This window comes from Ornithinibacillus bavariensis (assembly GCF_018333235.1).
In the GTDB taxonomy this organism is placed as follows: domain Bacteria; phylum Bacillota; class Bacilli; order Bacillales; family Amphibacillaceae; genus Ornithinibacillus; species Ornithinibacillus bavariensis.
The window spans coordinates 57,672-151,477 of record NZ_BORP01000008.1; the positions used below are offsets into that span (position 1 = coordinate 57,672).

At 36.0% G+C, this 93,806-nt stretch carries 87 protein-coding genes, 3 riboswitches and 1 other annotated feature (1 of these 91 only partly in view); of the genes, 25 read left to right on the forward strand and 62 right to left on the reverse strand.

Annotation, left to right across the window (positions count from 1 at the left end; genetic code table 11):
• The 4 genes from KI338_RS16370 to KI338_RS16385 form a co-directional block, all read right to left on the reverse strand.
• A protein-coding gene (locus KI338_RS16370; protein ID WP_212922099.1) for a bifunctional metallophosphatase/5'-nucleotidase crosses the window boundary here: on the reverse strand, nucleotides 1-801 show its 5' portion. 597 nt of this gene lie to the left of the window's left edge; the window shows 801 of its 1,398 coding nt (coding positions 1-801); it begins with the start codon at nucleotides 799-801; its stop codon lies beyond the left edge, outside the window.
• Nucleotides 802-813: 12 nt separating this feature from the next.
• The gene (locus KI338_RS16375) at nucleotides 814-1,632 is read right to left on the reverse strand and encodes a sulfite exporter TauE/SafE family protein (protein WP_212922100.1); all 819 of its coding nucleotides are present in this window, start codon (nucleotides 1,630-1,632) and stop codon (nucleotides 814-816) included.
• Nucleotides 1,633-2,069: 437 nt separating this feature from the next.
• Nucleotides 2,070-8,021, reverse strand: a complete 5,952-nt coding sequence (locus tag KI338_RS16380) for an isopeptide-forming domain-containing fimbrial protein (protein WP_212922101.1) — start codon at nucleotides 8,019-8,021, stop codon at nucleotides 2,070-2,072.
• A 338-nt stretch (nucleotides 8,022-8,359) separates the two neighbouring features.
• Entirely contained in the window at nucleotides 8,360-8,575 is a 216-nt protein-coding gene (locus tag KI338_RS16385; RefSeq protein WP_212922102.1) for a hypothetical protein, read from the reverse strand.
• A gap of 522 nt (nucleotides 8,576-9,097) precedes the next feature.
• Between KI338_RS16385 and KI338_RS16390 the strand changes: the two genes are divergently transcribed.
• Entirely contained in the window at nucleotides 9,098-9,964 is an 867-nt protein-coding gene (locus tag KI338_RS16390) for an ABC transporter ATP-binding protein (protein ID WP_212922103.1), read from the forward strand.
• A gap of 155 nt (nucleotides 9,965-10,119) precedes the next feature.
• A complete protein-coding gene (locus KI338_RS16395) occupies nucleotides 10,120-10,827 on the forward strand; it encodes a hypothetical protein (protein ID WP_212922104.1) in 708 nt (235 codons plus the stop codon).
• A 297-nt stretch (nucleotides 10,828-11,124) separates the two neighbouring features.
• Here KI338_RS16395 and sufB read toward each other — a convergent pair whose 3' ends face one another.
• From sufB to KI338_RS16430, 7 genes are all read right to left on the reverse strand, one after another.
• The gene (sufB, locus tag KI338_RS16400; protein WP_212922105.1) at nucleotides 11,125-12,522 is read right to left on the reverse strand and encodes a Fe-S cluster assembly protein SufB; all 1,398 of its coding nucleotides are present in this window, start codon (nucleotides 12,520-12,522) and stop codon (nucleotides 11,125-11,127) included.
• A gap of 37 nt (nucleotides 12,523-12,559) precedes the next feature.
• Nucleotides 12,560-12,991: a Fe-S cluster assembly sulfur transfer protein SufU gene (sufU, locus tag KI338_RS16405; RefSeq protein ID WP_212922106.1), complete on the reverse strand. Its 432-nt coding sequence runs from the start codon at nucleotides 12,989-12,991 to the stop codon at nucleotides 12,560-12,562.
• Nucleotides 12,981-14,201 carry a cysteine desulfurase gene (locus KI338_RS16410; RefSeq protein ID WP_212922107.1) on the reverse strand — a complete coding sequence of 407 codons (1,221 nt, stop codon included), beginning with the start codon at nucleotides 14,199-14,201 and terminating at the stop codon, nucleotides 12,981-12,983. Before KI338_RS16410 ends, sufU begins: the two co-directional genes overlap by 11 nt.
• On the reverse strand, nucleotides 14,201-15,508 hold the full coding sequence (sufD, locus tag KI338_RS16415; RefSeq protein ID WP_212922108.1) for a Fe-S cluster assembly protein SufD: 1,308 nt from the start codon (nucleotides 15,506-15,508) through the stop codon (nucleotides 14,201-14,203). Before sufD ends, KI338_RS16410 begins: the two co-directional genes overlap by 1 nt.
• An 18-nt stretch (nucleotides 15,509-15,526) precedes the next feature.
• Nucleotides 15,527-16,312: a Fe-S cluster assembly ATPase SufC gene (sufC, locus tag KI338_RS16420; protein ID WP_212922109.1), complete on the reverse strand. Its 786-nt coding sequence runs from the start codon at nucleotides 16,310-16,312 to the stop codon at nucleotides 15,527-15,529.
• Between the two features lie 270 nt (nucleotides 16,313-16,582).
• Nucleotides 16,583-16,753 carry a YuzK family famiily protein gene (locus tag KI338_RS16425; protein ID WP_212922110.1) on the reverse strand — a complete coding sequence of 57 codons (171 nt, stop codon included), beginning with the start codon at nucleotides 16,751-16,753 and terminating at the stop codon, nucleotides 16,583-16,585.
• A gap of 248 nt (nucleotides 16,754-17,001) precedes the next feature.
• On the reverse strand, nucleotides 17,002-19,014 hold the full coding sequence (locus KI338_RS16430) for a penicillin-binding transpeptidase domain-containing protein (RefSeq protein ID WP_212922111.1): 2,013 nt from the start codon (nucleotides 19,012-19,014) through the stop codon (nucleotides 17,002-17,004).
• Nucleotides 19,015-19,213: 199 nt separating this feature from the next.
• Here KI338_RS16430 and KI338_RS16435 point away from each other — a divergent pair, with 199 nt between their 5' ends.
• Together KI338_RS16435 and blaI are read left to right on the forward strand one after the other, a co-directional pair.
• Nucleotides 19,214-20,992 (forward strand): BlaR1 family beta-lactam sensor/signal transducer, encoded by a 1,779-nt coding sequence (locus tag KI338_RS16435; protein ID WP_212922112.1) that lies wholly within the window; start codon nucleotides 19,214-19,216, stop codon nucleotides 20,990-20,992.
• A gap of 34 nt (nucleotides 20,993-21,026) precedes the next feature.
• Nucleotides 21,027-21,431: a penicillinase repressor BlaI gene (blaI, locus tag KI338_RS16440; protein WP_212922113.1), complete on the forward strand. Its 405-nt coding sequence runs from the start codon at nucleotides 21,027-21,029 to the stop codon at nucleotides 21,429-21,431.
• A gap of 67 nt (nucleotides 21,432-21,498) precedes the next feature.
• On the opposite strand, the gene KI338_RS16445 is transcribed toward blaI, so the two are convergent.
• From KI338_RS16445 to KI338_RS16475, 7 genes are all read right to left on the reverse strand, one after another.
• On the reverse strand, nucleotides 21,499-22,344 hold the full coding sequence (locus KI338_RS16445; protein WP_212922114.1) for a MetQ/NlpA family ABC transporter substrate-binding protein: 846 nt from the start codon (nucleotides 22,342-22,344) through the stop codon (nucleotides 21,499-21,501).
• 59 nt (nucleotides 22,345-22,403) lie between these two features.
• Nucleotides 22,404-23,072 (reverse strand): methionine ABC transporter permease, encoded by a 669-nt coding sequence (locus KI338_RS16450; RefSeq protein WP_212922115.1) that lies wholly within the window; start codon nucleotides 23,070-23,072, stop codon nucleotides 22,404-22,406.
• Nucleotides 23,062-24,090, reverse strand: a complete 1,029-nt coding sequence (locus KI338_RS16455) for a methionine ABC transporter ATP-binding protein (RefSeq protein ID WP_212922116.1) — start codon at nucleotides 24,088-24,090, stop codon at nucleotides 23,062-23,064. The genes KI338_RS16450 and KI338_RS16455 overlap by 11 nt, the downstream gene beginning before the upstream one ends.
• A gap of 150 nt (nucleotides 24,091-24,240) precedes the next feature.
• Nucleotides 24,241-24,355: riboswitch (SAM riboswitch) on the reverse strand.
• Nucleotides 24,356-24,438: 83 nt separating this feature from the next.
• Nucleotides 24,439-24,756, reverse strand: coding sequence for a thioredoxin family protein (locus KI338_RS16460; RefSeq protein WP_212922117.1), 318 nt, complete (start codon nucleotides 24,754-24,756; stop codon nucleotides 24,439-24,441).
• 20 nt (nucleotides 24,757-24,776) lie between these two features.
• Nucleotides 24,777-25,127 (reverse strand): toprim domain-containing protein, encoded by a 351-nt coding sequence (locus KI338_RS16465; RefSeq protein WP_212922118.1) that lies wholly within the window; start codon nucleotides 25,125-25,127, stop codon nucleotides 24,777-24,779.
• A gap of 100 nt (nucleotides 25,128-25,227) precedes the next feature.
• On the reverse strand, nucleotides 25,228-25,611 hold the full coding sequence (gcvH, locus tag KI338_RS16470; RefSeq protein WP_212922119.1) for a glycine cleavage system protein GcvH: 384 nt from the start codon (nucleotides 25,609-25,611) through the stop codon (nucleotides 25,228-25,230).
• Between the two features lie 75 nt (nucleotides 25,612-25,686).
• Nucleotides 25,687-26,049, reverse strand: a complete 363-nt coding sequence (locus KI338_RS16475; protein WP_212922120.1) for an arsenate reductase family protein — start codon at nucleotides 26,047-26,049, stop codon at nucleotides 25,687-25,689.
• Between the two features lie 420 nt (nucleotides 26,050-26,469).
• Between KI338_RS16475 and KI338_RS16480 the strand changes: the two genes are divergently transcribed.
• Complete coding sequence (locus KI338_RS16480; protein ID WP_212922121.1) at nucleotides 26,470-27,024, forward strand: VanZ family protein; 555 nt, start codon at nucleotides 26,470-26,472, stop codon at nucleotides 27,022-27,024.
• A gap of 107 nt (nucleotides 27,025-27,131) precedes the next feature.
• Here the strand turns inward: KI338_RS16480 and KI338_RS16485 are convergent, their stop codons facing one another.
• Nucleotides 27,132-27,350, reverse strand: coding sequence for a hypothetical protein (locus KI338_RS16485; RefSeq protein WP_212922122.1), 219 nt, complete (start codon nucleotides 27,348-27,350; stop codon nucleotides 27,132-27,134).
• Between the two features lie 336 nt (nucleotides 27,351-27,686).
• On the opposite strand from KI338_RS16485, the gene KI338_RS16490 reads away from it, so the two are divergent.
• From KI338_RS16490 to KI338_RS16505, 4 genes are all read left to right on the forward strand, one after another.
• Nucleotides 27,687-27,905 carry a helix-turn-helix transcriptional regulator gene (locus KI338_RS16490; RefSeq protein ID WP_212922123.1) on the forward strand — a complete coding sequence of 73 codons (219 nt, stop codon included), beginning with the start codon at nucleotides 27,687-27,689 and terminating at the stop codon, nucleotides 27,903-27,905.
• Nucleotides 27,902-28,306 (forward strand): hypothetical protein, encoded by a 405-nt coding sequence (locus KI338_RS16495; protein WP_212922124.1) that lies wholly within the window; start codon nucleotides 27,902-27,904, stop codon nucleotides 28,304-28,306. Before KI338_RS16490 ends, KI338_RS16495 begins: the two co-directional genes overlap by 4 nt.
• A gap of 272 nt (nucleotides 28,307-28,578) precedes the next feature.
• Nucleotides 28,579-28,782 carry a hypothetical protein gene (locus KI338_RS16500; RefSeq protein WP_212922125.1) on the forward strand — a complete coding sequence of 68 codons (204 nt, stop codon included), beginning with the start codon at nucleotides 28,579-28,581 and terminating at the stop codon, nucleotides 28,780-28,782.
• A gap of 11 nt (nucleotides 28,783-28,793) precedes the next feature.
• Nucleotides 28,794-29,324 carry a halocin C8-like domain-containing protein gene (locus tag KI338_RS16505; protein WP_505804918.1) on the forward strand — a complete coding sequence of 177 codons (531 nt, stop codon included), beginning with the start codon at nucleotides 28,794-28,796 and terminating at the stop codon, nucleotides 29,322-29,324.
• 169 nt (nucleotides 29,325-29,493) lie between these two features.
• Here KI338_RS16505 and KI338_RS16510 read toward each other — a convergent pair whose 3' ends face one another.
• The 3 genes from KI338_RS16510 to KI338_RS16520 form a co-directional block, all read right to left on the reverse strand.
• Nucleotides 29,494-31,278 (reverse strand): acyl-CoA dehydrogenase FadE, encoded by a 1,785-nt coding sequence (locus KI338_RS16510; RefSeq protein ID WP_212922127.1) that lies wholly within the window; start codon nucleotides 31,276-31,278, stop codon nucleotides 29,494-29,496.
• A gap of 82 nt (nucleotides 31,279-31,360) precedes the next feature.
• Nucleotides 31,361-32,536 carry an acetyl-CoA C-acetyltransferase gene (locus KI338_RS16515; protein WP_212922191.1) on the reverse strand — a complete coding sequence of 392 codons (1,176 nt, stop codon included), beginning with the start codon at nucleotides 32,534-32,536 and terminating at the stop codon, nucleotides 31,361-31,363.
• Between the two features lie 19 nt (nucleotides 32,537-32,555).
• Complete coding sequence (locus tag KI338_RS16520) at nucleotides 32,556-34,955, reverse strand: 3-hydroxyacyl-CoA dehydrogenase/enoyl-CoA hydratase family protein (protein WP_212922128.1); 2,400 nt, start codon at nucleotides 34,953-34,955, stop codon at nucleotides 32,556-32,558.
• A 338-nt stretch (nucleotides 34,956-35,293) separates the two neighbouring features.
• Here KI338_RS16520 and KI338_RS16525 point away from each other — a divergent pair, with 338 nt between their 5' ends.
• From KI338_RS16525 to crcB, 6 genes are all read left to right on the forward strand, one after another.
• Entirely contained in the window at nucleotides 35,294-36,232 is a 939-nt protein-coding gene (locus KI338_RS16525; RefSeq protein ID WP_212922129.1) for a metal ABC transporter solute-binding protein, Zn/Mn family, read from the forward strand.
• Between the two features lie 16 nt (nucleotides 36,233-36,248).
• The gene (locus KI338_RS16530) at nucleotides 36,249-37,007 is read left to right on the forward strand and encodes a metal ABC transporter ATP-binding protein (RefSeq protein ID WP_212922130.1); all 759 of its coding nucleotides are present in this window, start codon (nucleotides 36,249-36,251) and stop codon (nucleotides 37,005-37,007) included.
• A 15-nt stretch (nucleotides 37,008-37,022) separates the two neighbouring features.
• A complete protein-coding gene (locus KI338_RS16535) occupies nucleotides 37,023-37,859 on the forward strand; it encodes a metal ABC transporter permease (RefSeq protein WP_212922131.1) in 837 nt (278 codons plus the stop codon).
• A gap of 80 nt (nucleotides 37,860-37,939) precedes the next feature.
• Nucleotides 37,940-38,353, forward strand: coding sequence for a Fur family transcriptional regulator (locus KI338_RS16540; protein ID WP_212922132.1), 414 nt, complete (start codon nucleotides 37,940-37,942; stop codon nucleotides 38,351-38,353).
• Nucleotides 38,338-38,736: a fluoride efflux transporter FluC gene (locus KI338_RS16545; protein ID WP_212922133.1), complete on the forward strand. Its 399-nt coding sequence runs from the start codon at nucleotides 38,338-38,340 to the stop codon at nucleotides 38,734-38,736. The genes KI338_RS16540 and KI338_RS16545 overlap by 16 nt, the downstream gene beginning before the upstream one ends.
• A complete protein-coding gene (gene crcB / locus KI338_RS16550; RefSeq protein ID WP_212922134.1) occupies nucleotides 38,733-39,089 on the forward strand; it encodes a fluoride efflux transporter CrcB in 357 nt (118 codons plus the stop codon). Before KI338_RS16545 ends, crcB begins: the two co-directional genes overlap by 4 nt.
• On the opposite strand, the gene KI338_RS16555 is transcribed toward crcB, so the two are convergent.
• The 12 genes from KI338_RS16555 to KI338_RS16610 form a co-directional block, all read right to left on the reverse strand.
• Nucleotides 39,072-39,386: a DMT family transporter gene (locus KI338_RS16555; RefSeq protein WP_212922135.1), complete on the reverse strand. Its 315-nt coding sequence runs from the start codon at nucleotides 39,384-39,386 to the stop codon at nucleotides 39,072-39,074. The genes crcB and KI338_RS16555 overlap by 18 nt on opposite strands.
• Complete coding sequence (locus KI338_RS16560; RefSeq protein ID WP_212922192.1) at nucleotides 39,387-39,728, reverse strand: DMT family transporter; 342 nt, start codon at nucleotides 39,726-39,728, stop codon at nucleotides 39,387-39,389.
• A gap of 104 nt (nucleotides 39,729-39,832) precedes the next feature.
• Nucleotides 39,833-39,922, reverse strand: a riboswitch (guanidine-I (ykkC/yxkD leader).
• 42 nt (nucleotides 39,923-39,964) lie between these two features.
• Nucleotides 39,965-41,161, reverse strand: a complete 1,197-nt coding sequence (locus tag KI338_RS16565) for a hypothetical protein (protein ID WP_212922136.1) — start codon at nucleotides 41,159-41,161, stop codon at nucleotides 39,965-39,967.
• Between the two features lie 23 nt (nucleotides 41,162-41,184).
• Nucleotides 41,185-42,375 (reverse strand): hypothetical protein, encoded by a 1,191-nt coding sequence (locus KI338_RS16570; RefSeq protein ID WP_212922137.1) that lies wholly within the window; start codon nucleotides 42,373-42,375, stop codon nucleotides 41,185-41,187.
• Nucleotides 42,365-43,582: a DUF58 domain-containing protein gene (locus KI338_RS16575; protein ID WP_212922138.1), complete on the reverse strand. Its 1,218-nt coding sequence runs from the start codon at nucleotides 43,580-43,582 to the stop codon at nucleotides 42,365-42,367. The genes KI338_RS16570 and KI338_RS16575 overlap by 11 nt, the downstream gene beginning before the upstream one ends.
• Complete coding sequence (locus KI338_RS16580; protein WP_212922139.1) at nucleotides 43,582-44,523, reverse strand: AAA family ATPase; 942 nt, start codon at nucleotides 44,521-44,523, stop codon at nucleotides 43,582-43,584. The genes KI338_RS16575 and KI338_RS16580 overlap by 1 nt, the downstream gene beginning before the upstream one ends.
• 165 nt (nucleotides 44,524-44,688) lie before the next feature.
• Nucleotides 44,689-45,972, reverse strand: coding sequence for a hemolysin family protein (locus tag KI338_RS16585; protein WP_212922140.1), 1,284 nt, complete (start codon nucleotides 45,970-45,972; stop codon nucleotides 44,689-44,691).
• A gap of 387 nt (nucleotides 45,973-46,359) precedes the next feature.
• Nucleotides 46,360-47,562 carry a C40 family peptidase gene (locus KI338_RS16590; RefSeq protein ID WP_212922141.1) on the reverse strand — a complete coding sequence of 401 codons (1,203 nt, stop codon included), beginning with the start codon at nucleotides 47,560-47,562 and terminating at the stop codon, nucleotides 46,360-46,362.
• A gap of 362 nt (nucleotides 47,563-47,924) precedes the next feature.
• On the reverse strand, nucleotides 47,925-48,758 hold the full coding sequence (locus KI338_RS16595) for an undecaprenyl-diphosphate phosphatase (protein WP_212922142.1): 834 nt from the start codon (nucleotides 48,756-48,758) through the stop codon (nucleotides 47,925-47,927).
• 14 nt (nucleotides 48,759-48,772) lie between these two features.
• A complete protein-coding gene (locus tag KI338_RS16600; RefSeq protein ID WP_212922143.1) occupies nucleotides 48,773-49,381 on the reverse strand; it encodes a DedA family protein in 609 nt (202 codons plus the stop codon).
• 221 nt (nucleotides 49,382-49,602) lie between these two features.
• Complete coding sequence (locus tag KI338_RS16605) at nucleotides 49,603-49,980, reverse strand: PilZ domain-containing protein (RefSeq protein WP_212922144.1); 378 nt, start codon at nucleotides 49,978-49,980, stop codon at nucleotides 49,603-49,605.
• 159 nt (nucleotides 49,981-50,139) lie between these two features.
• A complete protein-coding gene (locus KI338_RS16610) occupies nucleotides 50,140-50,745 on the reverse strand; it encodes a DUF1836 domain-containing protein (RefSeq protein ID WP_212922145.1) in 606 nt (201 codons plus the stop codon).
• Nucleotides 50,746-50,873: 128 nt separating this feature from the next.
• Here KI338_RS16610 and trhA point away from each other — a divergent pair, with 128 nt between their 5' ends.
• Nucleotides 50,874-51,521, forward strand: coding sequence for a PAQR family membrane homeostasis protein TrhA (gene trhA, locus KI338_RS16615; protein WP_212922146.1), 648 nt, complete (start codon nucleotides 50,874-50,876; stop codon nucleotides 51,519-51,521).
• A 70-nt stretch (nucleotides 51,522-51,591) separates the two neighbouring features.
• Here the strand turns inward: trhA and KI338_RS16620 are convergent, their stop codons facing one another.
• Complete coding sequence (locus tag KI338_RS16620; RefSeq protein ID WP_244853711.1) at nucleotides 51,592-52,341, reverse strand: AraC family transcriptional regulator; 750 nt, start codon at nucleotides 52,339-52,341, stop codon at nucleotides 51,592-51,594.
• 124 nt (nucleotides 52,342-52,465) lie between these two features.
• Between KI338_RS16620 and KI338_RS16625 the strand changes: the two genes are divergently transcribed.
• From KI338_RS16625 to pgmB, 5 genes are all read left to right on the forward strand, one after another.
• Nucleotides 52,466-53,728: an extracellular solute-binding protein gene (locus KI338_RS16625; RefSeq protein ID WP_212922147.1), complete on the forward strand. Its 1,263-nt coding sequence runs from the start codon at nucleotides 52,466-52,468 to the stop codon at nucleotides 53,726-53,728.
• 142 nt (nucleotides 53,729-53,870) lie between these two features.
• Nucleotides 53,871-55,088 (forward strand): carbohydrate ABC transporter permease, encoded by a 1,218-nt coding sequence (locus KI338_RS16630; protein WP_212922148.1) that lies wholly within the window; start codon nucleotides 53,871-53,873, stop codon nucleotides 55,086-55,088.
• An 11-nt stretch (nucleotides 55,089-55,099) separates the two neighbouring features.
• Nucleotides 55,100-55,933, forward strand: a complete 834-nt coding sequence (locus tag KI338_RS16635) for a carbohydrate ABC transporter permease (RefSeq protein WP_212922149.1) — start codon at nucleotides 55,100-55,102, stop codon at nucleotides 55,931-55,933.
• Nucleotides 55,934-55,980: 47 nt separating this feature from the next.
• Entirely contained in the window at nucleotides 55,981-58,290 is a 2,310-nt protein-coding gene (locus KI338_RS16640; RefSeq protein WP_212922150.1) for a glycoside hydrolase family 65 protein, read from the forward strand.
• Nucleotides 58,287-58,955, forward strand: a complete 669-nt coding sequence (gene pgmB / locus KI338_RS16645) for a beta-phosphoglucomutase (protein ID WP_244853713.1) — start codon at nucleotides 58,287-58,289, stop codon at nucleotides 58,953-58,955. Before KI338_RS16640 ends, pgmB begins: the two co-directional genes overlap by 4 nt.
• 31 nt (nucleotides 58,956-58,986) lie before the next feature.
• On the opposite strand, the gene KI338_RS16650 is transcribed toward pgmB, so the two are convergent.
• A complete protein-coding gene (locus tag KI338_RS16650) occupies nucleotides 58,987-60,042 on the reverse strand; it encodes a M42 family metallopeptidase (RefSeq protein ID WP_212922151.1) in 1,056 nt (351 codons plus the stop codon).
• An 886-nt stretch (nucleotides 60,043-60,928) separates the two neighbouring features.
• On the opposite strand from KI338_RS16650, the gene nhaC reads away from it, so the two are divergent.
• Nucleotides 60,929-62,317 (forward strand): Na+/H+ antiporter NhaC, encoded by a 1,389-nt coding sequence (nhaC, locus tag KI338_RS16655; protein WP_212922152.1) that lies wholly within the window; start codon nucleotides 60,929-60,931, stop codon nucleotides 62,315-62,317.
• Nucleotides 62,318-62,730: 413 nt separating this feature from the next.
• On the opposite strand, the gene KI338_RS16660 is transcribed toward nhaC, so the two are convergent.
• The 15 genes from KI338_RS16660 to KI338_RS16730 all read right to left on the reverse strand — a co-directional run bounded on the left by KI338_RS16660 (nucleotide 62,731) and on the right by KI338_RS16730 (nucleotide 80,104).
• Nucleotides 62,731-63,111, reverse strand: coding sequence for a rhodanese-like domain-containing protein (locus tag KI338_RS16660; RefSeq protein WP_212922153.1), 381 nt, complete (start codon nucleotides 63,109-63,111; stop codon nucleotides 62,731-62,733).
• Nucleotides 63,112-63,141: 30 nt separating this feature from the next.
• Complete coding sequence (locus KI338_RS16665) at nucleotides 63,142-63,441, reverse strand: rhodanese-like domain-containing protein (RefSeq protein ID WP_212922154.1); 300 nt, start codon at nucleotides 63,439-63,441, stop codon at nucleotides 63,142-63,144.
• A 138-nt stretch (nucleotides 63,442-63,579) separates the two neighbouring features.
• The gene (locus KI338_RS16670; RefSeq protein ID WP_212922155.1) at nucleotides 63,580-63,927 is read right to left on the reverse strand and encodes a hypothetical protein; all 348 of its coding nucleotides are present in this window, start codon (nucleotides 63,925-63,927) and stop codon (nucleotides 63,580-63,582) included.
• A 90-nt stretch (nucleotides 63,928-64,017) separates the two neighbouring features.
• Nucleotides 64,018-66,279 (reverse strand): hypothetical protein, encoded by a 2,262-nt coding sequence (locus KI338_RS16675; RefSeq protein WP_212922156.1) that lies wholly within the window; start codon nucleotides 66,277-66,279, stop codon nucleotides 64,018-64,020.
• Nucleotides 66,269-66,595 (reverse strand): G protein-coupled receptor family protein, encoded by a 327-nt coding sequence (locus tag KI338_RS16680; protein ID WP_212922157.1) that lies wholly within the window; start codon nucleotides 66,593-66,595, stop codon nucleotides 66,269-66,271. The genes KI338_RS16675 and KI338_RS16680 overlap by 11 nt, the downstream gene beginning before the upstream one ends.
• Complete coding sequence (locus KI338_RS16685) at nucleotides 66,555-67,133, reverse strand: RNA polymerase sigma factor (RefSeq protein ID WP_212922158.1); 579 nt, start codon at nucleotides 67,131-67,133, stop codon at nucleotides 66,555-66,557. The genes KI338_RS16680 and KI338_RS16685 overlap by 41 nt, the downstream gene beginning before the upstream one ends.
• Nucleotides 67,134-67,499: 366 nt before the next feature.
• Complete coding sequence (gene aroD / locus KI338_RS16690; RefSeq protein WP_212922159.1) at nucleotides 67,500-68,264, reverse strand: type I 3-dehydroquinate dehydratase; 765 nt, start codon at nucleotides 68,262-68,264, stop codon at nucleotides 67,500-67,502.
• 260 nt (nucleotides 68,265-68,524) lie between these two features.
• Nucleotides 68,525-69,562 (reverse strand): YkvI family membrane protein, encoded by a 1,038-nt coding sequence (locus tag KI338_RS16695; RefSeq protein WP_212922160.1) that lies wholly within the window; start codon nucleotides 69,560-69,562, stop codon nucleotides 68,525-68,527.
• Between the two features lie 76 nt (nucleotides 69,563-69,638).
• The gene (gene metG, locus KI338_RS16700) at nucleotides 69,639-71,279 is read right to left on the reverse strand and encodes a methionine--tRNA ligase (protein ID WP_212922161.1); all 1,641 of its coding nucleotides are present in this window, start codon (nucleotides 71,277-71,279) and stop codon (nucleotides 69,639-69,641) included.
• 300 nt (nucleotides 71,280-71,579) lie between these two features.
• Nucleotides 71,580-71,846, reverse strand: a binding site (T-box leader).
• A 79-nt stretch (nucleotides 71,847-71,925) separates the two neighbouring features.
• Nucleotides 71,926-73,203: an MFS transporter gene (locus KI338_RS16705; protein ID WP_212922162.1), complete on the reverse strand. Its 1,278-nt coding sequence runs from the start codon at nucleotides 73,201-73,203 to the stop codon at nucleotides 71,926-71,928.
• Nucleotides 73,204-73,465: 262 nt separating this feature from the next.
• A complete protein-coding gene (locus KI338_RS16710) occupies nucleotides 73,466-74,665 on the reverse strand; it encodes a M20 metallopeptidase family protein (RefSeq protein WP_212922163.1) in 1,200 nt (399 codons plus the stop codon).
• A 65-nt stretch (nucleotides 74,666-74,730) separates the two neighbouring features.
• A complete protein-coding gene (locus KI338_RS16715; protein ID WP_212922164.1) occupies nucleotides 74,731-76,140 on the reverse strand; it encodes a YfcC family protein in 1,410 nt (469 codons plus the stop codon).
• Between the two features lie 185 nt (nucleotides 76,141-76,325).
• Nucleotides 76,326-76,504: riboswitch (Lysine riboswitch) on the reverse strand.
• A 143-nt stretch (nucleotides 76,505-76,647) separates the two neighbouring features.
• Nucleotides 76,648-77,157, reverse strand: coding sequence for an RNA polymerase sigma factor (locus KI338_RS16720; protein ID WP_212922165.1), 510 nt, complete (start codon nucleotides 77,155-77,157; stop codon nucleotides 76,648-76,650).
• Between the two features lie 24 nt (nucleotides 77,158-77,181).
• Nucleotides 77,182-79,434 carry a sensor histidine kinase gene (locus tag KI338_RS16725; RefSeq protein WP_212922166.1) on the reverse strand — a complete coding sequence of 751 codons (2,253 nt, stop codon included), beginning with the start codon at nucleotides 79,432-79,434 and terminating at the stop codon, nucleotides 77,182-77,184.
• Nucleotides 79,412-80,104 (reverse strand): response regulator transcription factor, encoded by a 693-nt coding sequence (locus KI338_RS16730; protein WP_212922167.1) that lies wholly within the window; start codon nucleotides 80,102-80,104, stop codon nucleotides 79,412-79,414. The genes KI338_RS16725 and KI338_RS16730 overlap by 23 nt, the downstream gene beginning before the upstream one ends.
• Before the next feature lie 248 nt (nucleotides 80,105-80,352).
• Between KI338_RS16730 and KI338_RS16735 the strand changes: the two genes are divergently transcribed.
• Nucleotides 80,353-80,499, forward strand: a complete 147-nt coding sequence (locus KI338_RS16735; RefSeq protein ID WP_212922168.1) for a hypothetical protein — start codon at nucleotides 80,353-80,355, stop codon at nucleotides 80,497-80,499.
• A gap of 512 nt (nucleotides 80,500-81,011) precedes the next feature.
• Here KI338_RS16735 and KI338_RS16740 read toward each other — a convergent pair.
• From KI338_RS16740 to KI338_RS16785, 10 genes are all read right to left on the reverse strand, one after another.
• Nucleotides 81,012-81,353, reverse strand: coding sequence for an SCP2 sterol-binding domain-containing protein (locus KI338_RS16740; RefSeq protein WP_212922169.1), 342 nt, complete (start codon nucleotides 81,351-81,353; stop codon nucleotides 81,012-81,014).
• 24 nt (nucleotides 81,354-81,377) lie between these two features.
• Entirely contained in the window at nucleotides 81,378-82,121 is a 744-nt protein-coding gene (fabG, locus tag KI338_RS16745; protein WP_212922170.1) for a 3-oxoacyl-ACP reductase FabG, read from the reverse strand.
• Nucleotides 82,122-82,301: 180 nt separating this feature from the next.
• A complete protein-coding gene (locus tag KI338_RS16750; RefSeq protein WP_212922171.1) occupies nucleotides 82,302-83,027 on the reverse strand; it encodes a GTP pyrophosphokinase in 726 nt (241 codons plus the stop codon).
• Between the two features lie 406 nt (nucleotides 83,028-83,433).
• Nucleotides 83,434-84,036 (reverse strand): alpha/beta hydrolase, encoded by a 603-nt coding sequence (locus tag KI338_RS16755; RefSeq protein ID WP_212922172.1) that lies wholly within the window; start codon nucleotides 84,034-84,036, stop codon nucleotides 83,434-83,436.
• A 15-nt stretch (nucleotides 84,037-84,051) separates the two neighbouring features.
• Nucleotides 84,052-85,038 (reverse strand): ring-cleaving dioxygenase, encoded by a 987-nt coding sequence (locus KI338_RS16760; protein ID WP_212922173.1) that lies wholly within the window; start codon nucleotides 85,036-85,038, stop codon nucleotides 84,052-84,054.
• Nucleotides 85,039-85,056: 18 nt separating this feature from the next.
• Nucleotides 85,057-85,980: a ring-cleaving dioxygenase gene (locus KI338_RS16765; protein WP_212922174.1), complete on the reverse strand. Its 924-nt coding sequence runs from the start codon at nucleotides 85,978-85,980 to the stop codon at nucleotides 85,057-85,059.
• 10 nt (nucleotides 85,981-85,990) lie between these two features.
• Nucleotides 85,991-86,599, reverse strand: a complete 609-nt coding sequence (locus KI338_RS16770; protein WP_212922175.1) for a flavin reductase family protein — start codon at nucleotides 86,597-86,599, stop codon at nucleotides 85,991-85,993.
• A gap of 12 nt (nucleotides 86,600-86,611) precedes the next feature.
• Nucleotides 86,612-87,547: a ring-cleaving dioxygenase gene (locus KI338_RS16775; RefSeq protein ID WP_212922176.1), complete on the reverse strand. Its 936-nt coding sequence runs from the start codon at nucleotides 87,545-87,547 to the stop codon at nucleotides 86,612-86,614.
• Nucleotides 87,548-87,956: 409 nt separating this feature from the next.
• Entirely contained in the window at nucleotides 87,957-88,508 is a 552-nt protein-coding gene (locus KI338_RS16780; protein ID WP_306345325.1) for an NADPH-dependent FMN reductase, read from the reverse strand.
• A 606-nt stretch (nucleotides 88,509-89,114) separates the two neighbouring features.
• A complete protein-coding gene (locus tag KI338_RS16785) occupies nucleotides 89,115-89,555 on the reverse strand; it encodes a cell wall hydrolase (RefSeq protein ID WP_212922178.1) in 441 nt (146 codons plus the stop codon).
• Between the two features lie 218 nt (nucleotides 89,556-89,773).
• Here KI338_RS16785 and adh point away from each other — a divergent pair, with 218 nt between their 5' ends.
• Together adh and KI338_RS16795 are read left to right on the forward strand one after the other, a co-directional pair.
• Nucleotides 89,774-91,294, forward strand: a complete 1,521-nt coding sequence (gene adh, locus KI338_RS16790; RefSeq protein ID WP_212922179.1) for an aldehyde dehydrogenase — start codon at nucleotides 89,774-89,776, stop codon at nucleotides 91,292-91,294.
• Between the two features lie 70 nt (nucleotides 91,295-91,364).
• Entirely contained in the window at nucleotides 91,365-91,721 is a 357-nt protein-coding gene (locus KI338_RS16795) for a DUF779 domain-containing protein (RefSeq protein WP_212922180.1), read from the forward strand.
• Nucleotides 91,722-92,309: 588 nt separating this feature from the next.
• Here the strand turns inward: KI338_RS16795 and KI338_RS16800 are convergent.
• On the reverse strand, nucleotides 92,310-93,503 hold the full coding sequence (locus KI338_RS16800; RefSeq protein WP_212922181.1) for a hypothetical protein: 1,194 nt from the start codon (nucleotides 93,501-93,503) through the stop codon (nucleotides 92,310-92,312).
• Nucleotides 93,504-93,806: the final 303 nt, after the last annotated feature.

Genomic DNA, 93,806 nt, shown 5'->3' on the forward strand with positions numbered 1-93,806 from the left:
ATTCTTCAATAATGCCTTCGTCTCATGGTTTTCTGGATAATTAGAAATGTCTGTCGCAAATGCCTCCATGTTGATTAACTTATTTCCCTGGTGATCCCAGGTTAAAATAACCTCACCAGCAAAATAACAATGCTTGCCAGCTGCAGTTATAATAGCTTGATTTACTTGTTCCCCATTACGCAATAAATGATGAGTATGCCCTCCAATGATGACATCAATTTCAGGAAATCTCCTTGCAATTTCCTCATCCTCGTTTATCCCCAAATGGGACATAAGCACAATAATATCAACAGACCCTGTTAATGTCTTAATTTGCTTTTCCAATACCTCATAAGGATCAGCCACATGCCAGCCCAATAATTCATAGTAATCATTAAATGGGGCTGTTAATCCAATAACTCCTATTTTTACCCCTTGTTTTGTCTGAACCTGAATGGTAGATTTTAGCCATGGTGGTAACACATTGTCCAAGCTTTGCAAATTTGCACAAACAACCTGAAAATTAGCTTCGTCATATAAATGGAATAAATCCTCATGGGCAAACGTTATTCCTTCGTTATTACCAATGGTCACCGCATCATAGCCTATTTCATTTAGTAGATCTATATTCCCTTTTCCCATTAGACCTTCAGCGATTGGATGAACTCTGTCTACATGGTCCCCAATGTCAAATAACCAATATGAATCATCGTTTCGTTGTCTCTTTTCCTTAGACGTTTTCATAAATTCAGCAACCTTTGGCCACTGTGCAAAATTACTGTGTAAATCGTTCGTATAATATAAGTAAATTTTCTCCTGCATGTAAAAAGCTCCTTACGCCGTTAATCCATTAACAATCATCCGTAGACCAATTAAAATTAGCATCACTCTTAACACCCACTCTAGAGTTTTCCCATTTAATCGTTCATTCAATCTAGCACCCAGCTTACCACCAATCCATGCACCGGGAAGAAATAGTAATACATACTCCCATATGATATGACCAAGCGCTATGTGCGTAATAGACCCTACAAGACTAACAAAAAGTATCATAAACATGGAGGTTGCTGTAGCAATATGAACAGGGAATCCAAACAATAGAATCATCGCTGGCACCATAATCGAGCCTCCACCAATACCGAATAACCCAGATAAAGTACCTACTAAAAGCGAAAGAAAGAATGCAATCCCTATCGAGATAGAGTAGTGGTATGTCTCTCCATCAACCTTAAATGTTCGCACATTTTTCGCCGTTAAATCGATTGGCTTCTGTGGAGCTCGTTTTAGAAAAAATAACAAAGAGATTAAAATAACGAGAAATCCAAAATAAAGTAAAAATGCTTCTGTTTCGATAAACTGGTTTAGCCAAGAACCAAACATCCCACCTGGAATGCTTCCTGTTAGAAATAATAGCCCCGTTTTATAATCAACCCTACCTCTTTTAAAATAGGTAATTGATGAGGAGATAGAGGTGAAAATCATCGTAAATAAGGAAATACCAACAATTGCTTGTGGTGTAGCCCATCCAAAACCCGGAACAAACTGATTTAACACGAGTAAGCTTGGGGTGAGGATTACACCACCGCCAAGCCCTACTAAGCTACCTAGAAGAGCTGTTAATATTCCAATGAGGATGCAAATAATAAAAGTCATGTCTATACTCCAGTTCAATTCAATTCATTTCTATCAACTATTTTAGCATTCTTTCAGGTAGATTCCTAACGAGTAACTGTGAACAATTTTTACCTTTTAAATTTTTAAACCTTGTACAGTGAAAAAATTTACTCTTAAACCATTTCATTCATGTGCATTTTGTTCCGACAAATATGCCCTTTTAGCTATTTCCACCTTCCTTTTCCATCTCATTTTCACTATGCTATATGTTCCATTTCTTTCAAATTTCTATTTCTCATAATTTATTTTTGACTTGTTTCAATTAAATTTGGATAGCTTTTCATTTGACCTACTTACTATCATTTATCCTGTTTGTTCTAGCATTTATTTACTTTCAAAGATAGGAGAGGAAACCCTAAATAATTCAGTAAAAAAATAGCCCCCAATAATTGGGGAGCTATCTTTTATTATCTCTACTATGCTTTTCTTCTTCTTACAAATAGAATGGTTATTCCTGCAAGTAAGAGTAATGCACCGATTAAAAGGAAATTATAGTTATTGGTTGCTGTGACTGGTAGTTTCTTTCCATCATCTGGTTCTTTATCGGTGTTATTATCTTGGTCTTTCGGACCTTCAGGTTGCTCTGGGGTAACCGTAACTTCCTTATCCACCGTTATTTCTTCCTTCGGTCGATCTGGTGTTTCGATGTTACTTCCAGTGACTGTTGCGATATTTTCAATCGTCTTTCCAAATTGATCCGAATTAATTTGTGCTTGGAAGGTTACCGTTCTCCATGCGGTATCTGTTACATCACCAAAGGTTGCAGTAATGGTACCGTCTTCGTAAGAGTAGGTTCCTTCATGACTAACTTCAATACTTCCTTCCACAAAGGTAAGCCCTTCAGGCAATGCATCGGAAATGACAAGGTCTTTGACCACACTATCTTTTACCGTATTTCTTGCTTGAATCGTATACAGAATCGTGTCGCCTACTTCATAGTTTTCCTTGCCTTCTTCGGCATTCACTGCTGTCTTCTCTGATTCTAGTACCGGATTACGCGGGTAAATATTCACTTCGTTCTCTGGCTTATCTGGAACGGTAATATTATCTCCACCTATCGTTGCGATGTTGACAATATCATTTCCTGCTTGTCCTTCCGTTACCGTTACTTGGAAGGTGACTTTATGCCAATACGTATCGCTCACATCACCATATCTAGCTTCTATCTCGCCATTGACACTGTGACCAGCATCATCGCCCGCTGCATCTGTAACAGCTACTCCATCAATGATCAGTGTACCTGGAACATATGCTAATCCTTCTGGAATCGTATCCGAGATTACTAGATTTGCGATTAGACTATCAACCTTCGTATTTCTTGTTTCGATCGTGTACGTAAGAATATCTCCTACTTCTGCATGTGCTGTGTCTTTGTTTCCTTCTGCTTTTTCTGTCAGTGTAGCTGTTTTTCTAGATTGCAATTTAGGATCTCGTGGATCGACGATAAACTCATTTTCTGGATGATCCGGCTCATCCGTATTGTCTCCAGTAACTGTCGCTACATTTCGCAATGTGTTTCCGACTTGACCAGAATCGATTGTCGCTTGGAAAGTTACCGTACGCCATTCGGTATCCGAAACATCACCAAAATTAGCGGTAATCGTTCCGTTCGCATAGTTTATTGTTCCATCATGACTAGCTTCTAGGCTTCCATCTACGAAGGTAACCCCTTCTGGTAATACGTCGGAAATGACAAAGTTTTTGACTACACTTTCTCTTACCGTATTACGGGATTGGATCGTGTATTCAATCGTATCACCCACTTGATATTTTTCCGTAACGGTACTTCCTTCTCCTTTTTCTGCAATACGAGAAGTTTTTTCTGAATCAAGATCTGGAAATCGTGGATAAACTAAAACTTCTTCACTTGGCTCATCCGGCACATCGATATTGTCTCCATCTACGGTTGCGATGTTTTCAATATCTTTACTTGCTTGTCCTGCTCCAATAACCACTTGGAAGGTTACGGTATGCGTTTCAGTATCCGTAATATCGCCAAATTCTCCGAAGATCTCTCCATCTACGCTATGCCCAGCATCATCACCTGCTGCATCTGTGACAGCTACTCCATCTACGGTTAGCGTTCCTGCCACATATTCCAATCCTTCTGGCAGTATGTCGCGTATCGTTAGATTAGTAACGAGACTATCTTCGATCGTATTTTGCGTTTGAATCGTATACGTTAGGATATCGCCAACTTCTGGGTGCTCTGCATCTGTATTACTTGTTGCCTTTGTATGGATGACAGAAGTTTTTTCCGATTTAAGCTTCGGATCTCTTGGTTCAACCGTAATTTCGTTTTCTGGTTCATCCGGAACTACGATATTATCCCCATCTACGGCTGCCGTATTTTTAATCGTCGTATTCGATTGACCAGAGTCGATTGTTGCTTGGAATGTTACCGTACGCCATTCGTTATCTGATACATTACCAAAATTAGCAGTAATCGTTCCATTTTCATAATTTACGGTTCCATCATGACTAGCTTCTAAGCTTCCTTCTACGAAGGTAAGCCCTTCTGGTAGTACATCGGAAATCACAAAGTTTTCAACAACACTTTCTTTCACCGTATTATGTGCGCGAATCGTGTAAAGAATAGTATCCCCTACTTGGTAGGTATCCGTAAGCGTATTTCCTTCTCCCTTTTCTGCGATGCTTGAAGTTTTTTCAGATTTAAGTACAGGAACACGTGGATAAACTAAGACTACTTCCGTTGGCTTGTCTGGCTCATCAATATTGTCGCCATCTACGGTTGCAGTGTTTTCAATATCTTTACTTGCTTGTCCTGCTCCAATGACCACTTGGAAGGTAACCGTGTGCCATTCGGTATCAGCTATATCGCCAAATTGTGCGAGAATACTGCCATTCACAACCTGTCCTCGGTCATCGCCCTCGATATCGGTAACAGCTTGTCCATCAACTTGTAATGTTCCTGGAACATATTCCAAGCCTTCTGGAATCGCATCACTGATGGTAAGATTCTTAATCAAGCTATCTTCAATCGTGTTGCGTGTTTCAATGGTATAGGTTAGGATGTCGCCTACTTCTGGATGTTCTGTATCTTCATTCCCATCCAATTTCTTAGATAGTTCCGATGATTTTTTTGATTCTAATACAGGTTTCTTATACGTAAGCCCTGTCGTTGTCTCATTAGATTCTGTTGTTTTACTTTCATTGGTTAATAGATTGTCATAGTTAATTTGTGCTTTATTCGTGATTTCACTGATGTTTTCATCTAATAACGCTCTTACTTTAAATTGTACGGTGACTCCATTTGGTAAGTCGTTACTATTTGGCAGGTCGCCTAACTTCACGACTACTTTTGTACCGTCAAAATGACCGGCATCATTGTCCTCGGCATCAGTTAAATCTCCTGTACCAGGACCATCAATAATTTTCAAGGAACCAGGAACATATTCCGTACCTGCAGGAATGGCGTCTTCAAAGATCGTATTTGCCGCAATGTCGCCACCACCGTTTTTCACAGTGACTTCGTAGGTTAATTCATCACCAGCAAATACATCTCCACCTGGAGAAACAGTTTTCTCAGCTGTGACGCATGGTTCTGTACCTAGAAAAATATTATCAAGGTAGTTACCGAAAGCCAAAGCTCCGGTAGATGTACTAATTGCTTTAAATCCAAAACGAGTCACTGTTTGGCCTGCTGGAACTGTATAACTTCCTGAATACGTTTTCCATGTAGTCCCAGTTGAAATTCTCTCTATTTCTGGCGTGGTATTGAATGGATCAGCCGTAACTGCTCCTATATTAACACTCATTGTATCAACACCACTATAACCCCTGTGATCTAAGCGCCAATAAATCGTCTGCCCTGGTACGGTTGGTAATTCTTGATATAACATACTATTTGTATCAGCATTCAATTCTGCGAATCTACTCGTAAGATTTTCCCGATTCGGAGTATTTGAAGGTATCGTGCTCGGTCGAGCAGGATCCATTATTTGAATAATCCCTCTTGGTGTACGGTTTAAATCAGTCGTTTTCCACCCTGGAACAGTATCAGCATAGTAATAACCGCCTCCTGCTACCGAGTTATCATAGGTACCTGGTCCCGCTGGCTCATCAAAATCACCATTAATCAATGCAACTGGTACCGCACAAGCATCAATTTCTTCTCTAGGTACGACAGTAGTCGTTGTTTCATTTGTTTCGGTTGATTCAGGTTCATTGGTTAGTAAATTGTCATAGTTGACCAATGCCTTGTTGGAAACCACTCTTTCGGTATCCGTATCTATTGCCCTTACTTTAAACTGAACGGTAATTCCGTCCGGTAGATTCGTTGTATTTGGTAAATCTCCTAAATCAATGATGACTTTCTCACCATTGAATTGACCTGCATCATTGTCTTCTTCATCAGTTAGGTCGCTAGCCCCAGGACCAGCAATAATTTTCAATGAACCTGGTACATATTCCGTACCTGCAGGAATTGCGTCTTCAAAGATGGCATTTGCCGCAATATCTCCACCTTGGTTCTTTATCGTTACTTCATAGGTTAACACTTGTCCAGCATAGACTTCTCCCTCTGGGGAAACGGATTTCTCTGCAACGACACAAGGCTCTGTACCTAGAAAGATGTCGTCTAAGAAGTTACCATTACCAATGATACCTGAGGCAGTATTTAAAGCCTCAAAACCAAATCTTGTAGTAGTTTGTCCTGCAGGAACAGTATAAGATCCTGAATATGTTTCCCATGCAGTATTTCCGGTAGACATCTGCGTTTGCGGCGTTGTATCATACGGATCGTTTGTCGCTGGCCCGATACGAACCTGCATAGTATCAACCCCTGAACGTCCCATATGCGACAACCGCCAATAGATTGTTTGACCAGGGGTGGTCTTTACATCTTGATACAACATACCATTTTCATATGCGTTTAATTCTGCCCATCTGTCACCGTCAGCAGGTGGTGGAAAACTAGTTACACCACTAGGGAGACCTAATTTATAATTCCAAATTTCTATTAGTTTTACTCCCTGAGCATCATCTGTTGTTAACCACCCTGGAACCTCAGATTCATAAAAATAGATTCCAGAAGGATGATAGGAACCTCTTTCTGGTCCTTGTTCAAAACTTCCATTAATCAACGCCACTGGAACTGGACAGGTCCCAACTGGTGGTTCCTCAATATCTGGTGGCTGTTCAGAAGCCGGAATCGTTTCAGAAACTTCAATACAATTGATATTTGCTGAAACCGTAACATCTGCAGAATGATCCGCATTAACTAATACTGCATGGATCTTTCCTTCTGCATCTGAAACTAAATCCGCTAAAGGTTCTCCATTTGGCCCGGTTAGCTCTCCACTAGTAGTTGTAAAAGAATCCGGAACCGCACCAGAAACCGGGTTACCTAATGGGTCTGTTAAGGTTAACGTAATATTATATACGCCTGGATCACTAGTAGGCTCAGTAGTTAACTCCACACTCGTTGCTGCCTGCTTATAGTCATTTTGCGGATTAAGTGTTTCTATAGGCGCATAGTCATTTACAAAGTACCAGCTATGAATATCATGATTCTCATAATTAGGATATCCTGTAGAACCAGTAAAACCAGCATAGAATGGCTGACCACCGAAAATTGCGTTAAGATCTATGCCATTTACATCCAATACTTTGTTGGCATTAGCTCTGTCTGGACTAGTACCTAGATGAACCTGAACATTTTGAGCTGTACTATCATAGTCAATCCAGGTATAGTACATCGTTCCATTAGATAAAACATAGTTGGTGCCATTATCAGCATTATACTGATTTAAGTCTGTATACCAACCATCCTGATTGCTTAGTCCCCCATTTTGTGCGAGTCCAATGTAATTTGAAGAAGGATCACCATAGCCTACATTTTGAAAGGTATCATATTTAATCGTAAAGCTAGGTGAAAGACCGTAATAACCCAAGCTACCTCCAGTTGCAGGTTGACTAGTTGTCCCTGTCTGAAGCGTAAATGTTAATCCATCACTAGGTCCTTCTGTACTTGGATTACTCATCATAAATGAAAAGGCTGTACTAAATGAGTAATTGTTAATAGGACAAAGCTTAGTATTATTAAAAACCGCTCCACTTTGCTCTGTTAACGTTGGTGTTAGCCGTATATAATCCGCCCCTTGAGGAACTTCAGCTGCACCGTTTGCTGTAAATAATTGATTAAAATTAGCATTGGAAAATTCATCAAACTTATACGTTAACCACTTAGTATCAGTAGCAGCCACATTCACATTCTCTACAGATCCTTCCTGTGCTTCAGCTAAGGTAACTATAGATGGAAAAACACTACTAAAGATCACTAGTAATACTAATAAGTACATAGAAAAAAGATGAATTCTATTCCTCACTTTTCTTTTTATTCTCACACTTTTCCTCCTCTCATTTCTACAATCTACCAAAATTGGACATTGGTGTTAATTCCTAGAGGATTAATCATATTATACAATTCATTTCTATACAATATATCGACAAAATGTAACATTTTATATAGTAGTAAATACCTAAATTAATGAAATAAACTCATAATTACGATATTTACTGTATTGAAAAAGTCTTTACGAATGGGAGGAAAATAGGTGATAATTAGCAAAAACAGTCACCAAATTATGAATAAGAAAGGGAGGACAAGTAGTTTGGATTAGACTCAAAGAACCACAGAAAACAATATTATCGAAGTATACTTCCACGATTAATTACGTTCAAATTATGCACCTACTTTTTTCCTGATTGGTCCCGCAGATAAGATATTCTCAAGTTTAAAAGTTCTTACCTTCTTGCGCCAAAAACAAAAAGCGATAAGAGATTGTGTATTCATGCTGATAACCTGGATATACCTTTGTGTTACCTGGTTCTTATTATCGATATAAAAGATAATAATTTTCTCTCTGTTTTCGATGGAACGTTGAAACAAGCCTATCATATTTAGCCACCTCACAGAACATTTGTTTGTATTTATTATATAGGAACATTAGTTCGTTTTCAAGTCATGAATTTTTATTTCGCAACATTTTTATTCAGATGAGTTACGGGTTTTACTAATAAGGCCGAAATAAATAAAAAATAGTAGATTATGTCGAAATCAACTTTTTATTGAGCTGAACTTCTTCACAATTAAAGAGTACGGTTATAAATCCAGTGTGAAATAAAATGATATATAAGGATTAAGAATGATACATATTGTATTTCTTCTGGAAGAAGGAGCAAATAACAAACCACATATCAAAAAGATTCGGTCCAATTGCAATTAAGATAACTACAGATACTGACATGGATATTACTGAAAAAATGAAACCAACAAGCTTAATTAAATCGCCATGATTAAAACATATGGCTTTCTACTTTAATATCATTATTCCTCATGGTAAAATTAAATAGGAATTTTCTGACAGTGGTGGTAAATAAAAATAAAATAATAACTCTTTCGTATAGGAGCCGAAGTTATATGAAGTTAATTTCTCTAGAAAATATCAATAAAACATATAGCGGAAAAACAGTTATTCAGGATATCTCCCTAGATATATTGAAACACCAAAGTATGGTGTTCATGGGTACTAATGGGGCAGGGAAAAGTACTTTGCTTAAGATTATCACAGGGCTGTTATTACCTAGTTCGGGACGTGTTATTAAACATTCTAAACCACTACATATCGGTTACGTACCTGAAAGATTTCCTAATCTATTACGCTTTACTCCTTTAGAATACTTAAACTATATGGGTAGAATCCAAGGTATACCCGTTATGGAACTAGAAAAAAGGATTCCAATTTTATTAGATCGATTGGCACTGAGTCATGTAAAGAATAAGAGAATAGATACCTTCTCAAAGGGAATGGTTCAAAAAATAGGAATTATCCAATCAATCCTTAGAAAACCCGATTTGTTGATACTAGATGAACCCCTTTCAGGTCTCGATATACATACTCAAAACGAATTAGTCCATATCATGGCAGAATTTAAAGATGAAGGAATAACGATAATTCTTACATACCATGAATCCGATATACTATTAAAAATTGCGGAGCGTATCGTTATCCTCGGTGAAGGTCAAATTAAAGGGGATTATCATGTAAAGGACATAGACAAGCCTCAAATGGTTATAGAAACTTCTGGTATCGATGAACAGATAATCCATACTTTTAATGGCATATTACGTGTATCCAAAAATGGAGAAACTTTACAAGCACATGCTCTTCAAGAAAAAAGCGACAATATCCTATTAGAAATTCTTAATAAAGGTGGAAAAATTCATTCCGTTGGGGTACATGATCCTTTAAATCAGCTCATCATGGAAAACTATGTAAACAAATAAAGGGAGTAGAAATAGCATCACGATATTCAAGTAATGAAACAGCTATTCTGAACCTTTATTCGGCACATCATCATGATTGTGACCAGGACCACTTTAGGTGACAACCAATTCTATCACATTCTAATGAGTAGGAAAAAACTAGGAGGAACTTTTCAGTGAGAAATCTTGTTAAGTACATTTTGCATAACTATTTTCGTTCTAATCGATATTTCCCACTTCTTGCAATTTTTATCATGATGATTTTTATTTCTTATTCTTATAAACCAAATCCAATAGTTGATAGCTATTCCATTACTGCATTATATTTGTTCTTCATCTCAGCATTATTGTGTGTAAGTGTCTTTTCGACCGAATCATCTGTTCAAAAGGACGTTACACTTATCCATACTGGGAGTGTACCTGTATATTACCTTTCCAAACTCTTGAGTGTATGGTTAATTTCTTTTGTTCTAGTATTATTTGCATTCTTTTATCCTATCATTTTTGGCATGTTTGGTGAGTCCGTCACTCTGCAAGTAGGCTTTTTTACATTTATGAATCACCTTTTATTAGCTAGTCTTGGAATTTGTGTAGGTAGCTTTTTTACGAAAGATTTCATGAAATCCACGATCAATGCAATTGGTGGTTTATGGTTTGTATTATTGTTATCGATTCCCTTTGATTCTCTTGCTGAAATGCTGCCAGTTCTAGTTAGACCTATTCTGTGGATATTACCTCCTTCGATCCATACCATAAAGTCTCTGGAAAGTTGGAATCAAACAACAGTAGATATCAATTTCCTGTTGCCTTTTATTTGGATTATCGTGTATTGTTCCATTTTACTATTTCTGTTCTTTACACTATTAAAAAAGATAGAAAGATAGATTTAGTGATTGTTCTGTTGTCCGTTTCAACTATTCACCAATTCCATGGATTCCGAAATACACAGCTGTACCTCTTTTAGAATCAGGTGCAACTATTAAATTTGTATCTGATAGAATGGGACATAAATCCAATAAAACAACTTCAAACACCTATTTAGATATTACTGAAAAAAATAGAAGAAGGCGAACTAAGCAAGTTCGCCTCCTAAACTCAAAGATAGATACAAATCCGCACGATCAATTCATTTAAATTTCTGTATCCACCTAAAACGTTGTTGCATCAACGTTTCAAAGGTATTAACCAATAGAACCTTCCATTTCGAACTTAATCAAACGGTTCATTTCAACCGCATATTCCATTGGAAGCTCTTTGGTAAATGGTTCAATGAAGCCCATTACAATCATTTCAGTAGCTTCTTCTTCTGTTAAACCTCTACTCATTAAGTAGAATAACTGTTCTTCAGAAACCTTAGATACCTTTGCCTCATGCTCTAATGAGATATTATCATTCAATATTTCATTATAAGGAATCGTATCAGACATGGATTCATTATCTAAAATTAATGTATCGCATTCGATGTTAGCACGTGCACCATCTGCTTTTCGTCCAAAGTGAACTAATCCACGATATGTTACGTTACCACCTTGTTTTGAGAATGACTTCGAAACAATCGTCGAAGAAGTATTTGGTGCAAGGTGATGCATTTTTGCACCAGCATCCTGTACCTGACCCTTACCAGCAATAGCAATAGAAATTGTATTACCACGAGCACCTTCACCTTTTAAAATGATAGCAGGATATTTCATGGTTAATTTGGAACCGATGTTTCCATCAATCCATTCCATTGTAGCGTTAGCATCACATACTGCACGCTTTGTAACTAAGTTATATACGTTGTTTGCCCAGTTTTGAATTGTAGTGTAACGGCAATAGCCATCTTTCTTTACAATAATTTCTACAACCGCACTATGAAGTGAGTTCGTTGTATAAACTGGAGCTGTACAGCCTTCAACATAGTGTACAGACGCACCCTCATCGACTATAATTAACGTTCTTTCAAACTGTCCCATATTCTCAGAATTAATACGGAAATAAGCTTGAAGTGGTGTATTTGTTTTCACACCTTTTGGAACATAAATAAATGATCCACCTGACCAAACAGCAGAGTTTAGTGCTGAGAATTTATTATCGGAGTATGGAATAACTGTTCCAAAGTACTCTTTAAATAGTTCTTCATGTTCCTTTAGAGCTGAGTCTGTATCCTTGAAAATAATTCCTAAATTCTCTAAATCCTCTTTTAAACTGTGATATACAACCTCAGATTCATACTGAGCAGAAACACCTGCTAAGTATTTTTGTTCCGCTTCAGGGATACCAAGTTTATCGAAGGTTTGTTTAATTTCTGCAGGAACCTCATCCCATGTTCTACCTTGCTTTTCAGAAGGCTTTACATAGTAAACAATTTCATCAAAATCAAGGCCAGATAAATCTCCACCCCACTGTGGCATTGGACGCTCATAGAAATGTTCCAATGCTTTAAGACGATAGTCTAACATCCACTGAGGCTCTTCCTTCATTTTGGATATTTCTTCTACGACTCTCCGTGTTAAACCACGTTCTGTACGGAAAATAGATACGTCCTTATCACGGAAGCCATATTTATATTCTTCTATTTCTGGCGCTTTTTTTGCCATAATATTTTGCCCTCCTGTCAAGATTGATACTCACACACTACTTATGATTAATGCCTTTTTCCATTGCTTTCCAGGCAAGGGTTGCGCATTTAATTCGTGCTGGAAATTGTGAAACCCCACTTAATGCTTGTGCATCACCAAGGTCTAAATCTGAATCCAATTCTTCCCCTAACATCATCTCGGAAAAATGCTTTGACATTTCCAATGCCTCGGTTACGGTTTTTCCTTTGATTGCTTGGGTCATCATCGATGCAGAAGACATGCTGATGGAGCAGCCTTCACCTTGAAATTTAGCGTCTTTCACTTTACCTTCTTCTACTTGTAAATGAAGTTGAATACGGTCGCCACATGTCGGATTATTCATATCCACTGTTAACGCGTCACCTTCAATCACACCGCGATTTCGAGGGTTTTTATAATGATCCATAATAACTTGTCTGTAAAGTGTTTCCAAGTTGTTAAAAGACATGACCGAAAAACTCCTTCGTCTTTAAGAGTCCGTCCATTAATTTTTCTACATCATCTTCTGTATTATACAAATAAAAACTTGCCCTTGCAGTTGCAGTCACATTTAACCATTTCATCAATGGTTGAGCGCAATGATGACCTGCGCGAACAGCAATACCAAATGAATCAAGTGCAGTTGCTACATCATGTGGATGGACATCCCCAAGATTAAAGGTCACGAGTGCTGCACGATGTTCAGGACCATAAATTTTAATATCCTCAACGGTGCTCAAGCGATCCATGACGTAATCAGCTAACTTTTGCTCATGATCTAGGATGTTTTCCATTCCAACATCCTCTAAGAAATCAATTGCAGCGGCAAGACCAATTGCACCAGCAATGATTGGTGTACCACCTTCAAACTTCCATGGGAGCTCCTTCCAGGTTGAATCTTGGAGTGAAACGAAATCTATCATCTCCCCACCAAATTCAACTGGCTCCATTTCCTCGAGAAGCTCTCGTTTTCCATACAGGACACCAATACCCGTCGGTGCACACATTTTATGACCAGAAAAAGCATAAAAATCACAGTCAAGATCTTGCACATCAACCTTCATATGTGGAGCACCTTGTGCCCCATCGATTAATAAAACCGCACCTTTTGCATGGGCTATTTGTGCAATCTCCTTAATCGGATTTATTGTTCCCAATACATTGGAAACATGTGCAATCGCGACAATTTTAGTCTGGTCTGTAACAAGGCTTTTAACATCCTCTAGTGCAACTGTACCATCATCTTGTAATGGTATATATTTTAAAGTAGCTCCTGTTGCCTTAGCTGCTTGCTGCCATGGAATAATATTACTATGATGCTCCATTGGTGTGATCAAAATCTCATCTTCCGGCTTTAGATTTGCCCGTGCATAACTATAAGCAACTGTATTAATAGAAGTGGTTGTACCACGAGTAAAAATTACTTCTGCTGTACTACCTGCATTAATGAACCTGCGAACTTTCTCGCGTGCACCTTCATATTGATCCGTTGCACGAGAACCAAGTGTATGAACACCACGATGAACGTTAGCATTATCAAAACGATAATAATTTTCAACAGCTTCAATAACCGATATCGGTTTCTGTGAAGTTGCTGAGGAGTCTAGATAAACTAATGGATGTCCGTTTACTTCCTGATCCAGAATCGGAAACATCTGCCTAATGGCTCTAACATCCATTAATTTACTTTCCTTTCAATGACTTGCTTTAACTGTTTTTTAACAGCAGCAATAGGTAATTGTCTTACTACAGGATCTAGGAATCCGTGAATTACTAATCGTTCCGCTTCTTCCTTCGTGATACCGCGACTCATTAAATAGTACAATTGCATTGGATCAACACGACCAACAGAAGCTGCGTGTCCCGCAGTAACATCGTCTTCTTCAATTAACAAAATAGGATTTGCATCCCCACGAGACTTTTCACTTAACATTAGAACTCGTGATGTTTGTTCACTATTTGCACCGGACGCACCATGTTCAATTTTTCCGATAGCATTAAATATAGATGATGCACTATCTTTCATAACCCCACGTTGTAAAATTTGTCCATCGGTGTTTTTTCCGAATTGAACAATTTTAGCTGTGAAGTTTTGTGTTTGTTGTCCACGTCCAACTGTAACAGCATTCGCATTGGAAACAGCTCCATCACCAATTAGGTGTGTTACATTCTCAGAGACCGTATTGCCATCATTCATTTGCCCTAAAGCCCAATCAATTGTTGCATTGCGATACCCCACGCCGCGACGGTTAACATAAGTTGTTGTACCAGCTGCAAAGTTATCTACCGCACCAAATGAAATTCTAGCATTATCCTGTGCAATTACTTCTGTTACGATATTTGCTACAGTTGCTTCATCTTGATTATTAGATATATAGTTTTCCACATAAGTTAATTCACTATTTTCTTCTGCAACAACTAATACGTGATTGATAAGAGCTACTTCTGCGTCCTCTTGCCAAAATATAGATTGAAGTGGTTCTTCAATTTTTACGTTTTTAGGAACATAAACGAATACTCCACCATTCATTAAAGCAGCGTGAAGGGCAGTTAATTTATGCTCATCTACAGAAACCGCATCTTTCATAAAGTAGCGCTTCACTAATTCCTCGTGATCACGTAATGCTGTGAATATATCAGTGAAAATAACACCTTTATCAGCTAAGTCTTTGTTTAATTGTTGAAATGCTACGGTATGATTACGCTGAATAACAATGTTTTCTGGAAGGTTTTCTTCATCAAAGAAATCATGAATTTCAGAAGGTAATTCCTTCAATGATGCAATTTTTCCACCTGTAGCAACATGCTTAAAACGTGTGAAATTCCATTTGCCTATTTTCGTTTTATCTGGTTTAGGCAATTCTAGTAGTTCTGCTTTTTCCAGTGCGTTAAGACGTAACTCTTTCATCCATACTGGTTCATTACGCTCACTGGAAAACTGCTCGATATAACTTCTATCATAAGGTAGCTTTGTGTCCACAGTCATATTACCCCTCCTAACTTCTTAAGCGTTTTGCTCTACTGTTTCGTCTTCAATACCTAATTCCTCTTTAATCCAGTCATATCCCTCTGCCTCAAGACGTTGAGCTAACTCAGGACCACCAGATTTAACAACACGACCTTGCATCATTACGTGAACAAAGTCTGGAGTAATATAATTTAATAGACGTTGATAGTGTGTAATGATTAAGCAACCGAAGTCCTCACTGCGCATTTTATTAATACCTTTTGAAACTACTTTCAGTGCATCAATATCAAGCCCAGAGTCAATTTCATCAAGAATTGCAATTTCAGGCTTTAACTGCATTAATTGAAGAATTTCGTTACGCTTCTTCTCTCCACCGGAGAAGCCTTCATTTAGATATCTTGTAGCCATGCTTTTATCGATTTCTAAAAAGTCTAAATCACTATCTAATCCTTTGATAAACTTCATTAATGGAATTTCATCGCCTTCCTCACGACGAGCGTTGATAGCTGAACGTAGGAAATCAGATGTAGTAACACCACTAATTTCACTTGGATATTGCATTGCTAGAAATAGACCTGCACGAGCACGTTCATCTACTTCCATTTCAAGTACATCTTCTCCGTCTAAGAGAATGCTTCCTTCAGTAACTTCATACTTTGGATGCCCCATAATTGCAGAAGCTAATGTTGATTTACCAGTTCCGTTTGGTCCCATAATCGCATGGAATTCCCCACCCTTTACGGTTAAGTCAACACCCTTTAATATCTCTTTACCTTCAATTGAAACATGAAGATTTTTAATTTCTAATGTAGATCCTGCCATATTGATACCTCCATATATTGTATGTTTTTGGATATGTAACTTAATGATATCCATTCTCAATTTATTCTCATTACAATCTTATAGCATTTCGAATTTATAATCAACTGTTTTAGGTCGTGGAAATAGACCACTATTATAATAGGAAAAGACTGGTTTTTTCCGCTTTATTATTAGAAAAACTTTGGATTTTAAAAAGCTTTCGGAACAGTGTAATCCTGACTAAAAAATTACTGAGGATTTCCCTATAAGGGCCATCCTCAGTTTTACTAATTATCTATGAATATTACTATCAAGATCAGCTACAATATGCTTACATTTATTGTACTCTTCCTGCCTTTTTCTTTCAACTCTTAGTCGGTTTTCCAGCTTACGGCAATAATCTGCATAGCCCATATGGTGAGAGCCTTGCATTGCTTTTTCCATATCAGCTGTGTACTTCATGTTTATCTCACTATGAATAGTGAATCATCCCTTTCGTTTAATTGACATTGATAATTTTAACACGCCAATTAACAGGACACCAAGTCTTATAGAATCTTATAATTGAATGAAATGAATTGAATTCCCTCTTAAGAGCTGTATAGAATATCCTCCGATAAACATTTGAGCAATTTCTCATGAATGCTCCGTATACCTTGTAAAGATATTTCCACATTAGTTCCTATTTTTCAAAATCCACCAACCTTCCTTTACTGGTGGTAGAATTCAAATATACTTTTTACTTTAGGAATCGCAAAACTACTACCACCTCGTTCCTTTACATCCTCGATCATCATCGTTAAGAGAAGCTGGGAATTTTCAGTATCATATCCAATAAACCAACCATTCTCTGTGCCGCTATCATCATCCTTACTTGCTTTTATCTCTGCAGTACCAGTTTTACCAGCAATAGACATGCCAGGAATATATGTACCGTGAGCTGTACCAGCAGGATCTTCTACCACTTGAAGAAGGTAATCATTTAATTTTTCAACGATTTCTGTATCAATCAGATTTTCCTTCCATACCTTACGTTCATCATCTGCTAAGAGATGCGGGTACAGCATATCACCATTATTCGTAAATGCTGTATATATTGCTGCAAGATGTATCGGGCTTATCATCACCTCGCCCTGACCATATGCCGTATCTGCTAACTGAATCTCATTTTTGATTTCTCCATTTGAAAGGGTAGAAGGTGTCATTGTAAAAGGAAATTCCATTTCTTCTTCAAACCCATACATAGTTGCTTCTTTTATGAAAGTTTCCTTTCCCATCTCAAGAGCCTCTTGGGCAAAAAATATATTATCAGAGAACACAAATGCATCTTTTAAAGTGACAGATGATTTTTCATGAACACGTGTGACATAATAATCTCCCCAAGTGTCATCCTTAGACCAATATCGCCCATCAATTTTTCTCACTTCATCCAGCTCAGTTACCCCTGTTTTTAAACCAACTGCAGCAGTAATTGTCTTAAAAACAGACCCTGGTGTATACCGATTCATAAAGCGGTTTAAAAAAGGACTGTTTTCATCATTACTCCAACTCTCCCATTTTTCCTCTGAAAGGCCCCGAACAAAGGCATTTGGATCAAAGGCTGGTGTACTAACCAATGACAAAACAGAACCATTTGTTGGATTTAGTGCTACAGCTGTTCCGACTTCATCAGCTAACTGTTGATATATCTTTTCTTGCAAAACCGCGTCAATCGTTAGTTGAATATCCTTACCTGGAACCGGTTCTAATTTAGCAAGTGTCTCTTTAAACTCACCGTTCTTATCCTTAATAAAGATATGTCCACCGTTTTTTCCTTTGAGGTCTTTCTCAAGGATAGACTCTAATCCCGATTGCCCTATAACATCACCTGATGAATATCCCTTATCTTTTAGTTCTTCTAACTGTTCTGCATTAATTTCACGTACATATCCAGTTAAATGGGCAGCTGCTTCACCAAATGGGTAGGTTCGGACAACCTTCTCTTGAATAGCCACACCAGGGACTTGAAGGAAAGGCTCTATATCCTGTTTATCGAGTGGAAGTGTGCTGATTGGTACAAATAGCTCTGGTCTTACCCAGGATGCGTTTAATTTGCTATCAATCTCTTCTATCGATGAATCTAACAATTCAGCTAGTCTAGCTTTAGAATCACTAGGATTATCACCAAGTTTATTTGGTACAACACCTACTACATTGGCATTCGCATTAATCGCTAAACCACTTCCATTTTTGTCCCTAATTTCTCCTCGTGTCGCTTTTATTATTTGTGCAGAAACCTGTTCACCTTCCTCTAGATTCGGAAAAATAAGTGAAGGTCCCCAATCGATATACCAGTCTTCCCCTTTTTCATTTTCCTCTTTTATCAATTTTGCTTCATTTGTAAATTCAATTGGTCCAGCAAGCGTTTCCATAGTAACACTATATGGTAATGTAATCATTTCATTTTCTGTATTTTGCTTTTCTTTCTCTACTAGCTTACTGTCAATCTTCAAATTGCTTACATTAATTCCCGAATAAATATTTTCGTATCGCTCTATAAAGTCTTGCTTATCTATCTCTTCCTTTGATTCTTGAGAAAGATAACCATACATAGCTGCAAAATCCAATTCTTCCCAAGCGGAGAGGTAAGATGTAAACGTATCTTCTGGTAGTTTTTCTTTCGAACAGCCTGTAATGCTAATAATTATTCCCATCATGATCAAACCAAATAAACTTTTCCTCATATCATTCATCCCCTTGTTATAAGTAGAAATCTACTATCCAACACATAAAACGATTACACTTGTAATACAATACTACAAGTGTATTGTATTTATGTCAATTACTAGAAAAACGAGCCGATTATGTAATTGTCATTCTACAGTCAAAATGCTACTATGTATGTATTACAAATGAAATCTCAAAACATGGGAGATGGAATAATTGTTCCTCACTAAGTTCAGCATTTGCCTACTGGTATCTACGTTTACTGTTGCGATTCTATTGCTAATAAAAAAAGTTTTTCGTAACCAATTGTCAGCAAAGTGGCAGTATAATATCTGGTTTCTCTTATTGGTCGCAATGGCACTACCGTTTATTCCGTCACAATGGATAGATATTGGAGAGAAATTTATCTTGTTCGATTGGAATCCACCTGAAGAAATGAATACAACCGCTATTCATTCCAGTAATGACCATTTGTTAAACGAAAAAAACTGGATACAGGACTTTACAGTTTCTGTAAATCACAGTACTTCTGATATTTTAAATATGACAATCGGGATCCTTTGGTTAACAGGTATCATGATCTCGGCAATATTCGTGTCAATTGCTTGGCTACAGTTAAGGAAAATAAAACGAAGTGTCTCGAAAATAACCCAGGATGACTATCTCTCTTTATTTGAACAAGCCAAGCAAAGGCTAAATATTTCGAAGCAATTAATAATTGGGGAATCACCATTAGTTAATTCGCCAATGACTTTTGGTATATTCCAGACTTATATTGTATTACCAGTACATTTTGACAAATATCTTACGAAAGAAGAGGTTAACTATATTTTTCTTCACGAATTAAACCATTTTAAGTTTAAAGATATACTATCAAATTACTGTATTGTTATTTTTCAAGCTTTATATTGGTTTAATCCACTTGTCTGGTATGCATTTAAGGAAATGAGGTTAGATAGAGAAATTGCCTGTGATATTGCGGTCTTAAAACTAGTAAATCAGCATCTCCATACAGCTTATGGTAAAACCATTCTTCGTTTTGCTAATCATACATCCATTCAACGTTCCTTCTCATTTGTGAATCAACTAAATGGATCAAAAAAGCAATTAACAAAACGGATTAAAAATATTGCATCCTTTCAATCAGAATCAAAACTATTGAAACTAAAGAGTATAATCATATTCTTGTTAGTCGGGGTATTCGTGATGATTCAAATCCCGTTTGTTTCAGCGATGGCAGCTGACAATAATCAATATCATTTTGATAATAAACATACAGAATATATTGATTTAGTGGATTACTTTTCAGGCTATAAAGGAAGCTTTGTCTTATACGATATGCAAGCAGATCAGTTCAGAATTTACAATGAAAAATTAAGTACCACGAGAGTTTCACCCGATTCTACTTATAAAATTTATAGTGCACTATTAAGCTTAGAATCAAATATTATTAGCCCTAATAATTCCCTAATAAAGTGGGACGGAACAACATATGATTATAAAGCTTGGAATCAGAATCAAGATTTAAATACAGCGATGACATATTCAGTTAACTGGTACTTTCAAGAATTGGACAGAAGGTTGAAAATAGACACCATTCAAGCATTCCTAAAAAATATAAAATATGGTAATCAAGATTTGTCTGGGGGAATAGACCAGTACTGGTTAGAATCATCCTTAAGGATATCCCCTGTCGAACAGGTACAGCTATTAAATGTTTTCTACTCCAATGAATTTGGATGGAAAGAGAAAAATATTCAAAGCATTAAATCCGCATTAAAACTAGAGGAAAAAGATAATGCTGTACTTTATGGAAAAACTGGCACAGGAACAGTTAACGGACAAGATATAAACGGTTGGTTTATTGGATTTGTTGAAACGAATGATAACACCTATATATTTGCAACAAATATCCAAAATGAGATTAATTCAAATGGAAGTAATGCAGTAGAGATTACTCTAGAAATTTTGAAGGATTTCGGTATCTACAGATAAAAAAATGCGCAGCTCTTGAAGGAGGAGATAATAGATGTCTAAAAATGTTCCTAGAATCTCTGAAGCCGAATGGGAAGTTATGAACATCCTTTGGAAAAAAAGCCCACAAACAGCAAATGAGGTTATCCTAGCTCTACAGGATAAAATCGATTGGAAGCCCAAAACGATTCGAACGATGTTGGATCGTCTTGTTCAAAAAAAGGTTGTAGGCGTTAATAAAGATCAAAAAGTCTATACCTTTTTTCCACTCTACTCTCAGGACGAATGTCAACAAGCAGAAGCAAAGTCTTTTATTAAACGAATCTATGGAGGCACACTTAAGTCACTCCTAGTCCAATTTATGGAAGAAGATTCCCTAACTGAGGAAGATATAAATGAATTGAAAAGTATTTTAGAAAATAGTAAAAAGGAAAAACCAGCTACTAACAAAAATAAATGAAGCGATTGGATGAAAATAAAAGACCAAGTCCTATATAGAAGGGTTTGGTCTTTTATTTTACATATTCTTATTTGCTTTCTCCACCAACTGGTACTACTGCACCCTTATATTTTTCAAGAATGAAATCCTGGATTTCTTTGGACTGAAGTACTTCTACTAATGTTTTCATGTTTTCATTATTTTTGTCCTCTGAACGTACCGCAATTACGTTTACATACGGTGAATCCCCATCCTCAATAAATACAGAGTCCTTTTGAGGGTCTAATCCTGCTTGTAGTGCAAAGTTCGTATTAATAACAACTAGTGTATCATCTTCAGACTCATACAGCTCAGGAAGTAGCTCAGCTGCATAATCAGGCGAGAATTTTAGTTCTTTTGGATTTTCGACAATATCATCAATGGTTGCTTTTGATTTATCAACATTTTCGTCTAATTTAATCAGTCCATTAGCTTCAAATAACGTAAGTATTCGACCATGATCTGGTACCGAGTTACTTAATAAAACCTCTGTTCCGTTAGGGATATCATCTATGTTACTAATTCCCTTTGAATATACTCCCATTGGTTCAATATGAATTCCTGCAACATAGTCTAAATCATAGCCTGTTTTCTCAACTGTATCCTTTAAATATGGTATATGCTGAAAAAAGTTGGCATCTAATGTACCATTTTCAAGGTCGTCATTCGGGAGTACATAGTCTTCGTATGGCTCAATTTTAATTGTAATACCTTTTTCTTCAAGAATTGGCTTCGCTTCTTCCAGAATCTCAGCATGTGGAACACTAGATGCCCCAACTACTAATACATTAGACTCTTTACCTTCTGCATTTTTTCCGTTAGAATCTTTTTCTCCCCCACATGCTGCTAAAAGTACAATTAATAATAATGATACTAGCGCTATAATTTTTTTCATTTGTATACTCTCCTCTTATATGTTGTATATGAATATCGGCAGTGGCCGTATCTTCTAAATTATCGTTTATCCACTTTATTAGAGATAAAGTCTCCAATGAATTGAAATACAAAAACAATAATAACAATAGCTATCGTGCACACAAAAACAACATCAAAATCTCTTCGCATAAATCCAAAGTAATGTGCGTAATTTCCTAGACCACCTGCTCCAATAACACCTGCCATCGCTGTATAACCAATTAGAGCAATCGCAGTAACAGTTATTCCTGAAATTAAGGCAGGCAATGATTCTGGAAGTAGAACCTTGAAGATAATGGTTTTCGTCTTAGCTCCCATAGCCAGTGCTGCTTCAACAACACCTTTTGATACTTCCTTTAATGCTATTTCTACTAATCTTGCATAAAACGGCGCTGCTCCAATAATTAAAGCTGGTAATGCAGCATTTGGACCTCGGACTGTACCGATGAGCATTTTTGTGAAAGGGAATAGCAATAAAATTAAAATAATAAAAGGTATTGCTCGAAATACATTCACAATTGCACCAACGATTACATTGCATATTTTATTTTCCCAAAGGCCACCTTTTGCAGTTAAATAAAGCAATAATCCTAAAATGATACCAATTATAAAGGTGCCGATAAGGGATATGCTCGTCATATAGAAGGTTTCAAGGGTTGCCTCCCACAAATCCTCCAATTTTATATTTGGAAATAGATTAGTTAGCATGCTGTATCACCTCCAATTGAACTGAGGTCTCATTTTCAATAAATGAAATCGCACGTGCAATTTCCGCATCTTCTCCCTGAAGCTGAACGGTTAATTTTCCATATGCGCCTCTTTGTGTCTGGGTTATTTTTCCTTGGAGAATATTAACCTCTATTTCAAATTTCTTAGAGATCGTACTAATTAAGGCCTGATTCGTAGATTCCCCAACAAAAGTGAGTTCAACTAATTTTCCTCCCGTATAATGAACAAGAAAATTTTCTAATTCCTCTTCATCACTACTACTCATTACCTGTTTTACAAATTTCTTTGTGACGTCCTGTTCTGGCCTTAGAAAGACGTTTAATACATCACCTTGCTCAACGATCTTCCCATCCTCCATTACTGCAACACGGTTACATATCTTCCGTATTACATGCATTTCATGTGTTATTAAGATAATAGTTAAGCCGAGCTTCTTATTGATATTTACTAATAGCTCAAGGATGGAGTTGGTTGTTTCTGGATCGAGTGCTGATGTTGCTTCATCACAAAGTAATACTTTTGGTTTATTCGCTAACGCCCTCGCAATCCCAACACGCTGCTTTTGTCCACCACTTAATTGAGAAGGATAGGAATTCTCTCTTCCAGTAAGACCAACTAAATCAATTAGCTCCTTCACTCTTCTTACTCGTTCTTCGGCAGGCACCCCCGCAATTTCTAGTGGAAACGCAATATTTTCACTTACGGTTCTAGACCAGAGTAGATTAAAATGCTGAAAAACCATCCCAATATCTTGCCTAGCAACACGAAGTTCAGATTTTTTCATCGAAGTGATTTCTTTCCCTTGTATGGTAACTTTTCCCGAAGTTGGCTCTTCTAACCGATTTAGAAGACGGATAAATGTACTCTTTCCAGCGCCACTATAGCCAATCACTCCAAATATTTCCCCATCCTCAATAGATAGACTTAGGTGATCAACAGCAGTTATATCTTTTTTATTTAAACGAAATATTTTCGTAAGACCATCAATTGAAATCATTGGTGACCCTCCTTCTTTTTATCATGTACCAAAAGTGTCCCCTTTTTGCACCAAGTAAAAACTTTCCATACATACAGGTCCATTGTCAAAAATAAAAAACGCCTTTCTGTAAGAGAACAGAAAGACGTAATCATGTTATATCTTCACGTTCTCTCATCTTTCAAAGCAAATTTGCTTTGTAGGAATTAGCACCTTTTTCAAACACGAATGTTTGAAGGTTGCCGCGGTTTCATAGGGCCTTTCCCTCCACCGCTCTGGATAAGAGATATAATATATAAAATTGTTAAATTCGATAGATTAAACTATACCACCGTAATGTACAGGTGTCAATAGTTTTAAAAAAACAATTTATTTTTTTTCGGTAAATAACTCCGGACAATGCTTGTATAAATAACTATATATATTGCCAATAGATTGAAATGCATAGACTTTTTCTAGCACCCTATCTCCCTTTTTAATTAATAAGCATGGCACACTTTCAACCTGATATTGTTGCATAAAGTCTGGTTGAAGTGATGCATTCATTTCATAGAAGATAGTTTCCTTATGAACATCCTCAATCTTTTCTAGCATGGTCCTTGCAACATGACAGGTTCCACAAAATGGTGTATAGATATATAACAAATAGTCCGATTCTTGTATTTCCGCTGTAGTTATTTCCTGCAAAAAATCACCTACTCCAAAAACTATGCCAAATATTGAGGGTTTACTGCAATGTGCTTACCAAGTAGAAGCATTGCTAAAATACGTTCCGGAGTGGCAGCAACCTCTCGATATTCACTACTAACATAAATATGATCGGCGTGTGGAAGCTCCGATGCGAGTTGCTTTCTTAATTTTAATCCAGACTTATCCTCATCGACTAAAATAAATACATCCTTTTCATCCAATTGATAGGTTTCTAACAGTTCATCAAAGCGCTCAATATCAAACGTTCCATTCGTACATATAATCGTAACTTGATCATCAATCACTTTTTCAAGCTGCTTCTTATCTGTCAGTCCTTCTACAATAATGACACAATCCTGTGAAATCATAATAGATCCCCCTTTAAGAATGGCGCCTCTGGGTAAAACACAATTGTAATGAAAAGCTGACTCCGCTTCTAAGAACAGGAGTCAGCTTTATTGCATACTATTAGTCTTGCTCAATAACTTCTTTATATGCTTCTGGTGTAAGTAGCTCATTAATTTCTGCTTCATTTGAAAGCTCTACTACAATCATCCATGCATTTTCATATGGAGATTCGTTAACAAGCTCAGGGCTGTCCTCAAGCTCCGAATTAACTTCCACAACTTTTCCACTTACAGGTGCATATAACTCTGAAACTGTTTTAACAGATTCTACACTACCAAATGGCTCGTTCACAGAAATTTCATCGCCAATCTCTGGAAGCTCAACGAATACAATATCACCTAACTCATCTTGAGCAAAATCCGTTATTCCAATTCGTACTACATTTCCTTCTCTTTTAACCCACTCATGTTCTTTTGAATAAAGAAGATCGTTTGGTAAGCTCATTCAAGATCCCTCCGAAAAATATTTGATTGTATATTAACTATACAAGCTATAATTTTTTTGCGCTAGTATTTATACTTATTTTGCCGCCCATTTTTGACGAAATTCATCTTCTTTAAAACCAACAGTTACAGTTGTACCATCAGTAACAATTGGTCGTTTAATGAGCATTCCATCAGAAGCCAATATCTCTGCCATTTCCTCTACAGAAGCATCTTGAATTTTTTCTTTAATATTTAATTCACGGTATTTAACTCCACTCGTATTGAAAAACTTTCTAGCAGGCAAACCACTTTTTTCAATTAAATCCAGTAGAACCTCTTTAGAAGGTGTTTCCTCCACAATATGTATGCTGCTATAGTCAATGTTATGCTCATCAAGAATTTTCTTAGCATTTTTACAAGTACCACAGTTCGGATACCAATAGAATGTAAGTGCCAAAAGATTCCCCTCCTTTGCTAAGACTATTTTACCATTTATAGAAAAGAATTATAAGGTAAATGCTGGTTCTATAGCTTGATTATCGTAAACTTCAGTAAGTTGGTGGGAAACTTCAGGATTTTCCGTATAGACTTCAGGAAGATGTATGGTTACCTAAGCAATTCTCATAAAACTTCCGTATTTCATCCTATTTTTACTTAACCACACTTGATGATAAAGCAAGAAGTCTATTATAATTTATGTATAGAGTGAAACTTCATACAGTAGGGTTTCTATTTCTCCCCCACTTTATGTTAGTTGAAAGAATCCGGCGTTTGACGTGCTACCCGACCCCCACTAATTATTCTCTATTTCTTGCGAATTCTTCATAAAGGGTCCTACAGCCAGTTAACCTGCGATAAATTCTTCGAAGGAGCTATTATGAAATATATTAACGATATCCCTGTTCTATTAATTCTGATCACATTACTAGTCTATGCTCTCATCCGTCTAATACAGAAAAAAAAGCATGTAAAAATTTACCGAGAAATCATTAACATGCTATTAATTGCTTATGTGGAATGTTTGCTCTATTTGACATTATTTCCGGCAAATGGAACTTCTACTCCTAGCTTAGCTTCGATAAATCTTATTCCATTCCGAACGATTAATCTATATATAAATTTTCAAGGAGACTTTTCCCTACAAATCATAAATTTATTGGGTAATATTGTTGTGTTTATTCCTATTGGCATTTTTATCGTCCTATTTATAAAGAAAGCGACTTTCATACACAGTCTATTAATCGGTATAGGGAGTACATTATTCATTGAAGTAATGCAGCTAGTATTATCAATTAATGGCGTCATTTCTAGAAGTTTTGATGTGGATGATTTACTGTTAAATACGATTGGTGTTTTAATTGGTTACTTCATGGCTATCCTACTTCGTGCGTACTTGAAAAGAGCGGATAGTAGAATAAGGACATTAAAGTAAAGAATACCTGGAAGAGCTCCTAATAGGAATAGAGGCATAATGGAAATTTCAATTACGCTTCCCTGAAAAATGGAAAACAGGGTGATGATCCCGGCGCCAGTGATGCCCTATAGTAGTAGCGACATTATATAGCGATGAAAGGTTCTAACCCTATTCATTTTTCCAATCAAGTTATCTATCACTAACGATGTAATAGTTCCACCAATCAAGAAAACATAGAAAGAAACTAGTAAAATTGTCATATAATAACCATTACCATTATTTAATAGTAATGCTAGCAAAATGGAACATAATATAGCCGTGAAAATCCTTTCCAGTAACTTCACTTTACCTTCCTCCTATTGTTATTTTATTATCTAACCTTCACAAATCCAAATATAAGTTGAGTGTCCATGCGACTTGAAATCCCAATTTCATAATCCATAGAACATCTTACTCTAAAAACATCTTCTATCTCCTTTATAGGAGCTAAATCTCTTTAAATTATATTACCATAATATTTTGAAATTTGGTCCGTATTTCTTACCATTTCTGGAAATTATCAATTAAAAAATAGGACTTATGATTCATTTATATAATAAAAATGTATAGATATCTTTACATTTTCATTTACCCATATATAATTATATGTAAATATATCTTTACATCTTGTGGTGATAAACATGAAAGTAATCAATCATATTCGTGAGGTACGACAAAGAAAAGGGATAACGCAAATTAAACTAGCAGAAGATTTACAAGTTACCCGTCAAACAATCAATGCAATAGAAAAAAATAAATATAATCCTAGTTTAGAACTCTCCCTTAAACTAGCAGAGTATTTAGACGTACCTTTTACAAGCTTATTTTATTTGGACAAAAGTGAGGAGAATGCTGAATGAAAAACCAAAAATTACAGGTATGGATATGGCCACTTATCATTGTTGGAATGATTCTTGGGGTAATTATGGGTGTTTATTTCTTTAATGATAGTACGAATAATTTGTCATTAGCGATATCAATTCCTTTTGGAGCTGTCCTTGGATTTATAATTTTCTACCTCTTATCGAAACGAAATAAAAGAAAAAGTGGTAATACTCCTAGTTTTGATGAAAGAAATACATTAATGATGCAGCAATTTTTAGTAATAGCTCAAAATGTTATCATGCTTGCAGTAGGAACTGCATTAGTCATTTCCTACGCAAAAGGTATTACTTCCATTAATATAGAAGTCTTGATCGTTTGTTGGATGATTCTTTTTATTCTAATCGGACTAGGTGCCTTAGTAGCTAAAAGATTATAAGATGAATGTATAAACCCACGGATAGTCAGTAAAAACTTTTTCACTGATTCCTTCAATGTAAATCATAACTCTACTTATTCTTTCTCCACACATGTTTATTCCCAACATTTTACCTATGTATCGAATCTATGTATGTGAAACTTCATTTTCAGATACATAATTCATAGATTCAATTTTTTTTAGGAGGAGGATGGTTATCAAGATCAAAGGATAATATTTGGCGCCTGTCGGTCGTTTCATGGTAAGTAATATATTTGATTGGGGGAGATCATATGAAAAGTGGAGTTCAAAAAAAACTATTACTACTAATCACCTTTGTATTACTACTTTTACCAACAAACTCAGTATTTGCCTCGTTAGGAAACACCTCTTGTGACGGTAACAATTGTCTAGTAGCACCTACATCCAATGTAAATGAAAAAGAGTTTAAAGATATTTGGAATAAAGTTAAAAAGACAAAAAGTACAAAAAGCTAGCAAAAGACAGTATAGTTAATAGACTAAATAAAGATGACAAAGTAATAAATAAGGCTGAAAATGGCGATCAACAGGTAGCTTCAGTAGGCTTTATCATCGGGAACAAAGTTAGTTCGGATAATCTTGCCTATGCAGAAATTCTATTTGACCTAGAGAAAGAAAACGTGTTGACGGTCAAAAAGATGTATGGAGAACTTACGGAAAGTGGTCTTATTAACATTAGAATGGTAGTAAATGATGATATAGGCTTTTCCATGAATATAAATATGGATGGAGAAATAGTTGGTGAAAATGGGGATATTATTAGTCAAGATGAATTTTTTGAAGAGGTAGTAAACGATATGGCACCAGAATTCTCTACGTATGGTTGGTGTGAGTGGGTCGTGGGTGCCTTATGTGGAACTGGTGGAGGCGCTGGTTGCTTTGCCCTAGCAGCCGCCTTAGGAATTACAACTGGTGTTGGCGGATTAGCCTTAGCTTCTGTATGCGGTTTAATCGGTGCATTGGGTTGTACTGCTGCAACAATTGCTATTTGTGGTTGATGGGAATTTAGCTTATAATCCAAAACGATTTAATATATAAAACAGCAACATTTTCCAATTAATAAGTTATCCCCAAAATAATTATTTTCAATCGGTTATAAATAGAATCGCACAAGGACTAGTGCAAAGACCTATGTCCTTGTGCGATTCTTTTAATTCCATTTACTAATTATACAATATACTTCTCAGCCTCAATAATTCCTACTGCAATTTCACGTTTCTTCGCAATAACATTTGTTGGTGTGTGACGAGTTAACTTACGAAGTGAAGAAAGCATCATACGTAATGTATCGCCATCTTCCACTGCAATAAGTGTTTCCTTCGCGTCTGCTTCAATACGGTTGAATGCTTCTTGTACATACACTTGCGTATATAGAAGCTTTTGCTTGTTTTTCTCTACGCCAGAATTGTTAATTGCTTTTTCTGTACGAAGAATGGCACTTTCCATGTTATAAACCTCTGCAACCATATCAGCAAGGTTTACTAAGATTTCTTGTTCATTTTCAATCTTCTGCATGTATTTTTGTGCAGCTAATCCAGCTCCAAGAAGGACGATTTTCTTCGCATTTTTTAGTAAATATTTTTCTTGCTCTAATGGCTCTGTACCTGGCTCTTCTGGCATCATCATCATTAGCTCTTCTTGAAGTGCCATTGCTTTTTGGAATAGAGGTAACTCACCCTTCATTGCTTTCTTCAGTAATGTTCCAGGAACGAGTAAACGGTTAATTTCGTTAGTTCCTTCAAAGATACGGTTGATACGGGAATCACGATAAATACGTTCTACCTCATATTCTTGCATAAATCCATATCCACCATGCATTTGTACAGCTTCGTCTGCAGCGTGATCTAGTAATTCCGTTGCCGTGTATTTATTCATGGAGCATTCGATTTGATACTCAGCAATTGCACGGGCAATTTCACGACCGTCTTTTAATTGTTCATCTGTTAAAGCACCCATTCGCTGCTCGAACAATCCAACTGTACGATAAACTGCGCTTTCATTTGCATAAATTTCAGATGCAATAGTGGCTAATTTTTCTTGTGTTAATGAAAACTTAGAAATCGGTGTGTTGAATTGTTTACGTTGGTTTACATATTGTGTTGCAACCTCTAGTGCACGTTTCGCACCACCAACACCACCTATAGCTAGCTTATAACGTCCTACGTTTAAGATATTGAATGCGATGATATGACCGCGGCCTTTTTCACCCAAAAGGTTTTCAACTGGAACCTCTGCATCCTCTAAAATAAGGGTACGAGTGGATGATGCTTTAATACCCATTTTCTTTTCTTCCGGACCAGTAGAAACTCCTGGGAATTCTCGCTCTACGATAAAGGCAGAGAAATGCTCTCCATCAATTTTTGCATAGACAACAAATACATCGGCAAAAGCAGAGTTCGTAATCCATTGTTTTTCACCATTTAAAATATAGTGCGTTCCTGCTTCATTTAATTTCGCAGTAGTTTTTGCACCTAAAGCATCGGAGCCTGATCCTGGCTCTGTCAGTGCATAAGCAGCAATTAATTCACCAGTTGCAAGCTTTGGTAAATATTTTGCTTTTTGTTCTTCATTACCGAAAAATACAATTGGAAGTGATCCGATACCAACATGTGCACCGTGTGTAATCGAAAATCCACCAGCTCGTGCGAACTTTTCAGTAATTAAGGATGAACTAATTTTATCTAATTGTAGTCCACCATATTCTTCTGGTACGTCAGCCCCTAGTAAACCTAGTTCTCCTGCTTTTTTTAGAAGTTCTACGGAATGTTCGAATTCATGATTCTCTAATTTTTCTGCTACTGGTAAAACTTCGCCAACCACGAAATCCTCAGTTGTTTTAGCGATCATTTTATGTTCATCTGTGAAGTCTTCTGGTGTGATGATGTCTTCTCCATTTAGGTCTTCAACTAAAAAGGATCCGCCTTTGAACAATTTTTCTTTTGTTTCACTCATGTTTAACATCCTTTCTTTTCCTATATGTTATTTTTATTCTTTTAAAACTCATTGTTTATTTTCCAAAAAACAGATTACGAACTTACAAGAGTTCAAATACTCCTGCTGCGCCCATTCCGCCTCCAATACACATCGTTACAATACCGAATTGAACGTTACGGCGCTTCATTTCGTAGGCTAGGCTTAAGGTTAATTTTGTTCCTGTCATGCCAAGCGGGTGACCAAGAGCAATTGCTCCACCGTTGACATTGACAATATTCGTATCTAGGTCAAGTGCCTGGATAACCCGAACAGATTGGGAAGCAAATGCTTCATTTAATTCGATTAAGCCAATGTTAGATAGGCTTAGTCCTGCTATCTCAAGTGCTTTTGGAATTGCTTTTACTGGCCCTACTCCCATAATTTCTGGCTCAACACCAGCTACAGCGAAGGAACGGAATTTTACTAATGGCTTAAGACCTTCTGCTTCTGCTTTTTCTCGGTCCATAACGAGTACAGTAGCTGCCCCATCACTCATTTGTGAAGAGTTACCAGCTGTTACGGATCCATTGACATGGAATACTGGGCGAAGCTTTGCTAAGACCCCCATTGTAGTTCCTGGACGAACTCCTTCATCTGTATCAAATAAGAAGGATTTTTCTTCTACCTTGTTGTTTTTACCAATAAATCGTTCCGTGATTTCTACGGGTACGATTTCATCTTTAAATCTACCTTCTGCGATTGCCTTTGCAGCACGTTCATGACTCTGAACCGCAAAAGCATCTTGGTCCTCACGAGAGATGCCGAAGCGATTCGCAACCTCTTCAGCGGTGTGTCCCATTCCCATATAATAACCAGGTGCATTTGCAACTAATGTTGGATTTGGTTTAATGACATGACCAGGCATGGGTACTAGACTCATAGATTCTGCTCCACCAGCAATAATCGTGTCACTAGCACCAAGCATGATACGCTCCGATGCGTAAGCAATACTTTGTAAGCCTGAGGAACAATAACGGTTAATCGTAATACCTGGTACGTCATTTTTTAATCCCGCAAGACCAGCAATATTTCGAGCCATATTCATTCCTTGCTCCGCTTCTGGGATTGCACAACCAATAATGACATCATCGATATTGCCTTCATAATTTCCAGCACGTTTTAATGTTTCTTTTATGGTCAATGCCGCTAAATCATCCGGACGAGTGTTACGCAATGACCCTTTTTGCGCTTTACCAACAGGGGTTCTAGCACCTGCTACAATAACTGCTTCTCTCACCATTTCTTCCCCCTTTTTCCTAGTTCCTTAATGGTTTACCTTTTATGAGCATGTGTTGCATACGAGCTTGAGTTTTTGGTTCAGCAATTAAGCTTAAGAAAGCTTCACGCTCTAAATCTAGCATGACTTGTTCATCGATTAGAGAGCCCTCTTTAATACGTCCGCCTGATAATACATATGCTAATTTTTCAGCAATCTTCACATCATGATCAGATGCATAGCCACCAAATTGAAGTGTTTTCGCTCCTAATACCATTGCAGCATAGCCAGCTTCTCCAACTACAGGAATCTTTTCACGTTTTGGTGCACGGTAGCCTGCTTTTGCTAGCTCTAATACGCGCTGTTTTGCATCGTAGATTAAATGGTCCGGATTCACACTTATTCGATCGTTTGCATCTAAAAAGCCATTTTCTCTAGCTTCAGCCGCTGAGGTTGATACTTTCGCCATGGCAACTTTTTCAAAGACGTCATTTGCAACTTTAGTTAGATCAAAATTAATACCCTTTGGTAGATTACGAAGCTGCTTTAAGTAAAGCTCTTTTGTACCACCACCACCTGGAATTAAACCAACACCAAATTCAACTAACCCCATATAGGTTTCAGCTGATGCTTGGATGGCAGTAGCTGGTAAAGATACTTCCGCACCACCACCTAGTGTCATGTTAAACGGGGCAACAACTACTGGCTTTTCCGAATATTTGATTGTAGTTCCCATATCCTGAAACATTTTTACAACCATATCCAGTTCAAAGAAGTTATCATCCTGGGCTTCCATTAACATTAAGGCAAGGTTTGCACCGACACAGAAATTCTTTCCTTGGTTACCGATGACAAGACCTTCATAGTTACGACTAACCTCTTCAACTGCAAAGTTCACCATTTGAATAATATCTAAACCAATCGCATTACTTTTCGAATGGAACTCAAGTAGTGCAACCCCATCACCTATATCAATTAAGCTTGCACCAGTGTTCTTCTTAACAACCCCATTCACGTCCTTTAGACGTTTTAAATTAATTTCTTTTGGATTAAATGATTTTTCTTTGTATGCACCTTGGTCACCATACTGAATAGTTCCATTTTCAGTTTTATAAAAGGAAGAGTTTCCTGCATCGATTAGTTTTAAAACCCAATCTGGAATCGTTTCTCCTTCTTCTTTCATGCGTTCAACAGATGACATTAGACCAATTGCATCCCATGTTTCAAATGGACCAATTTCCCAGCCAAAGCCCCATTTCATTGCATCATCAATTGCAACAATATCATCAGCTATTTCGCCAACTAACTCCGCAGAATAAAGCAATGCTGGTTTTAAAATATTCCAAATCAAGTCTCCAGCACGGTCACCTTTCGCGTTTATAAGCGCTTTCAATTTGTTGCGCGAACCTTTTGCCTGCTTTGCCATTTCAATAGCAGGTGTTTTTAATTTCTTACGTTCTTCGTATTCTAATGTTTCTGGATTAAGTTCTAAAATCGTGCTCCCGTCTTTTCCTTTTTTCTTTAGGAAAAATCCTTGGCCACTTTTAGCACCTAACCAGCCATTTTCCTGCATTTTTAACATAAATTCTGGTATGTCAAATACTTCTTTTTCAGTTCCCTCTACCTGGTCATATACATTTCGTGCCACATGAACAAAGGTGTCTAAGCCTACTACATCTAATGTTCGGAAGGTAGCACTTTTCGGGCGTCCAATTAATGGCCCTGTTACGGAGTCAACTTCCCCTACACTATATCCACCTTTTAACATTTCTCTTACCGTTACTAAAAGTCCATACGTTCCAATTCTATTTGCGATAAAGTTTGGTGTATCTTTTGCTTCGACAACACCTTTTCCTAATACATCCTCACCAAACTGTTTCATAAATGTTAAAACTTCTGGATCAGTATGTTTTGTTGGAATTACTTCTAATAATTTTAAGTAACGTGGAGGATTGAAAAAGTGCGTCCCTAAGAAATGCTTTTGGAAATCCTCTGAACGTCCTTCTGCCATTGCCTCAACAGAAATCCCAGAGGTGTTCGAACTTATGATAGAGCCTTTCTTACGGTACTGGTCGACTTTTTCAAATACACTTTTCTTAACATCTAAACGCTCAACAACAACTTCTATTATCCAATCCACATCTGCAAGTTTTTCCATATCATCGTCCATATTGCCAACTTCAATTAATTCAAGACTTGCTTTTGAAGTGATTGGTGATGGCTTTTGCTTTAATAAAGCCGCTTTACTTTGTTGTGCTATTCGATTACGTACATCCTTATCCTCTAGTGTTAGTCCTTGCTTTTGCTCTTCATCTGTCAAGGATCTTGGCACGATATCAAGCATTATGGTTGGAATACCAATATTCGCCAAGTGAGCAGCAATTCCAGAACCCATAACCCCAGAACCTAAGACTGCAGCACGCTTGATTGTTCGCTTCATGATTTGTCCCCCAATCATTATTTGAATGAATACTCATTCATTTTTTTGTAAAAAATTAAGGACAGTCCCCTATCCATATATACTTACTATAATGTAATTTCAGATATTTCGCAATAAAAAATGCGAAGGAAAAATTATATTTTCATACACTTTCCTCGATCCCTATCCACTTAGCCTTACTAGTATCGTATACAAAAGCTTAAAATAGCCATTTTATTAAGAAGAGTAGCATCTACAAAAATGAAATCCCAAAACGTAATCATTCTTATTTACAAATCGTAACGGTTACGATATTATACAATATGTTCACTATTATTCCGATATTTTGTGAGGTCAATATGAAACCATTATCATCATATATTTCAATCATTATGATTATCATCCTTCTTTTTGGTTGCTCTAGTTCCTCTCAAGTTGACATACCAAAAGAGAAACTCTCTATTTATACATCGATTTACCCTATTCAATTTTTGGTTGAAAGGATTGGTGGGGATACTGTTGTTACTAAAACTATCTTCCCACCTGGCGTTGAAGCTCACTCATATGAGCCAACTGCAAAGGACATGGTATCCATTGCAAAGAGTGATGCATTTATTTATATGGGTGGTGGTATGGAAGGTTTTTCGGAGACAATTGCTTCCGCACTGGAATCCGAACAGGTTGAACTTATACCACTAAGTGCGAATGAAGAACTATTCGAGCATTCCCATACAACAGAAATACATGGGGCACGGGAAGAAGAGCACAACCATCATGATCACAATCCACATATATGGCTAGATCCGATACGAATGATACGTATGGGACAATCGGTAAAGGATGTACTAATAGAACTAAATCCAGATAAAAGAACAATCTATGAAAAGAATTTTAACAACTTGTCAATTGAACTTAAATTACTGGACAAGAAATTCAAGGAAACACTGCAAAATAAAACAAATAGAGAAATTCTAGTTTCCCATGCTGCCTATAATTATTGGGAGGATCGGTATGGAATTATCCAAATTCCTATAAATGGCATTACATCAAGTGAAGAACCCTCACAAAAAGACCTGGTAACCATTATTAAAGAAGCGGATAAAAGTAATTTGCATTATGTACTATTTGAACAAAACACAATTAATTCCGTATCAGCGATTATTCAAAAGGAAATTAGAGCCAAGGCGTTCGTTCTTCATAATTTAGAGGTGCTGACAGAAAATGATATCGAGCATGGCGAGGATTATTTTTCCTTGATGTATCGAAATCTAAACGTATTGGATAAAGTTACAAAATGAAAAGGAGTTACAATGCATGAATGACAAATCTATCATTTCTTTACAAGACATATCCTATTCCTATGAAAAAAAAGTCGTTCTAGATCATATTAATTTCACTATTGATAAAGGATCATTTATCGGGCTGATTGGTCCTAATGGTGGTGGTAAAACGACCCTAATAAAATTAATATTAGGAATTCTAAAGCCTGCTAGTGGATCCATTTCCTTATTTAATCAACCTATTGAGCAATTTAAGGACTGGAGAAAAATAGGCTTTGTCTCTCAGAAATCGAATTCCTTTAATAAGGGATTTCCTGCAACCGTATTTGAAGTAGTTTCTACTGGGTTGACGAGTAAAATAGGGTATTTTAAATTTTTCACGCAAAAACATAAAGCTAGTATAAAGAAAGCAATCGAGCTGGTTGGAATGGATGAATATGTATATGAGAACATTGGCAATCTATCTGGCGGTCAACAACAACGTGTCTTTATAGCTCGTTCACTCGTTAGCCAGCCTGAATTACTAATCTTAGATGAACCAACTGTCGGTGTTGATACAGAAAATGTGAAACGCTTCTATGAATTATTGCATGATTTAAACCGTAATCAAGGGATTACATTATTATTGGTTACGCATGATACTGGAACAGTGACTAAATTTGCAACTGATGTGGCATGTCTAAACAAAACCCTTCATTTCCACGGAAAACCGGGAGATTATGAGAAATTATCATCAGAGGAATTATCTAGAGCATATGGTCATTCTGTAAATTTAGTATCACATGACCATTAAAACGGGGGAAAACAAATGATTGCTGATTTAATACAATTTGACTTTTTACGAAACACTTTTTTAACGGGTATACTAATCGGAATTATCGCACCTTTACTAGGAACATTTATCGTAGTGAGGCGTCTGTCCTTAATTGCAGATGGACTATCGCATGTAACTTTGGCAGGTATTGCATTTGGATTGTTTTTAGAAAAAAAATTTACATTTATATTACTACCTCCATTATATAGTGGCTTAGCATTTTCGGTTTTAGGCTCTATTTTCATTGAGAAGCTTCGCAGTGTGTACAAATCCTATCAAGAAATTGCAATTCCCATCATTCTATCTGGTGGGGTTGGCCTTAGTGTCATTTTTATTGCACTTGCAGATGGATTTAATACGGAATTGATGAATTTTCTCTTCGGTTCAGCTTCTGCTGTTAGTCAAGGCGATTTCATTACAATTCTAGCAATATCTATATTGGTTGTACTTATTATTTATTTATTTTATAAAGAGCTATTTACACTCTCATTTGATGAAGAATATGCTAGTGTATCGGGAATACATTCAAAACAGATTCATTTACTATTTATTATATTAACAGCACTTGTCATTGCTGCCTCCATTCAAATAGTTGGTGTGCTATTAGTTTCTGCATTGATGACACTACCAGTTGCAGCAAGTATGCGAATTGCAAAAGGCTTTAAACAAATGATGTTTCTTTCTATTGCATTTGGTGAGCTAGCTGTTATGATAGGATTAACGTCAGGTTATTACTTAAATATTCCTCCTGGGGGGACAATTGTAGTTGTAGCGATTCTTATACTGCTTATCACAATCGGCATGAAGAAATTACGTATTCGAAAAGCGTAAGGCGCCGGGGTGTACATGGCTGTTGCTATTTAACCAAAACTAGTACTTTCTTACTCTGAAATAAAGGTGGGGAACTAATCATGAATACAACGGACGCAATTGAACTCTTAAAACAAAAAGGCTATAAAACAACAGGTAAAAGAAAAGATATATTATCTTATTTCGAGGAAGCAGATGGCTACCGAACTGCTAAGGATCTCATTCAACATCTTGAAGAAACCTATGAGGGAATAAGCTTTGATACCATTTATCGTAATCTCCATTTATACAATGAAATGGGGATCTTAGAAACTACTGAATTAAATGGGGAGAAGCATTTTCGCATGAACTGTACCCATCATCATCATCACCATTTCATTTGTAAGGACTGTGGAAGAACAAAAGAAATTGATGTTTGCCCAATGGAAGAAGTTAAAAAGTCCCTTAAAGATTACGATATTGAGGACCATAAATTTGAAATTTATGGCTTATGTCCAGAATGTCAAAGGGTTTAAATCATAGTAAGCTGTACCTTTCTGTCGGAATAGGAGGAATGATTGGTGCTACATTGCGTTATAGCGTATCCCTCCTATTCGCAAATAATATACTATTTCCTTATGATACCTTATTCGTCAATCTTATTGGGTGCTTTATTTTAAGCTATTTACTTCATCAAGACCTTGTAAGAAGGAATTTTAAACCAGAGATCTTTACAGGTAGTACGACTGGTATTATAGGCTCCTTTACTACTTTTTCAACTTTTTCCGTTGAGGTAGTATCGTTATTCCATAGTAGTATTTCGTTCGCAATATTTTATATTATAATAAGTATCGTTGGCGGAATTTTTCTATGCTATATTGGCTATTTATGTGCTACTAAAAGGCAGGAATCTAAATGAGTTTTTTATATGTTGCTGTTGGAGGGTTTTTTGGAAGTATTCTCCGTTTTTATATTTCAACCAAATTAGACAAACGATTAATTGGGACTTGGATTGCTAATATTACAGGCGCATTGCTTCTTGCTTTCATTGTATATGCCCATGAAACCAGAATCTTGTCTGAGGCATTTTGGCTATTTTTAGGGGTAGGGTTTTGTGGGGCCTATACGACTTTTTCGACATTCGGTAATGAAGTACTTCAACTTTTATTACAGAAACAATTCGTACAGGCCGCTTGGTATATTCTAATTTCCATACTTGTCTCTATTAGTATCGTTTCGTTGATACTATGGAGCTTAAGATATCAATTTTAATCCAACTGCAGCGACGATAACCATACCAATAAAAATTATGCGCCAAATGTCTTTGGACTCATGATATATTATCATGCCAATTAGTACACTACCTACCGTACCTATAGCCGTCCAAATGGCATAAGCAGTTCCCATCGAAATGGTTTGCATAGCAATTGATAAAAAGAGAAAGCTCATTGTAAAACCACCAACTAGCAGCAGGAAATTTCCAATCGTTTTTTTCTGATTAACTCTATTAATTCCAGTCACACCAAGTATTTCTCCAACTCCTGCAATAATTAAACATATCCATTCCATTTAAAACTGATCTCCTTTCTGCTTCGGCTCTTTTGTTACGGCTTTTAAGCCGATAACACCTGTTAATAATACTAAAATTAGTACTATTTTTATTGGATTAAAAGGTTCATGAAACACTACCATTTCCAAAAGTACTGTCAGTGCCGCACCTGAACCTGTAAATACAGCGTAGGATGTACCTACTGGTAGCTTACTGGAAGCAACAATAAGTAAATGCATACTTACATAAATAGCAACAATCGTAAGCACCCATGTCCACCAACTATTAGCATGTTTTAGTCCAGTAACCCAGCCTACCTCAAAAACGACACCTATCCATATTAAATTCCAATATTTATTCATCATGCCACCTCATTTTTCTTTTCATTTATTTAATCAGATTTTCCTTCATTCATAGCTCCTACTAAAATGGTAAAAGCCCGGGAAAGATATCAAAATAGATGATATCCTCCCGGGCTTTTCTCCCTCCGTGTACACTTTCGTGCGTTTTCTCTCGGACCAGACCATTATTATGCGGAACCCTAGAAAACCTTTTATGCAATTACTTATAGTATATCACATGAACAGTTACTTTTCATTTAAACTTCTTCTAATACTGAAAGTCTATTCTCTAATCTCTTCAAAGTAAGCTTTATTTCTTCTTGTTCTTTTATAGTAATCTCTTGACCACCATATCTAACCTTTTGATATATATCGATATTTTCCTCAAAACCAAGTCGCTGAAACCAATCTTCTAATGACTCATAGGATAAGCGTCCCATTTTAAGCTTTGCTGCTCTTTTTTCAAATTGATACATTAGTTTTCGTACAGGATGATCTATTTTGACCTTCTTTTTTCTAAAAAGCACTTGTTTTCTTCTTCCAGGCAAATCTAGCTTTTCTTCCGTTTTATTAAAATTTGAAGGAGAGGTTATATTTCTTTCTCTTACTTTTGCTTTCATCGCTCTGTATATTGCTAATATGAACATAATAATGAGCGCACAAATTATAATCACCATGAAAAAATCAAGATTACCAGCACTCGACGCTTCCTCAGGCAACTCAAAAGGTTCATCCTGATTTACCAACTCAACACCCTGCATTTCATTTGCTGAATGATTGTTAACAAAATTATTGATAGGAAGAAAGTCAAATATATTCACGATTCCCGTTAAAATAAAAGAAAGGCTGTCACCAACTAAATTCCATAACCCATTTGCCATCAATGTTAAGGAGTCTCTTAACCAATAAATAACAACAGTAAAAACGGTAAACGTGACAATCCATTTCAGCCACATGGTACGATTAAAGGACTTTCTTTCCTCACGATCAATTTCTACCAAATTACTGATTGTATATCCGAGCATATTTACAATAATTTGGACCAATGGAAGAATAACTAGCTGAATATCCCTTACAATTAATATTCCTAATAATGTAAGAAATATAGACATGCTTAGATAGGCTGTCTCTGAGTTATAATATAATCTAGCTCGGATTACAATATACCGCCAAGCTATGATTCCGGCAAATGCTATACTCAAAAAAAGCGGATAGCCTAATAAAATAAAAACATAAGTGATAATCGGAATGAGTGCTACATACGGTGTATAACTCTTAAAAAATTTGGCGCAAATTGAGAAGACGAAAGCAATTCCTACTATAATTAAGAAGTATCTCCACCATGAGATCTCTCGAAAATAATAGAAACTAATCGGAAGTGCTAGCAAGTAAAAGATGATACCTTCACTTATTAGGTAATAAGCATGTGTTATTAGCATATTTTTCGGGTGCATTTCACATCATCTCCTTGTGGACCTTAACGATTAGTTGTGAGCTTACTTTCCATTTTCCTCAACTGCTCTCTCAATTGATTACGTTCATTCTCGCTCACTACTATTTCTCCATACCGTACTCTTTGATAGACACTGATATTAGCTTCAATGCCTATACGTTTAAACCAGTCCTCTAATGTCTCATTATACTTTCTTCCTTTATTTAGTTTCTTTGCCTTCCGTTCAAACTGGAAGACCATTTTACGGATTGGATGTTCTGGAGCTTTAAAAACCCGCTTAATAAATGATGTCTTATCTTGACTCATATAAGTTGTCTTCAAACTATCAATGGTACTAATTACAGGGACATCTCGGGTTTCTATCTTTGATAGTTTAAGTTTTATTCTTTTCCTCATTGTCAGCAAAAGAACAATTACCAAGACAAACAGACTAATAAAAAGCACTGCAAATATTAATAAGCCAGACATTTGATCAACTACATTGTGCTCCTCAAGTGGCTTAACAAATTCATAATCCTCTTCACTAAGCTTCCTATCCGCCCAACTACGTTTTTCAACTGTGATAAAGCTCATAAAATTAGAGATTGATAGAAATAAACCACCTGTTGCATCTATTAAGATGCCCCAAATTTGAGCAGTGATTGAGCGTAATACACCAAACAAGAGATAGAATGTTCCTGCACCTGTAGCAAGAATACCAGTAAAATATATTAGTAGTTTAGAACTAATTTCCTTCTTTTCTACTTTTGAAACGTACACATAATGGCTTAAAATGTAGCCAGCACATAGAATAACAAACAGTAAAAAGGGGTAGATCATGATATGGCTTTCATGAACTAAGCTACTTACAAGTACTGTTAGAATAGCTGTAATTAGGACATAAATCGCTTCCCTTTTTATAAATTCTTGGTTTCTAATGTTTATATAACGCCATACCAATAATAGTGATAAGGAGATAGACATGATTATAGGATAATTTAGTAAATGAAATAAGACAAAAAGACCTGGCACTACCATGAAATAAAGAAATAATGTAGGTTTATATTTTGTAATGATAGTAAATAGGATACAAGCTCCAATAACGACTGCTAAATAGCTCCAATAAGGTACAAAGAAAAAGCGATGATAAAAAAAAGGGATAGCTATTAAAAAAATAATAATAGCTTCACTAAGAAAATGATAGGCATATGCAATCAAAGGATGATTATGTTGCATTCTTAATTGTCCCCCTCTTCATCGGCCGTACAAAGGCACCATTATCCCCTTCCATGATATGATAGACACTATTTTGTACCTGTTTCCACGAATGGATCATTTCCAAAGCTCCATCTGGTATATCCCCAATGAAAATAATCGTCTTTGGCTGGATTAATTGCTTTCCGATTTGGTATAGCATTTTATTAAATGGTAAGATGGGTGATTGCTTATGTACCCTTGCCAGCATTTCAAGAGCATGCATATAATGGTTTTTTCCTTCACCTTCATGAAGATGAAGGTATTTCTCCTTCCCAGGTTTTCGAGCATTAATAAAAATCTCAAATGGGATACGCATTTTAGTCGCATACTCACTTAAATAAGCCGTATAAGATAATAGATTTTCCAGATTTTGATTAAAGCTCACCATATTTTTATTGTTTTGTGTGCCTAAGTTAATAATAAAAATAAATGAGCGATCTACTACTTTCTCATAGATATTCGTTTGAAGCTTTTGTGTTTTTACACTTGCCTTCCAGTTAATCTTATGAAAAGGATCACTGTAGCTATAGTCTCTAGTACCTAAAGGACTTTGCGCATCTTCAAATGGCGAGTAATTTAACCTACTTTCCCCAGGCATCATATGAAATACCGCATGAATCCCATGAACGGGTAACAATTTCGGATAAACTATGAATTCCGTACGATGAAAGTTAGTGTATCGTAAGCGAACCATATTAAAATTAAGTAAGTGCGGAAAATAAAAAGAAATATTTCTTATTCTAGCCACTCCACGTTGTTCTGCAACCACCGGAAATTCAACTAAGGTCTTCTTCTTTTGGATAACAGATAATGGAAGCTTGATTTCCTTCCAATAATCCTTTTCACTTTTTACAATCGTATATGCCTTCATTGCTGCACCAAGATTAAAACTAAACTCACCATTAATATGTGCAAATATCGATCGATTTTGGATTTCGAAGCGAAATGTTGTTTCTTCACCAGGAAATAGTTTAATTGTATTCCGTTCATTCTTTAAATGAAGACTTTTCTCTAAGCTCTTGTCATAGATTTTGTAGGCAATTAGATATGCAGCAAAGATACCAACAGCAATAAATACAATTGCTGACTTAAAAATGACACCAATGATAAAAAATACGACTAAAGCTAAAAGAATATAATCAAAACTCCTTGAATCATCCGTGCCAACTTCCTTCCGCCAACTCATTAGTTTACTGCTCCTTCTTCTACAGGTACAGAAACCGCTTCGAGAATTTCACTTACGATTTGATTTGCTGTCTTTTTAATAGCACCCTCCATTGTTAGTATCAAACGATGACCAAACACATACGGAGTTAATTTCTTAATATCATTTGGTGTTACATATTCTCTACCATCTAAAAATGCCTTAGCCTGAGAAGCACGCATTAGTGCAAGCATTCCTCGTGGACTTATTCCAAGTTCTACTTCTTCATGATCTCTAGAAGCATGAACTAAATCTAATAAATAATCATAAACAACTTCAGAAATGGTAACATCCTTAATTTGCTGTTGGATAGAGCGAATTTCTTCTAAGGATAATACTGGTTGAATATCCTTGTATGGATCTCTTGTACGATAAGTGGTTAAAATTTGTCTTTCTTCCTCTTTTGATGGATATCCAATATCTACTTTAAATAGAAAACGATCTAACTGTGCCTCTGGTAGTGGAAATGTTCCGTAGTTACTTTCAACTGGATTTTGAGTAGCTATCACAACAAATGGTGCTTCTACCTTTATTGTTTCACCGTCAATCGTTGACTGGTATTCCTCCATTACCTCCAGTAAACTTGATTGCGTCTTTGGTGTTGCCCGATTAATTTCATCAGCCAATAAAACATTCGAAACAACTGGGCCAACACGAAGTTCGAATTCCTGTGTTTTTGGATTAAAGAAACGAATTCCTGTAACATCACTAGGCAAAACGTCAGGAGTGAATTGAACGCGACTAAACTTTCCATCCATCACCTTGGCAAAGCTCTTAGCCAATTTTGTTTTTCCTGTACCTGGAACACTTTCTAGTAATACATGTCCACCAGCAAATAACGCAATAAACATTAAGTCTACAACATCTTCTTTTCCATAAATTACACGATTTAATGAATCCTTTGCTAAGTTTATGTTTTCCATCTATATCCCCCTAATTTTAATAAAAGTGTGATAATTGGGTTAATTATAACATGTCTTAATGTTTTTTACGATGATCAGTTTAAATAGGTTTCAAGTAATTTTTTGATTTATTTTCTTTAAATGCAAAAAAGAAGATAGTCACTTACATGACTATCTTCTAACACATTACAATCTAATAATTCTTATTTTCTTGATTTGGTAGCCATCATTTTCTTCTACGATAAATTGGAAACCATCCTGTTCAACAGCTGTTCCCTTTTTAGCTTCTACATTGTGATTTATTATCCAACCAGCAATTGTATCCACTTCTTCTTCATCTAGATTAATGCCAAGGTATTCATTTAGTTCATATAGTAATAATTTTCCATCAACTAAAATAGTTCCGTCTTCCATTTCCTCAATCATTGGTGTCTCATGAGCATCAAATTCGTCTCGTATCTCTCCAACAATCTCTTCGAGGATATCTTCAACGGTAATTAACCCTGCTGTTCCACCATATTCATCCACCACAATAGCCATATGAATACGGTCCTTTTGCATTCGAAGTAGTACTTGTTTAATTGGTGTTGATTCTGACACATGTAGAATTGGTCTAATATGAGATTCAATGGATTCCTTTTCGCTTGTTATGTGACCAGTAAATAATTCCTTAATATTAACTAGACCAATAATATGATCTTTATCACCATCAGCAACAGGATACCTAGTATACTGTCCTTCACGAATTACATTAATATTTGTTTCATAACTATCTTCTTTAAAAAAGCAAACCATTTCTGTACGTGGAACCATAATCTCTCGAGCTACTCTCTCGTCGAATTCAAAAATATTATTCACATACATCATTTCTGCTTTATTAATTTCGCCATTTTTATAGCTCTCAGATAGAATTAGTCGAAGCTCTTCCTCTGAATGTGCATTGTCATTTTCTTGTACTACCTTAATGCCAAAAATGCGGACAATAAATTTCGCTATACCATTCAAAAGAAATGATATTGGATACAAAATAACACGAAGAAATAACAATGGCTTTGCCAGATTTAATGCCATTACTTCTGCTTTCTGAGTAGCTATATATTTCGGCACCAATTCACCAATAACTACTCGTAATACTAGAATAATGAAAAAGGCAATTAGAAATGATAATACACTAGTAGTAGCATTCGTCCATTCCAATTTTGTAAAAACTGTCTGGAAGGCCGTCTCAATAGAGCTCTTCCCTAACCAACCAAGCCCCAATGCTGTTACTGTAATACCTATTTGACATGCATTTATAAACGTATCAAGATTGTCATCAATCTTTCTCAAACTAACCGCTTTCGTATTACCTTCTTCAATTAATTGGTCAATTCGACTAGAACGGACCTTAACAATAGCGAATTCGGTTGCTACAAAGAATGCGGTTAAGAGAATCAATGCAGCAACCCAAAGTAAGTTAACTATATCCAATTAGGAAGAGGATGCTCCTATAGATCTTCTCTCAATAAAGAGCGACTGGATCTACCTCTAGTGGAGCAACCTCACTTCACCTCCTGATTTTTTAGAAACTAAATTATTTAATATTCCGTCCATATTGTAGATGATTCACTCCATAGGAAAACAGAACCATCTATTTTAATACTTATTACATTTTTGATTGCCTTCCCATCAGAATCACCTACCTCCCTATTATGATTATATTCTATCTCATAAAATCAGTCTACAAAATTTTTTGAATCATAAATATCAAAGAAGATGAGTCATAAATGCTTACATCCCTACTAAAAATCCATTTCTAAATAACATTAGAAAAGACAGCTATTCTTACGAAATAGCTGTCTTTATTTTCAAATGTGATTATTTTACAACACGTCTAACGTGTCCACTGAAATGATTTTTCCAATAACCAGAAGTCATATCTGCAACGGCTAAGCCAGTTGAGTTCTGAGCACCGATGAATTTACCATTTCCAACATAAATTCCAACATGTCCATTCGTTTTGTACGTATTGAAAAATACTAAATCACCAGGTCTTATATCACTATAAGAAACTTTTGTTCCTGAATATTGCATTGCTGCTGTACTAGATGGTAAGGAAATTCCAGCCTGTCTATATGCCCAAGATACAAAACCAGAACAATCAAACCCACCTGGTCCTTTTCCTGCCCATACATATGGAGTCCCTAAATGAGGGTATCCAGCATTGATTGCAATTTGAGCAGCGTTACTGCCAGCTTTTGTTACACTTGCTCCACTACTTAACTGAGTAAGTGAATTGGATTCTGATGACTTCGAGCTACTAGAACTAGTGGAAGCTACAGGATTAGAAACTACACGATTTGCTGCTATTTGACGGTTAACTTCGCTTTCAATAGAAGCTAATGAGCTTTCTTCAATCTTTAAATCAGAGATTTTAGCCTGTAAGGTGTCTTGTTTTTGTTTTAATTCTTTTTTCTTAGCATCATTTTCTTCTTTTTGTACAAGAATAGTTTCTTGCATGCCTTTTAATTCAGTTTGTAATTCGGATAGTTCATCAAGCTTTGCAGTTACCGTTTGTTTATCTTCTTCAAGCTGATTTACTAAATCAGCATCAGATGAAGTAATTTTATTGACAGCAGTTACTCGACTAATGAAATCAGTAAAGCTATTAGAACCAAAGATTACATCAAGGAAACCAATATTCCCGCCACTTTTTTGGTAATTCATCATTCTATTACTTAAAATATCATATCGCTTATTTATCTCATCTTGAAGATCAGCGATCTCTTTCTTTTTTGTATCGATATCTTTGTTTGTATCATCTATCATTTTTTGATTCGCTTTTAAAGCCTGTTCAACTTGTTTAATTTCTTCGTTTAATTCTTTTAAATCCATTAAAACATCTGCTATTTGTCCTTCTGCTTCTGATAGTTTTGCTTTAATAGATGAACGTTCATTTTGAATCTGTGCTTGCTTATTTTGTAAATTATTAATTGTTTCTGCATGTGCTGTACCGATAGCAAAATGGCTTGAAATACCTACTACTGCTACTGTAGCTATTGTTACGAAAGACTTCTTCACGTTTCTTTTCCCCGCTTTCCAGACTTTCTACGAATCTACTAATTTATTTTATTTTCTATGTAACTTTATTAAATCTATTAATCAATTAAGTAAAAGTATAGCATCCATAGGTTTCACAATTATTATTGTTGTGTTACAAAAGTATTTCAATATATAGTACCAACTACTAATATTTACTACAACTTTAGCCCTAGAATAATAGGGAGAACATAAAAAAGGACAGCCCCTTCTAGTAGAACTGTCCCTATTTCTAGTTGTTTAAACACTACCGAGGTACCACCAATTATACCTCAACAAAAGTCCTGTACAGACCACACAAAAATAGACCATGTACCTTTAATAAGCTTACATGGTCCTTTCCATTAAAAGAAAATTATATAAATAATAATCACTAATACAATGCGATAAATTGCGAACGGTACTAGTTTTATACGATCAATCAGCTCTAAGAAGAATTTAATGGAAATTAGTGCAAAGATAAATGCACTTATAAATCCAGCAATAAAGAATGGTAATGCATCGATAGAAAAATATTCCCAGTTTTTAATAAGAGATAGGAGACTAGCACCTGCCATGATCGGCACAGCCATGATAAATGTAAAATCAGCTGCTGCCCGGTGGCTCATTCCCATTAATACTCCCCCTGAAATAGTTGCACCAGAACGGGAGAAGCCTGGCCATAAGGAGAAACATTGGATAAGACCTACACTCAATGCCTGGCGATAAGTAATTTGATCAACCGTTTTAGCGGCTGGATCCTTCTGGGCATAGCGGTCAGCCACAATCATAAGGACCGCTCCAAGAAGTAAACCTATTAGTACAGTCTCTGTAGAAAACAAATGCTCGTCAATGAAATCCTCAAATAGAAATCCAAAAACACCTGCTGGAATAAGTCCCACAATTACTTGTGATAGCTTTAGTCTTTGTTGTGGTGAATCTACATGTTTTTTCCCTATCCGATTAAGTCCCAGCAAATCAACAAATCGCTTCCAAAATACTACTACTACAGCTAGAATCGATCCAAGCTGAATTACAACTTTAAATGTATTTGCGGTATATTTCCCTAGAAACTCCTGTGATTTTAACCACATATCATCTACAATAATCATATGTCCAGTTGAGGATACAGGCGCAAACTCTGTTAATCCCTCAACCAATCCTAATATAACTGCTTTTATAATTTCAAAAATATCCATTTGTCTTCCCCAATCTATTTACGAATTCTTTTTCTAATAAACAATATTCCTAGAATAATGATTACTATTCCAATCAGAAAATAGGTGATCGATGAATACATATCCATAAACGAAAGTATATGTTCCCAATTTTCCCCTAATGCCACGCCAACCATAATGAGAATTACATTCCAAATTAATGTACCTATTAATGTAAACAATAGGAAAAGTGTAAAATTCATATTGGCCATTCCAGCAGGGATAGAAATCAAACTACGTACTAGTGGGATCATTCTACAAAATAAAACCGTCCAATACCCGTAATTGTCAAACCAGTGATCAGCCTTTCGAATATCTTCTTTTTTAATTCGGATAATATGTCCCCACCGATCAACAATTCTTTCTAATCGTTCTACATCAATTAGTAGACCAATTCCATATAGGATGATAGCGCCAAGCACCGAACCACTTGTTGAAGTAATAATTACTCCCATTGCAGTTAAATCTGATTTTGTTGTTAAAAAACCTCCGAAAGGTAACACAATTTCTGAAGGTATCGGTGGAAATACATTTTCTACTAGCATCATGAAAAATATCCCCGTATAACCATACTGTTCCATTATATTCGTTATCCACTCTTGCATAGTTGCCCTCCAACGGAAACCAGTTAAGTTCATGGCTCCAACATTTTGTCCATATAAATATAATCGACAATTGATCAAAATATGCACATTTAACTATATATGAAAAAAGAAGAACTCGTCCACTACTAAATAAAAAAAATTCACCAGTCGTTAATCAAACTGGTGGTACAGACTACTTTTATTCTTCAATTCTGCATAAAGGACTATCATCTGGCAAATTCTTAAGATTTTAATTGAGCCATCTGCTTCCCAATAATCTTTAAATCACCCAAAATAGAATCGAGTAAATCAGGATCAACAAGAAATTTCAAACCATAAAAATATTCCTTAAATCGTTGTTTCTTCCATACTAATCGACCTTGAATCGTATAGTTCTGATTATTTAATAAGAAATGAACGGTTACCTTAATTTCTTGGTGACTATCAACAGGAAGGGGTATAGATGTAACTATTTTCATCCCTTTCAAGCTCAGGTCTAGCATTTTAGCCTTACGATCAGATAATGTCATTCTTTTTCCATTAATTTCATCAACCTGAAAAATAATCGGTAAAGGCTCACCAAACTCAAAACGAAAGGCTTCATCACGTTTGAACCGCATCAATAATCCCTCATTTCTTATCATTTAACCCTATATTAATAGGAATCCTCCAATAGAGCAATAATGATCGACAGCACTCCTACCTTTGCATGTAGTGAAGACGAATAGGTTAGTAAACTAAATTTCTAGCTCACACCTATTTTTTAGTTATCATCTATGTTAATCCTTATTTTTCTTAGCCTTTTCTACTTTGTCCCTACCAGAATCTAAATTATCAACAAGTTTCTCTGCAAGTCGTCGGTAGAAATTACTCATATTGACGAGAGAGGCAATAAGTAACAGCTGTTCTAAATAATCCTCATCTTTATCTTGTAAATGTCCAATTTCTTCCGTCACTTCCTGTGAACATTCTCCAACATCCTCATAAAATCTGTCCACATTTCGCTCGGACAGCTTTAAATAACTTTTATATATTGTCTCAACCGGAAAACTTTCTTCCATGATTTTTTGATTTAATGTATCTAAGGTTATTTTAATATCGTTGATTGAGAGCGCACCTTTTAGCTGATAGATTAAACCAATCAGCATAATATGCTCTTTCGAATACTTCTTATTTTCAATAGGAAAAAATAATTTACCTTTTGCATAATTATTTATCATTGTTTTGGTTAATACTTTGTCATCCTCATTTCGCTTTGTTTTCTCTAGCTTACTCTCAAAAATTTGAATGACTTGATCCATATATAAATCAATATTAGGTAATTCATCAATTAATAATTGATTATCTAGGTGCAAGTTCTCCACTATAGTCTTAATATCTTTCATGGTTTACCTCGTTTATTTTTTATCCTTATTATAATTAAGACAACCTTGAAAGTAAATGTTGACTACTTGATAAAACACATGTATTATTTAATGTAGTTATCAAAACTACATGGAGGGGTTTAATTAACATGAACACATATATTCGCGAACCAATCAATGGCTTTACTCATTTATTCGGAGCTCTTATATCTTTTGCTGGGTTATTGGCACTAGTAATAAAGGCATCTATTGATTCTGGATCACCACTTGCTATTACTGCGGTAACCATATTTGGAATTAGCCTTATCTTACTTTACTCTGCATCTGCAACCTACCATATGGTAGTTGCTAAGGATCATATCATCGCTTTCCTGCGAAAAATAGATCATTCCATGATATTCATTCTAATCGCTGGTACTTATACTCCTATATGCCTAATAAGCTTAGGTGGTACAACAGGTTGGATTCTATTTATAGTGATAAATACACTTGCACTATTTGGAGTTTTATATAAATTAATATGGTTTCAAGCTCCTCGATGGCTTTCTACTGCACTCTATGTTGCAATGGGATGGATTATAATTTTCTTTAGTCCTTCATTATCAAAGGTTTTATCAACAGAAGGTATGCTTCTTTTACTATTAGGTGGTATAACATATACTTTAGGAGCCTTCATTTATTGGTTGAAACCAAAATTTTTAGAATTTAAACATATGGGATTTCATGAAATATTCCATCTGTTTATTTTAGGCGGTAGCTTCTTTCATTTCTTTTGTATCTTCTACTATGTTTTATAAACATGATATGAAGACTTTCACATCTATACAAAAAGGCGAGTAGCGTTTGAATTGCTACTCGTCTTTTGCTTTATCCAATGTTCCTTAATTGTTTATATTGCTTTGGAGTTATACCATTATATTTCCGAAACAAGGCAGTATAATAGCTTTGATTGCAAAAAGCAAATAAGATTGCAATATCAAGTAACGATGAATTCGTATGTTCTAGAAAATATTTAGATTCCTCAATTTTCTTTCGATTAATATATTCTATTAAGGGAAAGCCAACTATTTTTCGGAATAAAGTAGATAAGTAATTTGCACTCACATTTGCTGCATCAGCAATTTCTTGTAGCTGAATAGGCTGTAAAATATGATCGTGAATATAATGAACTGCTTTGTCCACTATTTCATTTTGATATGGATCCTTTTGGTAATCTCGAATCGCTTTTATAAAGGTTGTTACCATTTCATATTCAAGCTCTTGCAATAGCATAGGATCATCACGTTTCTCTATCTCTCGTATATAAATATCACTTAAATCAAATGCATATTCTGGGGTAACTCCTGCTTTTATTGTTGCCCTCGTGAATAATGTACAAGAACAAATCAATGAATTTTTTAATGATCTTAGTGGGTAATGGGAAAGCCTTGCTTTTTCTAAATTATTTATTTTTGACAACACTTCCTTAGCCTTTTCTTCGTTTGCTTGTTTAATCCAATGCAGTAATTCCTGTTCTAATTGATAAGAAGGATGAGCAAAAAGTGTTTCTTCATTTTCTTTTCTCGTATTCAAAAATTGTTTAATTACATCCTGCTGAATTGTTGATAGTTTTCTCAATCCTATCCCTCCTCAACATATGTATATTTTAATAAAAATCTTAAAATTCTAATATAATTATAGTATGTAAGCCTTTACAATTCAAGATAGCACACGCTTTACCAAACGATAAGGGGGAAATAGAATGAAAAAGGGTAAGCTTGGATATTTATGTTTTGTTTTCTTATCAATAGTAATCTTGGTAGCTTGTTCTAGTGATAAAGCATCTAATACTGCACAAAAAGATAACAAAAATAACACGACAACTGAAGAGAAAGTAACGATTAAGGTCGGAATCCAGAATGATAATACACCTGCAACACAAGCACTAATTGATGCATTTAATGAGAGTCAAGACAAATTCGTTATCGAGTGGGACCCGCTTACAAATGACTCCGCCCAAATGCATGACCAACTTTTAAATTCATTAAATAGTGGTTCTAGTGAATATGATGTTCTCTCACTTGACGTAGTATGGGCAGGTGAATTTGCTGGAGCGGGATTTTTAGAACCAATTGATGTTTTTATGAAAGAGGCTGGATTCAGTAAAGACCAATTTAATACTGGTTCAATGGCATCGGGAAATTATACAGGGAAGCAATATACTCTTCCTTTCTTTCCTGACTTGGGACTATTATATTTCCGTAGTGACATTGTAAGTGAAGAGGATGCGATAAAATTAGAAAGTGGTGACTACTCATACGAGGACCTGTATGCCATGGCCGAAAAATATACAGGTGAGAAAGGTACAAAATATGGATTCCTTTATCAGTCGAAACAATATGAAGGCTTAACAGTTAACGTGACTGAGTTTACCAATTCCTACAACAATGTTCAAACAGGTTTAGAATCCATGTATAAATTTACGAATGCAGATTTTTCACCAAGTGATTTATTAAACTATACGGAAGCTGAAACACATACAAATTTTGAACAAGGAAATGCAGTATTTGCACGTAACTGGCCATATCAATTCGGACGAATTAAAGGACAAGAAGATGGTGTTACTATTTCTTTAGATCAGGTTGGAATTGCCCCTCTTCCAAATGGTGGAGCAGTAGGTGGTTGGTTACTTGGAATTAATAAGAACTCCGAAAATATCGATGGTGCATGGGCGTTTATAGAGTTTGCAGCAGGCAAAACCGGACAAAAAATAATGGCTACTGAAGGTGGGTATTTACCCGGATTCAATACTCTACTTGAGGATGAAGCGGTTATAGCTGGAAATGAATTACTTTCTTATCCAGGATTCCAGAATGCTTTAGCCAATACACTTGCACGCCCAGTATCACCTGACTATAACGCTGTGTCCGATACGATTCAAGTAGAATCCCATAAATATTTAAGCTCAGGAGAAGGACTTGATACAATTTCTTCGGCTATTGAAGAGTCCGCAAAGACTGAGTAAATAACGGTTTGCAATAAAATAGGTTGAAACTCCTTATGAGCAAATTTCATAAGGAGTTTCCATTTTATCATAAGGCAAGTCATATGAACCGTTGCGAGGTGAAAACAAGGCAAGTCATATGAACCGTTGCGAGGTGAAAACAATGAGGCAAAAGCTAGGCTTTAGTGGTTGGTTGTACCTATTACCAACGTTAATTCTTATCGGTATCTTTTCCTTATGGCCAGTCGTTCAATCAATTACGTATACCTTGTTCGATTATAAGCTAAATGATCAGCAAAAGGCTGGACTTTATTTACAAGAGAGATTTAACACCGATTTATTTCAAGAAACTGTCCTTTATATCGACCTATTTTTATCCGAGGACTTAACTAATATCACAGATTCAAAAGACAAGGAAAAAGTAGAAACTGTACTACAAAATCTCAATAGAGTTGCATCGTCCTATACAGACGATAAGGGTATTATTGAAATTTCTAAGGAAGAACGATTAGAAATTAATCAGCTGTATGAAAATACGAAAGCTTTAATAGAACATTTAACGAAGAATTATTCCTTAACACATACGGATAGTCTTCCCTTACTTGTCGAGGATATTGAAAAAAGCATGATACCATCCAACTTTATCGGTTTAAAAGCTTATAAGGAAGCTCTAGGTGATAAGCGAATTCACATCGCATTAGGAAATACTTTTCTATTTACTTTCGTATCGGTAGCAATTGAATTGATACTTGGGCTAGGGCTAGCACTCATCCTAAATAAAGCTATAGTTGGGCAAGGTCTAGTAAGAACGACCTCCCTTATTCCATGGGCAATCCCTACAGCAGTTGCAGCGTTAATGTGGTGTTATTTATATGATGGAACTAGTGGAATCGTCGCACATTTTTTTGAGAACCTCGGCCTTATTAGTCAATCGCAAAATCTTCTATTAAGTCAAGGTGGAGCTATGGTGTCGACGATATTAGCAGATGTATGGAAAACAACGCCATACATGGCACTTCTCTTATTAGCAGGCTTACAAAATATTCCTTCTACTTTATATGAAGCAGCATCCATCGATGGGTCATCCAAATTCAAAAGCTTTTTTACAGTAACCCTACCATTACTGAAGTCTTCTATTCTGGTAGCTTTACTCTTTCGAACACTTGATGCGTTTCGTGTATTTGATTTAATTTTTGTCCTCACTGGTGGAGGACCAGGGGGAGCTACTGAGACCCTATCCATTTATGCCTATAAAACGATGTTTGGACAGACTAATTTTGGATATGGATCTGTTGTGGTCATGATTATGTTTGTTTGCGTTGCTATTATCGCTATGATATTTGTCCGGCTACTCGGTAAGAATCTACTAGATCGTAATTAAGGGGGGAGCACATGAAGAATAATAAACGTAAATTTTTATTTGCTTTTGGCATTGTTGTCATCGGTTACTTATTTATTATGGTTTTTCCTTTTATTTGGATATTTATTACATCCTTTAAAACTAGCGGTGAAATTTTCGGTACCGGAGCTTTTAATGTAATTCCCGAGAACCCCACCCTGAAAAACTATGTAACCATTCTCTTTGAAAAAGGGATATTACGAGCAATTTTAAATAGTCTTATCGTTGCTACTTCAACAACTATATACGTTATTATTGTCGCATCTCTATGTGCCTATGCAATTTCACGCTTTCATTTTAGAGGAAAAAGCATTTTATTAGGCTTGGTTTTAGCAGTTTCCATGTTTCCACAGATGATTATAACTGGTCCTATTTATAATTTATTCTATGATTTGGATTGGCTAAATAGTTATTTTGTTATTCTTCCGTACTCCACAATTACGTTACCAATGGCGGTATGGATTTTAGTTACACATTTTAATCAAATCCCACTAGCACTTGAAGAATCTGCAAAAATAGATGGGGCATCAAGAGTACAAACACTAACAAAGATTGTGTTTCCGTTGGCAGCTCCTGGGGTCTTTACAACCGCTATTATTACCTTTATCGCTGCCTGGAATGAATTTCTGTTAACCATAACATTAAATACCGAATCAAATTTTCACACTGTTCCAGTTGCTATATCCTTTTTACGTGATCAATTTTCAATCCTTTGGGGAGAGGTTGCAGCTGCTACAACTATTGTTACGATTCCAACATTAATAATCGTCTTGTTTTTCCAAAGACAGATTGTTTCAGGACTTACCTCTGGTGGAGTTAAGGAATAAAAAAATTAGCGCATTCAACATAATTTGTTCGTCTGGAGTGATACTACTTGTCATGGAAAATACAATCAAAAAACATAGATTTTGAAAAACTATTAATCGAAGAAAGCTTGTTTTTTAATGGGAATGGCTATATCGGAATACGTGGTAATTTAGAAGAAGGTTTGCCAGAACATGTAGAAACAATCCGTGGAACTTATATCAATGGCTATCATGATATCGTCAACATCCCATATGGGGAGAAACTATTTGGTTTTCCCGAAACACAACAAAAACTAGTAAACATTATGGATACACAAGGAATTGAAATATGGGTTGGGAGCGATCAGGAAAAGGAAAAGGTCTCTCTATATACTGGTGAAGTTCTATCCTATAACCGAATTCTTCATATGGATAAAGGATTGACAGAGCGAATACTACATTGGCGATCCCGTCAAGGACATGAATTAATCATAAAATTTACCCGACTTGTTTCCTTTCATATACAGGAGCTCTTCTATCAATTTGTTACATTAACACCGATAAGTAATCCTATTCCCGTTCAGATTGTGTCGACAATGAATGGGGACGTGAAAAATTATGCGAATAGAAATGACCCTCGAGTTGCAAGTGATGATAAAAAGCATATCAAGATTAATCAGCTATTACAGTGTGAGGACTATAGTTTCATAGAATTGGAGACATGTCGTTCAGGCCTCCGGTCAGCTGCTTTATCAACAATGAAGCTATCCAATCCATATGCAAAATATCGTTATGAAATGAAGAAATCAGCTATTGTATCTACCGTTGATTTTCAATTATCAGCGGAAACTTTCTTAGATAAACGAACATTTATAGCTGAATCGACAAGATATGAGGAGTTAAGAAAAGAATTAGTTGCTATTAAAAAAGAATCAGCTTCCCTAAATTATCATGAGATTGCTATTCAGCAAAAGAGTTACATGAATTCATTTTGGAACGATACCGATGTCATCATTCAAGGTGATGAGCAAATTCAAGAAGCTATTCGTTTTAATTTGTACCACCTACTACAATCGGCTGGACAGGATGGGAAAACAAGTATTGCAGCAAAAGGCCTTTCTGGTGAAGGTTATGAAGGACATTATTTTTGGGATACAGAAATTTATTTACTCCCTATGTTTACTTTGACAAATCCAGCACTAGCGAGAAAACTATTACTTTATCGATATACGATTCTTAATTCTGCTAGAGAAAGGGCAAAGGAGATGGGCCATAAGAAGGGAGCCTTGTATCCTTGGAGAACAATAACAGGAAAAGAGTGCTCCTCCTATTTTCCTGCTGGCACTGCACAATACCATATTAGTGCTGATATCGCTTATAGCTATGTTTATTATTTTTTAGCCACAAATGACATGGAATTTTTAAAGGAAGCTGGTGCAGAGGTATTACTCGAAACTGCAAGACTGTGGATTGAGGTTGGACATTTTAAAGAGGATCAATTCCGTATTGATACTGTTACAGGACCAGATGAATATACTGCGATCGTAAACAATAATTATTACACTAATGTAATGGCGAAATATAATTTACAATGGGCATATGACATTAGTTTGAAATTACAAATCGAAGAGCCAATATTTTGGAAAAGGTTAAAGGAAAAGCTTTCATTTACAGAGGGTGAACTAGAAAGCTTTAAACAGGCTGCAGAAAGAATGTACCTACCTTATGATGAAAATAGGCAGATAAATCCTCAGGATGACACGTTTTTACAAAAGGAAATTTGGGATTTTGAAGGTACACCAGCGGAACATTATCCGCTGTTACTACACTACCACCCGTTAACCATTTATCGATATCAGGTATGTAAGCAAGCCGACACTGTCCTTGCCCATTTTTTAGTGGAAGATGAAGCATCTGAAGCGGTGATCAAGAACTCATATGAATACTATGAGAAAATCACCACACATGATTCCTCGTTATCCTCATGTGTTTTTAGCATGATGGGAGCTAGAGTAGGCTATGTAGAAAAGGCATATAATTATTTCATTGAAACAGCTCGATTAGATTTAGACAATATCCAAGGAAACACCAAGGACGGATTGCATATGGCTAATCTGGGAGGGACATGGTTAGCAATAGTCGCAGGGTTCGCAGGTCTTCGATTAAAGAAGAATGGCATCTGCTTAAGACCTCAGCTACCCAAAGCATGGAAAGGCTACAAGTTTCCTCTGCAATATCAGGGACGTTCACTGTTTGTCCATCATAATCAAGATCATTTTACTATTGAGCTTCTAACTGGTGAGCCTGTTACTATTTCTATCTGGAATAAAAATTACCCCGTCACAAAGGATAAACCGATTAGCCTACCATCTGCTTCAAATGGGGGTATTAACGTATGATTAAAGCCTTTATTTTTGATTTAGACGGGGTCATCACCGATACTGCTGAATTGCATTATCAAGCATGGAAACGATGTGCCGAAAAATTAAATATTACAATTGATTCAAAGTTTAATGAACGGTTAAAAGGTGTCGGAAGGATGGAGTCTCTTGAACTTATCTTAGAGCATGGTGGGAAACAAAATCACTTCACGGAGAAAGAAAAAAGAATAGTAGCAGAGGAAAAGAATGAATACTATAGATCCTTACTAATAGAAAACCAATCACTAGAGATGCTTCCTAACATGCACACCCTTCTACTCGATATAAAACATTCCGGATATAAGCTAGCATTAGCATCCGCAAGCAGAAATGCTCCGTTAATTTTACAAGCGTTAGGAATTACTCAATTATTTGATTCACTAGCCGATCCGAGTATAGTGAAAGGAAAGCCTGCACCAGATTTATTCCTTCAGGCAGCAGCACTTCTAAAAGTGGAAACACAGGAATGTATTGCAATTGAGGATGCACAAAGCGGCATCGAAGCGATTAATCGAGCAGGAATGTTCGCGGTAGGAGTCGGAGAAGTTACCTATTTAAAACAGGCGGATTACGTTGTCCCTACCACAAAAGAATTATCATTGAACGAGATTTTAGTTAGATGGTGGGAGAAGGAGTATAATTAAAGATGGCGCACTGATTGTGCGCCATCTTTAATTAGTAAGCTATCATATCCGATAATACATAATGGTAAATTAACTTTTCTGTATTAATCAGAGATTTTTCATGTGTCCGTTCAAACGCATGAGAAGAGTCAATTCCCGGTCCAATTAAACCATGAACAATATCATGACCAGATTTAATGGCAGCAGATGCGTCTGAGCCATAATATGGATAAATATCTAGCTTGTATTCAATTGAATTTTTCTCTGCTAGCTCTACTAGTCGCTTACGTAAGCCATAATGATATGGTCCAGTAGCATCCTTCACACAAATAGATACCGTATATTCATCTGTAGACTGTCCATCACCCATTGCACCCATATCTATTGCCAAGTATTCCACTGTCTCTGGTGTAATATTGGAGTTTCCACCATAGCCAATTTCTTCATTATTGGAAATTAGAAAATGTGTTGTATAGGGTAAGGTTACATTCTCTTCCTTTAATCGCTTTATGAGCTGTAGTAAGATCGCGACACTTGCCTTATCATCTAAATGTCTAGATTTAATAAAACCATTTTCTGTAATTTCAACACGTGGATCAAAGGATACGAAATCTCCTACCTCAATTCCAAGCTCTCGAACTTCCTCAGGGCTACTAACTTCCGCATCAATACGGACTTCCATATTTTCTTGATTTCGTTCTGCTTTTCCTGCGTCCTTATATACATGAACAGAAGTTTGATGCATTAAGATCGTACCTGTATATGTTTTTCCGCTTGAGGTATGAATTTCACAATATTCACCTTCAATCGAGTTGTAGCGGAATCCACCGATAAGATCTAGCTTCAGACGACCACTACTTTTTACTTCCTTTACCATCGCACCTAGTGTATCCACATGAGCTGTTAGCATACGATGCTCATCTTGATTTTTACCAGGTAACATCGCTAGTAATCCACCTTTTCGGCTCCTCTTCGTTTCTACATTTAAATTCTTTAAGAAGTCTTCAGCAAATTGGATTACATTTGCGGTATATCCTGTTGGACTTGGAATAGAGACTAATTGCTTAATTAATTCTTTCGTTTCATTGACATTTGGATATGTAGACATGTTGAAATTCTCCTCTCTTTATATCAATTAATTCTATAGTATCGTTATTTCGTGTAGATGAACAGCGTTTATTACCTGCTTATGTAGAAAAAATTAAAGACATATGAATATCCCATTTCTCATTATCCCCTTACTTAAACAGTGTGTAATAAGAAGGTAATTTATTAGAAAGAGGAATTGATTAAACCATATTATTGTATGAAGGGTTTTTTAACTTGAATGACTAACCAGCTATTTTTGAATACTCTCCAAATGAAAGAGATTTCTCGTATAGGTTGACAGAGAATATATACTATTGATGTAATGAGAACAGTTTATTAGATGGTATTATTACTAAATCTGAACCAAGTGGGGACGTCCACAATGCTGGGTTTACAATACCCTTGAAATTGGCTTAATGACGATTGTTTTTATTTTATAAAGGCAGCCTGTGATGTCCATTAATTAGTAGACTTTTAGGATTTCCTCTTGATTAATTTAAAAATCATGTTATATTAGTTAATAATTTATATAATGAGTAATGCTTAAAAGCTATGAAGCGTTTTAGTAAAAGAATAAATATTGTATCCAAATCACGAACCTAGTAATTCACTTATTAGCAGCAAAAAGAGACTGGATGGTTGCTGAAAATCCAGGCGATAAGTAGGATGAAATACACCGTGTGCAGTTTTGGAAATAAAGAGTGAATGAGTGACATCATTAACAAGGGTGGTACCGCGGAGAGCTTCTTCGTCCCTATTTGGGGCAGGAAGCTCTCTTTTTTATTTCTCACATCATAGAAGAGACTTATATTTAAATTATTTTAGTTATCCTTCACTAGCTACACTTTTCCAATAATGAGCAATGTACGTTACGCTTATCTTTATAAACATAGGAGGTTATCAACATGAATCAAGTGAAGAGTGTATACACTCCAACCATTAGGGAAGCGATTTTTCTTACATTTTTTATTATCGGGACTACTAGCATTAGTATTATAAAATTTTCTGCAGCTCCACATATCCCTATATTAATCGCTATTTTCCTGTTAATTATTTTTGGACTTATAAAAAAGATTCCTTTTAGGCTTTTAGAGGAGAGCATGATAAAAGGGGCGCAATCTGGCCTAGGGGCTATTTTTCTCTTTTTTTTAATTGGTTTATTAATTGCTACATGGATTGTTAGCGGGACGATTCCGACCTTAGTATACACAGGTTTTCAACTAGCAACAGCTCATTTTTTCTATGCCATCGTCTTCTTGGTAACTGCTATCGTCGGTATAGCAATTGGCAGCTCCTTAACGACTTCTGCTACCATTGGCGTAGCCTTTATTGGGATAGCGTCAGCATTTGACGCTTCAATGGATATTACTGCTGGTGCCATTGTATCGGGCGCCTTCTTCGGGGATAAAATGTCACCATTGTCCGATACAACTAACCTTGCATCCACTATTATGAAAGTAGATTTATTTGAGCATATACGCAATATGGCGTGGACTACGGTGCCTGCATTTATAATTAGTTTTATCGTATACGTGTTACTATCTCCAAATGAAGCAAATGTTGATTTTAGTAAAATGGAAAGCTTTCAGGAGGGATTGAATGCAACTAATTTAGTCCATTGGTACAGTTTGCTTCCAATTGTCCTACTCGCAATATTTGCATTAAAGAAGGTTTCTGCATTTATCACGCTAGCATTTAACTCTATTTTTGCGATAATCCTTTCCTTTTTTCACTTTCATACAACTGGGAAAGAATTGTTCCAAATTATTTTTAATGGCTATGTATCTTCAACCGGAAACGAAGCCATTGACAGCTTACTCACTAGAGGCGGATTAAATAGTATGATGTCTACAATTTCTTTGGTGATATTAGCTCTAAGTATGGGGGGACTTACATTCGCCCTGGGAATTATCCCGGTTTTATTGCGATCAATTGAGAAAGCATTAAATAAGATTGGAACAGTTATCATGTCAGCAGCATTTACAGCCATTGGGGTGAATATTTTTATCGGGGAGCAATATCTGTCTATTATTTTAACTGGAGAAACTTTTCAACAATCGTTTGCCCGACTTGGTCTAGCAAATAAAAATCTTGGTAGAGTAGTAGAAGACGCAGGAACTGTAGTGAATCCACTCATACCTTGGAGTGTTTGCGGGGTGTTTTTAGCTAATGTCCTTGGTGTGAATACACTGCACTACTTGCCCTTTGCCTTTTTCTGTTTACTATCTCCAATCCTGACAATACTTCTTGGCTTCACTGGTAAGACTTTATCTTTTATCGAGCCCAAAAAGTAGGAGATCCAAAACGGGTCCTTGTAAAAAAATTAAACAGAGATGTAGTTATTCACTTACTAAATAGGAACAATACTTGTTCCAATTACAATAAGAAATGTCCCTAGAATTCAGATGCAAGTGGCCATTCGCATCTGATTTTCTAGGGACTTTTCATTTGAAAGGAGAACTTCTATTTCAGTGAATGCAATCATTTAACCTAACAGAAGAATAATTTCTATTAAAAATAATATCGTTTTTTCTAGCACTCAAAAAACTTTTTCATAAAAAACATTTCACTTAAAAGTTGATAGTTGCCTAGTTGATTTTTTCATATACTCAAACACTCATAACTCATGGCAACTCCATCATTATAATGTTTCTAAACCTTCAAAAGACAATTTTCTTAGCAAGGAAACTTGTTGTGGAGTGCATTCCTAATTATTTGGCATGTTCATTCTCTTCCAAGCGCTCATTCCGCCCTTGACGTTAAAAATTTGGTTAAACCCATGCTTTTTTAATACTCTTGCAGCCTTTGAGCTTCTAATACCACTTTGACAAATAACAACAACATCTTTCGTCTTATTGAGCTCATTAACTCGTTGTGTCAGTTCATAAAGTGGAATATTACGAAACGGAAGTTGATGGTTACGGGTATATTCACCAGGTGTCCGAACGTCAATAAATTGCACATTTTTTTGCTTGAATTTCTCTTTTGCTTCCGTTGGAGTGATATTCGTAATTCCTTTTACTGGAATGAAGCGAGTAACAATTAGAATGACAATAACAATAGCTAGAAGCCAGTAATTTAATTCCATCTCTTTTCTCCAATCCTTTTTTATCCTTATTTAGAATTCAAGTTCATCATCCCATGAAAGCATGCCACCTACCATATTGGTTACACTAAACCCTTTTTCCAATAGAATTTCACAGGCCATAGAACTTCTTCCACCTGAACGACATACCATATAATAATGCTCATTTTTATCAAGTTCATCCAAACGATCTTCTAAATCGCCAAGTCGGATATGGCGTGCGCCAGGGATCTTTCCCGTAGCAACTTCTTCATCCTCACGAACATCGATTATATGTAATTTTTCACCATTTCTCATTTTAATTGCTAATTCATCTGGTGTAATTTCTTTCACATTTAATACCCCCATTTCAAATACTATTTCTATTATAAAGGATTTAAGTAGGGAAAAAAACAAATGAAATAAAAAGCACCAAGACAAAAGAAACTAAAAAGTTTCCTTTGCCATGGTACGATAAAGCTTTTCAATGATTTATATGCTTTCAAGTAATGTTTGTCTATCATACTGTAAGGATGACAGCTTTTCCTGGAGGTTGTCAAACTCTTCCTTTAGTTGATTTAAGATTTTCACTACCTTTGACTGGTTCATATACACCTGATCAAGTGAATCGTTAATTCTTCCTTGAACCACCCAGTCTACGATAAAACCATCAAAGAAATGGTCAGCGAATCTTAGTAATTCGGATACGTTCAAATCCATCTCAATCATTTCATTAATATCTAGTAATTCCTTCTGAAATGATCTCATTTTATACTGGGCTACATGTATATGGTCTGATGCTTCATCCATTTTGCTATGCTTGATTGCACTGGAAATCATACCTCCACCTACCCCTAGTACAACTTACTACCCTTACGAAGCACCTAATCAAAAGGTTTCATTCGACAAGAAGTACAAGGACTAGGTACCCTAATCTACATTCTGTACACCATCAATAAATTGCTTCATAGCAGCCAGTTTCGTTGTGCTATGCCATTTTTCTAGTTTGTCTTCTTGACCAGAAAAGTATAGATCTAATACATGACATAGTTCTTGGATATATTCCTTTTCTCCTCCACCTTCTTTTACCATCTGGTTCACTAGATACTCCCAATTCAGGACGATTTCTCCATAGGGACGCTCAGGGTACATCCTGGCAATCTCTTTCGCCTTTTCTAAATCTCTATTTCTATATATCTCGTTCGCAATCCAATGACCAACAAACCGATTGCTTTTATCGATTTTCATCGCTTTGTCATATTCTATACTTGCTTCATCATACTTTCCTTGCTTCATTAAGGCACTAGCATATATCGATTGGTCATAACCGTCTAATTTGTCTACTTTATCCGAATAGATTTTGAACCATGTATTAAATTCGGTCCAATTCTGTATATCGTAATAATGCTGTACAATATCGAATAACTGCTGTGCTGAATTCGTTTTTAATGCTAGTTCCTCCATATATGGTTTGGCCAATTTGTCACGAGCTATAGTAGTACCGTCCCCGTTCATACCAATTAATCGAACGATCATTCGCAAGCTATGAATATCATCTGGATTATTTTCATAATTTAATTTATATTGCTCTAACGCTTTTTCTGGTTTTTTATTGATCAAGAGCTTATCCGCCCTAGTTAAATCCCGTTCTTTCAAGTAAAAGAATGGGAGATTACCAATTGTTTTATCATCCAAACGATGACCATTACTTTTGGTAATGAGTCGATCATGTTGGTCAAAAGCCTCCACACTCCAGTAAAAACGATTATCTGGGTTGGTAAATGCTAGGAAGGATTTTGCATCATAATCATCTTCATCACCAAAAGCGACAGCACCTGTTTGATTATAAATTTCTTCAATCGGTACAACAATTTCATTTTCTTTCAAATTTGTTTTAAAGCTAGTACTTACAGAACCGTATTCAATTTCATAAGCTAGACTTAAGTTGTAATATGCTGCACCTTCTACATCCTCCCATGAAAAGGTTACTTCATCATCCCTGATTACCTTCTGGTTTACTGGTGACTTGATTTTCATTAATTCTTGTAGGGTCACATTATAGGTGATATCCTTACTCCCATCGATATCAATCCAATCATCCATTCGAATAGGCCAAGTCCATCCATCGATTTGGTCATAGTAAAAGCCTAGAAAGATTTGATAGCGATTCGGGAGGACACCGTTAATTACAAATCTTCCTTCATCGTCTGTTAGTACGTAATATTCATCAGGCCCTACACTCTGGTTAACACTGCTTTCATCTCGTAAAAATACACCAACACCTCTCATCGGTGTCCCATCACTTCGAACTACCTTCCCAGATACACTTACTACATCTACTGTACCTTTTTCCATCGCCATGCTTAAAGATCTTTCTAATGATGTTAATTGTTGATAGACAACACGATTTTCCACTTTGTCTTCCTCAATTGATTCATCCTCGTCAGAACTGTCCTGCCATTTCTTCTGCTCTTCATTAAACTCTTTCTCATATTCCTTAATTGCCTTTGTCACTTCTTCATGAGCTTCGTTAAGAATACCTTGCGCGAGAATAATTTCAGTTCTTAGCTGTGTCACTTGAGCTAACGTGTCATAGTTTTCTGTGCCAAGCTCCTGTAGTAATTCTTCAATATATTGATTCGCTTCCGTGAATTGGTCATGATTCTTAGTTAATCGAATACGTTCCACTAGCAACTCGTTTCGATGATATTCTTCTAAGGGGGAGAAGCGCTTCGAGGCATCAAACAACGTATGTTTTGCCTTTTCCAAGTCTCCTTCCATTTCATAATGAGAAGCTAGCATTTTTGCAGCTGTAACTAAAAATCCATTAGGAGGTGCTTGCATCACATATTCTCTTATAAAAGGTTCCTTTTCTTCCCAACTAAATTCAATATAATTCTGGTCTTCATTTGCCCAATGCGTTAAGGACGGACCAATATAAATATCGAAATTAGTTAATAATCCATCACCAATCATATATTCCTGGATTAAATCATATTTTTTTGTTTCCATTTGAGTCGTTCTTAGTAGGTCCAAAATTTCCTGCTTCTCTTCCACCTTACCAGCAGTGATATTTTTCTCTGCAACATAGATTTCAATATATGGGAAGACAAAAAAGGATAGAAAAGAAATGAGTGTTAGCATTCCAATTATCATAAAAACGAGGTGCTTCACCTTCATTTTAATCCTCATGCTTTTTCAACTCCTTTTCAAAAGCATCCTTCCAATAATAATTGCCTGCTACATTGATTAATTCTCTTTTCTCATTATCTCGGTTACTATGTTCTGTTGGTTTTATTTCAACATAACCGATCACCATAATAAGTAATACAAATACGGCACTAACCGGGACGATTGGAATAGTTAATTCCTTATTCCAGAGCTTAAGGAATTTCTGTTTCCAAGTTTTAGGATAGACCCTGTTTAGCACTTCCTTTTGTCCAGAAAATTGAATTATTTCTAATTCCTTATCTAGTTGATTTTTGAGATGCTCGTTCACTTGCTTCAAGAAATTCCTCTCCCTTCAGTAAAATCTCTTTTAATTTTACTCGTGCTCGTTTTAATCGTGTTTTAACCGTGGTTTCTTTTTCATTCGTATAAACTGCTATTTCTCTTATTTTCATTTCACTAAAATAGTAAAGTGTAATGACTTCTCGGTACTTATAGTCTAATTGATGAATGGCATCACTAAGATTTTCATTCCAGACTATCTTTAATAGTTCTTCCTCTGGGGTAGCAGTAAACACTACTTCCTTTGACAGTTCATTTTCAAATGGTAAAAGAATATGTTTCCAGCTCCACCTTCTCATTCGATTGCGACAGCAATTGATCACAATAGAGGTGAGCCAGCTTTTTAATTTTGTCGGATTATCCAGCTGCATTATTTTCTCAAATGCAGTAACAAATGTATCCTGTACTGCTTCTTCTGCGGATTGATGATCCTTTAGCAGAAGATAGGCGGTACGAATCAAGTAATCACCATATTGGTTCATTAATTCAATTAATGCACTTTCCTCTTTATCTCTTAGTCTATCAACAAGATCCAAGCAGGCTCCCCCCCTTTCTATATACTTAGATGCACTCTTTACGAAATAAGTTGCGATAAAGTAAAAATAATTTATCGGGGAAATAACATGAGTTTTATTAGAAGATTTCAAATCCAGTCGTTACGCTAATTGTTATCAAACTTTTGGCTAAATAGCTTTCTCCAACATATCGATTTAATTACATAATAAAGCACCCTTCCATTTGGGAAAGGTGCTAGGAAATATCGATTCCTTATTTTCACTAAAATGATTTTTCCTCATCCGCTTTTGCCAAATTTAAGCGGAGCCCATATCCAAATCTACACGCCCCTATTGCTGAGGATCATCTGTAATAGCTGTTCGATGTGAAAACGTCGGTTTTAAATTTTATTTCCCGTATTGATGAAGAAGCTCCAAAATATGTCTTAACTCTGAAATTTCAATTTGTCCTGGTGCTGATTTGTTCACACCGGAAGCAAACGTTGCTGAAGAACCAAACAATTCGCCAGTTAACCTACTAACTACGCCTTTATCCCCCATTGCTATTGTAATAAATGGTCGATTAGCAATGTTCTCTTTTATCTCTTGTGTTGTATCTAGTAATGTAATTACATCATGGGCACTATTTGGCATCACAGCTATTTTAGCGATATCTGCACCAAGCTCCTGCATTTTAGAGAATCGTGTAAGTAGCTCCTCCTTATGTGGTGTACGCTGAAAATCGTGGTTGGAAAGTACAACGAAAACGCCATTTTTCTTTGCTAATAAAATTAACTCCTTTATTAAACCTTCTCCAAGAAAAAGCTCAATATCTACCAGATCCACTAATCCTGAAGAAATAACCCTAATCAGAACCTCCCTGTAATGTTCAAGGGAAATATGCTTCTTCCCACCTTCATTTTCCGTCCGAAAGGTAAATAGCAAAGGGGTATTTACAACATTTTCTCGAATAACCCCAAGCGTCCGTTCAATGGAAGTGGAATCTTCAACCGCATCATACAAATCTGCACGCCATTCAAACATATCTGGCTTCATTTTTAGTAAACTTTCTACTTCTTTACATAACGCCTGCTCTGTTGCCCCTACTAGTGGGACAATAATTTTCGGTACGCCTTCACCTATTACAATATCCCTTACTTTAAGAACATTCATCCAACATTTGCTCCTTCATTTCTTAAACTAATAGTATCATACCACCTATTCAATTAGTAAAACTAGACATCCCCCAATCCCCATTTTGAAGATATTTCTCTTAAAGGGAAGTCACTTATGGTTACAAAAATAGGAGAGACCGAAACTTGAATGGTATTTTTTCAGGATACAAAAGGTCACATCCCATGCTTTAAGGGTAAAATACAATCAAATGAATAAATGGCCTAAGGAGATACTCTAGGCCATTATGCTAAGAATAGCTATTCAGGTTTCCTTTTTAACAGTAATGCGATAAGAAATACTAATCCGAGGTAACCATAGAATGGATAAAGTGTGGTGAGAAGTTGATTATATCCAAATTGGCTTATACAGAAGATAACAGCTAAAATTAGCCAGACTGCATGATGGTATTTTATCTGAAGGCTTACCTTCAATTGCCGTGAAATCCCATAAACATTGGCAACAACTGTATTAAAAATCTCCCCATATACAACAATTATAAATAAGATATGGATGAAAGAACCAAGCAATTTGATAATCTCTGCCATAGGTATGTCGAAGCGAAAGGTCTCTGGATTAGTAGCTAGGGAAAAATGACCTAAAAGTAACATCAAGCATAATCCTAATCCACCGAAGAAACCACCCCATTTTAGCACGTTCTCATCCTTTATTTCTTTTCCTAATGGTACAAGGACCACAAGAGCAGTAATGATGTTAAAGGATGCATATGTAAAAGGAGAAGAAACCCATAGAAATTGGTGCGGAACCTCTTTAAAAGTAAGCATCTCGAGTAGCTTATCTGGTTGATGGTCGAACACTGAGATGAAAATAAACAAGCTAAATAAGATGATAATTGGAACAATGTATGCGTTAATTGCCATTATTCCTTTTAACCCTTTTAAAACAACAAGATAACAAATGACAAGTGTAGAAATAACTCCAACCTGAAAAGGAATTCCTAGCTGTTCTTGAAATACCGCACCAGCTCCCGAGAGCATTACAGATGTGACCGAGATAACAATGACAAAAATAATAAAATTAATAATTTTTCCAAGCTTATATCCAAAAATATGTTCATTGAATTCTTTATACGAATAAGCTTCAATACGTGCTGCAATTATCATTATCTTATTTCCAAATAGAATAAATAATATACAGCTTATTACCACTCCAATTGTTCCAATCTCACCATATTTACTAAAGAATGTAACAATCTCTTTACCGGTAGCAAAGCCTGCCCCAATTACTGTTCCAATATAAGTAGCTGCTACTAGTAATACAGATATCCATTGCTTCATTTATCATTCCCCCAATATTAATCTATGTTATTGGGGGAAGAAAAAGACAAGCTATTTTTATATACCTGCTTGCCTATTATTCTATATCGGTACCTCGTCTTAATATCTCGATTTCTTCATCAATCCTATCCAGATCAATTTTTTCAAATAACAGTTCAACCTTACTTAAAGAAACAGGATTATAGCTAGCTTCCATCCATTTCATCTCGCTTATTCTTAGCATTCTTTGCAGCCTCTGACTTGAAAATGGTAGAAATGGATTCAACAACTGAGCAAGATTAGCTATTGTATAAACACAGGTTGCTATTGTATTTGCACAGCCTATTTCATCCTCTTTTATCTGGTTCCATGGTTTCTTTTCATCAAAGTATTTATTAGAATCACGAACGATAGAAAACAACGCTTCAATTGCCAATTTAAATTTTGTGTCTTCAATTAAGGCTCCAATCTCATCATATGCTGCACATACTCTTTTCCTTAGCTTTGTATCAACTTTTCCTTTTGGTGTAGTGCCCCCATAGTACTTCTCAACAAACTTCAATGTCCGATTAACAAGGTTTCCATAAGCACCAAGCAGCTCACTATTATGACTATAAATAAACTCACGCCAGGAAAAATCAGCGTCCCTACTCTCTGGTGCGTTAGCAATTAGAAAGTAGCGTATTGAGTCAGGCTGATATGTTTTCAAAATATCTGGTACCCAAATTGCCCAATTACGACTGGTTGACAGCTTTTTCTGTTCAATGGTTAAGAATTCATTGGATACAATATGAGTAGGTAGTGGCTGTTTATCTATGCTTTTCAAAATAGCTGGCCAGATGATACTATGAAACGGAATATTGTCTTTACCATGGACATAATAGGATATTGTTTCTTTATTCCAAAACAGAACTTCATCAGCTTGATGCTCCTTGGCCCATTGTTTGCTTGCAGAATAGTAGCCAATGACAGCTTCAATCCAAACATATATTGTCTTATTTTCAAACCCCTTAACTGGAACACGAACCCCATTTGAAAGATCCCTAGATACAGCCCGGTCCACCAGTCCTTCCCTTAAATAACGCTCTGATAGCTGGATAGCATTATCCCGCCATAGTCCTTCTTTTTTAGCACGAGAAACAAAGCATTCAAGTTCTTCTTGTAATGCACGCAATTTCATATAAAAATGCTCTGTCGATTCCACAATCGGTGAGTCTCCACATGTTCTGCATCGTTTTTGGATTAATTCAATTGGGTTTAATAGCTTTGAGCAATAATCACATTGATCCCCCCTCGCCTCAGCACCACAGTTCGGACATATTCCTTCTACATAACGATCAGCTAAAAACTGATTACAAGTCTTGCAAAAGCACTGACTTTCCACTTTCGTATATAATTTATCCTTCTTTAGCAATTCCAGAAAAACTTCCTGTACTACTTGATGATGCAATGAATGATCAGTTCTCGTATAGCAATCGAAAGTGAACCCTAATTTCTCAAAGCAATCCTTAAATTCATTATGATATTTATCTGCAATCTCCTTAGGTGACACTCCTTCTTGCTTTGCCTTTATTGCAATTGGTGTCCCATTACAATCGCTCCCCGACACGTATAGAACATCCTCTCCCTTTAAGCGAAAATATCTTGCTAATACATCTCCCGTTAACAAACTTGATAGATGGCCAATATGCAGTGAGCCATTTGCATATAGCCAAGCACCACCAATAAACACACTCATTTCTTTTCCTCCTTTAAAAAAGCACCTAGTTTTTCTAATGTCATTTTGAATTTTAATGACTTGTGAAATGATGTATAGAATACTGCTATGATTCATTTCGCTCGGGATTATTTTCCAAAATGATGCATAGAGGGCTTCTATACTTCATTTCACTTGAGATTCCTTTCCGATATGATGCGTAGAGTACTCCTATGCCTCTTTTAACCCGAGATTATTTTCCGAAATGATGCATAGAGCCGCCTCTGCTAATACCAACTAATCTTTCCATGGAAATACAAAAACCCTCGCCCCTAGATTCAATCTAAGGACGAGGGTTAACTCGTGTTACCACCTTAATTTACTAATAACTCACATTATTAGCCTCTGTAAGTACGGAGTTGGAAACAACCCTTATACTTTGACATTGGTAACGAGTGCCAAATCTCGTCAAAGCCTATTTTCAAAATGAAAGGTCGACTCTGAAGCTCCAAGGCCATTTTCGATTAACAATTTTCTGCTTCTTTTCAGCTACCGAAGCTCTCTGGGAAGAAATTAGAGTTAGTCTACTTTCCTTTTCATCGCTTTATAAAAAATATTTTAATTATTATTACATAAAATCTGTTTTTTTAAAAGTAGTTTTTTATAAAAATTTTCTTTTAATCCCATTCTAATTTATGTTTTCCTTCACCGAATACTTAACAGGATCAATTCCAAATAACTCAGGTGTCAAATCCTTGGCAATTGGTAAAGTCCTTAACCTAGGATGAAGAATCCAGACTATGGAAAGAAATAATAGTCCGAGCCCAGTTAGTGCAAAGATTAGTGTACTACTCGTTACTGTCGCAAAATATCCGCCAGCTAATGAACCAATAGGCATGGCGATAGTCCCCATGCTACCTGAAACAGAATTCACCCTTCCAAGAACTTCATTGGGTACAACCGTTTGAATTGCCGACGCAACAATTACATTCGTTCCTCCGATTGGGATCCAAGCAATACCGTAAAATATAGCACCTAGCGTCGGCCACGGCATAATTGCTGCCAATATCCAACAAAGAGCAGAAAAAGAAAAGGAAATAATACTAAAATATCCTACTTTCAGCTTTCCCATCCATGAGGAGAGAAGTGCACCTACTAGACCACCTGTTGACATTGCTGCTAAGTAGAACCCATATATCTCTGATCCGCCATTTTGAGAAGCAAATGCAGGTAAAACAGCAAGCGCACCACCTATTGCAAAATTTGCAACGACAGATCCAATTAAAAACGTTCCCAAAATCGATCGAAAGACAATCGAAAATCCTTCCCTTAACTCCGAAAAATAGGAAACCATCGCACATTTTATACCAGCATTATTCTTGTTTTTACTTTCTTTTGCTGAAGGAAGTTTTATTAAACTAAAACAGATGGCGGCAATTGCAAAAGTGAAGGAGTCCACAAGGTATAATGTGACTGCCCCAATAAGAGCTACAAGGATTCCAGATAGTGCATTAAAAACTAAATCAATTCCTTGATAAGCAAAGGAAAAATAGGCATTTCCTTTAACTAAGTCCTCTTTTGACAATAATAATGGTAAGGCTTTTGACTGAGATGGATAAGCGAATTGCTCAATAAACGAAACAATGGGCATAACAATGAGGACGACTTGGACTGTTAAAATGTCTAAGTAGTAGAAAATTGGAATGACTAAAATTAGGATGGATTGTAAGATTTGTGTAATAATAAGCGTTCGTTTTATTTGCCATCTATCTACAAAAGGTCCAACTATAAAACGTAAAGCAACTGGTAATAGTGTTAGAAAACCAGCCAAACCAGAATAAAAAGCATTTCCGCCAAGACTATAGACAAGCCACATTGCAGCGACATAATAGATACTATCCCCTATGTTTGTTACAATTCTTCCGAGAAGAAGAAAGAAAAAGCTCCTATTTTTGATGATATTCACGGTATTCCCCCCAATCTCTACATGCATTTTCCATCTAATTATACTAATATCAGATTGTAAAACATCCGTCTTAAGTAGGAAACAATAAAGTTCTAAGTCCTAACTATAAGATTCTTTATGTGCTTTAAAGCCTATTCGTTAATTAATATGTATATATTATTTAGTGCTTTAACTCTCGAATACTTTTGAAAAATTCCTAGCAAACACAAAAAAGCCCAACATTTAAAAACTTGGACTTTTTCATAAAGCTATACGTATCCCACTACTTACTTTCCGGTTTAATTTTTCCATCTGAAAGAAAATTCAACACTAGGCTAATAAACATGTTACCGATATGGAGAATAGCACGTTCATCAATAGTAAATTTTGGATGATGATGTGGAAAAACTGCACCGATTTCTTCGTTTCTACCACCAACTAAAAAATATACACCAGGAACTTCCTTTTGATAAAAAGCAAAATCCTCACTTCCCATCATCGGAACACCTGTAATTAAATTTTCCTTCCCAACCAATAGCGTGGCCATTTCTTCCACACGCTTTGTTTCCTGTGGGTCATTATATATAGAAGGGCAATCCTTAATGTATTCAAAATCAACTGTTGCACCATTTGCTGTACAGGTAGCATTTGTAACGTTTTCTAGTGCCTCTGCAATAATTGTACGTGCTTCTTCGTCAAATGTGCGAACTGTCCCTTTTATAACTGCTGAATCCGGGATAACATTATTTACTTCTCCACTAACAAATGATCCAACCGTTACTGCTGCTGCTTGGAGTGGATCTACTCGACGGCTTACAATTTGCTGTAAATTAACAACCAATTGACTGCCCGTTACTAGTGGGTCAACAGATAAATGAGGTTGAGAGCCGTGGCCACCTCTTCCATGAATCACAATATTAAAATCATCCTGTGCAGATGACGCATATCCTTCTTTTACACTAACCGTTCCAAATTCCTCTGTAGACATAACATGGGCGCCATAAATCATATCCACCCCATCCAAGCAACCATCAGCTACCATCGCTTTTGCACCACCAGGTGTAGCTTCTTCAGCAAATTGATGGATAAATTTAATCGTTCCAGGTATCTCATCTCTTACTCCACTTAAAACCTTAGCAACTCCTAGAAGTGTTGCAGTGTGCAAATCATGACCACATGCATGCATCACACCAGGAACACGAGATTTGTATTCGACATCAGTTTCTTCCTGAATCGGCAAAGCATCAAAGTCGGCCCTCAAAGCAACCGTTTTTCCTGGTTTACCGCCCTTCAATGTACCGACAACTCCTCGGCCACCCACTTCTGTTCTAACTTCCAAACCAAGTTTTTCTAGATATTCAGCGATTTTTCTAGGTGTATTTACTTCCTGATGAGAAAGCTCTGGATACATATGAAGATCACGACGAATATCTACTAATTCAGGATAAATTTCCTCTAATTCATCAAATAATTTTCTTAGCATGTTTCTATTCCTCCGATGTTGATCATTCTAAATGTAAAAATCCAACTGTTTTTTCCTATACTAAATTACCAAATAAACATATGAGCAACTGTTACAAAAATTGCCCCTAAAATATACTGGATAACGATTAATGGAAATACCCATTTTAACCATTTCACCCAAGGAATCTTAGCAATAGCTAGTGCAGCCATAAGTATACCTGCAGTTGGTGTGAATATATTAGAAATACCATCACCATACTGAAAAGCAAGTACTGCAGTTTGTCTGCTTACCCCTACAAGATCACCAAGTGGAGCCATAATCGGCATACTGATTGCCGCTTGACCACTTCCTGACGGGACAATAAAATTAAGTAAGCTCTGGGTGATAAACATACCAATTGCTGTCAGACTACTAGGTAATCCTGCCACTAAATTAGATATGCCATATAAAATTGTGTCGATCGTATTTGAGTCCTGTAAAATGATTAGAATTCCATATGCAAATCCTACAATCAATGCTCCCATTACTAGTTCTTCGCAACCTTTTACAAATGCTTCTGCCATCTGATTAACACGTAATTTCCCAATAATTCCTACAACAATACCCATAATAAGGAATAATGAAGCTATTTCTGGTATATACCAACCTTCTAAAATAACACCAAGTGCTAGTCCAATTAGTGTTAGAACAAGTACTGCCAATATCAGCATTTGTCTTTTCGTTAATGTTTGTTGTTGTATTAATTCGTGATTAATTTCTCGTTTCAAGTCTTCTTCATACATCAAGCTTTTAGTAGGATCCTTTTTAACTTTTCGCGCATAAAGCATTACATAGGCGATTGTTACACCAACAAAAATCAGCCAGAATACGAAACGAACTCCCATTCCTGAAAATGTCGGTAAGCCCGCAATTCCTTGGGCTACCCCAACTGTAAAAGGATTCATGAAGGCAGATCCAAATCCAGCATATACACTAGCCAAAATCATTGCAGTTCCTGTAATGGAATCAAAGCCTAGCATCATGGCAAGTGGTACTGCAATTAGGATAAATGGGATTGCTTCCTCTGCCATCCCCCAAGTTCCGCCACAAATTGCAAAAAATAGCATGATCACTGGAATTAGAACAAGCTCTTTTCCTGCTAATTTTTTTGTAATTGAACCAAAAGCTGCCTCAATGGTGTTTGTCGCTCGGAATATTCCAAATGACCCACCGACGATAAAGATGAAGAAAATAATTCCTGCAGCATCTACCATTCCAACATGTAAGGATTGAAATAAATCCATAAACCCAGTTGGATTGGAATCTACTGTATGGTAAGTACCATCAACAACTAATGATTGACCATTTTCATCCGTAGTGCGTTCATATTCCCCCGCTGGAACGAAGTAAGTTGTAATAGCTGTCAAAACCATGAACGCAAACAAAATAACAAAACCGTGTGGAAACTCAAATTTTTTCTTTGCTTTTACTGTTTGTGTACTCAAGATGCACATCCCTTTCTTTATTATTTTATAGGGTGTACATAGAGAAAACTTTAGAAGGGTTTTTAGTATAACTTTTTATCAGCATGTTCAAATTTATATGTAGTGGCTGTAATTTGCTCAAACTGTAAAAATAAAAAAACAATGATAGGAAAATAACCTACCATTGTTTATCAATTTATACGTTATCCTCCATCCTGATCAGTAGTTCTCCATGCACATAAAACAAGCATGACAGTATGCCTCTTATTCAGAAAACATCCCAGCAATAATGAATTTGACCTTCATTACGCTTCGGCAAATAATCCTTTCAACAATCTTCATCGATGTCATACTCCAATTGTCTACTAATATTATTTGCGCCTCTACCTCATCGAATGACAAGGTTCAATATGAAATTATTTATATACTAGCAAAACATTTACAAAAATACAAGTCTATTTTTATAGTTTTCTATTTATTTTCTGCTAATCTACTATTTCTTAAATGTTCTTTTGCATGATAGGTTGTGAGATGCATTTAACCATTTACCTCAGCTAAAGCCCTTAATTCCTTTCTCGCACGGTAAATTCTCGTCTTAACAGAGGCTGGCTTTATCTTTAACTGACTTGCAATCTCTTTTCCCTTCAATTCATGCTTCACAAGAAGAACCATTACATCCCGATACGTATTCCCTAAACGAAGTATTGCCTTTCTAATTTCTTCCATAAAAAAGATAAACTCTACTTCTTGTTCTACATCTTGATTCATTTCTTTTCCCAAGTTTACTAACATATCATTCTCCATTGGTATACCTTGTTTCTTCCGTTCGCTTCGCAAAATATCGATTGCGGTTCTCTTGGCAACTACAGACAGCCAAGCTGATATTTTTCCATCATCCTGAATAGAGTTTGCCTTTTTCCATACTTTAATAAACGTTTCTTGTACGGCATCCTCTGCTAACTGAACATCTCTTGTTATCGAATAACTAAGATGGAATAACTGATTATAATGCATGCTATATACCTCGGAAAGGTTAATGGTATTCATTGTTGCGCACTCTCCCTTTTCCTCCTATTCTTCTATTGGTAAAAAGATAATAATCTTAAATAAATCACCATCTATTTCTATCTCAAGTTGACCATTATGAAGTTCAATAATTGACTGGGCAATTGCTAGCCCTAGACCACTACCCTCTGTATGACGCGATGTATCGCCACGTTTAAAGCGTTCAAATAATTCATCACTATTTTCACTCAGCTCATATTTGGATACATTCTTAAAAGCTATTATTGCATGACCATTTCCAACGGAAAGATTAATATATACTCGTGAATTCTCCATGGAATACTTTAGTATATTTCCAATTAGATTATCAAAAACTCTCCAGAGCTTTTGACCATCCACTATCGCATGAACAGGTGGGTCTATATGGGTTACACGAAACTGCAAGCTCGATTCATGTATCATATCATCATACTCACCTAACGCTTGCTGTAATAGCTGAACTAAGTCAACCTTTTCTTTTTTCAATTCAATATTTCCGCTGGCCATTTTGGATACCTCGAATAAATCCTCAATTAATACTTTCAACCGCTTCGATTTCCGATCAATAATTTCTAAATATGCAGCACTTTCATCATTCATTTTCTGCTTTTCTTTTAATAGCTCCGTATAGGTAATGATAGAGGTTAGCGGCGTTCTCAGGTCATGACTAACATTCGTAATTAATTCTGTTTTAAGCCGTTCACTTTTAGCCTGTTCGCTCTGCGAATGTTTAACTCCCTGCTTAAGGACATTAATGTTCTCAGCTAATGTAGCAAGTGCTGTATTTCCCGTTATCTCTAAATCCTTACTGAGGTTTCCAGCTGCTAGTTCATTCGTATTTTCTACAATCCTGTTAAAGAACCCAACATTCTTTAAGATGACATTCCCAAGTGGTATTCCAATACTAACTAGTATTAGGATATAGAAAAACAGAAATATTGGATGAAGGAAAACCATAATACCCATTAAACCTAAAATAAATACCATACCAAAAATAAATATTAATTGTGTACCAGTTGTCTGATCTAAAAATGCTTCTTTTAGGTTCTTGATTAATTTGAGCATTTCTCTTTTTAAGAAAAGGTACAACTTGTAAGATACACATTGCTCCCAGAGGTTTTTAAAATTTTTCCAATCCTTTAGTGTTACTAATAAGAAATTAATCTGCATAACTGTGATAGCTAATCCGATTGAAACTACTATTAATTCCATTAAGTTGAACAAGCCTAAATAAATGGAGAAACCAGGGGAAAAATAGTAGATTGCCTGGACAAGCGAAAAAAACATCAATACAGTGAAAATACTAGAAACACCTAATAGCCCTACTCTTACATCAATTGGGAGTTTGTTATAAGAACGTCTCCAGTTAGATACTTCTGCCCGTGTCTTTTTTGCCTTTTTAGCGATAATAAGGGAAAGAATAAGGGCAAGGATACTAAGTGATATGACAATCCAGATAATCAGTTGATTCTTTTTATAATGTTCATTTCGTTCAATGAGAGTATTCGTCTGAGGTTCAACATTAGGGACACCTATTCTACCTTCAAGCTTCTTATCTGCTCCACCAAGCATATCCAGTGATTCTTCACTTTCCAGCAAATTATAATCAAACATGTCTCCATTCCGTAACGTAACAGATTCTACATAGACATTTGTTTCATCTGAAATTTGATTCACGTCTGCTTTTTTCCCTGTATTATCTAAGTTTGTATACACTAGATTATTGGTAGGATCCTTTAAGTAATACTGAAACATAGTTTTATACTCTTCAAATTGAGGTCGATAGCTCTCTATTTCTATAAAATAAGTTTCTAATTCCTTTTCTCTGTCTTTAATTATCTTATCTTTAACATAATCATCACTTTCAAAGTTTTTCGTAATGTCATTGATCTTGTTGTCTCTTTCCCTTATGTATGCATCTGCTACCTGTTGTGCATCATTATCTATTGCCTGTTGAATAAGGTCCTCGTATTGCCCTTTGATACTTTCGATTTGTTGTTCTAAATTACCATATGAATAGCGATACTCTTCAATTTCATCCTTCGTTACCGTAATTTTTTCTTTTGCTTCTTCTAGGGTTACATCATTTAACTCAAACATCACAACTAATTGCTTAAATTGTTCTAAATCTCCATACTGAAAATCTTCTGTATGGAAATAATCTTTTTGAGCGTAATACCAGCCATTATTCGATAATAATATTATTCCGCAAAAACCCCCGACAAATAATACGGAACAGGTTAATATTATGAAAATACTACTTTTCCATCTTGTACCCAAGTCCCCACACCACCTTTAAATACCTTGGATTTTTGGAATCTATTTCAATCTTTTCTCTAATTTTTCGGATGTGAACCGCTACGGTATTTTCTGCATTAAAGTTAGGTTCTTTCCAAACTAGTTCATATATTTCATTAATCGAAAATACTCTTCCTGCATTTGTCATCAAAAGTTCTACAATTTTGTACTCAATAGGAGTGAGCTTAACTTCCTCTCCGTTCACTGTAACTTGTTTAGAACTCTGATCAAGAGTTAATCCATTCAAATCAATTAATTTATTTGCTCCTGCAAATGTGCCTAGTGTTACATATCGCCTTAATTGTGATTTAACCCTGGCTATCAGTTCCATCGGATTGAATGGTTTAGTTATGTAATCATCTGCTCCCACTTGAAGTCCTAATATTTTATCCGTGTCCTCACTCTTCGCACTTAGAATAATAATCGGTATGTTTTTCTGTTCCCGGATCTTATAGGTTGCAGCGATTCCATCCATACGAGGCATCATAACATCCAGTAAAATAAGGTGAACCTCATTCTCATGTAATAGCTCAATTGCTTCTACTCCATCCTTTGCTTTAAGCACGGTCACCCCTTCATTTTTCAAATAAATTTCGATTGCATCGCGAATTTCCTTTTCGTCATCAACAACTAATACATTATATTTATTCATTAGTATCCCCTTCACACTTTCCTATACGTCTATAGCTTATCCATCAAATCTTAACATTCGTTTAATAAATTTCTTAAGAATTTCTTAATATTGGTGATTCTATTATATAGTTTCTATGTCACTGGAGATACTATCTATTTTTAGCTATGATTTCAATAGACAACCTCTTACCATGGCCCGACAAACGTTTTTTCTTACCACTAGCAATTATTTTTCGGGGAAAGCTATGAATAAGGAGGCGATTATTTATGAAAAAAGAGACCAGGGAAATCAAAGGTCCTGGCGCTGACCAATACTTACTGAGGCAAGAAAATGTGCAGCAAAATGAACAAAAAAATGAATATGCTTATTTAGATCATGGGAAGTTTAACGATAAAGATAATGAGGATATGTAAAAGATGGCCCTTACAGTAATTTTGTATTCGAGATTCATGAATACCCATTTGGGAATGTCGCTTCGTTATCAAGATACTTAGCGTATTAGAAAAAGTATTATTCTCACTATAATGAATAAACCACATGGAATCTGGTTATCCCATGATTCCATGTGGTTTGTTCTAAAGGTATACAGCTATCAACAAATTCAGAAACAGTCTAAACTTCTCAAGAATAGCTAAAGTGAGGGGATTATCCCAATCCCAATTGAAAGGAGTTCCTATAGGATAACTCCAATTTACTTATAAGCTGTCAATATATTTTTACCTTTTAAAAAAACGCAGTATTCCAACTACGGTTAGTAAAATAATTAGAATGATCCCCACATAGCTTACGATTAGGAAAATAGGTAAATCCATTACATGCACTCCTTTTTAATTATAAACTATCAAGCACTTGAAAATAATACTAAGTTAGATAGTGTTTCATTAAACAGTGCTTTTTAAAGTTAGTTAAGAAATATTTACTTTTATTATCTAAAGTCATATTCTTTTAAAATTGTTTCTAACTTCATTGCTTTAGTGATATCACCTTTAATTTTTAGCTTGCCTGTCATAAACGCCATCGTTCCTTTTAGCTTTCCCGATAGAAATTTATCAAAACTATCTAGTGACATGGTTAACGTACAATCTGCAGGAGCTTCACTTCCTGTTATAACTTTTGCCTGACCGTCTCGAAGCTGCAATTGATAATTTCCACCATCATCGCCCGTTATGTCAAATTGATATGTAACTGTTACCCCAGAAATCGGTGTAGGATTCTCATTGAATTTTTTTTCAATTAATTGAACCGTTTCTACTAGATTACTCAACATAATTCATCTCCCTATATTTCTCTTTTATGCCATTAAGAAACCACCGCTAACAGAAATACATTCCCCATTAACAAAACTGGAATCATCTGAAGCTAAAAATGATACTACGGCTGCAACTTCTGAAGGTTTACCAACACGCCCGGCAGGTGTTAATAATAGAGACATCATTTTTATATTTTCCGGTAGGTTCTGTGTCATGTCTGTATCTATTTGCCCGGGTGCAATTGCATTAACCGTGATGTTTTTACTACCATTTTCCTTTGCTAATGTTCTAGTCAGGCCAATTACCCCCGCCTTCGCTGCACTGTAGTTTGCCTGTCCCATATTTCCCCAGCTTGAAGTTGAAGAAATGTTTACAATTTTACCGTATTCCTGCTCTCGCATTTTTGGAATTACAGCTTGACAGGTGTGAAACATACTCGTTAAATTCACATTAATCACAGCATCCCATTGTGCCTTCTCCATCTTATGGAAAAATTTATCTCTAATAATACCAGCATTATTTACTAAGATATCTACTTTCACTAGTTTTTCATAAATATGTTGAAACGTTTCCTTAACTTCCTTCTCACTAGATACATCGCACTGCCATATAAAAATTCTTTCACCAGTTGGGTCCAAATCTCTCGCTGTTTGCTCAAGCTTCTCCAGATTTATATCAAGTGCTACCACGACTGCTTCGTCCTCTAAAAATCTCTCCATAATCTTAGCTCCTATTCCTTGAGCTGCACCAGTAACAACTGCGACCTTCCCCCGTAACTTTGCCATCAGATTCCCCCTTGTTGAAATATTGTGGAAATTATTCGTTTTTGGATAAAATTCAGATATTTAACTTCAATAATATCATTTTTCATATGAAATTTGAATGGATTTTTCTGTTAATACGTCCTTTGCAACATTTTTAAAGGGCTGCAAAAAGATAATAGTTACCTTTTTTGCAGCCCTTACTTATTTTAGTCCGTTATTTAAGAATCCATAAAGACTCTCTAATTGCTTCGGTGATTCAAACAAGTTGGGAAGTGCTTCTAATTCTTTTCCTTTAATTTCAAGCATCTCCCGTTGTAGCTTTTCCATTTTAACATCTAATTGAGCAGCTGTTTCTGCAGCTTCCTTTAGTTCATCCTTCATATGTTGCGGAATTTCTTTGTTATATTTATAAAATATTTTGTGCTCCAAGCTTGCCCAAAAATCCATCGCTATAGTCCTTATTTGCAACTCAACATAGACATCCTCTACATGGTCCGACATGAATATAGGAATTTTAATGATTAAGTGAAGGCTTCTATAGCCATTTGGCTTTGGGGTTTCTATATAATCTTTTATTTGGATTACTTCGATATCTTTCTGTTTCTGTATCATTTCACTAACCTTATAAATATCAGATATATAGGAACAGGTGATTCGGATACCGGCAATATCGTGAATGTTGTCTCGAATATCCTTAATCGTTAACGGATAGCCTTTTCTTTGCACCTTATTGATAATGCTCTCTGGTGACTTCAGTCTTGACTTCACATGTTCAATTGGGTTGTGATCATGAATATATTGAAATTCCTGCATAAGAATGTTTATTTTAGTACTTACTTCTTCTATTGCAAACTTGTAAGACAGCATAAAACGTAGTATTTCTGTTTTCATTAGTTTAAAATCGTTGATGTTTAATTCAAGTGCCATTTTTTTATACTCCTTAAGTTTCAGGTTCCAGTATCTATTTGTGTGTTATGATTTTTTGCTTTTTCTTGTAGTTAGCTTGAAATTATCTCAAAACAAATAGGGCAATGAATGAAATACACTACCTTTGTAATTTACATATTGTTTGGCAATGTTCTATGTTATTTTACTTTCTTTGTCCCTCATTTTCTCCTTTTTCATTACAAGAAAAACTAAAACCTCCTACTTTTATTTTAGCTTGTCATTACTATTTGATAAAGTTTTTACTCGTTTCATATCGGTTTTACTAGTATGACCTGGTAGGTACGGTTAAAAAGCCATCACTACAGAAGATGAAATATACACTATTAACCAATAAAAAAAGAAGGATGAGTTCAATAATGAATTCATCCTTCTCTCTATATAAAGACTATAATTGCTTATACCAACTGGCTGCTGCCTCTACCTCAGTAATCGTCAACTGATGTCCTCTATCCTCCCAGTGCATCTCCACACTAGCACCTGCGTCTTTAAATAAAGAAGCTAGTTCCTCTGATTCTTGTGGCGAGCAGATTGGATCGTTTGTTCCTGCTCCAATAAACAGATGCTTACCGGATAAATCAGGTAATGTGATGCCTCTTCTTGGAACCATAGGGTGATGAAGCATGGCTCCTTTTAAAGCATCCTGAAAATGGAATAGTAAGCTTGCAGCAATATTTGCTCCATTTGAATAACCAATTGCAATAATATTATTACGTTCAAATTCGTACTTTATCGCAGCATCATTTAAAAAATCATGTAATTCATTCGTGCGATACACTAAATCCTCTTCATCAAAGACACCTTCAGCTAATCTTCGAAAGAACCGTGGCATCCCATTTTCTAATACATTACCTCGAACACTCAATATGGAAGCGTTAGGATCAATGATGTCCGTAAGTGGAAGTAGGTCATGCTCTGTTCCACCGGTTCCATGTAGTAATAATAATGTTGGTTTTGTTGGATCATTTCCTTTTTGATAAATATGTTTCATCCGTTTTCTCCTTTATTAATCCTCATATTCTTTTTCAAATACTTTTGTACTTCTAATCGTATCAATTGGTCTTACAAGCCTCTCAATTTCTTCACGCTGTGCTTCAAAGTATGGTGGCAATGACAATTTTTCTCCAAGTGTTTCATATGGCTCATCCCCCATAAATCCTGGGCCATCTGTTGCTAGCTCAAATAAAATCTGTGGCGCAATATTTGCATATAACGAACCAAAATAATAGCGCTCCACAAAACCTGAATTTGGCACACGGAAGGATTCATATCTCGTCATCCATGCATCTAATGCAGCCCGATCCTCTACACGGAATGCAGCATGATGGACGGTTCCGTATCCCTGTCTTGCACGAGGAAGAATAGCATTATATTCTACTATTACTTGTGCTCCATTTCCCCCTTCACCCATTTCAAATAGATGAAAAGAACCTTCTTTTCCAATTTCCTTGAAAAGATAAACCTGTTCCAATACGGCTTTAAAATAATCAAAATTGGATACTCGGACAAATACCGGTCCCAAGCCAGTAATAGCAAATTCTAATGGAATTGGTCCTTTCTTCCATGGAATCCCAGAAGCTACACCTTTATTGTTCTCATCAGAGATTAATTGATATTGCTGTTCATCAAAATCCTCAAATGATAGCGTCTTTGTCCCAAATTGTTCCTTAATGCCATCATGCTTAACATTTAATCGATTAAATCGTTTTACCCAATAATCTAGTGATGCATCAGTTGGTACACGGAATGATGTCTTGGAAATCTCATCTGTACCGTGAACACCTTTTGGAATTCCAGGAAAATCAAAAAACGTCATATCTGTTCCTGGGCTACCTTCATCATCTGCAAAGAATAAATGGTATGTTTGAATATCATCTTGATTAACTGTCTTTTTCACTAATCGTACACCTAAAACATTCGTGAAGAAATCATAGATTTTCTCCGCACTACTAGTAATTGCTGTTATGTGATGTACTCCTTTTAATTGATTCATTTTTTATTCCTCCATATTTTAATTTAAGGGTGTTAGTATTGCTTCATACTCTTTTCTCTTGGATTCAAGCCAATCTGGGAGCTTTAACATTGTTCCTAATTCCTCAAGTGACTCATCAACCGTAAAACCTGGTGTATCAGTTGCAATTTCGAATAGAATTCCATCCTCTTCTTGGAAATACAGTGCTTTAAAGTAATTACGGTCTTTTATTTCGGTTGGTTTAAACCCTTTTTCTATAAGTAATTCTCTCCACCTTTGATGCTGATCGTCACTAGCTGTACGAAAGGCAATATGGTGAATAGTACCTGCTCCAGCCAGTCCACGTACAGAATGGGAAAGTTTTAAATCAATGGTATTACCGAAAGTTGATTCCGTTTTAAACCGAATATATTCCTCATCCTTATCAACCATTTTTATGCCTAATGTAGTTTCCAAAATAGCTGCTGTGCGAGTCGGGTTATTCGAATAAAGCGTTGCTCCAGCCAATCCTTTTATTGCATACTTCTGTCTGCTATTACCCAAGTTACCCGAGTTATCAATCAGACCTTCCTTCTGTTCAGCCAGTTCTAACCATATTCCATCAGGATCTTGAAACTGGATGTAGCTTTTAGCAAAACGAGTTGTAGTTGTATAGGAGATCCTATTTTCCTGCAAATGTTGCTCCCAATATTCGGTCGAACCGGGAGGGATTGCAAAGCTAATTAGTCCAACCTGCTTCGTTCCAATTCGACCTTTTGCCAGCTTTGGCCATGGGAAAAAGGTAATTATAGTACCTGGATCAGCTGTTTCATTCCCAAAATATAAATGATACACTTCTGGTCGATCAAAATTAATGGTTTTTTTAACTAATTTTAGTCCCAATACCTTAGAATAAAAAGAATAATTAATCTGAGGATCCGAAACAATTGCCGTGATATGATGAATTCCAGATGTAGTTAACATAAAATCCCCCTTATTTTGGGCGTTCGATAGAAAATACTTCTCCAATTTTGGCGTAATTAGATCCTGCTAGGCGACTTATTGCTGCAAGTTTCACTTGGTTAATTCTACCTGACTCATATATTTCTTCATCAATATGAAACATGGAAATCTTTCCAATGATTAAATCAACGCCAATATTTCCATCCTCACCCAACTCAACTGCATGTTCTAACGTACATTCAAACCGAACCTTAGCCTCTTTAATCCCTGGAACTGATACATTTTGACTCGCTACTAGAGTTAGATTTGCCTGTTCTAGCTCACTCTGGTTAGGAGGGAGAGAGGCTGCTGTTTTATTAATTGCTTCTACATTTTCGTCATCAACAATGTGAACGACAAATTCTCTATTATTACGAATGTTTTTTGCCGTATCTCGCATCCGCCCCTCTTTCCGTTGAAGAGCTATCGAAATCATAGGCGGATTAGAAGAGACGATATTAAAATAGCTAAACGGCGCTCCATTAATCGTTCCATCTTCTGCCAAACTTGTAACAAATGCAATTGGTCTCGGAATAATGGTTCCAATTAATAATTTATAATTCTCTCTCTCCGAAATAGCTTTTGGGTCAAAGGTTAGCAACTATATCCCCTCCTAATCCAGTTCTCTTACTTTAATCGGGATTAAAGAATTATTAAGTCTTTCACGATAGTGCTCGTATTGCTCGGGCAATTTTAAATCCTGACCCATTGTTTCATAGGACTCATCATGTGCAAACCCTGGTGGGTCAGTGGCAATCTCAAACAGAATTTCACCATATTCTCTAAAATAAATGGCATTAAAGTAATTACGATCTCTTACTGCTGTTACACCATATCCTTTTTTTGCTAATAAACGTTGCCAATCCAATTGGTCTTCATCGTCCTTGGCACGCCAAGCAATATGATGGACAGTCCCTACTCCCATTTGTCCTCGATCCACCGGTATTTTTTTGATATCAATGATATTACCAATATTTCCATAGGACTTGAAGCGAACAATATCTTCTTCTTCTCCAACCTTTTCAAGACCCATTACAGTTTGAAGCGTTTCCGCTGTTTGGGCAGGATTAACAGAATATAAAACAGCGCCACCAAATCCCTTAATTGCTACCTCTGGCGTTACATCTCCAAATGTCCAATTATTTCGTACACCTTGATTTCGCTCTACCAACTCTAATTGTAATCCGTGGAAGTCCTCAAAGTGCAAGTACGTTTCCCCAAACCGCTCAATTTTACTATAGTGGATATTAAATTTTTCTAACCTAGCTTGCCAGTAGCTCATTTTCCCAGTAGGAATCGCGTAAACCGTTATTCCTACCTGACCACCACCGATTTTTCCTTGATAAGCATTTGGCCATGGGAAAAAGGTGATAATACTTCCTGGTCTTCCTCCATCATTACCAAAATATAAATGATAGGTTCCAGGATCATCAAAGTTAATGGTTTTTTTTACTAAACGAAGCCCTAAAATTCCTGCATAAAAATCTACATTTTCCTGTGGATGTCCTACAATTGCTGTGATATGGTGAATACCTTCTGTTTTTTTCATCCCATCGTCTCCTTTGTATTATCATTTAGTTTATACATTCATGCCAGAACTAGCCGACATTGATTCATACTTCTAGACTTACCAAATACTACTCAAAGCATCTCCATTTATTTATGAGTGGCTTTGAATCAATTATCTCTAATTCGAGATAATTTTTAGCAAAAAAATAAATAAGAACTTGCACATTTTATTCTTAATTAAGTTATTCTTAATTAAATATAATATTAATACTGATTTTGATAATTGTCAACTGGTTATGTTCCATAATATTTTATAGAGAAAAAACTTCTATAGTTATCTACAAAAGATAAAATACATCTGGATAGATTAATAAAAGGTTGGCACTTAAGGAGAATTCCCTAATAAAATGCCAACCCTTTGAATGAAATTTTATCCTACTATATTCACATTATTTATTTCGTTGAATCAAATCAACAAACGTATCAACAAAGGTCTGTAAAAATTGAACAGTTCCTTCATTGGTTAGTTTTCCTTCTTCATCTAATAATTCATGCACATTTCCAATATAAGCTTCTGGTTGTTGAACTACTGGCATGTTTAAGAAAGCGAGAATTTGACGTAAATGATGATTTGCACCAAATCCACTCAATGCTCCTGGTGATATACTGATAATTGCTGCAGGTTTACCAGACCATGCACTTTCACCGTATGGGCGAGAAGCTACATCTAATGCATTTTTCAATACAGCAGGAACAGAGCGGTTATATTCAGGAGTTACGAATAAAACTGCATCCAATCCTTTAATTTTATTACGAAATTCCGTATATATAGAAGGCGTTCCGAGATCGCCTTCATAATCCTGATTAAATAAAGGTAGATTTCCTATTTCTACAAACTCTGTTTCAAATCCTTTTGGGAATAAAGAAGCTACGTTAGACGCAACTTTTTTAGAGAATGATTCTTTTCGAAGACTACCTAGTATAATACCTACTTTCATTATATAAAATCCCCTTCCATTATATCTCGAATTCGAGATATAAATATAACGGAAAATGTATAGGAAGTCAATTATGATGAATTATCAACAAGCTTTTCAACGTTACTTACGAATTAATTACAGTCCAAAAGAGAGAAATCAAAATGATGGCTAACATTCCGAGGAAATCCATATACGAAATGACTATTACTTTTTTAAGTGATGGCTGAATCATATTTGAAGAAGTCTCACTGAATTGGTATTAAATTGTTCAAAAAGTGGGTGGTATGATGATGCTCTAGATCGTAGTTGTCGAACAATGCTATCACCTTGAAGGGAGTCAAGAATCGATTTACGAACTGAACTCCCTTCAAAAAGAAGTATTTTTATAATTGGTGTGGACGACATCATCATCCATCGTATAGAAGGAAATTACATTTTTTGCAAATTTTTTAGAGGAAGGTACAAAAAAAGAGTGGAAATAACGGAAAAATTATATATTCAAAGACCAATTGATATCGAGTATTACATTGATACAGGTGAAACAGGAAAAATAATTACGACGCCGTTATGAGCCTATTCTGGCTAAGCATTTCTATATAACAGCAATTATTACTACTCTTTATCCCATTATCCGCTATATACACTAGCACAAGTTCCTGCTTCTGGTTCATAAAAACAATGGTTTTTAAATTGACCAGTTCTTGGTTGACCATACCATGTTGGCGGGCATGGACCATATGGATTAAAATACCACAGAGAATATTTTGCCGGATGCTGTCTCCAATATTCCAAGTTTTGTCTTGCTAATCTTCTTTCAGATTCTCTTGCACGTTGATAAAATCCACTTCCCTTTTGAACAGCTTCAAAGGAATAATTTCCTCCTTGCACCTGAAAAATCACTTGAGGAATTGTCCGTAAATCTGCAAAGTCTAAGCAATTTGCTACAAGGCGATTTACAATTACATTTCCAACAAATAACATTCCCAGCTTTCCTTCTCCCTCAGCCTCCGCTCTCATCATTCTTGCCATTAAATCCACATCTGAATTTCGATAACTCGCTCGTGCCATTATTTCACCCCCAACATATTGTATGAACAATGGCCTACATTGTTGTTTACTTTTTACTTTTGAATTGGATAGGAAACATCGTATGTAGATATTATGCAAAGAGATTTAATATGAAAATTACTCGATAGCTTGTGAATATTTTCCAATACATTGGAATAGCCATTAAATAGGGACTTCTTCTAGGTTCTTTATCAAATAAATGAGGAGGAATTACTTTCATGAAGTATGCAAATCCAAATACGGATGGTGCGTTAGTACATTTTAAAGAGAGGTACGATAACTATATTGGTGGTGAATATCGTCCTCCTGTTAGTGGTGAGTACTTTAAAAACGTAAGCCCAGTCACAGGACAGGTTTTTTGTGAGATTGCTCGCTCTACGAAAGAAGATGTTGAAGCAGCAATTGATGCTGCCTACGCGGCAAAAGAAGCTTGGGGAACTACATCTGTTGCTGAACGTGCAAATATCTTAAATAAAATCGCTGATCGTATAGAGGAAAATTTAGAATTGCTAGCTGTCGCAGAAACATGGGATAACGGAAAAGCCGTCAGAGAAACACTTGCGGCTGACTTACCACTTGCTATTGATCATTTTCGTTATTTTGCAGGGGCAATACGCGCTCAGGAAGGTGGTATTAGTGAAATTGATCATGATACAGTTGCCTACCATTTTCATGAGCCACTAGGGGTAGTTGGACAAATCATTCCATGGAATTTCCCGCTTCTAATGGCAACTTGGAAATTGGCACCAGCATTAGCTGCAGGAAATTGTGTTGTATTAAAGCCAGCTGAACAGACTCCTGCTTCTATTCACGTATTGATGGAATTAATTCATGATCTACTACCATCTGGGGTTGTAAATATTGTAAACGGTTTTGGACTGGAAGCTGGAAAGCCCCTTGCGACTAATAGTCGTATCGCCAAAATTGCCTTTACAGGTGAAACGACAACAGGTCGATTAATTATGCAATATGCATCTGAAAATTTAATTCCAGTTACGTTAGAATTGGGTGGAAAATCACCGAATATATTCTTTCCTGATGTAATGGATAAAGATGATGCTTTCTTAGATAAAGCTGTAGAGGGTCTAGTAATGTTTGCATTGAACCAAGGAGAAGTCTGTACTTGCCCGTCAAGAGCATTAATCCATGAATCTATTTATGATTCTTTTATGGAAAGGGCTATTGAGCGAGTCAATCAAATTAAAATCGGTCACCCACTTGATACGGAAACAATGATGGGTGCCCAAGCTTCTACTGAACAAATGGAAAAAATTCTTTCTTATTTGGATATTGGAAAGCAAGAAGGTGCTGAAGTACTTGTCGGTGGAACAGTAAATAAACTTGAGGGCGAGCTATCAGAGGGATACTATATTAAGCCAACCATTTTTAAAGGAAATAATAATATGCGTATTTTCCAGGAAGAGATCTTTGGACCAGTACTCTCAGTTACTACTTTTAAAGACAAGGAAGAGGCAATGCAGATTGCAAATGATACACTTTATGGCCTAGGAGCAGGAGTTTGGAGCCGTGATATTCATACAGCATACCGCTTCGGTCGTGGCATTCAAGCAGGAAGAGTGTGGACGAATTGCTATCACCAATATCCAGCACATGCAGCCTTTGGTGGGTATAAGAAATCAGGTATTGGAAGAGAAAATCATCAAATGATGCTTTCCCATTACCAACAAACAAAGAATCTACTAGTAAGCTATAGTGAAGGACCTGTTGGATTGTTCTAATCGATTAATTCATGCATTTCTGCTTGCTAAATAATAGATTAAATTTAAAAGAATTGAAGAGGTGAAATAAATGGTTGAACGTGTAATCGCTACTGATGAAACACTAAAGCTACTAGATAAATTAAAAACGATACATGGAGACTTAATGTTTCACCAATCTGGGGGCTGCTGTGATGGTAGCTCCCCTATGTGCTATCCACGAGGGGAATTTCGAATTGGCGAATCCGACATTCTATTAGGAGAGATTGGTAACACACCTTTTTATATTTCGAAGGATCAATATGAATATTGGAAGCATACACAGCTTATTATTGATGTAGTCGAAGGTAGAGGTGGCATGTTTTCAGTCGAAGGACCAGAAGGGAAGCGATTCTTAACTAGGTCGAGAGTGTTTACAAAGGAAGATCGAATTGCGTTAGGACAATAGTGAGGGATTAAGAATATTTAATATCTACCAAGATGAATGCCCCCCAGTTACTAGTTTGCCTAAAAATAGGGGGCTATTTGTCTTGAAGGAGGAAAATTACATTGTCATTATTTTAATCTATATTTCCAGCAATAACAGTTGTCTAATGGGTATTTAACTAAAAGAATAAGATAATCAAAAACATTCGCCTCTATTCTAGAATATCTCTCTAGCCTTGCTCCTTCCAGTTGAAAGCCAAACTTTATATTGGTGACCCCTGCTCGTCATTTTGGATAATATTTTAGAGTGAAATGAAGCTTAGCCGGCCACTATGCTTCATTTCGTAAAATACTTTGGACTGAAATGAAGCTTAGGCCACCTCTATGCTTCATTTCGTAAAATAATCTGGACTGAAATGAAGCTTAGATCACCTCTATGCTTCATTTCGTAAAATAATCTGGACTAAAATGAAGCTTAGGCCACCTCTATGCTTCATTTAGGTATAATAATCTGGAGTGAAATGAAGCATAGTTACTGGATCAATTTTATTATGTCTTTTTTGATATAGTAGCTTATTATTTTCATGGTTGTTATAAAAGAAAAGGGGCTTCATTCACAAATTATCGTATAACCATTTTCTTGCTTCTTATAGCTTCCATTAATTACTCCTATCCCTTCAATTGTAAGTGAATCAATGTTTTCGATGGGATTATTCTGTAAAATGAGATGTAATGTAGTAATATTTCGAAATCCGTCTTTACAATGTGCTATGACAGGTTGTTGAATAAGGTAGTCTATATTGTTAATTCTTACTTTAATAAAGTTCTTATGTAACAGCCTATCCTCAAGTGGGACGATATTCATCGGGTCAAAAGATATAGCCTTTATTTCACCTTCAATAAATAGATGTATTCCGTTTTGCTGCTCAAAGCTTTCTAATGAGCAATTCCTTTTTTGCTTAACAAAATTAATTACTTTCTCTGTTTCAGCGCTTATTTCCACATCACGTATTATTTCGATGTTATCGGAGTTTTGTTTTAATAAATCGTATAGTGTTTCTGGCTTGTCCCAAAAGCCTTCCTTCCAATCCGGTAGAAAATCATCCAATAATAAACACATAACCAAGCCTGAACTATAACAACTCTTTCGTATGTCTAAAGTAGATTCAAATTTATCTATTAGATAATGTCCATATTTTTTGATAATTGATTTATGTTCTATTGTGCTTTTTTCTGAATATGCCTTTAGCTCAACATACCAAGCTGGTCCTTCAATTGTTTCAACTAAATTTTCATATGTAATATAGTTATCCATATTAGCTGCTCTTTTTTCTCTTAAGGAAATAAAAGTGTTAAGATATTGTTTCTTCTTCATTATATCATCTTCCAACATGGCGTCGAAAAGAATAGCTCTTTCCCGATTTCGTAATTCTACATTTTCTTTTGATAATGGATAGGTAAGACCTATAATTTCATCTGGAAATCTTCTTTCACCTTTAAGATATTGAAACCCATGAAATAACTCATGTACAAAAATTGAATACAACCCTTCATAGTCATCATACAATTCTACATCGACTATTGCTGTAGGATAACCTTCATACAAAATTAATGTACAACCGTTAAATTGGTGATCCCTTTTTAAGGTTTGAAATTTATTATGTTGCTTGAATTTAGGATGATTAAATAAATATACATTGCTCGTATCATATAAGGCAAATGCAACCAAATCGAAATTTGGCCAGTAACTTTCTAGTTTTTCTTTTACTAAGTCTTGTGAAATCTGACTAAGGTTCTTGTTCATTCGTTTTCAGCTCCCTCAAGCATCAAATGGAATATTATTCATGGATGATTCTACCACCCATCAAGCATTTAATCTATTAGCCTATAGGTGTAAATATTATCAGTCTTAAGATTTAGATTGATTATTTTTGAAATTATACCTCTTAGATAATGTAGCCTCGATTATACTGAAACTAAAATAATTATCCGCCCGTAAAACGGGCGGTTTTAGTTTCGCCCTATAAGGGCACTTTACCAACGAGGCCCCTAAAGGGGCTTTTTGAATTGACCGTCAACCGTTTATCTTCCTATACTTCTTTAAATG

Coding starts and splice junctions, on each gene's coding strand:
- KI338_RS16375 (WP_212922100.1), bottom strand. CDS start 1,632: ATGACTTTTATTATTTGCATCCTCATTGGAATATTAACAGCTCTTCTA.
- KI338_RS16385 (WP_212922102.1), bottom strand. CDS start 8,575: ATGATAGGCTTGTTTCAACGTTCCATCGAAAACAGAGAGAAAATTATT.
- KI338_RS16390 (WP_212922103.1), top strand. CDS start 9,098: ATGAAGTTAATTTCTCTAGAAAATATCAATAAAACATATAGCGGAAAA.
- sufB (WP_212922105.1), bottom strand. CDS start 12,522: ATGGCAAAAAAAGCGCCAGAAATAGAAGAATATAAATATGGCTTCCGT.
- sufU (WP_212922106.1), bottom strand. CDS start 12,991: ATGTCTTTTAACAACTTGGAAACACTTTACAGACAAGTTATTATGGAT.
- KI338_RS16410 (WP_212922107.1), bottom strand. CDS start 14,201: ATGGATGTTAGAGCCATTAGGCAGATGTTTCCGATTCTGGATCAGGAA.
- sufD (WP_212922108.1), bottom strand. CDS start 15,508: ATGACTGTGGACACAAAGCTACCTTATGATAGAAGTTATATCGAGCAG.
- sufC (WP_212922109.1), bottom strand. CDS start 16,312: ATGGCAGGATCTACATTAGAAATTAAAAATCTTCATGTTTCAATTGAA.
- KI338_RS16425 (WP_212922110.1), bottom strand. CDS start 16,753: ATGAAGTACACAGCTGATATGGAAAAAGCAATGCAAGGCTCTCACCAT.
- KI338_RS16430 (WP_212922111.1), bottom strand. CDS start 19,014: ATGAGGAAAAGTTTATTTGGTTTGATCATGATGGGAATAATTATTAGC.
- blaI (WP_212922113.1), top strand. CDS start 21,027: ATGTCTAAAAATGTTCCTAGAATCTCTGAAGCCGAATGGGAAGTTATG.
- KI338_RS16445 (WP_212922114.1), bottom strand. CDS start 22,344: ATGAAAAAAATTATAGCGCTAGTATCATTATTATTAATTGTACTTTTA.
- KI338_RS16450 (WP_212922115.1), bottom strand. CDS start 23,072: ATGCTAACTAATCTATTTCCAAATATAAAATTGGAGGATTTGTGGGAG.
- KI338_RS16455 (WP_212922116.1), bottom strand. CDS start 24,090: ATGATTTCAATTGATGGTCTTACGAAAATATTTCGTTTAAATAAAAAA.
- KI338_RS16465 (WP_212922118.1), bottom strand. CDS start 25,127: ATGATTTCACAGGATTGTGTCATTATTGTAGAAGGACTGACAGATAAG.
- gcvH (WP_212922119.1), bottom strand. CDS start 25,611: ATGAGCTTACCAAACGATCTTCTTTATTCAAAAGAACATGAGTGGGTT.
- KI338_RS16480 (WP_212922121.1), top strand. CDS start 26,470: ATGAAATATATTAACGATATCCCTGTTCTATTAATTCTGATCACATTA.
- KI338_RS16490 (WP_212922123.1), top strand. CDS start 27,687: ATGAAAGTAATCAATCATATTCGTGAGGTACGACAAAGAAAAGGGATA.
- KI338_RS16495 (WP_212922124.1), top strand. CDS start 27,902: ATGAAAAACCAAAAATTACAGGTATGGATATGGCCACTTATCATTGTT.
- KI338_RS16500 (WP_212922125.1), top strand. CDS start 28,579: ATGAAAAGTGGAGTTCAAAAAAAACTATTACTACTAATCACCTTTGTA.
- KI338_RS16510 (WP_212922127.1), bottom strand. CDS start 31,278: ATGAGTGAAACAAAAGAAAAATTGTTCAAAGGCGGATCCTTTTTAGTT.
- KI338_RS16520 (WP_212922128.1), bottom strand. CDS start 34,955: ATGAAGCGAACAATCAAGCGTGCTGCAGTCTTAGGTTCTGGGGTTATG.
- KI338_RS16525 (WP_212922129.1), top strand. CDS start 35,294: ATGAAACCATTATCATCATATATTTCAATCATTATGATTATCATCCTT.
- KI338_RS16530 (WP_212922130.1), top strand. CDS start 36,249: ATGAATGACAAATCTATCATTTCTTTACAAGACATATCCTATTCCTAT.
- KI338_RS16535 (WP_212922131.1), top strand. CDS start 37,023: ATGATTGCTGATTTAATACAATTTGACTTTTTACGAAACACTTTTTTA.
- KI338_RS16540 (WP_212922132.1), top strand. CDS start 37,940: ATGAATACAACGGACGCAATTGAACTCTTAAAACAAAAAGGCTATAAA.
- KI338_RS16545 (WP_212922133.1), top strand. CDS start 38,338: ATGTCAAAGGGTTTAAATCATAGTAAGCTGTACCTTTCTGTCGGAATA.
- crcB (WP_212922134.1), top strand. CDS start 38,733: ATGAGTTTTTTATATGTTGCTGTTGGAGGGTTTTTTGGAAGTATTCTC.
- KI338_RS16555 (WP_212922135.1), bottom strand. CDS start 39,386: ATGGAATGGATATGTTTAATTATTGCAGGAGTTGGAGAAATACTTGGT.
- KI338_RS16560 (WP_212922192.1), bottom strand. CDS start 39,728: ATGAATAAATATTGGAATTTAATATGGATAGGTGTCGTTTTTGAGGTA.
- KI338_RS16565 (WP_212922136.1), bottom strand. CDS start 41,161: ATGCACCCGAAAAATATGCTAATAACACATGCTTATTACCTAATAAGT.
- KI338_RS16570 (WP_212922137.1), bottom strand. CDS start 42,375: ATGCAACATAATCATCCTTTGATTGCATATGCCTATCATTTTCTTAGT.
- KI338_RS16575 (WP_212922138.1), bottom strand. CDS start 43,582: ATGAGTTGGCGGAAGGAAGTTGGCACGGATGATTCAAGGAGTTTTGAT.
- KI338_RS16580 (WP_212922139.1), bottom strand. CDS start 44,523: ATGGAAAACATAAACTTAGCAAAGGATTCATTAAATCGTGTAATTTAT.
- KI338_RS16595 (WP_212922142.1), bottom strand. CDS start 48,758: ATGGATATTTTTGAAATTATAAAAGCAGTTATATTAGGATTGGTTGAG.
- KI338_RS16600 (WP_212922143.1), bottom strand. CDS start 49,381: ATGCAAGAGTGGATAACGAATATAATGGAACAGTATGGTTATACGGGG.
- KI338_RS16605 (WP_212922144.1), bottom strand. CDS start 49,980: ATGCGGTTCAAACGTGATGAAGCCTTTCGTTTTGAGTTTGGTGAGCCT.
- KI338_RS16610 (WP_212922145.1), bottom strand. CDS start 50,745: ATGAAAGATATTAAGACTATAGTGGAGAACTTGCACCTAGATAATCAA.
- trhA (WP_212922146.1), top strand. CDS start 50,874: ATGAACACATATATTCGCGAACCAATCAATGGCTTTACTCATTTATTC.
- KI338_RS16625 (WP_212922147.1), top strand. CDS start 52,466: ATGAAAAAGGGTAAGCTTGGATATTTATGTTTTGTTTTCTTATCAATA.
- KI338_RS16630 (WP_212922148.1), top strand. CDS start 53,871: ATGAGGCAAAAGCTAGGCTTTAGTGGTTGGTTGTACCTATTACCAACG.
- KI338_RS16635 (WP_212922149.1), top strand. CDS start 55,100: ATGAAGAATAATAAACGTAAATTTTTATTTGCTTTTGGCATTGTTGTC.
- pgmB (WP_244853713.1), top strand. CDS start 58,287: ATGATTAAAGCCTTTATTTTTGATTTAGACGGGGTCATCACCGATACT.
- KI338_RS16650 (WP_212922151.1), bottom strand. CDS start 60,042: ATGTCTACATATCCAAATGTCAATGAAACGAAAGAATTAATTAAGCAA.
- nhaC (WP_212922152.1), top strand. CDS start 60,929: ATGAATCAAGTGAAGAGTGTATACACTCCAACCATTAGGGAAGCGATT.
- KI338_RS16660 (WP_212922153.1), bottom strand. CDS start 63,111: ATGGAATTAAATTACTGGCTTCTAGCTATTGTTATTGTCATTCTAATT.
- KI338_RS16670 (WP_212922155.1), bottom strand. CDS start 63,927: ATGATTTCCAGTGCAATCAAGCATAGCAAAATGGATGAAGCATCAGAC.
- KI338_RS16675 (WP_212922156.1), bottom strand. CDS start 66,279: ATGAGGATTAAAATGAAGGTGAAGCACCTCGTTTTTATGATAATTGGA.
- aroD (WP_212922159.1), bottom strand. CDS start 68,264: ATGAATGTTCTTAAAGTAAGGGATATTGTAATAGGTGAAGGCGTACCG.
- KI338_RS16695 (WP_212922160.1), bottom strand. CDS start 69,562: ATGAAGCAATGGATATCTGTATTACTAGTAGCAGCTACTTATATTGGA.
- metG (WP_212922161.1), bottom strand. CDS start 71,279: ATGAGTGTGTTTATTGGTGGTGCTTGGCTATATGCAAATGGCTCACTG.
- KI338_RS16710 (WP_212922163.1), bottom strand. CDS start 74,665: ATGCTAAGAAAATTATTTGATGAATTAGAGGAAATTTATCCTGAATTA.
- KI338_RS16715 (WP_212922164.1), bottom strand. CDS start 76,140: ATGTGCATCTTGAGTACACAAACAGTAAAAGCAAAGAAAAAATTTGAG.
- KI338_RS16720 (WP_212922165.1), bottom strand. CDS start 77,157: ATGAATACCATTAACCTTTCCGAGGTATATAGCATGCATTATAATCAG.
- KI338_RS16730 (WP_212922167.1), bottom strand. CDS start 80,104: ATGAATAAATATAATGTATTAGTTGTTGATGACGAAAAGGAAATTCGC.
- KI338_RS16735 (WP_212922168.1), top strand. CDS start 80,353: ATGAAAAAAGAGACCAGGGAAATCAAAGGTCCTGGCGCTGACCAATAC.
- KI338_RS16740 (WP_212922169.1), bottom strand. CDS start 81,353: ATGTTGAGTAATCTAGTAGAAACGGTTCAATTAATTGAAAAAAAATTC.
- fabG (WP_212922170.1), bottom strand. CDS start 82,121: ATGGCAAAGTTACGGGGGAAGGTCGCAGTTGTTACTGGTGCAGCTCAA.
- KI338_RS16750 (WP_212922171.1), bottom strand. CDS start 83,027: ATGGCACTTGAATTAAACATCAACGATTTTAAACTAATGAAAACAGAA.
- KI338_RS16755 (WP_212922172.1), bottom strand. CDS start 84,036: ATGAAACATATTTATCAAAAAGGAAATGATCCAACAAAACCAACATTA.
- KI338_RS16760 (WP_212922173.1), bottom strand. CDS start 85,038: ATGAATCAATTAAAAGGAGTACATCACATAACAGCAATTACTAGTAGT.
- KI338_RS16765 (WP_212922174.1), bottom strand. CDS start 85,980: ATGTTAACTACATCTGGAATTCATCATATCACGGCAATTGTTTCGGAT.
- KI338_RS16775 (WP_212922176.1), bottom strand. CDS start 87,547: ATGAAAAAAACAGAAGGTATTCACCATATCACAGCAATTGTAGGACAT.
- KI338_RS16785 (WP_212922178.1), bottom strand. CDS start 89,555: ATGGCACGAGCGAGTTATCGAAATTCAGATGTGGATTTAATGGCAAGA.
- adh (WP_212922179.1), top strand. CDS start 89,774: ATGAAGTATGCAAATCCAAATACGGATGGTGCGTTAGTACATTTTAAA.
- KI338_RS16795 (WP_212922180.1), top strand. CDS start 91,365: ATGGTTGAACGTGTAATCGCTACTGATGAAACACTAAAGCTACTAGAT.
- KI338_RS16800 (WP_212922181.1), bottom strand. CDS start 93,503: ATGAACAAGAACCTTAGTCAGATTTCACAAGACTTAGTAAAAGAAAAA.